Source organism: Oceanimonas doudoroffii, assembly GCF_002242685.1.
Classification (GTDB): domain Bacteria; phylum Pseudomonadota; class Gammaproteobacteria; order Enterobacterales; family Aeromonadaceae; genus Oceanimonas; species Oceanimonas doudoroffii.
On record NZ_NBIM01000001.1, the window covers coordinates 1,601,584 to 1,715,927 of the forward strand.

The following is a 114,344-nucleotide window of genomic DNA, read 5'->3' on the forward strand; positions in this document are numbered from 1 at the left end:
CTTCGCCGCCCACCAGGCGCTGCTGGCCACCTACGAAAAACTGCAAAAGGCCAAGCGCGCCGCCAGCTGGACGTAAAGGCTGCTGGATTTCGATAAAAACAAAAAGCCCCGGGCCATGGCCCGGGGCTTTTGCTATCGAATGATGGAAAGCCGGAGCAACGCCGGTTTCCTGCTCCTAATTACTGCCCCGAATCAGGATTTCTGATCTTTCAGAATGTCCTTCAGGCCGGCGGCGTCGATGGCGCCGGGCACCAGGGTACCGTCGGGAAACACCAACGCCGGAGTGCCATTCAGGCCCAGCGCCCGAAACAGGCTCAGGTTCTGGTTGAGCTTGTCGGCAATGGCCTCGCTGTCGGCCTTGTCCTGCAGCTCCTTGGCATTCAAGCCGGCCTTGCCGGCAATGCTGGCCAGGGCCGCGGTCTGCACCCGCTTCTGGTTCATCAGGGCCTGGTGCAGCTCCTCATACTGTTTCGGGGCTTCCTGGGCCGCCGCCAGCGCCAGGCGTGCCGCCTGCACCGAGTCCGGGCCCAGAATGCCGATGTCCTTCACGATCACCTTAAGCTCGGGCTCATCCTGGATGATCTCCACCAGGGTCTGGTTCAGCCGGCGACAATAGGGGCAGTTGTAGTCGGTAAAATAGACCACCTTGAGCTGGCCATTTGGGTTGCCCATGATGCCGTCGGTCTTGTTATCAAACAGCTGGGCCGACTGCTCGTTGAGCTGCTTGGCAAACTCCGCCTGCTGGGCCAGGCGATCGTTTTCTTCCAGTTTGACGATGGCGTCCCGCAGCATTTCGGGCTCGGCCATCAGGGCTTCACGCACCTTTTGCTGAAATTCTTCCCTGCTCATCTCGGCCTGGGCCAGGGCCGGCAGGCCAAGGGCCAGCAGAGGGGCCAGGATTTTCAGAGTACGATGTTTCATTCGGTTCTCACTTCTGTCATTTGATTCAAGGGAGACTAACAGACCGGCTCATTCAGGATCCATATTCCTACTTGTTATGAAGATAATCCCGGTCATAAAAGGTGCACACCCACTGGGGCCGAAACACCACCAGCAGGGTAATGGCCATGCCATTGAGCAGCGCCTCGGGAAACAACAACAGGGGCAATATGCTGAGGTAGTCGTTCTGCACCATGCTCCAGCCGTATTGCCCCGACCACACCATGTAAGCGGCCATGGCCAGGCTCTTCACCGCCATGGTCAGTGCCGCGTTGAAAAAACCGGCCACGAAGATATACACAAACAGATGCCGGTACAAATAACTGTAGGTCAGCAAAAACACGAAATAGCTAACCGCAAGGGGCAGTATCACGCCCAGCACCAGGTTGACCGCAAGGTCGGGCCAGGCCTCGATGCCAAAGGCGGTGACCAGCAGTAACGGCAGCAGCGCCATCAGCTGACTCATGCGCCAGCCCAGCATCAGCGCCAGGGTGGTGAGCCCGAGAAAATGCACCTCCAGGCCGTCGCGAATGCCCGCCTGCAGCATCCACAGCGGCACCAGCGCCATGGCCGCACCAAAACACAGGTGTTGCCGCCCCTTGTCCGCCAGCAACCCCCGCCAGTCCAGTCGCCATGCCGCCAGCGCCACCACCATGGCGCCCAGTATCCACATCATCTGTTATGCCTTTCATCTCTGCCCAAACTTCAGATTATCACAGAAGCAACCAGTCCCGAATGTCACCCGCGGTTACCGTCACATTCCGAATTTACGGACCGCGTCACCGTAAAATTCTGAAAATTCGGAATCCCTTTTCTTATCACCTTATACAAATCAATAAGTTACATAAAATAACATACATGAAACTTGTGGCATCAAACCTGCAACACTGGTGGCGCAACTACATAACCAAGGGAATTGACTCAATGAAACTGATCAAACATTGCCTGCTCGGCGCCTCCCTGGCGCTGTCGGCGACCACCACCCAGGCTGCCGAGTTTATTAACGTGCTCACCGGCGGTACCAGTGGCGTCTATTACCCGCTTGGGGTGGCCATGTCTCAGCTTTATGGCAAGGAAATTCCCGACGCTCGAGTACAGGTACAGGCTACGCGGGCATCGGTTGAAAACCTGACCCTGCTGCAAAAGGGCCGGGGTGAAATCGGCTTCGCCCTGGCCGACAGTGTGGCCGACGCCTGGAACGGCGTGGAAGAGGCCGGCTTTAACGCTCCCCTCAAAAAACTGCGGGCCGTGGGCGCCACCTATTCCAACTACATTCAGATCGTGGCCCGGGCCGACAGCGGTATCAGCAGCCTGGAAGACCTCAAGGGCAAGCGCGTATCGGTAGGTGCCCCCCGCTCCGGTACCGAACTAAATGCCCGCGCCATCTTTCAGGCCGCCGGACTGGAGTACGACGACTTCGAGCGCACCGAGTACCTGCCCTTTGGCGAGTCGGTGGAGCTGATGAAAAACCGCCAGCTCGACGCCACCCTGCAGTCTGCCGGCCTCGGCATGGCCGCCTTTCGCGATCTGGCGTCACACGCCCCCGTGGTGTTCATTCCCATTCCCGCCGAGCTGGTCGCCGGTATCGGCAACGATGCCTATCGCCCCGGCGTGATCCCGGCAGGCACCTACACCGGCCAGGACAGCGACGTGCCCACCGTGGCCATCAGCAACCTGCTGATCACCCATGACAAGGTCTCTGACGAAACCGCCTACCAGATGGCAAAACAGGTCTATGAAAACCTGCCGGCGCTGCGCAATGCCCATAACGCCGCCAATGGCATCGATCCGGCCCAGGCCACCAACGGCCTGCCGCTGCCGCTGCACGCCGGAGCCGAACGTTACTTCAGGGAAAAGGGCCTGATCCAGTAAGCCACAGGCGCCTTCCCCCGAAGGCGCCATCCCTTCGGCCAATACCGACATAACAACAGCCTGACCGTTCTGCCAACGGCACGGGCGGGGAGATAATAATGAGCAGTTCCGAGACCCGGCATCATGCGCTGATCTTTTACGGCGCCCTGTGTTTTTCCATTTTTCAGGTGGTGACCGCCGCCTTCAGCCCGCTGTCCACCACGGTAGTGCGGGCGGTGCACGTCGGCTTTTTGCTGTTTCTGGTCTACCAGCTTTACGGTGGCCGTGGCAAGCCGCTGTCCCGCCCTTCGGTGTGGGGCATGCTGCTTGGTGCCGTGGCCCTGCTGTTTGCCTTTTATCACTGGTGGTTTGAGGCCGACCTGATCTACCGGGCCGGCGACATGAGTCAGGCCGACTGGGTGATCGGCAGCATCACCCTGATCATGGTGTTCGACGCCGCACGCCGGCTGATGGGCTGGGCCCTGCCGCTTATCTGCCTGAGCTTCTTGGGCTATGCCCTGTTTGGCCAGCACCTGCCCGACGCCCTGATGCACCGGGGCTATGGCCTGGATCAGGTGGTGTCCCAGCTCGCCTTTGGCACCGAAGGCATTTACGGTACTCCCACCTATGTTTCATCCAGCTACATTTTCCTGTTTATTCTGTTTGGCGCCTTTCTCGAGCAGGCCGGCATGCTCAAGCTGTTCAACGATGTGGCCATCGGCTCGGTCGGCCATACCCGTGGCGGTCCGGCCAAGGTATCGGTATTGTCCTCGGGCATGATGGGCACCATCAACGGCTCCGGCGTGGCCAACGTGGTCAGCACCGGCCAGTTCACCATTCCCCTGATGAAAAAGTTCGGCTACAAGTCAGACTTTGCCGGTGCGGTGGAAGCCACCAGTTCAATGGGCGGCCAGATCATGCCGCCGGTGATGGGCGCCGTGGCCTTTATCATGGCCGAGACCATCAACGTGCCCTATGTGGACATCACCAAGGCGGCCCTGATCCCCGCCGTGCTCTACTTCTTTACCGTTTTTCTGATGGTGCACCTGGAAGCCGGCCGCGCCGGCCTCAATGGCCTGCCCAAGTCCGAGTGCCCCAAGCCGCTGGCGGCGCTGAAAGAGCGCTGGTACCTGCTGATGCCCCTGGTGGCCCTGGTGATCATGCTGTTCTCCGGCTTTACCCCCCTGTTTGCGGGCATGATGGGCCTGGCGCTGACCGTGGTGCTGATCATGGGCAATGGCGTAGCCAAAAAACTGAACGCGAAGGGATTGCGTTACGGCTTCTGGGTTCTGCTTGGCCTGGCCTGTGCCAGCTTCAACCACTTCGGCATTACCGCCCTGTTTGTGGTGGTGGCCATCCTGGCCGCACTGCTGTTGCTGAAACGCGAACAGGGTATTCTCGCCACCGTGGTCAACGCCCTGTACCAGGGCGCGCTGCATGCCCTGCCGGTGGGGGTGGCCTGTGCCCTGGTAGGGGTGATCATCGGTGTTATCTCGCTGACCGGCGCCGCCACCATAGTGGCCGGCTTCATCATTCAGCTGGGTGAGCACAGCCTGCTGCTGTCACTGGCACTGACCATGGTGACCTGCCTGGTGCTGGGCATGGGCATTCCCACCATTCCCAACTACATCATTACCAGCTCCATCGCCGCCCCGGCACTGCTGGAACTGGGCGTGCCGCTGATCGTGTCGCACATGTTCGTGTTCTATTTCGGCATCATGGCGGATCTGACCCCGCCGGTGGCCCTGGCCGCCTTTGCCGCATCCCCCATCGCCAAGGCCTCTGGCCTGCGCATTGGCCTGCGCTCGCTGCAGATCGCCATCGCCGGCTTTGTGGTGCCCTATATGGCGGTCTATGCCCCGGAGCTGATGCTGCAGGGTGACGCCGGCATGCTGGCCACCGTGTTCGTGGTGTTCAAGGCGCTGCTGGCCGTGTCCCTGTGGGGCATGGGCGCCATCGGCTACTGGCTGCGGCCCTTTGCCCTGTGGGAGCGACTGATCGCCGTGGCGGCCGCCGCCCTGCTGGTATTCTCGCTGCCGATGACCGATGAACTGGGACTGGCCCTGGCCGCCCTGGTGCTGGGTCGCCACTGGTGGCAAAGCCGTCGCCGGCAACCCGTAGCGGTAGCCGGGTGATCTGCCTGCTTTCCGCCTCCACGACGGTGATGCTGCTGACCGGCAGCATCACCCTGGGCTGGCAACATTCGGTGGAAAAAACGCGCTGGGAGGAAACCTACCAGGCCGAAGGGCGGCAACTGCGCCTGATCGAGGCCAGCGTTCAAGGATCGGGGGCCGGCATGGAGCCGCCCCCCGAGGCCCGCCTAGAGCAGGGGGGCTGGCACTGGCAGCCAAACCTGCTGCTTGACCAGGTCACCCTTGCCGGATCGACCTTTACCGGCGAATATACCCTCTGTGATGCAAACGAGGGCTGTCATCCGCTCAGCCACTGGCTGACACCCGGACAGACAGTGACCCTTGCCGCCTGTGACTCGGAGGCCCACTGAAGCCCTTATTGAAAAAACGCCTGCCCTGGCTGCTCGCCCTGCTGTTGTTTGCCCTGTTGCTGACCCTGGTCTGGCAAGCCAGCTGGCGGCATCAAGTTGAAGAGCAGGAACTGCGCGCCCAGCAGCAGCTGCAGGTCTACCGCACCGCCCTCGAATCGGAAATTACCCGGTTTGAAAATATTCCCCGCGCCTTGCAGTCCCACCCGGTATTGACCCGCGCCCTGCAATATCCCGATAGGGCTGACGCCCTCGAACAGGCCAACCGGCTGCTGCAGCACATGTCGGAAGAAACCGGAGTGGAAGCCCTGTACCTTATTGGCGCCGACGGCGTGACCCTGGCCGCCAGCAACTGGCACCTGCCACACAGCTTTATCGGCCAGAACTACCGCTACCGCCCCTATTTCAGTGATGCCCTGCGCGGCAGCGTGGGCGAGTTTTATGCCCTGGGAGCCACCACCCGCACCCCGGGCTACTTTTTTGGCCTGCACATGGCAGGCCCGGATGGCGCCAAAGGCGTACTGGCGGCCAAGATCACCCTGCTGCCACTGGAGCACAGCTGGCAGCCGGCCCGCGAACTGGTGCTGGTAGTGGACAAGGACGAGGTCATCGCCCTGTCTTCCCGGGCCGAGCTCAAATTCCGCACCCTGGCACCGCTGACCCCCACGGCGCGCCGGCGGCTGGAAAATGCCCGCCAGTACACCCCCATGCCGTTGACGCCCCTGGCCATTACATACGACCGGCACCAGGTGGAATGGCAGGGCGAGCAGTATGGGGTCAGCGAGCTGGCCCTGCCACGCCTGCAGTGGCGCATGCAACTGTGGTGGCCAAGCCGGCAGCTGGCCATGAATGCCACCCTGCTGAGCGCCCTCACCGGCGTCGGCCTTATCGCCTTGTGGCTGCTTTTGCTGTATTGGCGCCAGCGCCGGCGCTATTACCGCATGCAACTCAGGGCCCGCAGCGAGCTGGAGCAGCAGGTGATGTCCCGCACTGCCGCCCTGGCCGCCACCTACCGGGAGCTGGAGCAACAGATACAGGAGCGCATTCAGGCCGAAGCCAGGCTCAGATCCATGCAGCACGAACTGATCCACAGCAACCGCCTGGCCGCCCTCGGGCAAATGGCCGCCGGGGTCGCCCATGAGGTCAACCAGCCCCTGACGGCGCTGCGCAACCAGTCGGTGAACACCCTGCTGCTGAGTCAGCATGGCCGCCATGACGAGCTGGAAACCAGCCTGCAGACCATGGGCAGGCTGATAGATCGCATCGCTCGACTGACCTCCCAGCTCAAGCTGTTTGCGGCCACCCGCCGCAGCACTCGAGGACAGACGCCGCTGAACGAGGCGCTCGACAACATACTAAGCTGGCTGGCGCCCCGCCTGGCCGAGCAGCACATTGAGCTGGACAGATCCGACGGTGATGATGCACTCCTACCCATGGAGCTGCACGCCCTGGAGCAGGTGCTGGCCAACCTGCTGACCAACAGCATCGATGCCCTGAGCGACTGCACCGCGGCCCGCATCAGCATCGCCGCCGGGCCTGGCTGGCTGCAATGGCAGGACAATGGCCCCGGCATTGATTCCGAGCTCATCGACAAGGTTACCGAGCCGTTTTTCTCCACCAAGTGCGCCGGCCAGGGCCTGGGACTGGGACTGTCCATCGTACGAGACCTGGTGGAGGCCAGCGACGGCCGGCTGGATATTCAACACCCGCCCGAGGGCGGCATTCGATTTCGTATTGACTGGAGTAACCATGACCCCGACCCCCATTGACGTCTGGCTGGTGGAAGACGACGATGACGTACGCCAGACCCTGCTGCAAACCCTGCAGCTGTCCGGCATCGGCGCCCGGGGCTTTGCCCGGGCTGAGCAGGCATTGCAGGCGCTGCCGGCAGAAGCCCCCGTGGTCATGCTGTCGGATGTGCGCATGCCAGGCATGGACGGACTGGCCCTGTTGCAGCATTTACAGGCACGCGACGCCGAGCTGCCGGTAGTGCTGCTGACCGGTCACGGCGACATTCCCATGGCGGTGGAAGCCATGCGCCTGGGCGCCCAGGACTTTTTTGAAAAGCCCTACCAGCCCGAGCAACTGCTGCACAGCCTGCGCCGGGCCATGGAGAAACGGGCGCTGGTGCTGGACAACCGCCGGCTGCGGCGGCAGCTGGCCGACGGCAAGGGGCCGGGTCTGCTGCTGGGCCATACCCCGCAAATGGAGCTGCTGCGCCGGCAGATAGACAATATTGCCGACACCAACGCCAGTGTGCTGATCCTGGGTGAGACCGGCACCGGCAAGGAAATGGTGGCCCGCAGCCTGCATCAGGGCAGCGGACGCAAGGGCCACTTTGTCGCGGTCAACTGCACCGCCCTGCCCGAGTCCATCTTTGAAAGCGAAATGTTCGGGGCCGAGCCCGGCGCCTTTACCGGTGTCACCAAGCGACGCATCGGCAAAATCGAACATGCCGACAACGGCACTTTGTTTCTCGATGAAATAGAAGGCATGCCCCTCAATCTGCAGGCCAAGCTGCTGAGGGTATTGCAGGAGTCGGTACTGGAGCGCCTGGGGGGAAATCAACAGGTGGACGTGGACGCCCGCATCGTGGCGGCCACCAAGGTGGATCTGCAGGCGGCCGGCCAGGCCGGCCTGTTTCGCCCGGATCTCTACTTTCGGCTCAATGTGGTGACCCTGCACCTGCCTCCACTCCGGGAGCGGCGGGCCGACATTCCGCTGTTGTTTCTGCACTTTGTGGATCTGGCGCAGCAACAGTACCGGCGGGAAGTGGCGCCTCCGGGCGAGGCCATGCTGCAACGACTGATGAGCCACAATTGGCCGGGCAACGTGCGCGAGCTGCGCCATGCCGCCGAACAGTATGTGCTGGGGGTGCTGCCTACCGCCGACAACGACAGGCCCCTGCCGCTGCCGCGCCAGCTCGCGGCCCTGGAGCAGCAGCTGATCCTGGATGCCATGCACCAGGCCGATGACAATGTGGCGCTGGCCGCCGAGCGGCTCGGCATTCCCCGCAAGACCCTGTATGACAAGCTGGCCCGCTACCGTCAGCAGGCCGGCGAGTCCTGAGCTAGGGCCGTCACCGGAGTGCTGTTGTTACTGGGCGTCCACCATGTTCCAGGTCATTTTTTCGAGGGTAGCGGTCACCGCCAGCAGGCTGCTTTCCTCGTGGCTGATTTGCACCAGCAGGTAATCCAGCTCGGGCGCCACCCAGAAGCGGGTCTTGCGCTTGCTGTCGCCCCGGTCCCGTTCCACGATCAGGGTGTCCAGGGTGCCCAGGCCGGTTCTGAGTGCTTCGCTACCCACCACCTTGAAGGGCGTGTCCTTGATTTTACCGTCGCGAATAACCTGGTAGCTAAAGGCGGTTTCACCGGCCATCAGATCGCAGCGAGCCTCGAAAAAGAAACTGACCGGGTCCAGCACGCCGCCTTGTGCCGACAACAGCTTGTCCCCTTCCTTGTCCTGGTACAGCACCATGTCGGTGCCCTGATCGAACACCAGCCGCTCTTCCCGGGTCGTGCCCAGGTATTTTGCCTGGTAATTGAAGATTTCGGGTCGGGCGGTGCAGTCCTGCCAGGCAAAGCTGGCCTTCTGATCCACGTCCAGCAACCAGTGGCGCAGGGAAAAGTGCACATGATACTGCTCCCGGTTGCGATCTATGGTCAGGGTGTTGACCCCCCGGGTGGTGTCGCCGTTGAGCGTCACCGCGAATTCGGCACGCAACTGTTCAATGTCTCGGGCGGCCGCGCCGGTCGCCATCATCAGGCCCGCCAGCGCCAACAGGCATTTGTGCAGCATTATTTGTCCTCACTGGGTGCGTCGGCCTGAACATCAGGCAGACTTTGTGCCAACCATACACCAAGAAGCGCCAGCAGCGAAAACACCAGTATCACCGCCAACCCCGACAACAGCGCCAGCAGCATGCTCAGCGCTCCCGCCAGCAGCAGGAGTACGCCCATCAGGGTGTTGCTCACCGCCACATAATCGGTGCGCCGGTTTCCGCCAGCCAGATCCACCAGATAGGTCTTGCGCCCGACCCGTACCCCGGCGTGGGCCAGGCTGAGCACAAACACCACCCCCGCAAAATAACCGGCGAACGGCGTGCCGCCCAGCACGCCCAGGTGCAGCCACACCGCCAGCCCCAGCAGTGCGGCAATCGCACCGGCCAGTTGCAGCACGCGGCGCGACGACAGATCCGCCAGCCAGCCCCATACCCAGCTGCTGGCGAACTGGGCCAGTCCCTGGGCGATCACCAGGCTGCCCAGCACACGGGCGGCGCCATCGTGATCCTGGGCCAGCAACACATAATAGGGGGTCACCAGGGCGGTGGACAGCAACAGGGTGCGAACCAGCAAAAAGCGCCGAAAGTCGGCGTCGTCACGCACCAGCTGCAGGCTGTGCAGGGCGTGGCGCCAGCCGTTCACCCCGCCTTCGGTGGCGCCGGGCTGCTCCTCAATTCGGCGGTAACAGAGCATGCCCAGCACCCACACCGCGGCCGCCGCCAGCAGGATCAGCACATAGCCCCACAGCGGCAGCTCGCCCAACCAGCCCAGCATCAGCCCGAACAGCAGGCCCAGGCCCCCCGCCAGACTGGCGCCGGTGCCGGTGACCCTGCCCCGACCGTTTTTGGGAATGGTCTTGCCGAGCACGTCTTTGGCGGCGATGGAGCACAGCCCGCGGGACAGGCTCATCAGCGCCAGCCCGCCCAGCAGCAGCACGCCGGCCAGCCAGCCGGAAAACAACAGGGCCGTCAGTGCCATCAGCACCAGACAGCCGGCCTGCAGCCCGGCGCCCCACAACCAGGCGCCCTTGCGCACCGGCATGTGACGCACCCAGGCTCCCAGCAGCAGTTGGGGCAACATGGAGCCGCTTTCCCGTATCGGCACCAGCCAGCCGATCAGCCACACCGGCGCGCCCACCGCCTGAAATAGCCAGGGCAGCACGGTTTTGGCATTGACCAGCAGTTCGGCCAGGGCCGAGGCCAACTGCCCCAGGATCAGCCAGCGCCGGTTGGCCGGCACCTGATGGCAGGCGTCATCGGGAATGTCCTTGCAGACGCGGGCATCTTCATCGCCGTTGTGCGGGGCCAGCAGCCGAATAATTCGTTGCTTTGCATCGTTGCCAAACATGTTTTCGCCTCTTCAATGGATCACGAAAATGGCGCCGGGCAGTTCTCAGCCGCCCGTCAAACCCCTATCATAACGCTGAAACATGGAACCGGCTTCCATTGAAGACTACTCAGACACAAGGATCCAGACACATGGACACGGGCTACCGCATCGTTATTGCCGATGATCACCCCCTGTTTCGCAGCGCGCTGCACCAGGCCGTCCGGCTGGCAGTCAGCGATGCCCAGCTGCAGGAAGTAGACAGTATCGACAGCCTGCTGCAGTTGCTGGAAGACTCCGACGAGGTAGATTTGTTGTTGCTGGATCTGAAAATGCCCGGCGCCAGCGGTTTTTCCGGGCTGACCCGGCTGCGCGCCCTGTACCCGGCCCTGCCGGTGGTAGTGGTGTCCGCCAGCGAAGACGCGGTGGTGGTGCAGCAGGCCATGCGCCTGGGCGCGGTGGGCTTTATTCCCAAGTCGGCGCCCATGCCCACCCTGGTGAGTGCGCTGAATACCGTGCTCGAAGGCGACGGCTGGTTTCCCGAGGGCATCAGCCTGGAGGACGCCCCCGAGGACGACATGGCCGAGCGCCTGGCCAGCCTCACTCCCCAGCAGTTCAAGGTGCTCACCATGCTGTCGGAAGGCAAGCTCAACAAGCAAATCGCCTACGAGCTGGAGGTGTCGGAAGCCACCATCAAGGCCCATGTCACCGCCATTTTCCGCAAGCTGGACGTCAAAAACCGAACCCAGGCGGTCATCGCCCTGTCCCAGCTGACCGGCGGCGACTTCTGACATTAGGGACTAGTCCCTCTGTTCACGCTTGCGTAATGGAATATTCGCCAGGGGTGAGCCGTAGGTTGGCAATGAGCGCAGCGAATTCCAACAATCCGCCAGCGGCTTCGCGTTGTGGTTCGCTTCGCTCATCACAACCACTCATTCCTCTTATTCCCCTTTCACCAGATGCTGCAACAGTGCCCGCAGTTTCAGCGGCTTGACCGGCTTGCTCAGGTAACCGAGATCCAGCGGCTGCAATTGCTGCTGCAGCTCGGGCTGGCGGTCGGCGCTGATCACCACCGCCGGAATGCGTCCGAATTCCAGCCGTAACATGTTGATCACCGACACCCCGTTTTCCCCGTCGTCAAGGTGATAGTCCGACAGGATCACCGCCGGCACAAAGCCGTTGTGACACAACGCCCTGGCCTGATCTCCGCTGCCGGCCAGCCTCACCTCGCAGCCCCAGCGCGTCAGCAGGCTTTCCATGGCGGTGAGAATGTTCGCCTCGTTGTCCACACAAAGCACCCGCAGCCCGGCCAGCCGGTCACCGCTTCTGGCCGGTATCGGGGCCGGCGCCAGATCATCGACGGCCTGGCTCGAGCGGGCCAGGGTCACGCCAAACACCGACCCCCGGCCTTCCTCGGAGCGCACACTCAACCGGTGCCCCAGCACCCCCGCCAGCCCCTGGGCAATGGCAAGGCCCAGGCCCAGTCCCTGCTGATGGCGCTGACCCGGCTCCAGCCGGGTGAACTCGTCAAAAATCACATCCAGCTTGTCGGCGGGAATGCCGGGGCCGTTGTCCCATACCTCGATGCGTACCTGCTCTCCGTCCCGGCGCAGGCCCAGCACGATATGGCCGCCGGGGCTGTAGCGCAGGGCATTGGTGAGAAAGTTCTGCAGAATGCGCCGCAACAGTCGGGGATCACTGTGCACCACGATGTCGCTGGCCACCACACTCAGGCGCGCGCCCTGCTGCTCGGCCAGCACACCGAACTCTGCCCTGAGGGTGCCGAACAGCTCAGCGATGGCGAAATTCCGGGGTTTGGCGGTGAGCTTGCCCGACTCCAGCCGGGACATGTCGAGCAAATCGGCGATCAGTTCCTCCGCCGCCGTCAGCGAGCGGTCGATGTGCCCGGCCAGACGACGGCTTTCATCATCGCCGGAAGTTTCCAGCCAGGACGAGGCAAACAGTTTGGCGGCGTTGAGGGGCTGCATCAGATCGTGGCTGACCGCCGCCAAAAAGCGGCTCTTGGACGCATTGGCGAGCTCCGCCTGGCGGTTAGCCGCCAGCAGTTGCTCGTTCACCGCCGACAGCTCCCGGGTACGCTCCGCCACCCGCTGCTCCAGCATGACGTTGGCGTCCTTCAGTACCTGCTCGGCCTGACGAAAGGTGGTGATGTCGCTGAAGGTCATCACAAAGCCGCCGCCGGGCATGGGGTTGCCCTGCATTTCGATCACTCGGCCGTCGGGCCGAATGCGGGACGACACATGACGGCTGCCCGCCTTCATGTATTCCACCCGTCGGCTAACGTGTTGCTCCACCTCACCGGGGCCGCACAGCCCCTTTTCGGCGTTATGGCGAATGATGTCGGCAATGGGCCGCCCCACCCGCACCAGTCCGGCCGGATACTGAAACAGCTCCAGATATCGGCGGTTCCAGGCCACCAACCGCAGCTCCTTGTCCACCACCGAAATGCCCTGGCCGATGTGCTCGATGGCCCCCTGCAACAGGCCTCGGTTAAAACGGAACACATCTCCGGCCTCATCCACTATGGTGGCCAGCTCTTCCAGCTCCATGGAGCGCCCCTGCAGGGCCGAGGCCAGCACCAGCCGGGCCGAGGAGGTGCCGAACACCCCCGCCAGCACGCGCTCGGTGTGGCGAATGAGGCTGGCCGGTGCCTGCATGCTGCCTTCCAGGGTGCCCTGCTCACCGGCGTAACGGGCAAAGGCGCGCCGCACCCTGGGCTCGCCCACGAAGCGTGCCGCCAGCTGCTCCAGATCCCGCACCGTGACCTTGGCCCGGTACACGTCGCCGTCGTCCTTGTGCTGCCGGCCCACAAAGGCGGCGGCCTGAAAACGTTCGCTCACCGAGGGCACCGACAGCCAGGAGCCCAGCAGGTAACCGGCCAGGTTGCACAACAGGCTGAGCAATATGCCCCAGGTCACCGGGCTCATCTCGGCCAGCCAGCCCAACGCCGGCGGGGTCAGCAGCCAGAGCACCACGTTGGTGCTGGCATCGCCGGCAAAGAGTCCGGTTTCCGCCATCAGGTTGAGCAGCCACATCAGCATGCCCAGGCTCAGGCCCCAGTAGGCGCCGCGCCGGTTGCCGCCACGCCACAGCAGCCCCAGCACCAGGGCCGGGGCAAACTGGGCAATGGCGGCAAAGCTGAGGTAGCCGATGCGCGCCAGGCTGCTGATGTCGCCCAGCCACAGAAACACCAGCCAGGCGGTGGCCATGATCACCATGATGGCGGTGCGGCGCACGTTGAGCAGCAACTGGGCCACGTCTTCAAAGCCGGCCCCCTGCAGCTGGCGGCGGCGCAATATCATCGGCAGCACCAAATCGTTACTGATCATGATGGCCAGGGCGATGGTGGAAATGATCATCATGCCGGTGGCCGCCGAGGCGCCGCCGATAAAGGCCAGCATGGCGAGGTTGGGATGCCCCAGATTCAGCGGAAGGCTGATCACATAGGTATCGGGCGAGGTGCCCGCCGACAGCCACTGCTGGCCCGCCAGCGCCAGGGGCAGCACCAGCAACCCGAACAGCAGCAGGTACACCGGAAAGATACGCCGGGCCCAGCGCAGATCCGCCGGCCCGTGGTGCTCCACCACCGCCACGTGAAACTGGCGCGGCAGGCAGATAACGGCACTCATCGACAGCAGGGTATACACGCCGATGTCGAGCAGGTGACCGCCGCTGACCACGCTCAGCGAGGCGATAAAGTCCTCGGTGATCATCACCCGCTGCTGGTTGGGAAAGGCCAGTACCAGCCAGAGCGCAAAGCCCCCCACCACGATAAAGGCAATCAGCTTGACCACCGACTCGGCGGCAATGGCCACAATCACGCCGCGCTGATGCTCGGTGGCATCGATATGACGGGTGCCGAACAGCAGAATAAACAGGGTAAACAGCAGGGTTACCATCAGCGCCACTTCGCCCGCATCCCGGCCGGCGCCGGCCACCACCTCCGGTGCCATAAGGTTCAGCCCCATCACGATGGCCTTGAGCTGCAGCGCGATATAGGGCAGTACGCCCACGATGGCAATCAGGGTGATAAACACCGCCAGCCGCTGGGATTTGCCGTAACGGGCGGCGATAAAATCGGCGATGGAGGTAATGTGTTCACGCTTGGCCACCTCGATCAGCCGGGCCACAAAGCGCCCGCCCAGGGTGAACATCAGAATGGGGCCGAGGTAGATGGTAAAAAAGGTCCAGCCGTCGGTGCTGGCCTGACCCACGGTGCCGAAAAAGCTCCAGGAGGTGCAATACACCGCCAGTGACAGGCTATAGAGCAGGGGGCGCAGCCGGCGCACATGGCCGCCCATGCGCGGTCGGTCGCCCAGCCAGGCCAGCAGAAACAGCATGCCCAGATAGGCCAGGGAAATATTGATGACGGTCCAGCCCTGCATCATGATTGCGCTTGCTCCTTGTTCAGGGGACCGGTCAGCAGCCAGGCCACCGGCAGCACCGCCGCCGCCATCAGCCAGTAGGTATGCCCGCCCAGGCTCGGGTAAAGCAGTCCCGACAGCATCAGCAGCAGCCCCGGAGCCAGGCCGCTGGACACCGCCGCATACAATGCCTGGGCACCAAACGCCGCTTCGCCCGCCAGCTCCCCGCTGATAAAGCGCACCGCCCCCAGGTGGGTGAAGCCAAAACTACCCGCATGCAGCACCTGAGCCAACACCAGCCAGAAGGGATCCGTGGTGGCGCCCAGCAGCAGCCAACGGCACAGGGCGCAGATCATGCCCGCCATCAGCAGGCCGCTGGCCGACCAGTGTCCCAGCCAGCGTTTATAAAACATAAACACCAGAATCTCCGCCAGTACCCCCAGCCCCCACAGATAGCCGATGATGCTGGAGTTGTAGCCCTGCTGCTGCCAGTGCAGGGCGCTGAAGCCGTAATAAAAGGCGTGGCTGCCCTGCAGCAGTGAGGTCACCAGCAAAAACCGGCCCACACCGGGGCGCTTCAGCACCTGCAACAGCGAAGCGGCCCGGCGGCCGGTAGCGGGCTCTTGCGGCGCCGGCGAGATCGGCGCAAAGGACAACAACGACAGCAGCGCCAGCGACAGCACCATGCCGTGCAATATCCACTGGCTGCCAAAATGGTCATTGAGCATACCCACTACCAGGTTGGCGCCGATAAAGGCCACCGAGCCCCACAGCCGGGCCCGGCCGTAATCCAGCTGCACCTGCACAATATACCGGCAGGCCATGGCCTCTCCCGCCGGGATCAGCGAGGAATAAATCAGGTTGGCCAGCAGGGTCAGCACCAGCAGGGCAACGCTCGACTGCCAGCCGTAAAAGGCGGTGAACACCAGCAGGCTGGCCAGGGCCAGGCCGCGAATGGCGGGCACTAGATGAGTGGCGGTACGAATGCAGCTCATCACCCCCAGGTTGCCCAGGCAACGCACCGCCATGCCCAGGCCCAGCAACAGGCCAATAAAACCGGCACTGGCCCCGGCGCCTTGCAGCCACAGGGCCCAGTAGGGAAGAAAAGTGCCAAAACTGAAAAAGTACAGGCCAAAAAACAGAGAAAGCCAGTTGGCAGGCGTCATTCCGGTTACGGTTTGAGGATGATGAAAGCTATGATAACCCCTTGATGACAAATTGCCGTAACCCATTGCCTCAAAAGGTGACTCAATGCGCGCACTGACCATCCTGCTACTTATACTGCTGGCCGGCTGCCAGGTCCAGGCCGAGCCGCCCGCCACCCTGTATGACTTCACCCTGTACGACGCCGACGACGAGCGCCAGCCGTTGGAGCGGGCCGCCCGACGGCTGGCCAGTGCCGATGTGATCATGGTGGGGGAGCTGCACGGCCATGCCGGCGTGCATCATTTTCAGGCCGAGTTGCTGGCTGCCCTGCTGGCTCAGCCTCGTCCGCTTGCCCTGGCCATGGAGCAGTTCAGCCGCAACAAGCAGGCCGAGGTCAACGCCTATCTGGCAGGAGAGCGGGGCGAAGACGCCTTTATCAAGCGGGCCGACGCCTGGCCCCATTACCGCAGCGATTATCGTCCTCTGATAGAGCTGGCCAAAGCCGCCGGCATTGAGGTGATTGCCGCCAACGCTCCCCGCCACATCGTACGCTGCGTGGGCAGCCGGGGGCCGGATTATCTGGCCCGTTTGCCCGCCGGCGAACGCCGCTGGGTGGCCGACCGGCTCACGTTGAATGACGATGCCTACAAGGCCCGCTTTATGGCCAGCCGCTTTCACGGCCCCCCTCCCACGGAAAACCAGTTTGCCGCCCAGACCAGCTGGGATGACACCATGGCCGAAAGCATTACCAACTACCTTGAGCGACAGCCCGGCCACACAGTCATGCTCACCGTGGGTCGCTTTCACATCGCCGATGCCCTGGGCACCGCCCAGCGTTTGGCCCTGCGCAACCCCGGGCTCAAAATCGTGCTGATCTACCCGGTGCTGCCCGGTGAAAGCCCGCCACCGGCGCCCCTCTGGCGGCTTGAGGTGCAGGCGCTGCCCGATGCCCGCCTGCCCGACGAGCCCCTGCCCGCCGTGGTGATCAGCGAACCGGACTGCTGACCCCTTTCGCTATACCTTGCTTTCAGGCACAGTAAGCCCTTCTCACCAACCGCGACGAAAATCACATGAACGCATATCTGCTGCTGGCCCTGGCCATTGTCGCCGAAGTGGTGGCCACCACGGCGCTCAAGGCATCTGCCGGTTTTACTCGGCTTGGTCCGTCACTGACGGTGGTGGCCGGCTATGGCCTCGCCTTCTGGCTGCTGGGCCTGGTGGTAAAAACCATGCCGGTGGGCGTGGCCTATGCCATCTGGTCCGGTGCCGGCATCGTGCTGGTGACCCTGCTGGCGGTGCTGTTTTACCGCCAGATTCCGGACTTTCCGGCCATGCTCGGCATGGGCCTGATCATTGCCGGAGTGGCGGTGATCCAACTCTGGTCCAACAGTGGCGGGCACTGAGATGATCATTTGCGGACATCGCGGCGTCGCCGCCCTGGCACCGGAAAATACGCTGGCCGGCCTGCGCGCCGCACATGCACTCGGGCTTGAATGGGTGGAAATCGACGTGCAGCTCAGCCGCGATGATGAGGTGGTGGTGATCCACGATGACACCGTCAACCGCTGCAGCAATGGCCGGGGCAAAGTGCGCCAGCTGGAATGGCCCGAGCTCGTCCGGCTGGATGCCGGCGGCTGGTTTGGTGCCGAATTTGCCGGCGAGCCCCTTCCCCGGCTGGCGGATTACCTCGAACAGGCCCAAGCCTTTGGTATTCGGGTCAACATCGAACTGAAAATTCATCCCGGTGACGATGCCGCCCGGCTGTGCCGGCGAGTCAGCGAGGTGGTCACCCGGCTTTCCTCGCCCCAGGATGCCCTGCTGTTTTCCAGCTTTGACCCCGCCTGCCTGGCTCACCTGCGGCAACTGGCCCCGAGCATTGCCCGCGGCCTGCTGGTGGAGCACCTGCCCGCCGACTGGCACGCACAGTTGCTCAGACTCGACTGCATCGCCCTGCACTGCAATCATCACAACCTGACGCCGGCTCAGGCCAACGCGGTCAAGGCCGCCGGATTTTTACTGCACTGCTACACCGTCAACGATCCCGCCCGCATGCACACGCTCGAGGCCTGGGGAGTGGACATGATCTTTACCGACGACCCAAAGGAGTATCGGCCCACGGCCTAGCGCCTTTTTATGGCTTTTGGCGCTTTTCTGTTATCATGCCGCCACTTTGCCCACCGGCAATCCCTCAATCGTCCGCCAGGACCTTGTTAGTTCGGAGTCTCATGTCATTTGCTTCCCTCGGCCTGAACGAAAACCTCGTTCAAGCCATTAACGAATGTGGCTACACGCAGCCGACCCCCATTCAGCAACAGGCCATTCCGCTGGTTCTGAAGGGCGGCGATCTGCTCGCCGGCGCCCAGACCGGCACCGGCAAGACCGCCGGCTTTGGCCTGCCCATGCTGCAGCGCCTGAGCGAAACCCAGGCCCGTCCCCTGGCCAACGGCCGGGCGCCGGTGCGCGCCCTGGTGCTCACTCCCACCCGTGAGCTGGCCGCCCAGGTAGAAGAAAACCTGCGCGCCTATGCCAAGCACACCAAGCTACGCACCCTGGTGATGTTTGGCGGGGTCAGCATCAACCCGCAAATGAAGGCCTTGGGCCGCAAGGTTGACGTGGTGGTGGCCACCCCGGGACGGCTGCTGGATCATGTGTCCCAACGCTCCATCGATCTGTCGCGCATTGAAATGCTGGTGCTGGACGAAGCCGACCGCATGCTCGACATGGGCTTTATTCGCGACATTCGCCGAGTGCTGGCACTGCTGCCGAAACAACGGCAGAACCTGCTGTTTTCCGCCACCTTCTCCGACGAGATCAAGGCGCTGGCGGAAGATCTGCTGCACAAGCCCGAGCACATTGAAGTGGCCCGCCGTAACGCCACCGCCGAGACCATTTCCCAGCGCTTTTTCGAGGTGGACAAGGGCCGCAAGCGCGCCCTGCTCAGCTACCATATCGGCCATCACAACTGGCGCCAGGTACTGGTGTTTACCCGCACCAAGCACGGTGCCAACCGCCTGGCCGAACAACTGGGCAAGGACGGCCTGCCGGCCATGGCCATTCACGGCAACAAGAGTCAGGGTGCCCGCACCAAGGCCCTGAGCGAGTTCAAGAACGGCGGCATTCGCGTACTGGTGGCCACCGATATCGCCGCCCGCGGCATCGACATCAGCGAGCTGCCCCACGTGGTCAACTATGAGCTGCCCCATGTGGCGGAAGACTATGTGCACCGCATTGGCCGTACCGGCCGAGCCGGCAGCAACGGCGAAGCACTGTCACTGGTGAGCGCCGACGAAAAGCCGCTGCTGAAGGCCATTGAAAAGCTGATCAAGCAGAGCGCCGATCTCGAACAGGTAGCCGGCTTTGAGCCCGATCCCAATGCCCCCAAGGAAGCCCCCGAGCCGGCTCGGGGCAACCGTGGCCGCAATGGTGGCGGCCAGCGCAATGGTGGTAACGGTGGCCAACGCAATGGCCAACGTGCCGGTGGCAACCGCAGCGGCGGCAACGCTCAGCGCTCCGGCAACCGCAGCGGCAATGGCGACGGTCAACGCACCGGCGCCCCCCGTCGCCGCTCACGCCCTCAGGCCGAGCACAGCAGCTGACAGCAAAACCCCGGGCCAGGACCCGGGGTTTCTATTTCTCTTGCGCACCCTCTTTCCCGGCTAGCATCCAGTCTGCCGTTATACCGCTTCCCGCTTGAGCCGTCGATGGTTCAGCCAGTGTACTCCCCCGCCAATCACCAGCCCCCAGAAGGCACTGCCAATGCCCAGCAAGGACACCCCGGACGCCGTCACCATAAAGGTGAGCAGGGCCGCATCCCGCTCGTGCTCGTCACGCAATGCCACGGTCAGGCTGTTCCCTATGGTGCCCAGCAGTGCCAGGCCGGCAATGGCCATAATGAGCTCTTTGGGCAGGGCCGCAAACAACGACACCACGGTGGCGGCAAACAGGCCCATCAGAACATAAAACAGGCCGGCCCAGAGGGTGGCTCTGTAACGCCGCTCGGGCGCGGCATCCACGTCGGGGCCCATGCAGATGGCGGCGCTGATCGCCGCCAGGTTAAAGGAAAAGCCGCCAAAAGGTGCCAGCACCACTCCGGCCAGGCCGGTCACGCTCACCAGCGGGGAGGCCGGCACCTGATAGCCATGGGCACGCAGCACCGCCACACCGGGTACGTTTTGCGAGGCCATGGTGACCACGAACAAGGGAATGCCCACGCCAATCAGGCTGGCCAGGCTGAATGCCGGCCAGGTGAGCACCGGCATGGCCGGCCGCCAGTCGAGCCGCTCCAGGTGCAGCAGGCCCGAGCCCGCCGCCAGCGCCAGACCGGCCAGCAGGCACAGCGGGATCACATAGCGAGGCAGCCGCCGGCGCAACGCCAGATAGACCGCCAGCATGGCGATTACCAGCAAGGGGGCGCTTTGCACCGACACAAACAGGTCCAGGCCAAAGTTAAGCAGCACCCCCCCCAGCATGGCCGCCGCCAGGCCACCGGGCAGCCGCCGCATAATGTGATCAAACCAGCCGGTCAGGCCGCACACCAGCAACAGCACTGAGCTGAACAGAAATACGCCCACCGCTTCCCCCATGGGCAGGCCGGCCAGGGCCGTGACCAGCAGAGCCGCCCCCGGTGTGGACCAGGCGGTGAGCACCGGCTGGCGGTAACGCAGGGTCAGCAACAGGGTGGTCAGCCCCGAGCCCAGTCCCAACGCCCACATCCAGGAGCCGATCTGGGCCTGGCTGGCGCCGGCCGCCGACGCCGCCTGAAAGATAATGGCGGCCGAACTGCTGTAGCCGACCAGCACCGCAATAAAACCGGCGGCAAGGTGGGAAAGACTGAACATGGGGGTCTCCGCAATGTGCGTTATAACGCATGGGTAAGCCATGCTAGCAAATGTATGTTATAACGCACAACAGAAAAACCAGAGGGAGCCGAGCAATGAAAGAGCTGAATCAACACCTGGCCGCCACCCTGAAACGGCTGCGTGCCGAGCAGGGCTGGAGCCTGGATCGCTGCGCACAGGCCACCGGGGTCAGCAAGGCCATGCTGGGCCAGATCGAGCGGGGCGAGTCGAGCCCTACCGTGGCCACCCTGTGGAAGATTGCCGGCGGCTTCAACACCTCGCTGTCTACCTTTCTCGAGCCGGTGCCCGAGCCCGGCCCGGGACCGCTGTTTCGGCAACCGGACCGCCTGCGCCAGCAACCGGCCGGGGACGGCATGCTGGTGGCACCACTATTTCCGTTTGAGACACGGTTTGGCTTTGAAATGATGGAGTTGACCCTGCTGCCGGGCTATCAACGACAATCAGATCCACATGAACCCGGCGTGATTGAGCATGTGATTGTGCGTCAGGGCGAACTTGAACTGCTGCTGGAAGGGCACTGGCAAGCCTTGGCACCGGGCGCGGCGGTACGCTTTAACGCCGACCAACCCCACGGTTACCGCAACCGAAGCGACTCGCCCGTGGTGTTTTACAACCTCATTCACTACCCGGCCTGATCAGGCCGGGCGCGCCCGCAACAGCTCGGCACACAGGCGCACAAAGTCCGATGAGGTGACCATGCCCTGCAACCTGCCCTGTTCGTCCACCACCGTCAGGCAGCCATGCTTGTTGCTGAGAAAGAACTCCACCACCTCGGTCAACGGCGCCTGAACATCCACACTTTCCATATCGGCATCGAGGATCTCCATCACGCGGCACTGTCGCTCGCGCCGCTCCAGGGCGTTGACCCCGTAGTCGGCCAACAGCCGCATAATGGTGGCAATCATGCGCTTTTGAGTGAGCACCCCCAACAGCTTGCCGGTCAGCGGATCCACCACCGGAATATGGCGTATGCCTTTTTCCCGCATCAGCTCGTGGGCATCCTGCAGGGTTGCGGTCTGATCCAGGGTCAACAGTTCGCGGGTCATGATGTCGCCAACGGATTGCAAGGCCATAGAAAGCTTCCTTTTTCTGTTCATCACGATTAAGGCAAAGTATGTGCCCTGTTTTGGCACAGTGCAGCGACGGTTGCAACAAAAAGCCCGCCGGCCTGACCGGCCAGCGGGCTTTACCACTCCTCCTTGTGCTTACTGGCCGGCGGCCAGGGGCTGGTGGCCATCGGTCAGGGGCAGCACATCCACCAGATCGTCACCGCTGACCGCAAAGGCCTGACCAAAGCCCTTGACGAACAGTCCCTGAGTAGGTACCAACCGGAACAGGTGAAAATCGGCCATACCAGCCAGGCCGGTGACGGTATCACCATGGCGTTCGGTAAGCGCCGCCACCCCGGCCTGCCATGATTCGGTGTCACGCTCAACTCGCTCGGGACTGGCATCAAAGGTCAGTCGTTTGCGGGCAAACAGGGTGCGACTGTCCTGCTCGTCTTCCACCATCATCAGCGATACTCTGGGGTTTGCCAGCAGGTTGCGGGCGTGGCGAGCCAGTTCGCTTATCAAAATGTAATAGCCGTCCTTCAGCAGGGCAAAGGGCGCATAACTGACGTTGGGCTGCCCTTCGGCATCCACCGTGGCCAGCAACAGGGTTTTCATGCTGTCCCGGAATTCGCGGATTTCCGGCTCCAGACGCCCCTGCAGCCGGGCCTGTTTTTCTGCCTGGTCAACCATGTTGCAACTCCTTCAGTGCATGAAAGGCGGCGACCTGTGCGGGAAACAGCTTCCCTTTTTCGTCGCGGCCAAGGTAAATTTTAAAAATACAGTGGCCGGCATCATCATAGAAGACCATGGCATGGGCCTCTTTGCCCCGATGCGGCTTGCTCTGCAGGGCGATATGACGAATGGCATCCAGTTTAAGGTGGCCGTGCAGCTCGCCGGGGGCGCCAAACAGGTTGTAGTAGCCATGGCCGATGCGGCCCTTGGGCAGCGGCGCCTTGACCTCAAAAATGGAGCCGGCAGCCTCGATAATGGTGGTCACCGGGCCCCACTCCGCCACCTGCTCCAGCACGGTTTGAGCGTGCTCGCCGGCCAGCGGGCAGACCATGTCGGTGGGCAGGCACTGCATCACTTGCCATTCGCTGGTGTTCAGCCGGCGGGCCATCTCCACCGGGCGCAGCCCCGTCTCAATGGCCAACAGTGCCTGCACCTGCGTGTTCAGTTCAGACATCGGTTGTTCCTTGTTCAGAAGCGATACAGGGCGCTCAGCTTGATGTTGCGCCCCGGCTCATACAGTTCGCTGAAGGCACGACGATAATACTCGTCGGTCAGGTTGTCTACCGTCAGCCCGAGCTCCAGACCGCTGAGCGCACCCTGCGCATACCAGTTCGCGCCCAGATCCAGCAGGGTATAGCCCTCGTATCCCCTGTTTTCAAAGTGCACCGTATCGGCGCGAGTCAAATGAGCGCCCAGCTTCAACTGGTTATCCAACAGCCAGTAGCCGGTGCTGACCACCCATTTGTCAGCAGGAATGCCTTCCAGGGCCTTGCCGGTGTTCTTGTCCCGGCCCAAGGTACGGCCGTAAGACAGGCCCAGCTCCAGATCCTGCCAGCGGTAATCAAGGGCCAGTTCGCCACCCTGAAGCTCGGCGTCCTGCACATTGTCATAACGGGTTTCAAACACCCTGTTGGCAAAATCCATGATGATCTGCTGTTCAATAAAGTCTTCCACACTGTTCTGGAATAGGCTGGCATTCAGCTTCAGCCGGTCATTACTGGCCAGCACACCGTCAAAGGTTGCCCGGGCAATCAGCTCCTTGTTGGCGGCCTTTTCCGGGCGCAGCTCAGGGTTGGGCACAAAGACATTACTTCCCATCGGCCCCAGGGAGAAATGGGTGCCGCTGGTATACAACTCCTCGCTGGTGGGGGCCCTGAAGGCTTCGTCATAACGGGCGATCAGCTCCAGCCAATCGGTGGCCTGCCAGCTCAGCGCCAGCGATTTCGACAGCTCGCTCTCGCTGCGCTTTGAACCGGCCAGGTTTTTGGCCTCGGTCTGAAAATGGTCGTAACGCAGGGCCGGCAGCAGGGTCCAGGCCTCGGCCACAGGCAGCTCGGCCTGCACAAAGCCGCCCACCACCTCGGAACGGCCGTCTGCCGGTGTGGGCCGGTTGGCACCTTGCCGGCTGCCCTGGCTCTTGTCCTGATAGCCGTCCAGCCCATAGGTCAGCTTGCCCCACTCCAGTTGCGAGCGGTTCACCAGGCTGAGCCCCAGGGTGCGGTAATCGGTATGATCCTGCTGGTTCTGTACCACACGAAATTCATCCACTTCAGTACGGTTGTGGTACAGGGTCAGATCCAGATCCACCAGCCCGGATGCCGGGTTCAGCTGATAACCCAGCGCGGTGCTCTGATCGGTCGACTCCCGGTCTACCAGCGGGCTGCTGCTGCCGACATTGGTTTCCGGATTACCGGGCACCGAACCGGTGGTTTCACTGCGACGGTGACTCAGACTCAGGCGCTGGGCATCGTCCAGCTGCCAACCCAGTTTGATCAGACCGCCTCGACCACGCTCGGCGGAATCTGCCAGGCTGCGATCATTTCCCAGGCGCGTATCGTGCTGATCCCGGTAATAGCCGTTCAGCAGCAGATCAAATTGTTCATCGGCACCGTAAAGGGCGGCACTGGTGCGGTTTTGATCCGCCGCCGTGCCATGGCCCTGCTTGATATAGCCACCCACACTCTGGCCGGCGTCCAGCAGCTCCCGGCCATCCTGAGTGGTCTGCGCGACCACGCCGCCGATAGCGCCGCTGCCCCACTGGCTGCCCACTGGTCCCTTGATCACATCAATTTGCTTCAACAATTCCGGATCGTTTTGATAGGTGCCCCGATGTCCGGCCACAAAGTTCTGCCGGGCACCATCCACTAACTGCAGCACTCGGGTGCCTTCCAAACCACGTATTACCGGCTTTTGGTTGCTGCTTCTAGGGCCACCACCGATTTCAATATTGGGCGCATATTTGAGCGCCTCGGCCACGGTGTCGGGCTGCTGCTCGTCCAATTGCTGACGGGTGATCACGACGGTGCTGAACTTACTGTCGCCAAACGTGGACTTGTCGCGGCTGGCCTGCACCAGCACCTCATCCAGCTGGCTGGTGCCCGCCGCCTGGACCGGCAGACCAAGGGCAGTCAAGGTAGCCAAGGCCAACAGAGACAGCCGGCGCTCAGGTAAACACACTGCAATATTCAATCTGTTCACAATGAATTTCTCGTCAAGCTGAGATAAAAACGAGGCGCAGGCTAACCCATAAGAAATAATAACGCAACTCGTTATCATTTACATTGACTATGATTTCGTTTTAGTAATGCAACACATTATCATTTGAATAGACATTGATATAAAAATGCGTATGCTGTGAGTCTCATTTTTTCCCATTTGATTTGTTAAGGGTTGAATCGTGAGCCTGAAACGCTACGGCCTCTTCATTGTGACCTCACTGCTGCTGCACGGATTGCTGGTCCAGGCCATGGAACGTCAGCCGCTGGAAATGGCCCTGGCGCCGGCTGAAAACCCCGGCCCCATCAGTGTGCGCATGTTGCCCACTGTGACTCAGCCTCCCGAGCCAACTCCTCCGGAGCCACCCAAGCCTGAGCCGAAACCGGAACCCAAGCCGAAACCGGAACCCAAGCCAAAGCCAAAACCGCAGCCAAAGCCGGTGCCTAAGCCCGAGCCCAGGCCCGAACCAAAACCGGAGCCCAAGCCCGAACCGCCGCCCGAGCCGGTAAAGCAAGCGCCCAAGCCTCAGACTCAGGCAAAAGACAGTGCGCCCAAACGCATTGAAAAGCCGAGCTTCCGTACACGGCCATCACCCATTGCCTACCCGAACCAGGCCCGCCGGCGTGGACTGGAAGGCACGGTAGTGGTGGAAGTCTGGCTGGATGAGCAGGGCAAGCAGACCAAGCGAGTACTGGCACGCTCTTCCGGTGCGAGCGTGCTTGACAACACCGCACTCAAGGCTATCGCCAAATGGCGTTTTTCCGCCTATGTGGAAAACGGCAAGGCCCTGGCTCACCGCGTACAAATTCCTATTCGTTTCAAACTGGACTAAATCATGGCGTTTCTTAATCAACTGCATTCACAACTGGGCCTGATGAGCTGGCCCCTGATCATCTGCTCCGTTATCACCCTGGCACTGTGGCTGGAGCGAGGGCTTAGCCTGCTCTGGACCAGCCTGCGTGGAGAGCAGGAAAAGCGCCGGCTGCGCCGTCAGGGACTGGTGTGGCCCCAGGAAGATACCGGCCGGGCGGCGTCACTGATGCTGCAAGGCTGTCAGTTGCTGATGATGCATCAGGGCTGCCCCAAGCCAATTCGCGAAGATTTGGCTGCGGTCTGGCTGCAACAGCAGCGTCGTCGGCTGCACGCCGGTTTGCGGGTGCTGACCCTGGTGGGGGTTATCAGCCCGCTGCTGGGTCTGCTGGGCACCGTGCTGGGCCTGATTGAAATGTTCAAAAGCATCGGGGAAAGCGGCGACCCGGTTACCCCGACCCTGCTGGCCGACGGCCTGGGTCTGGCCATGAGCACTACCGCCGCCGGCCTGCTGATCGCCTTGCCCGCCATCGCCGGCGCCCAGCTGTTCGGGCTCTGGGCCGATCGCCTGCTTGATCGTCTGACCCACGAGCTGAACCGCTGCAACCTGCACCTGGAAGGCCTCAAGGTAGGGGAAGCCGCATGATCAAAAGCCCGGACGCCGGCAACAACGGCTGGCGCACCCTGACCCCGGACATTACGCCCCTGCTCGATATCATATTTATCGTGCTGGTGTTTTTGTTGCTCACCGCCAACATTCCGCTGAAGTCCCTTGAGGTGGAGCTGCCCAAAACCGACAGTGAGGCGCTCTCCGTAGTACAAGAGGACAAGAGCATGACCATCAACATGCTGGCAGGCAACCCGGCCTGGGCGCTGCAGGGAGAAAAGTACGAGGACTGGGCGGCCTTCAAGCCGGTGCTTGAACAAAACCTGGATGCCCTGAAAAAGGCGGATCTGATGCTGGCGTCGGACAGCACGGTCACCGTGGACAACATGATGAAGCTGCTGGCCTTTCTGCAGGAGCATGAGATTCAGGCCACCGAGATCTTGATGGAGAACGAATAATGAAAGCCCTGCTGCTCGCCCCCCTGCTGTTGCTGGCCGGCCAGGCGTTCGCCGGTGCCGAGCGCGTGCTCAGCGCCGGCAGCAGCGTTACCGAACTGATTTTGGCGCTGAATGCCCAGGACAGGCTGGTGGCCACCGACAGCACCAGTGTGCTGCCCGATGGGCTGGACCTTCCAAAACTCGGATATCACCGCCAGCTCAGTGCCGAAGGCATGCTCTCTACCGATCCCGACCTGGTGATTGGAAGTACTGAAATGGGTCCCAATGATGCACTTGAACTGCTCAGCAGGACCGACGTGCAGGTGGAAAAACTGCCCGAAGCCCTGACCGTGATGGAGCTTCAGCGCAATATTACACGCCTGGGTGAACTGTTAAACAAAGAAGCCGAAGCCCATGCCCTGCACCAGAAGGTGCAGCAACAGGCCGAAGCGCTCAAGGGCAGTGCCAATGGCAAAAAGGCGGTATTTTTGCTGCTGGGTGACGGTAACCGAGTACAGGTGGCCGGCCGCAATACCCTAGCAGACAGCCTGATTCGACTGGCCGGCGGCGACAACCCGGCCATTGCGCTGGAAGGCTACAAGCCGGTGGCCATGGAAGCCCTGGTGACCATGCAGCCCGAGGTGATCCTGGTAAGCCGCCGCCACCTGGAGCAACAGGGCAACGGCGCCGAGCTGCTGCGCCGCTTTCCGCTGCTGGAGCAGACCCCCGCCGCAACCAATGACGCCATTGTGGCCATTAACGGCCGGGCGCTGATCGGTGGCCTGGGCCTGTCTACCCTTGATGAAGCCGAGCGTCTGCACCGCGAGTGGTTCGGCAAGCCGTGATGCGCCACCCCGCCCTGCTACCGGTACTGCTGGCGTTGCTGGTGGCTACCGGACTCGGCTCGCTGGCCACCGGCCCCATGGCCCTGAACTGGGGCAGTCTGTTCAGCCCGTCCCAGCTAAGCAGTACTGAACAGCTGGTACTACTGCACATTCGCCTGCCACGCACCCTGCTGTGCCTGGCGGTGGGGGCCACCCTGGCCATGTGCGGTGCCGTGATGCAGGGGCTATTTCGCAACCCCCTGGCCGATCCCGGCATTATCGGCGTGTCCAGCGGGGCGGCACTGGGAGCGGCACTGTCCATGGTGCTGCTGGCCCCGCTGACGGCCACCCTGCCCGCCTGGCTGGGGGCCGGCCTGACCTCCTTTATGGCCTTTGGCGGCGGCCTTGTCACCACTTTGGTGATCTACCGGCTGGCGCGTACCCCTCAGGGCACCTCGGTAAGTGTGCTGCTGCTGGCGGGGGTGGCCATCGCCGCCCTGTCCGGCGGAGTGCTGGGGCTGCTGAATTACCTGGCCGACGATCAAACCCTGCGGGATCTCACCCTGTGGCAGATGGGCTCGCTGGCCCAGAGCAGCGTGCCGCAACTGGTGCTGGTGTGCCTCACCGCCCTGGCCCTGGTGCTGCAGCTTGGCCGCCAGGCCACGGCACTGAACGCCCTGTCCCTGGGTGAGTCGGAAGCCCGGCACCTCGGCATTGAGGTGCAACGGCTCAAGCGCCGGCTGGTGCTGATCACCGCCATGGCGGTGGGCGTGTGCGTAGCTGCGGTGGGTATTATCGGCTTTGTCGGGCTGGTGGTGCCGCACCTGGTGCGACTGCTGGCCGGCCCCGACCACCGCAGTCTGTTGCCACTGTCGGCATTGCTGGGTGCCTGGCTGCTGCTGCTGGCCGACATGATGGCCCGCACCCTGGCCGCCCCGGCGGAAATGCCGGTGGGCATAGTGACCGCCCTGCTGGGTGCGCCCTTCTTTCTGTGGCTGCTGCTGAAACAAAAACGAGGGGTTGGGCTGGCATGATGACATATCCCCTGCACATACACGGCCTGTCGCTGTCGATCAACCGTCGAACATTACTGAGCGACATCCACCTTGAGCTTCAAAGCGGCCAGGTTACCGTGCTGATCGGCCCCAACGGCGCCGGCAAAAGTACCCTGTTTCGCTGCATTGCCGGCGAAATGAAGCATGAAGGCGAACTACGCCTGTTTGGCCGCTCACGGACAAACTGGCACAAGCGTGAACTGGCCCGCCGGCTGGCGGTGCTGCCCCAGCAGTCCAGCCTGATGTTTCCGTTTCTGGCCCACGAGGTAGTGGCCATGGGGCGCATTCCCCACGACACCCTGAACCGGGAAAACGAACGCCTTGTAGAAGCTTGCATGCGGCGAGCCAATGTGTGGCATTTAAAGGACGCCGCCTACCCCCGGCTCTCCGGCGGTGAAAAACAGCGGGTGCACTTTGCCCGGGTGCTGGCCCAGCTGGCCGGCGAGCCCGAACAGCAACTGCTGCTGCTAGACGAGCCCACCTCGGCGCTGGATCTGGGTCAGCAGCACGGCCTGCTGAAAGAAGCCCGCGCGCTTGCCGCCGAGGGCACCGCCGTCCTAGTGATTGTGCACGATCTCAATCTGGCGGCCCGCTACGGCGATCACTTGGTGCTGATGCGCGACGGCCGCATCGACTGCACCGGCACCCCCGAGCTGGTGCTCACTCCCGAGCGGGTGGAGAAGCACTTTGGCTACCGCGCTCAGTTGCTGCAAAGCCCGGACGGCCACGCGGTGCTGGTGTAGAAAAAATAATCGCCCTGCCCACTTCTGGCTTTGAGCGGCTCGTGCTATAAGCAAGGCTTCTTCTTTACCGGAAGTGCTTCAATGAAAAAAATCAAAATAAGAAAAGGCTTGCTCTCCTGCGTGCTGATGATGGCGTTGTGGACGCCGCTGCTGGTGTCCGCCGCCGCCATCGACAAACACGCGCAAAAACCGGTCTGGATGGACTGGGCCTTTCTCGGCAACACCGTGGTGTCTGCCTGCCTGACCCGCTGGTGCAACCACAGGGATCCGGACTAATACCTCGCCGCAGGGACGCGGCCTTCTCCTTCCATCAGGCCTGCCTGACCTGTCACTGCGTTCCCCCCAAACCTGATCACACATTTGTTTTACTCAACGCCAATTTTTGTGATCAAAAACTCAAGTAAAACAACATAGCGTTAACATCAGTACGGCATCGGTATAGTGTTGCCAGCAGCAATAAGGTTTACAACCAACAACCAACGCAGAAACAATCAAGGAAGAAATTATGCACAAATTAGGACGTAACCTGCTCATCGCCGCCGGCCTGGCCCTCTCTCCCCTGGCCCAGGCCATGGCTGCCGACACCGATATTGCCGTGCTGATCCCCGGCAAGCATGACGACGGCGGTTTTATGCAGGCCGCCCACCGGGGCTATGAGAAGATTCGTGATCAGCTGGATGTAAACGCCAGCTTTGTATCCAATATCTCCGCCACCTCCGATCCCGTGCAGCTCACCGAGGCCATGCGCGAGCTGGCCCAAAAGGGCCCCGACATGATCATTGCCCACGGCGGCCAGTGCAACGGCCCGGCCCAGACCGTGAGCCAGGAATTCCCCGATATCAAGTTTGTGGTGATTCAGGGCCATGTGCAGGGCCCCAACCTGTCCAGCTATGTGGTGCGCCAGGAAGACTCCGCCTGGCTGGCGGGCGCCCTGGCAGGCCTGACCACAAAATCGAACGTGGTGGGTCATATCTCCGGTGCCTGGCCCAAGCCGGGCCTGATCGGTCGCGCCGCCTTCTATGACGGCCTGATGCACGTCAACCCCGACGCCAAATACCTGACCTGGTTCACCGGCGATCTGGACAACACCGGCATCAACGCCGAGGCCGCCGCCGCCGAAATCGCCCATAATGCCGATGTGATCTACACCATGCTCAACGCCGGTCGTCAGGGTGTGATTGACGAGATCAAAAAGCACAACGGCGAGGTACGCCACATTGGTAACGTGTCGGACTGGACCCAGGTGGATGACACCTTTGTGGGCTCGGCGGTGGCCGACGCCAGCGTGGCCATTTTGAACGCCGCCCAGGACTTCACCACAGGCAAATGGCAGCCCGACCGAATTACCGAAATCGGCCTGGGCCAGGGCGACGTGGTCAAGCTGACCCTGGCAGAAGACGTGTCTCCCGAGGTGCGTGCCAAACTGGATGAACTGGCAGAAAAGCTGATCAGCGGCGAGATCACCATGAACACCACCTATGAAGGTAAGGAATTCCACCCCGCCACCGGTGATTTTGTGGACCAGTCGTTCAAGGAAACCCTGAAAACCAAGTCCTGATCCTGTCTGTTGAATAACTGAGCGCCTTCGGCGCTGATGCGGGCGGGCCGCCCGCGCTCCAGTGAGTAGGTTGGCGATGAGCGCAGCGAATCCCAACATTTCGCAGCCGCCAGCGTGTTGGAATTCGCTGCGCTCATTCGCAACCTACCCTGCTTCGCATAACCGCCATTCCTGCCAGCCAGGATCTTCGCTTTTTCACCCCACTCGCCTCTGGCATTCCCCGCCAAGCCAAGTACCATATAGCGCCATGGCCCTGCGTTGGCCGCGGGCTGGTTCACAGCCTGCCCCTGTGATCTGTCAATACGGCCTGTCAACTCACTGATTTATCAGGACAATATAGAAATGGCTCAATTTGTTTACACCATGCACCGCGTGGGCAAGGTGGTTCCGCCCAAGCGTCATATTCTGAAAAATATCTCCCTGTCGTTCTTTCCCGGCGCCAAAATCGGCGTACTGGGTCTGAACGGCGCCGGTAAGTCCACCCTGCTGCGCATCATGGCCGGCATCGACACCGAGATTGAAGGTGAAGCCCGCGCCCAGCCCGGCATCAAGATCGGCTACCTGCCCCAGGAGCCCCAGCTCAACCCCGAGCATACCGTGCGCCAGGAAGTAGAAGAAGGCGTGGCCGAAGTGGCCGGCGCCCTGAAAGAGCTGGACGCCGTTTACGCCGCCTATGCCGATCCGGACGCCGACTTCGACAAGCTGGCCAAGCGCCAGGGCGAGCTGGAGGCCATTATTCAGGCCCACGACGGCCACAACCTGGACAACCAGCTTGAGCGCGCCGCCGACGCCCTGCGCCTGCCGCCCTGGGATGCGGTAGTAGGCAAGCTGTCCGGTGGTGAGCGCCGCCGGGTGGCCATGTGCAAGCTGCTGCTGGAAAAGCCCGACATGCTGCTGCTCGACGAACCCACCAACCACCTGGACGCCGAGTCCGTGGCCTGGCTGGAGCGTTTCCTGCACGACTACGAAGGCACCGTGGTGGCCATTACCCACGACCGTTACTTCCTCGACAACGTGGCCGGCTGGATCCTGGAGCTGGACCGGGGCGAAGGCATTCCCTGGGAAGGCAACTATTCTTCCTGGCTGGAGCAAAAAGATCAGCGCCTGTCTCAGGAAGCCTCTTCCGAAGCCGCCCGCCAGAAGTCCATTCAGAAGGAACTGGAGTGGGTGCGCCAGAACCCGAAAGGCCGCCAGGCCAAGTCCAAGGCCCGTATGGCCCGCTTTGAAGAGCTGCAGAACCAGGATTTCCAGAAGCGCAACGAGACCAACGAGCTGTTTATTCCGCCCGGTCCGCGCCTGGGTGACAAGGTGGTCGAGGTGGAAAACCTGACCAAGTCCTACGGCGACCGCGTGCTGATTGACTCCCTGTCATTCAGCATTCCCAAGGGCGCCATCGTCGGCATTATCGGCCCTAACGGCGCCGGTAAGTCCACCCTGTTCCGCATGCTCACCCAAGCCGAGCAGCCGGACGGCGGTAACATCACCCTGGGTGATACCGTGCAACTGGCCTCGGTGGAGCAGTTCCGCGACGCCATGGACAACAACAAGAGCGTGTGGGAAGAAGTGTCCGGCGGCCTCGACATGATGCGCATCGGCAACCTGGAGATCCCCAGCCGGGCCTACCTGGGCCGGTTCAACTTCAAGGGCACCGATCAGCAGAAGCGGGTCGGCGAGCTGTCTGGTGGTGAACGCGGCCGCCTGCACATGGCCAAGCTGCTGCAGACCGGCGGCAACGTGCTGCTGCTCGACGAACCCACCAACGACCTGGACGTGGAAACCCTGCGCGCCCTGGAAAACGCCCTGCTGGAATTCCCCGGCTGCGCCATGGTGATCTCCCACGACCGCTGGTTCCTCGACCGCATCGCCACCCACATCCTCGACTATAAAGACGAAGGCAAGGTGGAATTCTTTGAAGGCAACTTCACCGAATACGAAGAGTGGAAGAAGAAAACCTACGGCGCCGAAGCCATTCAGCCCAAGCGCATCAAGTACAAGCGCATCGCCAAGTAAGCGCACCCGCTCATGCCAAAGCCCGCTAACGCGGGCTTTTTCATATCTGGCTGGGCGCCGGTCACAACCGGACTTGCCCCCACACCGCGGCCATGGCCGCGTGTTAATGCCGATGCGGGAGCCTTTCGGCAAGCGCCCGGCTTAGAAATGCCATTCCATATTCAGGGTAGGTGCATCGGTATCGACGCCCGGCTTGCCGTGGTTACCATACTTGTTGCGCCAATATTCGTATCCCACCCCAAGCCAAAAGATGTTCTTCTTGTTGAAGGCCAGCTGACCCACGTCCAGCATCAGCGAGGCGCGCAGCAGGTGCTCCGGCTTGGTCTCGTTGTTGAAATAGTCTTTCCCCTTGGCGCCGTTGTAGTTGGTGAATCCCTGGAACTTCATCGGCAGGCCGACGGCCTCGAACGGCAAACCCCAGGCCAGGTTGATCTGATAGTAGGGATCGAAACTCAGATCCTGATGGGTGCAGAACGCCAGGCCACAATGGTTGCTCTCGCGGGCATAATAGAGGCTCAGATCGAGAAAACCGGGCACGTCGAACTTCAGGGTCGGTCCCACTGCCAGAAAGCGCTTGCGCGGCGCAAAGGCCGAGTTCTTGGTATTGAGATCGAAACCGGCGGTCAACGCCACTTCCTTCACCGGGCCAAAGCCGAGGTCGGTGTCAAACAGCTTACCCAGATGCAGCTGGTGACGATAGGCCAGGTAAAACTCGGTTGCACCATCACTGCTGCCATTGGCCGGATCCTCACTGCCGGACTTGAGTACGTCCAGGTTAAAGTAGTTCTGGCCCAGGGAATAACCGCTGGCATGGGTCAACTGCACGATGTTTTTGCTCACATCCCGCGCATTGTTAGGCTCGGTAAACTCGGAGCCATAGCGGTAGCCGATAAAGGTATCGGACCAGGTGGCCGCCTGCAGCGGGGCAGACACGGTAAAGGTCATGGCCGCAAGGGTGGCCAGTTTGTGCAATTTCATCCGTTTATTACTCCATTAAATACCGGCCGGGTGGCCGGAATACTCCTGAAAAATGACGGTACGCCGCCCACAGACAAGGGACCCGGGCCAGATCTGACCCGGGGATTGCCGGGGTTAGCAAAACGGGGGTTAGGAAACCTGGGGCGCGACCGAGGCGCCGGACTCCCGCATCAACTTCCTGAGCGCGCCCCAGGCCGCCCATGACAACAGGGCGACACAGAGGAACAAGAGTCCGGCGCTCAGCGGCCGCTCGACAAAGGTCATGGGATCACCGCGGGACAACAGCAGGGCCCGGCGCAGGTTCTCCTCCAGCATGGGACCCAGCACGAAGCCCAGCAGCAGGGGCGCCGGGTTGAAGCCCAGCTTGGCCAGCAGGTAGCCGGCCGCCCCCACCAGCGACACCACGTAGACGTCGAACACATTGTTGTTGACGCTGTAGACCCCGAGGCAGATAAACACCAGTATCGCCGGATAGAGCATGCTGAAGGGGATCCGCACCAGCGACACCCAGATGCCGATCAGCGGCAGGTTCAGTACCAGCAGCATCAGGTTGCCGATGCCAAAGCTGACAATCAGCCCCCAGAACATGGCCGGGTTTTCCGACACCATCAGCGGCCCGGGCTGGATGCCGTGGATCATCATGGCGCCCAGCATCAGCGCCATCACCACGTCCCCGGGAATGCCCAACGTGAGGGTGGGAATGAAGGCGGTCATGGCGCCGGAGTTGTTGGCCGCCTCGGGCCCGGCCACCCCTTCCAGCGCGCCCTTGCCGAAGCGCTCCGGCTCCCGGGATACCTTCTTCTCCACCGCATAGGAAATAAATGAAGCAATGGCGGCCCCCGTCCCCGGCATGGCGCCGAAAAAGCTACCGATGGCGGTGCCCCGCAGCACGGGACACACCGAACGCCGAACCTCGTCCCGCCCGGGCAGCATGGATCTCAGGTTGAAGCGCGTGTTGATACTGCCGGTCTCCCCCGCCCGGATGCTGGTAATCACCTCGGAGATGCCGAACAACCCCATGGCCAGGGCCACCAGGTTGATGCCGTCCATCAGCTCGGGCACCCCGAAGGTAAAGCGCGGCAGGCCGGTGTTCACATCGGTCCCTACCCCGCCCAGCAGCAGCCCCAGCACCACCATGGCCAGGCTCTTGGCCGGCGATCCGGAGCCCACCGCCGAGGCGGCGATCAGTCCCAGCAGCATCAGTGCAAAATACTCCGCCGGGCCAAAGGCCAGGCCCACCCGGGACAAGACGGACCCGAGGCCGATCAGCATCAGCAGGCCTAGCATGGAGCCCACAAAGGAACTGGCCATGGCGGTAAAGAGCGCAACCCCCGCCTTGCCTTGTTTCGCCAGGGGATAGCCGTCCAGGCTGGTCACCGCCGACGACGGCGTGCCCGGCAGGTTGAGCAGGATGGAGGCGATGGAGCCGCCGTACTGGGAGCCGTAGAACACCCCGGCCAGCATGGCAATGGCGGCGGTGGAAGGAATGTAGTAGGTGATGGGCAGCAGCAGCGAAATGGCCGCCATGGCCCCCACCCCGGGCAATACCCCTACCAGGGTGCCCAGAAACACGCCGATGAAACAATACAGCAGCATGCTCGGCTGGATAGCGGCCTGCAGTCCCAGCCATAGTCCGTCAAAAATATCCATTGTCTGTTCCTGGTTATCCTCAAGTCTCGAACCGACCGGTGCCCTGTTCAGGCGGATACCGGCCACAACGGTAAGTGCTCAAGCCTCAGCCACTCCAGGGCCAGGTCTTGATCGCCATGCCCAACCCCAGGGAAAAAATCGAATAGGCAATGAGGGCAATGCCCAGTGCCACCTTGCACTTGGTGCCCCAAGTCAGCTTGCGCTCGGGCACCAGGGCCAGCAGCACCGTCACCAGGGTGGCCACCACCAGGCCGCCCGAGGCCAGCAGTCCGCCAAACACCGCGATGCTGACGATGACGAAAAAGGCGCTGCCCCACTCGGTGCTTATCGGCTCGCCGGAGCGAAACCAGGCCGGTATGGCGATGCACATGCCCAGCAGCGCCAGCACACCGCCCAGGCTCACCGGCAGGAAGCCGGGGCCCATATTGTGAACGCCGCCAAACTGATAATGCGTCTGGCCGTACCAGACGGCGAACAGGCCGACGGCAGCAAGTCCGACCCCTCCGATGATGCCTTTGATGTCACGCCTCAACATGGCAAACCCCTCCTCCTTGTCTCGCTATTCTTTTGTGGGGAGTCATCCCCACAAAAGCGCACACCTTGCGCCGGCCAGGCTCAGCTACCCCGAATATCGAGTCGTTCAATCAGGGCCGACAGGCGGGCATGGTCGTCCGCATTAATGGTCCCCAGGGCCTCCGGCTTGCCCCCCACCGGCACGGCGCCGAAGCTCGCCAGCTGCTCAACCACCTCGGGCAGCAGCAGTATCTCGTTCAGGTGCTTGTTAAGCAGTTGCACCACCTCATCATCGGTGCCTTTTGGCGCCATCATCCCGTGCCAGGCACCCAGCCGCACCTGGTCGTAGCCCTGCTCGGCCACGGTGGCCAGCTCCGGCATCACCGGCGAACGTTCCGGATCGGTCACCGCCACCGGCACCAACTGACCCGACTCGATCAACTGGGCCACGGGACCGTAGACCACATACCCCAGATCCACATGACCGGCGAGCAGATCCGGAATGATGGGCCCGATGCCCCGGTAGGGAATGTGCAGCGCCTTGATGCCGGCGGCGTTGTTGAGCCATTCGGCGGCGATATGCATGGGCGAGCCGGCGCCGGGGCTGGCGTAGTTAAGCGGCTTGCCATCGCGGGCCTGACCGACCAGATCCGCCACACTGGTGATGCCGGACTTGGGATTGGCCACCAGCAACACCGACTGCTTGCTGGCCAGGATCACCGGCTCGAAGCCGTTCAGCACGTCGTAACGGGATGCCTTGGGCAGGGCCATCACCAGGGGCGCCGTGGTGAAGGTGTTGGGCGTGAACAACAGGGTGTGACCATCGGCCTTGGCCCGGCTGACGTAACTGTTACCGATGGTGCCCGCCGCTCCGGGGCGGTTTTCCACGATCACCGGCTGCCCCAGGCGGCTGGTGAGCTTGTCGGCGAACAGTCGGGCGATGGCGTCCACATCCCCGCCCGGCGGATAGGACACTACGATGGACACCGGCTTGCTGGGATAACCGTCGGCCTGAGCTCCCCCGGCCAGCAGGGCGGCGGAGGCCAGGGCCGCACCGATAAAAAGTCTGCGAGTCAATTCCATTTTGCTCTCCTTGGCACCTGAAGCGTGCCGTTGAATCCAGTGATGTCGGGTGATGGCCACCCTAAAAATTTCACATATAAAACTTTGTTTTAAATGCAATAAAACTCTAAATCGCTTTGTTTCTCCCTGTCAAACCCCAAAAGAAACATTTTTTTAACAATCAGCAACCGGACCTCCGGCCTGCCGGCAGGGCCCGCAACCACAGTGAGAAAAGGCAAAGGGAGCTCAGCCGGCAAATACCCAAACCGCGGGCACGGCAAGGCCACAGCGCGTCAAAGCGGCTGTTAGGCTAGGGTACCCGGCCGTAACGCAGGGCGCCGTCGGGACGCTGCACCTCTTCCCGGAACGGGAGGCCGGGGGCAAGGGACCGCCGGCCCCGCTCCCTCGGAAGCGGGGCTGGTCAGCCCATTGTCTTGATCAGTACAACTTCTTCTGGGGCGGACCGGCGAAGTTGAGCGGGCCTATGCCGTTCATCTCCACTTCCACCAGGGCCGGTCCCTGCACCGCCATGGCCTCGCCGATGGCCTGTTCGAACTCGGCCAGACTCGCCGCCTTCCAGCTGGCCAGGCCCACGGCCTCGCCCATGGCCTTGAAGTCGGGGGCATGCAGCTGGTTGAAGTACTGGCGACCACCGAAGTACTGGTTCTGGATGCCACGCATCACCCCGTAGCCGCCGTCGTTCATCACCAGCAGCACCAGGTTGGTCTGTTCCTGCACCATGGTCGCCAGCTCGCCCACCCCCAGCATCAGGCCGCCGTCGCCCACCAGGCCCACCACCTTGCGTGCCGGGTTGGCCACGGCGGTACCGATGGCCATGGCCAGTCCCATGCCGATGGCGCCGGCCAGGGAGTGGATATTGGTATTGGGCGCCTGAATGGGAAACAACCGGCTGCCCCAGGTGCTACCGGACATGGTGATGTCGCGCACCAGGATGCCGTCATCCGGCAGCGCCGCCCGCAGCTGTCCACAGAGGGTGGCATAGGGGCCGAGCTGCTCGGTGAGCGCCGCCACCGCCGCCGTTTTCGCCTCGGCGATGGCCCGGTCGAACTCGGGGTTGACCTTGGCCCGGTCCCGCAGCGCCGCCACCAGGGCGGCCAGCACCGGCTTGGCGTCGCCACAGATGAAATGGTCCACCGGGTAATTGCGCTGGGCCGCCGCCGGGTTGGCATCCACCTGATACAGGGGGCGCGGCAGGGCCAGGGAATAGGTGCGGGTCTCATTACTGCGCAGGCGCGAGCCCACCACCAGCGCCAGGTCACAATCGGCCATCAACGCCTCGACCGCCGCCGAGTTGTGGAAGGCACCCAGGCTGCGCGGGTGGGCATCGGGCAGGATGCCGCGGCCGTGGGTAGAGGAGATCACCGCCACCCCCAGATCCGCCAGTGCCGCCACTTCCTCGCTGCAGTGCAGGGCGCCGCCCCCCACCCACAGCAGCGGGCGCCTGGCCGCCGTCAGCGCCGCCGCCAGGGCGTCCAGCTCCTGCTCTGCCGGCGCCGGCTGCGCCAGGGGAAGCACCGGGCCCAGCTCGGCGGGCAGGGTGATCTCCGCCGCCTGTACATCGATGGGCAGCTCCACGCTCACCGGTCCCATGGGCACTGTGGTGGCCACGCGGATCGCCTCACGCAACACGCCCACCGCCTGCTCCGGGCTGGTGATACGGAAGGCCGCCTTGCTGCTGGCCTTGAGGAAGGTCAGCTGATCCCGGGTTTCGTGGATGAAGCTGGCGTCCCGATCCAGGTATTCCCGCTCGACCTGGCCGGTGAGGTGGATCAGCGGGCTGGCGACGTTCAGCGCCTCCAGCAGGGCACCCACGGCGTTGCCGGCACCGGCGCCGGTGCTGGTGATGGCCACGCCCAGGCCGGAGAAACGACCGTGGGCGTCGGCCATGGTCACGGCGCCGGCCTCTCCCCGGGCGGCCACGAAACGGATCCGTTCGCGCCGGCCGATGGCGTCGGCGATGGGCAGGTTGTGGATGGAGATGACCCCGTAGGCGCTGGTTACGCCGTGGGCTTCCAGTACCCGGGCGATGGCTTCGCCCACATTGACTCTGTTGCTCATAATGCTGTCCTTGTTCTGTTCAGTCGTTAGCCCGGGCTTAGCAGCACCAGGGGTTGGGTTGGTCACTCAGGCCCACGTAGATGCTCTTCTGCTGCATGTAGGCGAGCACGCCCTGACGGCCTTTTTCCCGGCCGAGACCACTTTCCTTGAAACCGCCGAAGGGAGCGGAAACCGAGAATTTTTTGTAGGTATTGATCCAGATGGTGCCGGCCTCGAGCCGGCGCGCCAGGTGCCAGGCCCGGCGGAAGTCCTCGCTCCAGATGCCGGCGGCCAGGCCGAACACGCTGTCGTTGGCCTCGGCGACCAGCTGCTCTTCGTCATCGAAGCGCATCACCACCAGCACGGGCCCGAAAATTTCCTCCTGGCATACCCGGGCACCGTTGGGCAGGCCGGCGATAATGGTGGGCGGATAGAAACAGCCCTCGGCCAGTTCCCCCTCGGTAAGCCGTTCGCCGCCGCACAGCACCTTGCCGCCCTCGGCCCGGGCCAGGGCCACGTAGTCGGCCACCGAGGCGAGGTGGGCCTCGTTGATAAGCGGCCCCATGTGAATGCCGGGACGCTCCGGGTGACCGACCCGCAGCTCCCGGGTCAGCTCCAGCAGCCGGGTGAGGAAACGATCGTAGAGGCTGCGATGCACGAACAGCCGGGAGCCGGCGATGCAGGCCTGGCCGGCGGAGCTGAAGATGCCGTAGACCACGCCCTTGGCGGCCAGCTCGAGATCCGCGTCCTCCAGCACTATGGTGGGCGACTTGCCGCCCAGCTCCAGCGAGGTGGGGATCAACTTGTCCGCCGCCACATGGGCCAGGCGGCGACCGGTGTTGGTGCCGCCGGTGAAGGAAATCTTGCGCACCAGGGGGTGACGGGCCAGGGCCTCGCCCACCACGGAGCCGCGCCCCGGCAGTATGCTCAGCAGTCCCTTGGGCAGGCCGGCCTCCTCGAACAGTTTGGCCAGCTCCAGCGCCGCCAGCGGGGTGGCATCGGCGGGCTTGAGCAGCACGGCGTTGCCGCCGGCCAGGGCCGGGGCAATTTTCTGCATCTCGCTGGCGATGGGCGAATTCCAGGGGGTAATGGCGGCCACCACGCCGATGGGCTCATGCACGCTCAGGGTCATGAAATCCAGGGCGCGCGGGGTATTGAGCTGCTCGTCCAGGGTCTCGCAGGCGGCGGCGAAGTAGCGGGCGGTGCCGGCGGCGCTGGCCACCAGGGCCCGGGTTTCCGCCAGCGGCTTGCCGTTGTCCTTGGTCTGCAGGGCGGCCAATTGTTCGCTGCGCTGTTCGATCAGGTCCGCCACCCGGTACAGCACGGCGGCGCGCTGGTGCGGCAGGGCCTGCCGCCAGGACGGATGGCGCCAGGCGTGCTCGGCGGCCTGCACCGCCTCTTCCACGTCCTCGACGCTGGCGGTGCCGATCTCGGCGTTGATGCTGCCGTCCGCCGGGAAGTGGCTGATGCTCACCGGGCCCCGGCCCTGGCGCCATTCGCCGCCGATAAAAATGGGTCTAACCATGACATGACTCCTTAAATAACCAGGGGATCCGTGCACTGACGGCAGGCGCGCACCACGCTCAGCGCCGCCAGGGTGGAGGTTTTGGGATTGGCGGCCAGCGGCAGCCCGCTCAGGGCGATGTCCAGCTCGCCGAAACGGCCGCTGGCCCGGATCCGGTGCTGGTTGCGCCGGCTGTCCGGATCCACCACCAGTTCGACCCGGGTGTGGTCCATGCCGAGCCCGGCCAGGGCGATGGTCGCCGCCACGTTGGCATTGGCCGGGAACAGCCGCGCCGCCTCCCGCGCCGTGCCGCTGAAGAACACCGTCGGCTCGGTGACACCGTCCAGATCCACCAGGCTTTCCGCCGGACTGCCGCGCCAGCTCTGGGGACTCTTGCGACCCTGATAGGTCACCGCCTCCAGTCCTCCCTCCCGGGCCGCGGCCAGGCCGTCGATGCCGGCGATGGCTCCGGCCAGGGCCAGGATGCGGCCTTCGCCCTGGGCGGCGGCCAGGCGCAGATCCCGAGCCAGGGCCTCGTCGGCCAGGGCACCGACCGAGATCAGTCCCAGGGTCCAGCCCCGGGCCAGCACGGCGCTGCCGTGTTCACGCACCGCCGCCTGGCCGGCGCATTCCACCACCAGATCCGGGGTGGCGGCACAGTCTTCCACCCGGCTCAGCACGGTCACGGCCGGCCCCAGCTCGGCTTGCACCTCGGCCACCCGGGACGCCGGCACCAGCAGCCATTTCAGGCTCAGCTCCACCGGCAGCAGCGCCAGCACTTCCCGCGCCATGGCGCCGAACCCGATCATCATCAGCTGTTTCATCGCCCCTCCTACAGGTGCTTGTTGAAGCCGCCGGACACATCCAGGGCGGCGCCGGTGGTATAGGATGCCAACGGCGAGGCCAGGAACACCAGGGCCCGGGCCGGCTCTTCCGGCTTGCCCAGCCTGCCCATGGGAATGCCCCGGCGCTCGGCAATGGCGCCGGTCCAGTTGCCCCAGTCCTGGTCCCGGTCGCTTCGCTCGGCGAAGCGGCGGCGCCACTGATCCGACTCCACCATGCCGAGCAGGATGGAGTTGACCCGAATGCCCCTGGCGGAAAATTCATGGGCCAGGGAGTGGGTCAGGTTGAGCAGCGCCGCCCGGGCCGCCGAGGTGGCGATCATGTGCGGCTCCGGCTGCAGCGCCAGCAGCGAGTTGACGTTGGTGATGGACGGACAATCCGAGCGCTCGAGCTGGGGCAGAAAGGCGCGGATCGGGTGAAGCACGCTGAAGGTCTTGAGCCGGGTCTCGGCTACCCAGTCGTCATCCTCGGTCTGCTCGAAATTCGATACCCGGCCCTGGCCGGCGTTGTTGATCAGCAGATCGGCACCGCCGAAGCGGGCTTCCACCGCGGCCGCGAAGGCGGCCACCTCGGTCTTGTCCAGCACATCGCAGGCCTGGGTCAGGCATTCGGCCCCGGGAAAGGCGGCACGCATCTCCGCCAGGGAGGCGGCCAGCCGCTCGGCGTTGCGGCCACACCAGGCCACCCGGGCCCCCTCCGCCAGCAGCAGCCGAACCGTCTCCAGCCCGATGCCGGACGAGCCGCCGGTGACCACGGCCACCTTGCCTTGCAGTTTGAAACTCATGCTTGTACTCCTCGATTCGGTAAGGCCCCGGCCAGGCGGCACAGGGCCCGGTTGAACGCATCGGGCTGATCGATATAGCTGGCGTGACCCGCCCCGGCCAGGGATTCAATGCCGACCCCGGGATGCCCGGCGGCCAGCTCCAGTACCCCGGCGGGCGGGGTGATCACGTCTTCCTCGCCGTAGATAACGCCGATGGGCGCGGAATAGTCCGCCAGGTAATTCCGGATATCGTCATGGGCCAACAGGTAGGAGGCGGCCTCGAAACCGTCCAGGGTCAGCCCCATCATGCCGTGGGCGACCAGATCCAATTGTTCCTGGCCGGCATGCTGGGACAACAACACGGGTCCGCGGGCCGCCGCCAGCCCCTGATGGCCCAGTTTGCGCAGCATTTCCGGGCGCTTGCGGTATACCTGTGTGCGGGTGTCGGCATCGGCCCGGCCGTAACCCTGGGCCGGGTTGGCCAGCACCAGACCGCGCACCCCGTCCGGATGGCGGCTGGCGTAGGCGGCGCCGATCATGGCTCCCAGGGAGTGACCCAATACCAGCGGCCGCTCCAGCTCCAACGCCACCACGAGTTCGTGCAGTACGGCGGCGTAGTCCAGGGCCGACGGCGTCGCGGTTTCCAGCGGTGCGCTCTGGCCATAGCCCGGGGCATCCCAGGCGACCAGGGTAAATTCCCGGGCCAGGCGTTCCAGCTGGCAGACCCAGGAGCCGGAGCCCGAGCTGATGCCGTGCAGCAACACCAGGGCCGGGCCCCGGCCGGCGCTGCGATAGGCCAGCCGGCGACCGCCGAGGTCGAGGTGGCGCAGCGGAAAATCGGGCAGGCTATTGACCAGGGCGCTCATGGTCAGGCCCGCTTGATCTTGGCCAGGGGATGATCTTCCGGATAGGTCGGAATGGTCGGCTTGTTGGCGCCCAGCATCACGCACATCAGGGCGTCTTCCTCGCCGTGGTTGAACAGACCGCGGTAGATACCGGGCGGAATGGAGATCAGATCCCGCTCGCTCAGCCGGGTCTCGAACTTCTCCCCTTCGTGCTCCACAAACAGGGTGATGGCACCGCGCAGCATGAAGAACACCTCCTCCACGTCGTGATGCACGTGCAATGGGCCTTCGCACTGAGCCGGCAACACCATGGTGGAGAAGGTGAAGTGCTCGGAGGGGACGGTATTGCTGTCATTCTTCACCCCGGTCGCGCCGGTCCCCATGTAACGCATCTGGGCGCGGCGGTACTTGGGATCGAAATCGGCCTGAAATTTCAGGGCCTCAAAGTCATAACGACGGGTGCTGAAGCGGGCAATACGACTGTCCAGCCATTCTCCCAGGCTCTTTTCGGCAGGCTTGTTCCAGGTATCGAATTTCGGGTTCATCTTGTGTTACCTCTCTCAGTGGTGTTTGCGCCGTTTGCGGGCAAGGGGAAGCCCTTCCGCAAAGGCGGAATCAAGTAAACAGTGGGATTAACTCAGTATTTTCTGACCAGTGGCACCAACATCAGGGAGCCAATCACCGCCACCCAGACCAGGAACAACAGCCCCAGGTTGAAGTCGCCGGTCTGCGTCACGATATAGCCCATCAGCACCGGGGCGGCGGCGCCGGCGAAGTTGCCGAAGCCATTGAAAATGCCGCCGGCGGTGGCGCTCACCTCGGCCGGGGTAATGCGGGCCAGCAAGGCGAACACCGACGACACACCGAAGCCCCAGCTCATGGCGCTCACCGACATGACGAGAATGGCCGGCACCGCTGCTTCCAACTGCAGCACCAGGTAGAGGGACAGGCCGGCAACCAGCAGGCCGCCGAACACCTGGGCCGCACGCCTGCCGGTTTTGTCCGACAGGAAGGCACCGGCAATTTCCCCCGTCAGCATGGCGATAAAGGGCAGCGACGACAGGGCCCCAAAGGATTCGAGATCCACGCCCTTTTCCTCGATCAAATAGCTCGGCAGCCAGCCGTTCAGGCCCCAGAGATAAGTGAGCAGGGCGACATTGAACAGGCACAGGGCCCAGAACGCCGGTGTGGTGAACAACAGCCGGCTGTTGCGCAGATGCTGCCGCCAGCCCACCCGCTTCCTGCCGCCGGACTGCCGGGTCTCGGCGTTAAGATGAATCCCCTTGAGGCCGAAATACACCACCGCCAGGGTCACCAGGGTCAGGGCCGCCATCACAAAGAAGGTCATCTGCCAGCCATACAGGTTGAGAATCAGCGCGGTGATGGGAAAACCGAGTGCGGCGCCGATGGGGGTGCCGAGCAGGAACATGGTGCTGGCCCGGGCCTGCTGACCAGCGCTATAGCATTGTTTGACAATGCTGTAGGCCAGGGCAAACAACGGGCCTTCGGCGATGCCGAGCAGCACTCGCAACGCCAGCAGCTGTTCGTAACTGGTGGCCAGGCCCATCAGCGCCATGAGAATGCCCCAGGAGCCCACGCTCACCAGCAGACAGGTACGCGGGTTGATGAGATCACCGGCACCACTCAGGAAGATGGAAGAAAAGCCGTAAGCCAGCAGGAAACTGGTCATCAGCCAGCCGAGTTGGGTCTTGTCGGTGCCGATGCCCATCGCCTCTTGAAACACCGGATCCGAGAACAGAACGGCAATGCTTATCTTGTCGAAAAATGCCAGTACCACGCACACCATCAGCACGAGGGAAATGGACCATTGCTTGAGCAGACGAGACGGTACCGGCATATTGACAGCCCCGGTGGCTTCCTTCAGCGTTTCCATACTTATAATCCTTTATTCCGTTTTACGGTTTCAGCGACATCAGATTAACGGCGGGATCGGCCAGCTGCGCGGCGGGCAGCACGGTGCCGGCCTTGAGCCATCGCTTGCCGAGCTTGACCAGCCTGGCGTCGTTGACCGCGATCATCGACTGCAACCGATCGTCCTGATCCAGATAGATAAAGGCGTGTTGCCGCTCGCCGCTCTGCCGCCGCACCAGCCGGCTGCCGCCGTCGGCAGGAATGCCCAGTATCTGGATATTGCAATCGTATTGATCCGACCAGATCCAGGGCTCCTCCCGATAGGGGCTGTCCTCGCCAAGCATGGCTTTCGCCGCCGAGATGGCCTGGTTCTGGGCATTGGCCCAGGACTGGATGCAAAAGCCCAGCCCGGGGTGGATGGCGACATCGCCGGCGGCATAGATGTCCGGATCCGAGGTCTGCCCCTGTTCGTCGACGACCAACCCCTGAGCCACTTCCAGGCCGGCGTCGCGGCCCAGCTCGGTGGCGATTTCGGCCCCCGCTCCCACCACCACCGCATCGGCCTCCAGCAGCAGTTGTTCGTCCCGGAACAGGCGCAGGGTGCCGTCATCGCCGGCCACCAGTTCGAGGAGGCCACAATCCAGGTTAACTTCGACGCCCTGACCCAGATGCAGATCCCGCAGGAAATCGGACACCTCGGGGCGCACACTGCGGGCACAGAGCCGCTCGCCCAACTCGAACAGGCTGACCGCTACTCCCTTGGCCCGGGCGGTGGCGGCCACTTCCAGGCCGATCCAACCGCCCCCGAGAACGGCCAGGCGCTTGCCCGGGGCCAGCCGCTCGCCCAGACGGGCCGCATCCTCGGGGGTGCGCAGGGTGAACACCCGGGGCAGGTTCAGCCATTCCTGCACCGGCACCCGGGCCCGGCTGCCGGTGGCCAGCAGCAGCTTGTCGTAGGGCAACTTGGTGCCGTTGTCGAGGGTGACCACATGAGCCCGACGATCGATGGCGGTGGCCCGGGCCGGCTTGTGCCAGTCGATGTTCATGGCGTCAATGGCCTCGTCCGAAAACAATTGCAGCGCCGCCGGGGCCATGTCGCCGGCCAGTACCTGCTTGGACAGGGGCGGCCGCTCATAAAAAACCCGCTCTTCGTCGGACACCACGGCCAGGCTGCCCCCATATCCCTGTTGCCTCAAGGTGTGAGCCGCCCAGGCGCCAGCCTGGCCTGCGCCGATAATGACGATGCGGGAAATCGATGGATTCATGGGTCAGCCTCCCTGTTTGACCTGGCGCCGGGTATCGCCGTCCAGGCCACCCTCGATCGCCCACTCGGTAAAGAGCTCCAGCCGGTGCTCCATGGTGCGGGGCTGCCAGGCGGGAGTGAGATAGTCGTCGTTGGTGTAATACTCGAAGGCACCGCCCAGGGGGCTGTTCACGTACCAGAAATAGGCGGAAGAAATGGGGTGGCGGCCCGGGCCGATAAAGGTGGACCAGCCCCGGCGGTTCATCGCCATGCCGGCGCCGATCACCTCGTGGATGTCGCGCACGGTAAAGGCCACGTGGTTGAGGCCGGCAGGCTTGCCCGGCACATGCAGCAAAAAGAGATCGTGATGGTGGCCTTCGGCGGCACAGCGCATGAAAGCCCCTTTGCCCTCGTAGCAGTCGGACAGGTGGAAGCCGAGCCGATCCCGGTAGAAGGCCTCGGCCACGGCCAGATCGGGGGTGAAAAACACCACATGGCCCACGCCGATGGGCTCGCCCCGCTCGTAGACCGGGCTGGCCTCATCCACCCGGCGGATATCGCCGTGCTGGTTGATGGCGGCTACCCGCAGCTCGACCGGCTGCACGGCACTCGGCCGGAAGCGCAGGGTCATGCCGTTGGGATCCCGACAGCTCAGGCCCTCGGCGTCGCGGACCAGGCCCTCGACGCCGACCAGGCGCTCGGCCAGTTGCTCCAGGCAGGCGGCGCTGTCAACCCCCCACACCACTTCACGCAGGGTGGAGCCGGGCTCGAAGGCGGCCGGCAGCCGGGTGTCATTCCTATCGAACAGGTAGAGCCGGCTTCGGTTCAGGGTGAGGAACAGATCCGCCCCGGGAATATCGCTCTCGCCACGGCTCAGGCCGAAGTCGGCGAGAAAACGGGCGGCCTTTTGCCTGTCATCCACCCCGAATTTCAGGGCTTCAATTCCGGTAATATTCATGGTCACACTCTCTCTTGTTGGGCAGCCGGTCAGTTGAAGACGAAGCCGCCGTTGACCGGCAGGTTCTGGCCGGTGACGAAGGACGACAGATCCGACAGCAGGTAGAGCACGGCGCCGTTGACGTCCTCCGGCAACTGGGGCCGGTGGATGGCGCGGCCGTCCACGTACTGGTCGTGGCGGGCCTGGGGCACGTATTCGGTGGCCTCCACCAGGGTCAGTCCCGGGCTGACGGCGTTGACGCAGATGTTGTATTCACCGAGCTCCCGGGCCATGGAGCGGGTCATCGCCAGCAAGGCGCCCTTGCTGGCCACGTAGGCCAGCAGCCGGGGCGCGCCCCAGAGGGCGGTGTCGGAAGCGATATTGACCACCTTGCCCGTCCCGGCGGCCTTGAGGTAGGGCACCGCCGCCCGGGTCATCAGCCAGCTGCCGCGCACGTTGACGGTCATGACTCTGTCCCACACCTCGATATCCAGCTCGGTCATGTCGACGCCGCCGATACCGGTGGCGATGGCACCGCAGTTGACCAGGCCGTCCAGGCCGCCGAGCAGGCCGGCGGCGTCCCGGGCACAGGCCTCAATAGAAGCCGGATCCGCCAGGTCCAAGGCCAGGCCGTGGGCGATATGTCCCTCGGCGGCCAGGCCCTTGGCCTGCGCCATCACCTGCTCGGTGAGAATATCGGCCAGGGCCACCTCGGCGCCGGCGGCGGTGGCGGCGCGGGCGAAGTCCAGCCCCAGCCCCCGGGCCCCACCGGTGATCAGCAGCTTCTTGCCCAGCAACAACTTATTCATGGCTCTCCACCTCTTGTCTGGCGGCCAGCCGGGCCAGCTGCTGTTCGGCGGTTTTCTTCATCATTCGGCGCAGGCGCGACAACCCGACGTCGTGCTGGTAGAGGAATTCGTGATCGCGGGCGTTGGGGGCCATCTGCTCGAGGATGATGCGATCCTGCTCCAGCACATCCCAATGCAGTTGTTCCAGGTGGTTGCGGTAAAGGAAACGCCACACGTCACGCTGCCAACCGGTGACCTTGCGCGCCCGCCAGAAGAACACTCGCGTGTGATGCTCGTCCACCGGGGTGGCCAGGCCGACGATCCAGAATTCACCGCCCGGGCCAAACTGCTGGCGGTAGGGAATGGACAGCCGCAGCCAGGAAGCACCGCTGCTGCCGAACTCGACCCAGTCGAAGTTGACCCCGGTCTGGCCGACCTTTTCAAAGACGAAGCCGTGCTCGGTATTGCGGGCCCGCATGTCGGCGCTCTTGTCCCCTTCCGCCATGGAGTGGGAGGTACAGTGCAGGTAGCTGCCGTGCATGGGATCCATGACGTTGTCGATGGCATAACGATGATTCACCGCCCAGTCCGCCTGGCACAGGAAGCTGCTCCACTCCTCGCTTTCGAGCTGTTCAGGCAGCACCAGATCGTCGGGCTCACCGTCCGGCTCCAGGCCGAACCAGAGGAAGATGGCGCCATGCTTTTCGATCACCGGGTAGGCGCGCAGGCATTTGCTGCCGGTCATGGGGCAGGCACTCACCGCCGGAACATCGGCGACCACGCCGTCCCCCTTCACTTCTACCCCGTGGTACCAGCAGGCCACCCGGTCGCCCAGATTCCAGCCCAGGGACAGCCGCGCCCCCCGGTGCGGACAGCGATCTTCCAGTGCGTTGACCCTGCCCTCGTTATCGCGCCACAGCACGATATTCTCGCCCAGGCGGGTGATGCCGACCGGGCTGTTGCCCACTTCCCAGCTGGACACCACCGGATACCACAGATCCTTGAGGCCCAAATCCAGATGGCGTTCTACTGCAAGCTGTTGATTCATCGTGTTCTCCTAGATTCCCTGTGATGCGCCCTTCAGTAACCGAGGCGGGCCATTTCGTCCTGAAAATTGGCGAGGGTCCAGGCCTCGCCGGCCTCGTTGCGCAACCCGCGCCGATTGAGGGTAGCGACCAGCTCGCCCAGCTCGACGATCCCCTCCGCGAAAGCGCTTTCCAGCTGGCTGACCAGCTCCTGCTCGTAGCGGGTGGGCTCGCGGTAGCGGTTCTGCCACACCAGGTTGCGGGTTTTGCCCGGGATCTGGATGTTGTTCAGGCCGGCCTCGGTGGCGGGTTCCTTTTTCAGCCAAGCGGCCAGTTTGGGATTGAAATTATCCATGGTGCAGTTCCTTGTCATGCCATGTTCAGCAGTACGTCGTCGCCCTCGATCCGTACCTCATAGAGGTTCAGGTCGCGACAGCCGGGGCCGCTCTGCAGCTTGCCGGTGGGAATGTCAAAGATGGCCTCGTGCAGCGGACACTCGACGGTACGGCCTTCGATAAAGCCTTCGGTGAGCAGGGCGTAGGCATGAGGGCAAATATCCTCGATGGCGTGCAGCCGCCCCTCGACCCTGAACACCCCTATTTCCTTGTCGCCAACCTTGACGGCCAGCGGGCTCTCATCGGAGATGTCGCCCACCTTGCAAATGGAAACCCAGTTCATGGCTTGGTTGCTCCTGTTTTACATACAAAACAATGATTCACATTTAAAACAAAGGTTAGATTCCTTAACAAAGCATGTCAACACAATGTTTACATTGTGAATAAACGTGTCAGCCAAGCGTCTGAATTGTTAATGAAAAAAGTAAGGCGGGACGGTGAGGGGCGCAGGCGACATGAAGCAGAAGGAAACCCCACACGGAGTCGAAGCACGACAATGCGCCCGCGTCAGGCACACCACAAAAAAAACGCCATGCGGTCGGCATGGCGTTGCAAGGAAAGTCGGGGCGCGCAAACGGCGCAGTGGACTCAGGAATGGGCGTTGTTCAGGCTCAGGGTGCGGGACAGGCTCTGGGCGGCGGAGATCACCGCATCACGTATACGGCCTTCAAATTCTTCCCGGGGAATACCGCCAAGCGGGCAGCTGACCGAGACCGAGGCAATCATGCCACCGTCGCTCTGCCGGAAAATGGGGGCGGCACAGGCGGCCATGCCCGGATTGAAGTAACCCCAACTGACCAGGGCCGGCTGCCCACGCACCTCGCGGATACGCGCCAACAGCGCCTCCAGGCTGGCGGGTGTGTCCTCGGTAAAGGCTTCCCACTGGTAATCCTGGTACAGCTCGGTGATGGCCTCATCGGACATATCGGAAAGCAGTAATTGGCCGGTCACGGTGGCGTGAGCCGGCCAGCGGGTACCGACCCCGACCGTGCTGGTAAAAGGCCCCGTGGACTGATAGCGATCCACGAATACGATATCGGTGCCCTGGCGAATCACCAAATGGCAGGCAATGGTGGTTTGATCCCGCAGTCGCTGCATAATGGGCCGTGAAGGCTCCAACAGATCCAGCCCGGAAAGATAGGTAAACCCCAGCTCCAGCACCTTTGAGTTCAGGCTGTAGCGCCGGGAGTTTTCCTCCTTCTGCAAAAAGCCACAATGCTCCAGGGTGTAAGCAACACGAAAGGCGCTGGAGCGGTTGACCCCGATAATTTCGGCCAGTTCGGACACACTCAGCTCCCTTTTTTCGTTGCTGAAGGCCTGAAGTGCCTCCAGTCCCCGCACCAAGCCAGGGACGATGTATCTGTCATCCGTTTCCATATATTCCTCTGCGCCCGATATTTGTTGCTTTATAAAGGCAAAATTTGAGCATGGCCTTATGCTTTCGTCAACGCCAGCAAGCGATCCACGAACCGGCCGAATCCCAAAAACGTCATAAAAAAGGAAACATAAAAGGCTATGCCATATGCTTTCTGCCAAAGGTCTGCTCCACGCGAGCCTTTTTGTTAGCGGCTTGACTCAGGTAAAGCACCTCCCAAAAGGACTTTCATAATGACATTACGCCTTTTACTGGCCTCTTTCTGGCTGCTGCCTGCCCTCACCCTCGCCACCACTCAGGTGGAAATGAACCAGCAATCTCAGCGGAACTACCAGGCCGCCGACAGGGCGTTGAACCAGGCTTACGGCCAACTGATGAACTCATTGGCATCCGACCGCCGGAAAAAACTCAAAGCCGCCCAGCGCGCCTGGCTGCGTTTTCGCGATGCCCAGGCCGAGCTGGTGTCGTCGGCCTATGAAGGCGGCTCCATGCAACCACTGGTTCACAGCGAGGAACTCAGACGCCTAACAGAAAGTCGAACCCGAGAGCTTGAACAGCAATTTCAGGAGGCAAATCGCTGACCCATCAGCACTGATGTGTGAAACGGCTACCTCACCCTTACTATTCCCTATGGTATGCTGTCGGTTTTCCGCCTTCACCGCAGGAATCCTATGGACACCTACGCCGCTCAGGCACAACTGGATCGGCAGGACACCTGGCTGGGCTTTAAACAGCTGCTGCCGCTCTCCTTCTTTGTGGCCGCCTTTGGTCTGGCCTTTGGCCTGGCCGCGCACCAAACCGGCCTCAGCGACACCAGCATAGTGCTGATGAGCGCCGCCGTGTTCGCCGGCACCTCCCAGTTCGCCGCCCTGGATATCTGGGGCCTGCAGGTTCCGCTGGTGCCCTTGATGATTACCACTTTCGCCATTAATGCCCGCCACCTGCTGATGGGCGCCACCCTCTACCCCTGGTTGCGCCACCTGCCACCGGCCAAGCGTTACGGCATTATGTTGTTTGCCTCAGACGCCAACTGGGCCCTGGCCATGCAGCAGTTTCACAAGGGCGAGCGGGCGCTGGGTATTTTGCTGGGCGGCGGCATGGCCATCTGGAGCTTCTGGATGGTTGGCACCTGGCTGGGCATTCGCTTCGGCAGCGCCATTGAGGATCCGGTAAGCATCGGCCTGGACATGGTACTGGGCTGCTTTCTGCTGGCCATGGCCCTGGGTGCCCGCAAGGATTTGCGCACCCTCGCCATCTGGATAGTGGCTGGAGTCACCTCCATGGCGGCATACTGGTGGTTGCCGGAAAACAGTCATGTGGTGGTGGGGGCACTGGCCGGTGGCGCCCTGGGTGCCATCTGGATGGAGAAAGGAGAATGATGCTCGACACCGCCGGAAACGGCACCCTGATTATCATTGCCGTGATGGCGGTGGTGACCCTGTTCACCCGCCTGGGCGGCGTGCTGGTAATGTCCTTTATTCCCATCAACCGCCGGGTGCAGAACTTTATCAGCGCCATGTCGGGGTCGGTGCTGATCGCCATTCTCACGCCCCAGGCGGTGAACGGCGACGGTGGTGCCCGGGCCGCCCTGCTGGCTACCGGCCTGGTGATGCTGGTACTGAAAAAGCCGCTGCCGGCCATTGCCGCCGGCGTGCTCACCGCGGCCCTGTGGCGACAAATGCTGTAAGGCATCATCAAAATCCCCCTTGCGATCACATAAAAAACGAAACAATATGTCTCATGTTGTTTCGTTTTTTTGTCTATGCTGTAGCTGGTCGGTAACAGCCAGCACGATTTATCGATAGCAAGGGAGAGCACCAACATGTCCGCATTGTTTCACCTGGACAGAAGCGCCCCGGCCACCCTGCAACGGCAGGTAAGGGAACAGCTGGTCAGTGCCATTCTGGAAGGTTTTATGTCCCCCGACAGCCCGCTGCCTTCCTGCCGTAACCTGGCCAAAAACCTCAATGTGTCCCGCAATACCGTGGTACTGGTGTACGACAGCTTGGTGGCCGATGGGTATCTGGTCTCCCGTGAACGGCACGGCTATTTCGTCAACCCCCACTTTCAGGCCGAGGCGGTCGGCGGTAGCGGTTCCGGCAACGGCGCCCGCCCGGGGGCCGGCCTGGACTGGGCCAGCCGGTTCAAGGCTCGGCCGGGTCAGCAGCCCAATGCCAGCCTGTCTCACAACTGGCAGCGTTATCGCTATCCCTTTGTCTACAGCCAGCTCGACAACAGCCTGTTTCCGGTTCAGCACTGGCGCCGGTGCTGGCGTGATGCGGTGAGCGTGCAGGCCATTCGAGACTGGGGTTCGGACAGATACGACAGCGACGATCCCATGCTGATCGAACAGCTGCAAAAACGCATTCTGCCGAGCCGGGGCATACGGGCCAGCAATGACGAAATTCTGATCACCGTCGGCTCCCAGCAGGCGATCTACCTGCTGGCCCAGCTGTTGCTGGACCGGCAGGCCTGCTTTGGCATTGAGGATCCGGGCTATCCCAGCGCCGCCCATATTGCCCGCCTCTTTGGCGCCCGCATTCAAAGCCTGGCGGTGGACGAACAGGGGCTGGTGGTGGACGATCAGCTGTCCGGCTGTGATGCCATCTACCTGACCCCCAGCCACCAGTGTCCGACCACGGTCACCCTGCCGCTGGAACGGCGCCAGGCCCTGCTGCGGCTGGCCGAGCAGCATGACTTCCTGCTGATTGAAGACGATTACGAAATGGAGATGAACTTCGACAGCCACCCTACCCCGGCGCTGAAAAGCCTGGACGACAAGGGCCGGGTGCTTTACGTCGGCAGCCTGTCAAAAACCCTGGCACCCGGGCTGCGCATGGGCTTTCTGGTGGCGCCGGCCCCGGTGATTCAGGAGGCCCGCAACCTGCGCCAGCTGATGCTGCGCCACCCCCCCCTGAACAACCAGCGCGCCGTTGCCCTGTTTCTGTCTCTGGGCTACCACGATGCCCTGGTACGCAAGCTGGCGAGGGTGTTTGAAGAGCGGGCCCGTTGCCTGGCCGAGGCCCTGCAACAGCATTTGCCCGACTGCCGGGTTTCGTCCATCGGCGGCTCGTCCTGCTGGCTGACCCTGCCTTCCGGACTGGACGGCGCAGCCCTGAAGCGGCTGGCGGCCGAGCACGATCTGCTGCTCATCAGCGGCGACAGCTATCACATTGGCGAAGGCCTGCCGACCAATACCCTCAAACTTGGTTTCTCGGCCATTCCGCTGGAGCGGATCGAGCCGGGCATACGGCTGCTGGCGGAGCTTAAACAGCAGCTGAGCGCTGAATAAGTCCTACTCATACTTGGACTGCCGGTTACAGATCGAGCACCTTTTCCAGCTGCAGGGCCGCCCGCCGCAGGGCGGGCGCCCATTCCGTCAGGCTGGCCAGCGGTTTGCGAATGGTGGGGGCATGCACCGCCACCGCCGCCCGCACCTGGCCCACGTCGTCATAAATGGGCACCGCCAGCGCCACCATGCCTTCGATCAATTCTTCATTGTCGGTGCTCAGGGCCTGGGCCGCGATTTTGTCCAGCTCCTGCTCCAGTTGCCCCCTGTCGGTGATGGTATTCTCGGTGTGGGCAACCAGGCTCAGTGTAGACAGCAAGGCCTTGCGTTGGTGTACCGGCATCATGGCCAAAAACAGCTTACCGCTGGCGGTGCAATGCAACGGCATGCGCGAGCCCGGATGCAACTGAATGCGCACCGGCCAGTTGGTTTCCACCCGTTCAAAATAAACCAGCTCATGACCGTCGAGCAGGGTCAGGTTGCAGGTTTCCCCCAGCTCGTCCGCCAGTCGCTGCAACACCGCCCGGCGGGCGGCACCCACACTGCGATGGGCCAGTACCCCCAAGGCCATGCGTCGCAGCCGGGGACCCGGAGCCAGGTAACGACCATCGGGCTCTTTTTGCAGCAGGCCTTCCTGCTCCAGCTGGCCAATCAGGCGATGTATGGTAGGTTTGGGTACGTCGAGCCGCTGGCACAGTTCGGCGGCCGTTATTCCCCTCTCTTCCGCAAGGATTTCCTCCAGCAGGGCAAAGGCTCTCAGCAGGGTGGAATTGGTTGCGCTGGCAGCGGTGCTCATAGACTCTCCTGTAACATTGAACAGGCATCTTATCATAGGAAAATCAGGATGCTACGCCGCCGGTCTCCCCTTGAGAGTCCATATTCAGGCTATCGAGCCAGCGCCGGCACAGCCGCTCATCCTCGGCCAGGGTACGACCGCTGATCCCCAGGCCGGCCCACAGGTTGCCGGTCAGTGACAGCGGCCAGCCTCCGGGCAGGGAAGTCAGCCCCGTGTCCTGAAAATCGGCCAGGGTCAGCCTTTCCCGCTCCAGCCGCTCACGAAAGGACTGGGTTGGCTGGCCCATTCTGACCGCGGTATAGGCCTTGGCGGTGGCAATGGCCACCAGCCGGGCCGGCGCCCCCGCCATGCGGTGAAGATAAACCAGTGTCCCTCCATCATCCACCACCGCCAGGCACACCGGCGGGCCGGGCTCGTTTTCCAGGGTGTCGGCCAGCCGGCCTGCGGCCCTTACCGCCCGGTATAATGGCTCACTCATGGGCGCTCCTTAATAACAAAAGAGGCCAGCAGGCCCCTTGATAAATGGCGATTACAGTAACAGCAGGGAAAGGGAAGGCACATAGGTGATCAGCAGCAGCACCGCTATCATCACCAGCAGATAGGGCCAGACCCGGCGGGCCAGGCCGCCGATGCCGACGCTGGCAATGCCGCTGGCCACAAACAGGTTGACCCCCACCGGCGGTGTGACAAAGCCGATGGCCAGGTTCATCACCATCATCACCCCGAAGTGCACCGGATGCACACCCACGGCGGTCACCAGGGGCAACAGTATGGGGGTCAGGATGACGATGGCCGCCAGCGCCTCCATGAAAATGCCAATCCACAGCAGAAAGAGGTTGATCATGATGAGGATCGCCCACTTGTTGCTGGTGATCGACAGGATCAGATCGGCAATGGTTTCCGGAATCTGCTCTATGGTCATGATGTTGCCGAAAATGGTGGCCATGGCCATCAGCACGATAATGATGGAGGAGATGCCCACCGCTTCCTGGCTGGCATTCCACAAACTGGCCAGCGACAGCTCCTTGTGAATAAACAGCCCCACCAACAGGCCATAGAAGGCCGCCACCGCCGCCGCCTCGGTCGGGGTCATGATGCCGCCATAAATGCCGCCGAGCACGATCACCGGCACCATCAGTGCCCACTTGGCCTGCCAGGTGCTGGCCAGCAGGGTTTTCAGGGAGCGCTCGCGCGCCTCGCCGTACCAGCCGTGTTTCTTGGACACCACATAGACCACCACCATCAACGCCGCACCCATGATGAGGCCGGGCACGATGCCGGCGATAAACAGCTCGCCGATGGACACCTGGGCCGATACGCCATAGACCACAAAGGGATTGCTGGGGGGAATAATTACCCCGATGGCGCCGGCACAGGCCACCACGGTGGCGGCAAAATACTTGTCGTAACCTCGGGCCACCATGGCCGGAATGGTGATGGTGCCGATGGCGGCCACCGTGGCCGGACCCGAGCCGCTGATGGCGGCAAAGAAAATACAGGTCATGATGCTGGCCAGCGCCATGCCCCCGGGCAGGGCCCCCACCAGCTCATCGCCCAGCGCCAGCAGCCGGCGGGACAGGCCGCCCGCCCCCATGAACACGCCGGCGGCGATAAAGAAGGGAATGGCCATGATGGGAAAGGAGTCGATGGAAGAAAAGGCGATTTGCGCCAGGTAATCCACCGGCAGGGTGCCGGCGCCCAGCACGGTCACCAGGCCGGCCAGGCCCAGGGCAAAGGCGATGGGCACCCCCAGCATCAGAAACAGCACAAAGTAGCCAAACAACAGCCCGGTGGCGCTCCACTCGTCCGACAACAGCACGGGCATGAACAACAGGGCCGCCAGGGCCAGTCCCAGCACCACATCGGCCAATGACATGGCCCGGCCCTGACGCCACAGCGACTGCAGGGTCCGTACCGCCATCAGACCAAAACCGATGGGCAGGATCAAATAAGGCAGGTAATAGCCAATCTGCAGCGCCGGTGTGGTCTGCGGCATGGCCAGCTGCATCTGTACATAATCGGCGCCCATCACCGCAAACATGGTGACCAGCACCAGGGTGCAGCCGTCAATGGCTATCCACAGCACCGCCTGGGCGCGCGCGGGCAAGCGGTTATGCAGCACGTCCACCCGTATGCCACTACGGGTGAGAATGGACAGGGACACCGCCAGATAGGAGATCCAGATAAAGATGTAACGGGCCAGCTCTTCGGTCCAGATACCCCAGCCGGCGGCCTGACGCAGGCCCTGGCGCAATGACTCAGGATCAATCAGCCCTCCCACGGCCTGCATAAAGCCGGGAGTCGCCACCAGCTCCTGCAGGGTTGAAAGGGTGTAACGAAAGAAGGTCTGGTAATTGATGATCAGAATCATCGCCAGCAGGCCGATAAACAGCAGGGGTTTTTCCAGGTCTTGAAGCAGCCGGGTCAGCTGCAAGCGCGGCTTGTTGTGCGCCATGGCACCATCCAGCTTCAGGGTATCCATATAAGGCTCCGGTATCGGGTTTTACCGGGCCCGGGCCTGTGCCCGGGCCAGGGGTAAGGATCAGCTCTGGGTGTCTTGCACCAGCTTTACCAGCTCGGCGGGCAGGCGCTCGGCAAACTGGCTGAACACCGGCCGGGTCAGCTCTCGAAAACGGGCCATGTCTTCTTCGGTGGTTTCATGAATGGTCACGCCGGCGGCCAGCATGCTTTCCCGCGCCTTTTTCTGATCGGCGGGATAGGCCTCGGTACGCTGGTATTCCAGGGCCTCGGCCGACGCCTGCTCCAGTATCTCTTGTGCCTCGGCCGGCAGGCTGTCCCACCACTTCTTGTTGGCCATGGCCACCTGCATGCCATAGTTATGGGCCGAAGTGATGGCATATTGCAGGTTTTCGTGGTGCTTGGCGCCCACCATCAAATCAAAGGTATTGCCCTCGGCATCTATGGTGCCCTGCTGCAGGGCGGTATACACCTCCCCCCAGGATATGGGCGAAGGATTGGCGCCCAGCGCCTTGGCCACCGCCACGTCCACCGGCGAGTCGGTGGTGCGCATCTTGAGACCGGCCAGGGAGTCGGGACCGGTCAGCGGGCGGTCTTTGGACACGAAATTGCGGTAGCCGTATTCAGCATACATCAGCGGTTGCAGGCCGATGTCGTTGGCCGCCTGCTCCAGGTAGGCATGCAGGGGCTGCCCCTTATCCAAGGCGCGGTACAGCTGTTCCTGTTTGTCGGGACTGGTGATGTAGGGCAGGTCAAACACCTGGAATACCGATGTAAAACTGGCCAGGTTGGGCGTAGAGCTGACTCCCACTTCCAGGGTGCCGCGCTGAGCCCCTTCGATCATCACCCGGTCGCTGCCCAGTATCGCCCCCGGAAACACCTTGACTCGAATACGGCCATCGGACTTTTCCTTGACCAGGTCGGCAAACTTTTTGTAGGCCGCGGTGATATGACTGCCCGGAGGAGCCGGGTGAGCCAGCTTGAACTGAACCTTGGGCCCCTGATACTCGGCGGCGGCCTGGCCGCTTATCAGCATGGCCAGCACGGCGGATGAAACTGCGCCTGATATGTACTTCATGATTGACCTCTCCCTGTCCCTCGTCGGAATGTTAAAAAACAGTTACTCACTAACAACGAGTGGAACTATAGAAATCGATTGACCAAAGTGTCAACAGGCAATCACAAAAAAGTGATACGAAAAGTTTCATTTTATTTAAATCACATTATTTTCAATATATTGCCTTCCTTGTTTCACCTTGGTCCACTTCCTTCACGCCGATCCATCCAGTGCATAAGCCATAAAACCGGTGACACCATCATCAAAAACATAACAAAAAACCAACAAAAAACTTGCCAACTCGCACATAGCGTATATTTTGATACAAAACGTCTCATTTTTCTGGAGTGGTTATGTCTCTGTATCAAAACCGTGTGTTCGGCGAGTTCGACTATATCGTGGTGGGTGCCGGCTCGGCCGGCTGTGTGCTGGCCAACCGGCTCAGCGAAGACCCCGCCATTCGCGTGCTGCTGCTGGAAGCCGGTGGACGGGACTGGAACCCCTGGATTCACGTACCGGTCGGCTACTTCAAGACCATGCATAACCCGGCCACCGACTGGTGCTATGTCACGGATCCGGATCAGGGCATCGACGGACGCCAGCTGCAGTGGCCCCGGGGTAAGGTGCTGGGTGGCTCCAGCTCACTGAACGGTCTGCTTTACATTCGCGGCCAGCACCAGGACTACGACGACTGGGCCGCCCTCGGCAACGACGGCTGGAGCTTTGACGAGGTGCTGCCCTACTTTAAAAAGTCCGAGTGCCAGTCCAGGGGCGAAAATGCCTATCATGGCGTGGACGGGCCGCTGAAAGTGTCCGATCTGCGCCTGCGCCGGGAAATTGCCGAGCGCTTTATCGAAGCCGCCCAGCAGACCGGTATTCCCGCCAACCCGGACTGCAATGGCGAACGTCAGGAAGGGGTGGGCTATTTTCAGCAAACCGCCCACAAGGGCTTGCGCTGCAGCAGCGCCAAGGCCTTTTTGCGGCCGGCACTCAAGCGCCCCAATCTCACCCTGCTGACTCATGCCCACACGCGGCGTATTCTGCTGGAAGGCAAACAGGCCACCGGCATTGAATTTGAACACAAGGGTGAGCGCCTGCTGGCCCGGGCCACTCGGGAGGTGGTGCTGAGCGCCGGTGCCATCGGCTCACCGCAGATCCTGCAATGCTCCGGCATTGGCGATCCGGAACACCTGGCCTCGGTCGGGGTGGACTGCCGGCATACCCTGCCCGGAGTGGGCGAAAACCTGCAGGATCACCTGCAGATCCGCCTGGTGTTTAAAACCCGCTGCCGCACCCTGAACGATGAAGTGAACAACCCCCTGAAGAAAATGGGCGTGGGCATGCAGTATGCGCTGTCCCGCACCGGCCCCCTGACCCTGGCCGCCAGCCAGGTTTATGTGTTTACTCAATCCCGGGATGAACTGGATCGGCCCGACATTCAGTTCCATATGCAGCCACTGAGTGCCGACAAACCCGGTGAAGGGGTGCACCCCTTCTCGGCCTTTACCGCTTCCGTTTGCCAGTTGCGCCCGCACAGCCGGGGCCGAATTCGCATTCGCAGCGCCGATCCGCATCAATATCCGTCCATTCAGCCCAACTACCTGTCCACCGAGGAAGACTGCCGAGTGGCGGTGGATGCCATCAAGGTAGCCCGACGCATTGCCGAAGCCGATGCCCTGCGCCCGGTGATCACCGACGAGCATGTGCCCGGTCGCCAGTACCAGAGCGACGACGAGCTGCTGGAGGCGGCCCGACGTTTCAGCCAGACCATTTACCACCCCACCAGCACCTGCAAAATGGGCCAGGACGACATGGCCGTGGTCGACCACCGGCTGCGCGTGCACGGCATTGAAGGGCTGAGGGTGGCCGACGCCTCCATCATGCCGCTGATTGTTTCCGGCAATACCAACGCGCCCTCCATCATGATCGGCGAAAAGGCCGCCGACATGATCAAGGAAGATCAAGGACACCGCTGAGCACAGCCCTCCGGCCACAAAAAAGCCCGCAATGGCGGGCTTTTTGCGTCAACAGCCGTTCAGCGCCGGTTTGGGCCGCTCGCCCGGAAAGAACCAGCCGCGCAGGCGTACTCCCATCATGTTGCCGGCAAAGGCCGCCACCAGCCACAGCCAGCCGTGCAGGCTGCCGGAGGCGATGCCGCTGAAGTAGGCGCCTATGTTGCAGCCATAGGCCATGCGTGCGCCGTAACCCAGCAGCAGGCCACCGATCACCGCCGCCAGCAGGGAGCGGCGCGGAATGCGCAGATTGGGGGCAAACTTGCCGGCCAGCACCGCCGCCAGCAGGGCACCCAGCATAATGCCGATGTTCATGACGCTGGTAATGTCCTGCCACACCGGTGCCGACAGGGCACTGGCATTGCCCGGATACTGCCAGAAGGCCCAGCCGCTCACATCCAGCCCGGCGTCCTGGGCCAGTTTGGCACTCCACAGCGCAAAGGCGGACGTGACCCCCCAGGGCCGACCGGCCAGCGCCAGGGTGGCGTAGTTCAGCAACGCCAGGGCCACCGCGCCCCAGATCAGCGGCCAGGGCCCTTTCAGCAGGCGCGCCAACCCCTGATGTGCGCCGGCCGCTTTCGCCTCCAAACCACCATGGCGGCGTTTTTCCATCACGACGGTTGCTCCGGCGATCAAGGCAAACACCGCCAGGTTAAGCACCAACGCCGGCATCAGGCCCAGTTGCTCTACCAGGGAAACGGGCTCAAGGGCCGGCAGGGAAAACCACCAGTCCACATGATGGGTGGAGATAAGCGAGCCCATACAAAAGAACACCAGGGTCACCAGCATGCGGGCGTTACCGCCGCCGGCGGTAAACAGGGTGCCCGAGGCGCAGCCGCCTCCCAGCTGCATGCCGACTCCAAAGATAAAGGCGCCCACCAGCACCGAGGTGCCGAGCGGTGACACAAATCCGCTCACCGCCTGGCCGGCCAGATCGCCCTGACTCAGGGCGGGGAAAAACAGCAATACCGCCAGCGCCAGCATCACCATCTGGGCGCGCAGGCCACGACCGCGCCTCTCGGTAATCATCACCCGCCAGGACGAGGTAAAGCCAAAGGCGGCGTGATACAACACCAAACCCAGTGCGGCCCCTACCGCAAACAACGCCATCTGACGCAATCCGGCCAACTGCAGCAGGGCGAGTGCGCCGGCCAGTATCAGCGCCAGCACGCCCAGACTCAGGGGAGCACGGCGGTCACTCGCCGTGGCAATGGCTGTGGTCATATTGTTTCTCCGGTAACCAATTAACGGCGGGATTCTAACGAGGCGGAGTCAGGGGCCAAAAGAATAAAAACAAACAGGTTATGCTGAAAAAGCATAACCTGTTGAGTATTTATTCTATCGCGCGTCAGGGATCAACGACGCCACACCACCGGAAACCAGTCTTCGCGCATTCTGTCGCCGGTTTGCAGGTTGATGCCGTCAAAGGGCGGTGAGGTAGGACCGCCCCGGTCAACAAAGCGAACGTCATCCCCCATAAAACGGGTGGAGAAAGCCCGGCGACGGTTTCGAGTCTGGTTGCCCGGGGCGCCATGCACCGTCTTGAAGTTGAACAACAGGGCATCCCCCAGCTCCATCTCGGGGATCAAAATCTCAAAGTCACCGTTGTCGATGTCCGGCATGTCCATATAGGGGCTGTCGTCGGCATACCATGAAGCATTGGTGGACCATTTGCTCGGGCGCACCGGTTTGGGCCAGCGGTGGGAGCCCAGCACCACCTGCAGGGCGTTTTCCGGGGTAATGGGATCCAGCGGTATCCAGTAACTGCCGGTCTGATCGCCGTCCACACAGTAATAGGGGTTGTCCTGGTGCCAGGGAGTGGCCTTGGAGGTGCCCGGCTCCTTGACCAGAATATGCTCGTGAAACACCTGAACAGCCTCGGAGCCGGTGGCTTCACCCACAATGGCGGCGCCGGGCGACTGCTCAATCCATCGGCGAAACTCGGGAATGCGCTGCCAGTTGCAATAGTCTTCAAAAAAACGGCCGGTATCGGTGCCGGTGACGTTCTCCCGGCCATGCTCGCTCGGATCCTGCAACACGCGGTCAAAGCCGGCCCGCAGCGACTCAATCCAGTCCTTGAATACGCCCTTGATCACAATGGCGCCATCGCGCTGGTAGGCGACGATTTGCTCGTCGCTCAGCCAGCCTTGGGTGGTGGCCGTGGTCATGTTTCGCTCCTTATACCTTGTTCAGTCACGGCTCGACTTTAACAGCCTTTCTACATAGCATGGAAATACAGTCTAAATATGAAATTCATAGCATAATGACTATACCCTTTACCTTTCGCCAACTGGGCTACTTTGTGGCCGTGGCCCAGCACGGCAGCATCAGCAGGGCCGCCGAGGCACTGCATGTGTCCCAGCCCTCGGTGTCGGTGGCCATCAACCAGCTCGAAGGGCTGCTGGGCCAGTCGCTGTTTCAGCGTCACCGTGGCCAGGGGGTAAGCCTGAGCCCGAGGGGCGAGGCCCTGTTTCGGGAAGCCCGGCATATCCTTACCCTGTCCCACAACCTGCTCGACAGCCAGCATCGGCACGGCACCGAGGTGGAAGGACAACTGCTGCTCGGCTGCTTTCGCGATATCGCCCCCTATTACCTGCCCCGGCTGGTGAGCGAGTTTGAGCGCCGCTATCCGCGCATTCGCGTGATCATGCAGGAGCAGGATCTGGCCGGCGTGTGCCAGGGGCTGGAGCAGGGCAAGACCGAGCTGGTGTTGAGCTACGGCCTGGGGCTGCCGCCGGAGTGCAGCACCCATGTGCTGGATGAGCTCAGGCCCTATGCGCTGCTGCCGGCCCACCATGCCCTGGCGGAAAAACCACGGCTGAGTCTGGCGGAACTGGCCGAGGAAACCCTGATCCTGCAGGATCTGCCGCTGACCCGGGAATATTTTCTGTCGCTGTTCTGGCAGCGGGATCTGCAGCCGGCGCGCATTCACCATACCCTGTCCTTTGAAATGCAGCGTGGCCTGGTGGCCCACGGCCACGGCGTGGCGCTGTCGTGCACCCGGCCCGCCGGCGATCACAGCTACGATGGCGCCCCCATCGCCTGTGTGCCGCTCAACGATGAGGTGCCGCCCCAGCGGGTGGTGCTGGCCCGCTCGCCGGCCTTTCCGCTGTCGGTGCCGGCCCGGCTGTTTGTCGAGCAGGTGACCGGACGGCCCGTCACCGCCTGAGCCGGTTTTTTCGGCCTTCCGCAGGCGAAGCGCCGGCGGGGCGCTACACTGCTGAATAGCCCACAGACAGAAGGCTTCATCAGCAATGACCACCGGCCCCGGCTTCCCTCACCCCGATTCAAATGCTTCAGACCGGCGACGTTCATACCGGCAGTATTGCCGGGAGCGGCTGCCGGAGCTGCGCCTGCTGGAACGACTTGTTCGCCGGGGCGCACCGGCCCTGCGCAGCCGAGTGCTGACAAACGTGCAGGATGGCCACTGGCAACTGCCGGTTTATGCCCTTGAGCTGGGCAGTTCCAGCGCCACCGCCCCGGTGCTGCTGCTGTGCGGCGGCGTGCACGGCATTGAGCGTATCGGCACTCAGCTGCTGCTGGCCCAGCTCGCCACCCTGTTGCAGCGGCTGCACTGGGATTCAAGCCTGCAACAACTGCTGGCCTGCATTCGTATCGTGATCTGCCCGCTGCTGAACCCGGTGGGCATGGCCCGGGGCTGGCGCTGCAACGGCAATGGCATCGATCTGATGCGCAACGCGCCGCTTGAAGCCGACCAGCCCGGCCCCTGGCCGGTATCCGGGCATCGCCTTGGGCCCTGGCTGCCCTGGTATCGTGGACGGCCCCACAACCCCATGGAGCCCGAGGCCCAAGCGATGTGCGCCCTGGTGCAGGAGCAGATCGCCACGGCGCCGTTCAGCCTGGCGCTGGACTGCCATTCGGGCTTTGGCCTGCGTGATCGGATCTGGTTTCCCTACTCCGGGCGGCGCCGGCTGCTGGAACATGCCGCCGAGCTGCATGTACTGCTGCGGCTGTTTGAACGCAGTCATCCCCACCACCCCTACCTGTTTGAGCCGCAGCATCACCACTACCGCACCCATGGCGATCTGTGGGACTACCTCTACCGGCAACACCTGCAGCGCGGCGGCCAGGTATTCCTGCCGCTGACGCTGGAAATGGGCTCCTGGCTCTGGGTAAAGAAAAATCCCCGTCAGCTGGCCAGTTACAGTGGCCTGTTCAACCCGCTGGTGCCCCACCGCCACCAGCGCACCCTGCGCCGCCATCAGCTGTTGCTGGATTTTCTGCTGCGGGCCGTGGCCGCCTGGCGGCACTGGCTGCCCGGCGAGCCGGCACGCCGGCAACACCAACGCCTGGCCGAACGCCGCTGGGGCGCGCGGTGAGCAGGACTCGGCCGCCCCGCTGGATATTACTGCGGGGCCTGACCCGGGAATGCCGCCACTGGGGGGATTTTCCCGAGCGCCTGGCCGACAGCCTTGGCACTCGAGTGCGATGTATTGACCTGCCCGGCAACGGTATTTACCACGGACAAAACTGCCCGCCGTCGATTACCGCCATGCTGGCGCAGGTGCGGAAACGGGCCGACCTGAATGCGCCGGTGCAGTTGCTGGGATTATCGATGGGGGGCATGGTTGCGGCGCAGTGGGCCGCCCATTACCCACGGGAAGTGGCCGGACTGGTGCTGGTCAACTCCAGCAGCGCCCTCAGCCCGCCCTGGCAGCGTCTGCGCCCGGCCGCACTGCCGCTATTATTGCTGACGCTGCTGACACCCCGGGCGCAGCGGGAGGCCCTGATCTACCGGCTGACCTGTGCCCGCCGGAGCGATGCCCACACCACCCTGCCGAAATGGATTCGCTACGCCAACGAATGCCCGGTGGCGCACGCCAATGTTGTGCGCCAGCTGGCCGCCGCCTCCCGCTACCGCATGACTGCCATGCCGCCGGGCCTTGTTCCCCTCATTCTGTGCGGCCGGGGCGATCGCCTGGTGGATCCGCGCTGCAGCCATGCCCTGGCACAACACTGGCACACGCAGGTGCGCGAGCATCCCTGGGCCGGTCACGATCTGCCCCACGATGATCCCGACTGGCTGCTGGATGAGCTGGCTGATTATGTGAATACACAGAAAAAAAGCGCCTTTCGGCGCTGATGCTGGCGGCGAATGCACCAGGCCGACGCGAATGTGCGGCCTGGTATCCGGGCGGGTTTACAACACCTGGGCCGCTATCCAGCCAAAGACGATCAGCGGAATATTGTAGTGAATAAAGGTAGGAATGACCGAGTCACGAATATGATCGTGCTGGCCATCGGCATTCAGGCCGGCGGTGGGACCCAGGGTGGAGTCGGACGCAGGTGAACCCGCATCACCCAGGGCACCGGCGGTGCCCACCAGGGCCAGGGTGGCCAGGGGCGAAAAGCCAAAGCTGATGGCCAGGGGCACATAGATGGCGGCAATAATCGGAATGGTGGAAAACGACGAACCGATGCCCATGGTAATAAAGAGCCCCACCAGCAGCATGACCAGGGCCGCCAGTGCCGAATTGTCACCAATGAGATTACCAGAGCCCGCCACCAGCTCGGGAATGGCGCCGGACGCCTTCATCACCCCGGCAAAGCCGGAGGCGGCAATCATGATAAAGCCGATCAGCGCCATCAGTCGCATGCCCTGGGTGAACACATCGTCCTGATCCTTCCACTTGAACAGGCCGTTCATCGACAACAGGGCAAAGCCCAGCAGGCCACCCAGCACCATGGAGCCGGTGGTCAACTGCACCACTAGGGCGCCGACAATGGCCACACCAATCATCATCAGCTGCTTGCGGCTCAATTGCGGCCGGCTGGCTTTGGCTTCCTTTACCTCATTCAGCGGCGACTGATAGCCCCGGGGCTTACGGTAGCTGAACAGCACCGCCACCAGCAGCCCCAGCAGCATGCCCGCCGCCGGCAACAACATGGCCTTGGGTGCCATGGCAGTGGTCACCTGCATGCCCAGCCCTTCCCCGGCCTGGTTAACGCTGTTGGTCAGAATATCGTTGAGAAAGATGGTGCCAAAGCCCACCGGGGTGGTCATGTACATGATGGTGATACTGAAGGTGATCACGCAGGCCACGGCACGCCGGTCCAGCCGCAGCATGTTCATCAGCCCGAGCAGGGGCGGCACCAGAATGGGAATAAAGGCGATATGCACCGGCACCACGGTGCCCGATGCCGCGCCCACCAGTATCAGGGCCACAAACAGCAGCCATTTTACGCCGCCAGTCTGACTGTTTTCCCCCGGAGCGACATCACGCCGCGCCCCCACCCAGGCCAGTGCCTTGTCCGACACCATGGCGGTAATGCCGGTGCGTGACAGCGCCACCGCAAAGGCTCCCAGGGTGGCGTAGGCCAGGGCCACGGTGGCACCGCCCCCCAGTCCTTCGTTAAAGGCCGAGATCACCTGATCCACCGACATGCCGGCCCAGAGTCCGCCCACCAGGGCCGCCACCACCAGTGAAAACACCACGGACACTCGGGCCAGACACAGGCCCACCATCACCAAAATCGCCAATACAATGGCATTCATCGGATCCTCTCCCCTTGATCACATCCTGTCAGGGTGCACCGGCCCCGATGCACAACAAACAATTAACATCATTAACCAAATTGAAACAAATACATTTTCTGCATGCCGTACATAACCTTTTGGCTATGTTCAGCCGGCCAGGGCCTTGCCCACCAGCGCCTGCATGGCCGGCGACAGCGGCAATGCCAGCGCCGCTTGATGACCCTGCTCAGACATTTTGCGCCAGGTTTTGCGAATAATGTCGACCACCTTGTCCTCATCGTGCCCGGCGGCGAAGTCTTCCAGGTAATGCTGCACAAACACCAGGCAGATCACGTCTTCCAAAATCTGCACATCGGCATCCTGCTTGAGCCGTTTTTTTTGCAGCAAATCACCGACCCGCCGCCGCTCGTTTTCATCATAACCCGCCTCGGCCATGAGGTTTGCCGTCAGATCGGCGTGATATTGCGCCAAATCGCTGCGCCAGCGTTTATAACCGGTCCGATCCATGGGGTAGTCGGCCCGAGGAATGGCCCAGCGGCGAATATGCTGCGCACGGGCGGCAATATGCAGCAGTTCGCCGGCATCGGGAGCAAACAGCTGCAGTTGCCGAGTCATACGCTCGCTGTAAAGCAGCTCCTTGGGTCGGTGATCCTGCTGATTGGGATCCTGGCTGTTGATCTGATCGATGGCGGACATGACTCGCTCAAGGCGGGATGAAGGCGACATTTGGCTTACTCCTTTTGCTCAATGCCGGCAATCATACCGCCAGCGCCGGCTCAGCTCGACCCGTGGCGGTCAAAAAAGACAAAAACCAATTGATGCATTTCAAATGTACCTATATCATCCATCACCGATAACACACATTTAAAATGCACATTAAAGACCAGTCGAGGTTGCCATGCTGAATGCCCGTACCATTGAGATCGTAAAAAGCACCGTCCCCCTGCTGGAGTCGGCCAATACCGCCCTTACCGAACACTTCTACCGACGCATGTTTCGCGACAACCCCGAGCTGAAGGATGTCTTCAACCTCAGTCACCAGAAGACGGGCCGTCAGCCCGCCGCCCTGTTCACCGCCGTGCTGGCCTATGCCAAAAACATCGACAACCCGGCGGTACTGGCCGCCGCCGTAGAGCGCATCGCCCACAAACACACCGGCTTTTCCATTCAGCCCGAGCAGTACGCCATTGTGGGCCATCACCTGCTGGAAACCATCAAGGAGCTGGCCCCCGACGCCGCCACGCCCGAGGTGATTGACGCATGGGCCCAGGCCTATGGCGCCCTGGCCGATATCTTTATTGGCCGGGAAGCACAGATTTATCAGGACAACGAGACCCGGCCCGGCGGCTGGCGCGGTACCCGAGCCTTTGTGGTGAAGGAAAAACATGCCGAGAGCGAGCAGATCACCAGTTTTCTGCTGGCCCCCGCCGACGGCGGCGCCGTGGTTGATTTTAAACCCGGCCAGTACCTGAACCTGCACCTGGACTCCGACACGCTGGAGCACAAGGAATATCGCCAATACTCCCTGTGCCAGGCACCCAACGGCGAAAACTACCGCATTGCGGTCAAACGTGAACAAGGCGGTGTGGCTTCCGGCTTTCTGCATGATCAGGTCAGTGTGGGCGACACCCTGCAGGTGTTGCCCCCGGCGGGCGACTTCTTTATGGAGGTAACCCCGAACACCCCGGTGGTGCTGATCTCCGCCGGGGTGGGCCAGACCCCGATGCGGGCCATGCTTGACCAGTTGCTCAACCGGCAGCACCCGGCCCCGATTTACTGGCTGCATGCCTGTGACAACGGTGCCCAGCATGCCTTCAGGCAGGACCTTCAGGCCACACGCCTGGCACACACCAACCTGGAAACCCACATCTGGTACCGTGCTCCCCTGGCAAGCGACAGGCCCGCGGAAGACTTTGACGCCGCCGGCCTGATGGATCTCGGCCCACTGCGTGAGGCCATCGACCTGCCCAACGCCCATTACTACTTCTGCGGCCCACTGCCCTTTATGACCATGGTCAAGGACACGCTGGCCGGCTGGGACATTGCCGCCGAACGGCTGCACTACGAAGTATTCGGGCCGCATCAAAGCCTGTAACACCCTGCTCAGCCCGCCCCGTTTCGGATACAATTCCCGCTTTCATCTCGTATAGAAAGGGAAGACCATGTTGGTAAAGGCATTACGAAACGGGCTCGGGGGCATTATGGTGGTGGGCGATCTGCTGACCCGCCCGCCCCGACAAAAACGAACCCCCGAGGCGCAGCAGGCGGTGAACACCGCCTGCCGGGAGCTGGCGCTGTATCAGCTGCCTCGCTGCCCGTTCTGCATCAAGGTGCGCCGGGCCATGCATAAACTCAACCTGCCCATTGAGCTGCGCAATGTGAACCCCGGCTCTCCCCATCGGGACGTCCTGCAGGCCGGCGGAGGACGGATCAAGTCGCCCTGCCTGCGCATCGAGGAAAACGGCGAAACGCGCTGGATGTACGAGTCTGGCGACATTATCGCCTACCTGCAGCAGCGCTTTGGCCAGCAGGGCTGATCGACCGTCCATGCCGGCTTTTTCGCCGGTTCGGCCCGTGCCGCTTGCGGCCGGGCCCCGTTTGTTCTAAACAGAAGACTCCCTTATCTGTGCTTCGCCCCGGCGAAAGGCTTTGTGGAGTTTTCTATGAATATCAATGCGCTGCAAACCCTGCTGTTTGTCCCGGCCAATCGCCCGGAGCGGTTTGACAAGGCCCTGAACAGCGGTGCCGATGCCGTTATCATCGATCTGGAAGACGCCGTGCCACCGGCGGAAAAAGACGCCGCCCGCGCCACCCTGGCCGGCTGGTTGATCTCACGGCCACCCGCCTCGGTACTGGTACGCATCAATGGTACCGACAGCCCCTGGTTCAACCAGGACATGGCGCTGTGCCGCTCCGATGCCGTGGCCGCCGTGGTGGTGCCCAAGGCGGAAGATCCGGACGCCCTCAACGAACTGGCCAATGTCACCGACAAGCCGTTGCTGCCCTTTATCGAATCCGCCCTGGCCCTGGCCCGGCTCGATGCCATTGCCTGCGCCAATGGGGTGGCCCGGCTGTTGTTCGGCCAGCTCGACATGGCGCTGGATCTGGCCATGGACTACCCGCCGCCGGCAGACGAGCCTCAGGATCAAACGCCCTTTCTGCCCATTCGCAGCCAGTTGGTGGTGTGTTCACGGGTGTACGGCCTGGCCGCACCACTGGATGCGGTGTATACCGCCTTTAATGACGACGCCGGGCTGACCGCCTATGTGCGCGAGGGCATGAAGCTGGGCTTTGGCGGCATATTGCTGGTTCACCCGCGCCAGGTTGCCCCCGCCCATCTCGCCATGGCCCCTTCCCCGGCCCAGCGGGCCTGGGCGGAGCGGGTGCTGGCCGCCGAGCAGAGGGTAAGGGGGGCCGTGGTGGCGGTCGGTGAGCACATGGTGGACAGCCCGGTCATGGCCCGAGCAAGGCGCATTTTGGGACAAGGCGAGAGGCCGGCATAACCAAAAGGGCCGGGCAATCGCCCGGCCTTGCCTGTGGAGTAATCCACGCTGTTAATATCCCTGTGCGTCCCGTGCCGCCTCCTGCACGGCCTCGCCGCCCTGCTCTATGTCCTTGCCGGCCCCGGCGAGGGTATTGCAGCCGCCCAGCCCCAGGGTTACAACGGCCAGCAGCCATAACGCCATTTTCGAGATTGTCATCGAACGCATCCTTCTGTGGAGAAAACGCTATCAGTATAGTCCGATAGATCAATCTAAATGGCCTCCTCTACGGCAGACTGGCTCAGGGAGCAAATCCGAACCAGTGGGCGGACAACCACAGCTTCATGGCCTCGGCGGTCATGGGTCGGCAGATAAAGTAACCCTGGGCATAATCACAGCCCATTTGTTTCAGGATCTGAAACTCGTCCCTGCTTTCAATGCCCTCTGCCACCACCCTGATGCCGCAGGCTTGCGCCAGGGCAATGCTGGCGTGGCACATTTTCAGTGTGGCCGGGCTGCTGGTGATGCCGGTGACAAAGGATCTGTCCAGCTTTAGTTCATCAAAGGGATAGTCCCTCAGCCTGTTCATATTTGAATAACCGGTACCAAAGTCATCCATTGACAGCCCGAATCCCGCCATCTTGATTCGCGCGGTGATCTCCAGCGGCGCCCTGGTATCCTCCAGCACGCGCCCTTCAGTCACCTCAAAGATAAAGTCGGAAGGGGAAAAGCCTCGCTCCAGCACCAGGGCGCACATGCCATTCATAAAATTCGGGGACATCAGGCTCAGCATGGAGACGTTCACCGACACCGAAAAGGGCTGGCTCTTCTCCAGCCACAGGCGGCTGTCGTGCAGGGCGTTTTCCATCACCAGCCGGGTCAGGGCATCGATGTGCCCTTGTTGTTCCGCCAGGGTAATAAAGTGATCGGGAGAGAGGATGCCGCACCTCGGGTGCCGCCAGCGCACCAGGGCTTCAACCCCGGCAATGGCGCCATTGGTCAGGGCCACCTTGGGCTGGTACACATTGAAAAACTCCCTGCGCTGCAGGGCGCTCGGCAAATCCTTCGCCAACTCGTCCCGGCAATGCCTGTCGGGATGGGCAAAGGGCCGGCGCGTTTCCTCCATCAGCGCCTGCAGCGTCGAGAATGACACCGGTTTCTCCAGTCGAGCCGCCACCCTGAGGTGACAGGCCTTGGACAGCTCTTCCGCGGTGCGCATGATTTTTTGGTCATGGCCGCTGACCAGCACCAGGGCGCCGTTAAAGCCCAACTCCTCAAGCTTTCGAATAAAGGAAAAACCGTCCATTTCCGGCATATTGATATCCAGAAACACCATGTCCGGGCTCGTCTCCTGGCCATTCATGCGTGCCAGCGCGCGCCGCGCACTGGTGCATCCGGTGGCCATGCACCCTTCCAGTCGGTTTAACATGCCCACCAGCAGTTTCAGGGTCACGATATCATCATCGATCACCAGCACCTCGATACCCGTATCCATTGCGCCCTCAAGTCATTATTTTACCGATGTGTGCCAGAACGCGGCCGACCTCGCGGTCCAGCTCGTCCATGGTGTTGTTCGAAATGCCCTCCTTGTTCCGGCAGACGGTTTCCACCTCGAAAAACAGCTCGCCCAACCGTTGTGCTCCCACGGCCCGGGACGAGGACTTCAGGGTGTGAGCCAACGCCTGCAGCCGTGACCATTCCCCGCTGGCAAAGGCCCGGGTTATTTCTGGTAAATCCTGGTTGAGCTGCTGCATATAATCCTGAAGCAGTTCACCAAACAGCGCTTCGTCATTACCCACCAGCTCTCGAAGCACCTCGGTGTCAATGGTGTGGTCACGCGCGTCGCCTCCCTCAACACCGGTACCGTTACCGGCATCACTGGTTTTTTCCTGCGGCAGCCACTTTTCCAGCATTTCCTTCAGCCGGGCCAGTTCGACCGGCTTGGTCAGGTAATCGTTCATGCCCTTTTCAAAACAGCGGGCCATTTCTTCCTTGAAGGCATTGGCCGTCAGGGCCACCACCGGAATGGCGGCGCCGTCCCTCTCTTCGCTGCGCAGTTGCTCGACAAACTGATAACCGTCCATTTCAGGCATGCTCAGATCGGTAAAGATCAGGTGGTAGTGACTCTCGTGGATCGCACTCAGTGCCTCCACGCCATTGCCGGCCAGATCGGCGTCATAGCCGAGCAGATCCAGCTGCTGCACGATGACCTTCTGGTTCACCACATTGTCTTCCACCACCAGAATACGCGCCTTGCCTCGATCGGCACCTTCAGCCGAGCCGGCGTGTTTTTCCATCACACCGTTGTGTTCGGGCAGCGTAACCAGCCCGGCCGCCATCATCACCGCTTCCATAAAGGCGGCACGACGAAGCAGGTTGGCATCAATCATCACATGATCTTCCGCCACTCGTCGGGCACTGCGCCGGGCCCCGCGCTCAATGGTCAGAAAGCTCACCTTGCTGCCGGTCCAGGCCGACGCCGCCTGCCTCAATGCCGCCAGGACGTTTTCCTGGTGGGGCTGGTCATAAATCCAGACCCAGTCCCCCGACGAATAACGGGGCGCCATGCTTTCGGCCACCTGGATCGTCTCGGCAAATTTCACCCTGGCCCGGTCATGGTCAAGGTAACACATCAGGCCCGAGACAATGCCCTGTTCATCCCCAATCACCAGACAGTTCAGCCCCTCGACCTGGTCATGGCCCGTCTTTGCCGGTTCATCATCGACTGCCACCTCAAACGGCAGGCTCACGCTGAAACGGCTGCCGTTATCGGGCTCACTGGTCACCGCGATATTGCCCTCCAGCAAGCCCACCAGGTGATGGGTAATGGCCAGCCCCAGTCCGGTACCGCCAAAGCGACGGGTGGTGCTGGAGTCGGCCTGCATAAAGGCCTGAAACAGGTTGGCCACCACCTGCTCGTTCATGCCGATGCCGTTATCGAGCACATCCAGCCTGACGCTGATGGCAGAGGGCGCACTCTGCGTCATGTTAAGGCTGACGGACACCTTGCCGGGCTGCTTGGTGCTGCTGAACTTGATGGCATTGCTGATCAGGTTGATCAGTATCTGGCGCAGGCGCAGGCTGTCGGATTTCACTCGCGACGGCAGCGCCGGATCCACAAACATGGTCAGCTCCACCCCGGAGGAGCGAGCCTGGTAATCAAACATCTGGCATACCTGCTCCACCAACGCGGTCAAGTCCAGCGGCTCTTTCACCACATCCAGGGTACCGGACTCTATTTTTGAAAATTCCAGAATGGAGTTAATCAGTTCGGTCAGGGAGATAGAGGAGGAATAGATGACGTCCATCACTTCCTTTTGTTTTTGGCTCAGGCCGGTCTGGTAGATCACCTCCAGCATGCCCACCACGCCATTGAGCGGCGTACGAATTTCATGACTCATGGTGGCCAGAAAATAGGATTTGGCCTTGTTGGCCTTTTCCGCATTCTGCTGTGCCTGCAGCAATTCTGCGGTGCGCTCCTTGATGCGGTCTTCCAGCTGATCGGTCAGTTGCCTGAGCTCGCCGGTGCGGGCTTCCACCAGATCTTCCAGGCCCAGGTTCAGCTCAAACAGGCGCTTGCTGCTCTTCTTTAGATTGTCTTCCGCCACCTTGCGTTCGGTGATGTCTACCGCAGCGATGATAACCTTTTCGACCCGGCCGTTATCATCCCGCACCGGAATGATGTTCATGTCCACAAAGAGCGCCTGGCCGTCTTGTCTGGTCAGGGCAACATCGCGCCTGACCGCCATGCCTCGCCAGGCGTCGTTGATGTCTTTCCGCAGCCGTTGCCGCTCTTCTTCCCGGTCATGCAACCAGTAGGCGTCGGTCACCCGCACGCCAAGCAGGCTGTCCTTGTTGCCGCCATAGGCTCTGAGCAGCGTTCGGTTCACATTGGTAATGCACCCTTTAAAATCCACCTCCACAATATAACTGGTCATGTTATCCAGAATATCGGCAAGCTCCTGCCGGGTTTTTCTCAGGGCTTCGGTACGCTGCTTCACCCGTTGTGAGATACGCACATTTTGCAGCAAGCTGTTATAAGTGTAGGCCGTCACCAGCAGCAAAATAAATACCCCGGTCACCATAAACCCTTGCGTATTCAGGGATCTGGCGGGCTTCCAGGCATCCTCGTGCCAGACCTCAATATTGAACCTTTTATAGCCAAGGTAATCGAAGTGTCTGTGCATATCGGCCGCCCCTTTCCGGTCGGCGGCGGGTCGAGTGTCCATCACGGTAAAATGACTGCCATCGTTGCGGTAATTCATGGTGATGCGAAAAATGACATCGAGCAGCCCCATTCTTTCCCTGATGTCATCTATAAAGGCATTAAAGTGAATCAGGCTGCTGACAAAACCGATAAACTCGCGGCGATTCTCTTCCACGCTGGCCAGCGTCGGATTAAACCCCGGTGTATAAACCGGCACAAAATAACGCCAGTCGTCATTGCTATCGGTTTCTCCGGAATGCAGCGGCCTGCGTTCCTGAAAGACCACCTGACCGCTGTCGATGGACAGTTTCAACAGCTCCCGGCTTTCACTGCCAAGATCATAACCAATCAACGACTGGCGCCCGCCCCTGACAAACACCAGCCAGAAGGGGTAATAGGCCTCCCTGACGCCTGCCACCACCGGAATGCTGTTATCATCATGTTCCAGCAAGGAAAAACCAGGATAAAAGGACCGTCTGGCCCTGGCCTCAAAATCCTCCCGGCTTTGATGCATTACCCTCGGAATCCAGGCCAGCCCTTCAATACCGGGACGAATCAGCAGACTGCTTGCGTAACTGGAGAATTCTGCCGGCGTGACCCGCTCACTGCTCGAAATGTAGGCGGCGGTCGAACGGGTGACGTCATCCAGCGACAGCAAGGAGGACTCCAGGCTATCTTGCAGCAGGGTACTGAAGGCGGCGATTTGCCGATCGCTTTTCAGCTTTTCCACTCCGCTTAGCGCAATAAACCCCACCACCAGCAACAGGCAAACCAGCATGGGCAAAAACTGGAGCTTGCCCACACGGCAGTCGTTGAAGCCCGTCCTTTTCAGCTCGGCGCACTGAATAAAGGGAATGGCGATAAACATGCCCAGGCTTTCCGACATCCACCAGTTGAGCAGGCTTCCCGCCAGATGCTCCATGGTCAGGGACAGAAACAGGTAAAAACTACCGATGCCGGTGACTGCCGTGATCACACTGGCCAGCGCCACAGTCGAAAGCAACAGGGCGATAATATAACCCTCGTTGACCTGCTCGGCCCGAGTGCGCAGCAGTTTCCTCAAAATAACCACACCGGTTAGCGTGGCCAGCACCGAGCCGGTGGCGGTGACCGCCGCCATGCCGATAAGGGAAGCACTGAGGTCATGATCCGCCAGCATGACCTTGTGCAGCACATTGGCCGAAAAAGACGCCAGCCACAGGATTTTCCAGTACTGGGTCCCCCACAGGGTCAGGCAATACAGGGCAAGGCCGGCCGCGGGCCAGACCGGCGCACTGAGCAAGGGCGGCATGGCCAGCCACATGCCAAGCTCCGCCAACATAAAATAGCCAACCAGCAGCAAGGCGCTACGCCTGAAAGCCTGCCACTGGCCATGGCTGATACCATTCGCTCCCGCTACCGCCCTGCTTATCATAGGTTCACCATTGTATTCAGTGAATGGCCATAATGCCTGAAGGCGCTTGGTACTGCCGGTGCCAAATACCCATGCCAAAGCTGCAACATTACATCATGTTCCAGTGATCCTTGTTTGCCGGTCCTTTTGCTTCCCTGGAACCCAGTGCCTTTTCTATTTTGCTGATAAAAATCTGACGATTAAACGGCTTGAGAATAAATTCAAAGGCCCCCAATTGAATGCACCTGGAAATAACTTCCTTTTGGCTCTGCCCGCTGATCACAATCACCGGAATATGCTTGGTCCATTCGTTGTGTCGAATATGCCTGATGGCTTCCAGGCCATTCATGCCCGGCATCATCAGATCCATCAGAATAAGATCGGGTGTATTTTCCTGAAGTATTCCCAGGGCCTCGGCCGCCGTTTTGGCAAAATTAACCTGATAGTCGCCGGCCTTGAGCAGGGTCATCATGATATTTCGGTAAAAGGCGTCGTCTTCCACCACCAGTACCGAGGGTTTTGCACTGGCAACCTGCTTCAACGCCCCCTGGTAGCTGTGCTCAACTTCCCGGCAAAGGGATTCAAAGTGCCAGACCTTGTTCTTCAACACATTGATGCAGTCATAGAGGGAGCCGATATCTTCGGTGCTCACCCTCGCATCCCGGTCCGTGTGCGGCAGGGCACCAACGCGAAGCTCCTCGGCCTCCTCCAGCACATCCCTGACCTGCTCCGTAAAGACACTGCCGCCATCCACCAACCTTGCCACCACTCCTTCCAGCTCGTCTATCACGGCATGCAGCCGGGCCGTATTCCTGAGCCGGTCACGGGCTTTATAAAGGTTATCCAGCGATCTCAGCTCCTGATAGATGGATATTTTCAGCCTATGGGGATCAAAAGACAGGGGCCAGAACACCACATAGTTATCAAAGGTTCCCTTTCGACAGAGGGAATAGGCCTTTTCCGCCTCAAATTTGTCGCACAACAGCAAAATGCGACAAGGCTTGAGGTGCAGCCTTTCGCTTTCGTTTTTGAGACGCTCGTAAAATTCGATGGATTGCTCGACATGATTAAAGGCCAGCACAATAAGCTGGGCCTGGCAGCGGTCAAACATTTTCACCATGTCCGCCCCGGGCTCCGGAAAAATCAGCGCCTTCACTTCATCCTGAAGCATGTCGCGAATGACTTCCATGGTGCTGATGTTGCTCACCGCCACAAATACTGACTGATTCTCGTTCACCGTCATTCCTTCCCATCACTTCCGAAGCTATCGGAATTCCCTGATCCGAGTTAGTCAGACATGCGGTATACATGCCTGGTGACAGCTGTTACTCAAATGTATCCTTGAGAGTATTGCCAATGCCTTGCCGTCTTGCATGGTTACTGGGCAATATTTTCCATTTTTGTTACCTTGCCTGGTCATGGGAACTTTCCTCAACGCCGTGCCATGACTGCGCTCAGGACGATCTGTCATCGGGCCGTCACCTTTTTCGGCTAGCATGGCGCCCCCCAACCAAGATGGAGTGAATGAATCGTCATGCTTTCGGTGTTTTGGCAGTTTTTTATGCTGGGTTGGATCAGCTTTGGCGGGCCGGCTGCCCACATCGGCTATTTTCAGCGTCATTTCGTGCAAAAGCTGGGCTGGCTGCCCCAGGACAGGTTTGCCTCCACCCTGGCCCTGTGCCAGTTTTTACCCGGCCCGGCCTCCAGTCAGCTGGGGTTTGCCATCGGCTATCAGCGCGCCGGCCTGGGCGGTGCCATTGCCGCCTTTATCGGCTTTACCCTGCCTTCATTTGTGTTGATGCTGAGCCTGGCATTGTTAGGTCAGCATTACGCCAATTCGCCCGTTACCGCGGCGCTGATCGGCGGCCTTAAGCTGTTTGCCCTAGTGGTGGTGACCGATGCGGTACTGACCATGGCCGGCCAGTTTTGCCGGCGCCGGCTGACCCAGACCCTGGCGGTGGGCACCGCCGCCCTGCTGTGGCTGTGGCCGGGGCTGGCGGCCCAGTTTGTGGCGCTGCTGGCAGCGGCGCTCACCGGCGCCTTCTGGCTGAAGCATGAAGGCACCGACAACGCCCCCGCCGCCCGCCTCAGCTGGCCCTTTTTGCTGCTGTTTGCCGGCCTGTTCCTGCTGTTGCCACTGCTGGCCCATGGCGGCTCGGCCGGCCTGTTTGCCGACTTTTACCAGGCCGGCAGCCTGGTGTTTGGCGGCGGCCATGTGGTATTGCCGCTGCTGCAGAGCCTGCTGGCAGATACACTGTCTCAAGAAGCCTTTCTCACCGGTTATGCCGCCGCCCAGGCCATGCCCGGCCCCATGTTCAGTCTGGCTGCCTTTCTGGGGGCCGAGCTGTTGCCGACCAGCCCCCTTATCGGTGCCCTGGTGGCCACCTTTGGGGTCTTTTTACCGGGATTTTTGCTGGTGCTAGCGTTGTTGAACGGATGGCAGGCACTGGCGGCCAACCGGCGCATGGCGGGCGCCGTGGCCGGTGTCAATGCGGCCGTGGTGGGATTGCTGCTGGCGGCCCTCTATCAGCCGGTGTTTGTGGCCAGTGTGACCGGAGCTCCGGCTTTGGCCGCAGCGGCGCTGGGCCTGCTGGCGCTGCGGGTGTTTCGCTGCCCGCTACTGGTACTGATCCCGGCCTTTATGCTGCTGGGGTTGTGGTTGTAAAACGATTTGTCTGTAAAGGCGAGCAAGGTCGGGGAAACGGCCCAGTTCCCCCGACACGCTTCAAGACCCTCCCTGGGGCGCTCGGAAAATGCCATCCGTGGCATTTGATCGGTCGTTGAAGTGGTTCCCTTTCCCCTCCCCTTCATGCCCTTGCGTGACCTGTTCAGAAAAGCAGGCAACACTGTTGTGAGCTCTGAGGAGCGAAGAAAAGCTTAAAACGCCACCTTGACCGCGGCGGCGGTACGGCGGGCCTTTTCCCTGGCGGCGTCGATGCCGTCGGCCAGGCTCAGGGCCACGCCCATGCGACGGCGGCCGTTGATTTCCGGCTTGCCAAACAGGCGCAGCTCGGTGTCCGGCTCGGCCAGGGCCACGCTAAGGTTGCCAAAGGTGGTTTGGGTGGAGTTGCCTTCGGGCAGGATCACCGCCGAGGCCGCCGGGCCATACTGACGAATGGCGGGAATGGGCAGGCCGAGAATGGCCCGGGCGTGCAGGGCGAATTCCGACAGGTTCTGGGAGATCAGGGTTACCATGCCGGTGTCGTGAGGCCGGGGCGACACTTCGCTGAACAGCACCTCGTCGCCACGAATAAACAGCTCTACACCAAACAGGCCGCGCCCTCCGAGGGCCGACGTCACTTTTTCAGCCATGGCTTCCGCCGCCGCCAGCGCTGCCGGGCTCATGGCCTGAGGCTGCCAGGACTCGCGGTAGTCACCGTCTACCTGCACATGGCCGATGGGGGCGCAGAAGCCGGTGCCAGCGGCATGACGCACGGTAAGCAGGGTAATTTCGTAGTCGAACTGCACAAAGCCTTCCACGATCACTCGTCCACCGCCGGCGCGGCCGCCTTCCTGGGCATAGTGCCAGGCGGCGTCGATATCGGCCTCGGTTTTTACCGTGCTCTGACCCTTGCCCGAGGAGCTCATGATCGGCTTGACCACACAGGGCAGGCCAATCTCGGCCACGGCCGCACGAAATTCCTCCTGCGTGCCGGCAAAACGGTAGGGCGAGGTGGCCAGCCCCAGCTCTTCCGCCGCCAGCCGGCGAATACCTTCCCGGTTCATGGTGAGCTGGGTGGCGCGGGCGGTAGGCACCACGGTAAAGCCTTCCCGCTCCAGCTCGGCAAGCGTATCGGTGGCGATGGCCTCGATCTCGGGCACGATCAGGTGCGGCTGCTCCTGTTCGATAACGGCGCGCAGCGCGGCGCCGTCGAGCATGGAAATCACATGGGCGCGGTGAGCCACCTGCATGGCCGGAGAGTTGGGATAGCGATCCACCACGATGACTTCAACGCCGAGACGCTGCAGCTCAATCACCACTTCCTTGCCCAGCTCACCACCGCCGCACATCAACACTCGGGTGGCAGTTGCCGACAGGGGGGTACCCAGAGTTGTCATAACAGAAGTCCTTTTTGTGAGAAATCGCACATTATAAAGAGTTATTCCGCGTCCTGGCCAGCCGGCCTGAACCGCTTCAGCCGCAGGGCATTGGTCACCACAAACACGCTGGACAACGCCATGGCGCCGGCAGCCAGCATGGGCGAGAGCAGCAGGCCAAAGGCGGGGTAAAGCACGCCGGCCGCCACCGGGATCAGGCACACATTGTAGGCAAAGGCCCAGAACAGGTTCTGGCGAATATTGCTCAGGGTGGCCCGGCTGAGGGCCAGGGCCTGGGGCACGGCACGCAGGTCGCCGCGCATCAGCACCACATCCGCCGCCTCGATGGCGATGTCGGTGCCGGTGCCGATGGCCAGGCCCACGTCCGCCGCCGCCAGCGCCGGGGCATCGTTGATGCCATCGCCCACAAAGGCCACGGCACCGTGCTGCCGGCGCAGATGCGCCAGCGCCTCCACCTTGCCGTCTGGCATGACCTCGGCCTCCACCGCATCGATGCCAAGCCTGGCGGCGATGGCACTGGCGGTGCCCTTGTTGTCGCCGGTGATCATGGCCACCTTGAACCCCTGCCGATGCAGGGCGGCAATGGCTTCGGGCGTGCCTGCCTTGACCTTGTCGGCCACCGCCAGAATCGCCGCCGGTTTGCCGCCAATGGCTACATACAGCGGCGTTTTGCCCTCACTGGCAAGCCGGCCGGCGGTGTCGGCAAACACCGCCAGGTCCATCTCGAGGGAGCGCAAGTAGCGGTCCGCCCCCACGTTCACCCGTACGCCGTCCACCATGGCGGAGACGCCCATGCCGGTAACGGTGTCGAACTCGCTCACCCCGGGCAGATTCAGGTTGCGCTCTTGCGCCGCCGCCACCAGCGCCTCGGCAATCGGATGTTCGGAGCGCTGCTCCACGGCGGCAATGTGCGCCAGCACGGTGTCCTTGTCAAAACCTTCACCCACTTGCAGATCAGTCAGCTCGGGCTTGCCCTCGGTCAGGGTGCCGGTCTTGTCAAAGGCGATGACCTTGGCGCCACGCAGGGCCTGCAGGGCCTCTCCCTTGCGGAACAGTACTCCCAGCTCGGCGGCCCGGCCGGTGCCCACCATAATGGAGGTGGGCGTGGCCAGCCCCATGGCGCAGGGACAGGCGATGATCAGTACCGCCACGCCGTTGACCAGCGCAAAACTCAGCGCCGGGGCCGGCCCCAGCCACCACCAGAGCACAAAGGTGAGTGTCGCCAGGCCCATGACCACGGGCACGAACACGCCGGTGACCTTGTCTACCAGCGCCTGTATCGGCAACTTGGCCCCCTGGGCCTGCTCCACCATGCGAATAATCTGGGCCAGCCGGGTCTGCTTGCCCACTTGGGTGACTTCCACCAGCAGGGAGCCCTTGTTGTTGACGGTGCCACCGGTGACCTCGTCGCCTTCACCTTTTTCTACCGGTTCCGGCTCGCCGGTAAGCATGGACTCGTCCACCCATGAAACGCCGTCAACCACGGTGCCGTCTACCGGAATGCGCTCCCCCGGGCGCACCCGCACTCTGTCCTTGACCTTTACCCGCTCAAGGGGAAGGTCTTCGGTATGGCCGTCGCGCTCCACCCTGGCGGTGGGCGCCTGCAGGCTGAGCAACTTTTTAATGGCCTCGCCGGTGCGACCCTTGGCCCGGGCCTCCAGATATCGTCCCAGCAGAATCAGGGTCACGATCACCGCCGTCGCCTCGAAATACACCTGCCGACTGCCCGTAGGCAGCCAGTGGCCGGCAAAAGTGGCCAGGGTGGAATAGCCCCAGGCCGCCAGGCCGCCCAGCGCCACCAGGGAATTCATCTCGGGCGCCCCCCGCAGCAGCGCCGGCAACCCTTTTTTCAAAAACAACCCCCCCGGGCCAAACAACACCAGGGTGGTCAGCACGAACTGCAGCTGCCAGTTGAGGGATTGCCCCAGGGTGGTTTCAACCCAGTGGTGCATGCCGGGTACAAAGTGAGATCCCATTTCCAGTATGAACACCGGCAAGGTGAGCACCGCGGCCATCATCAGGGAACGTTTCAGTGCGTACTGTTCCCGTTCACGGCCATCATCGGGCTCGCCTCTGGATTCAGCATCGGCGGCCTCGGCGCTGAAGCCGGCCTTTTCCACCGCGGCGATCAGGGCAGTGCTATCCTGGCTACCGGCCAGCAGCTCCACCCAGGCCCGGCCGGCGGCCAGGTTGACGCTGGCGGACAATACACCAGGCAGCCGGCCCAGTACCTTTTCCACCCGGCCGGTGCAAGACGCGCAACTCATGCCGCCAATCACCAGCTCCACCCTTTCCACCGGGCACTGGTAGCCGGCCTTGTTCACCGCCGCCACCAGCTCGGTGGTGGCGGTGCCCTGGTCCAGGGTCAGCTCGGCGCTGTTCGACGCCAGGTTAACGCTGGCCGAACGCACGCCCCGTTGCGCGCTCAGGGCCTTCTCAACCCGGGACACGCAGGACGCACAGCTCATACCTTCGATGGGCAGGCGCAGATTCAATGTGGTCATGGCCGCCTCCGCCTTATTCGCAGTCGTAGCCGGCGTCGCTCAGGGCCTCGACAATCTCCTCTCGCGGCAGGCGGGTGCCAATCTCCACCCGGCGGCTGGCCAGCTCAAAGCTCAGCTCGCAGTCCGGATCCAGCTCGGTCAGCACGGCGGAAATCACGCCCACGCAGTGGCCGCAGGTCATGTCGGGAACGGTAAGGATATGCATGCTTCAGTCTCCTGATTTGGTGAGTTCCCCACTACTTTGAACCCTGCCACAAGGGGAAGGTCAAGCCCAAAACAAAAAAGGCGGGCCCATGGCCCGCCAAACAACTTTGACATCGACGTATTAGCCGGCTCAGATGAGCTCGGCCAGCACCTGCTCAAGCAGATCCAGACCTTCACTGACCACCTCCAGCGGTGAGGTCAGGGCCGGCAGGAAACGGATCACGTTGCCGCGTACACCGCAAGACAACATAATCACGCCCTTCTCGATGCCCTTGGCCACCACGGCCTTGGTCAGTTCAGGATTGGGCTGGTCCACATCCCCACTGTGCACCAGCTCCATCGCCACCATGGCGCCCAGGTTACGCACCTGGCCGATATGGTGAGGATACTTCTCCTGCAGCGCATGCAGGCGTTTGTTCATCAGCTCGCCCAGGGCCAGGGCCTTGTCGCACAGCTGCTCTTCTTCAATGATGTTCAGCACTTCCAGGCCGGCGACGCAGGCCAGCGGAAAGGCAGCATAGGTGCCACCCAGGCCACCCGGGTTGGCGGCGTCCATGATGTCGGCCTTGCCCACCACGGCAGACAGCGGGAAACCGCCGGCAATGCCCTTGGCCATGGTCATCAGATCCGGCTCTATGCCGGCGTATTCGGTGGCAAACAGCTTGCCGGTACGGGCGAAACCGGTCTGGATTTCGTCGCACACCAGCACGATGCCGTGCTGATCACAGATGGCACGCAGCTTTTGCAGGAAGGACGGCGGCGCCGGATAGAAGCCTCCCTCACCCTGTACCGGCTCGATAATCAGCGCCGCCACTCGGCCCGGCTCAATGTCGCAATGGAACAGCTCGTCCAGGGCCTTGAGGGACTGCTCCTCGGTCACGCCATGGTAGGCATTCGGGTACGGCAGGTGATAGATCTCGCCCGGGAAGGGGCCAAAGCCGGCCTTGTAGGGCGCTACCTTGCCGGTCAGGCCCATGGCCAGGTTGGTACGGCCGTGAAAGCCGCCGTTAAAGGCAATGACGCCGCTGCGCTTGGTGTGGGCGCGGGCGATTTTCACCGCGTTTTCCACCGCCTCGGCCCCGGTAGTGACAAAAATGGCCTTTTTCGGGCTGTTGCCCGGCGCCAGCTGCACCAGGCGCTCGGCCAGCTCGACCGCACTCTCATAGGGAGTGACCATGGCGCAGGTGTGGCTGAAGCGCTGCAGCTGCTCGTTCACCGCCGCCACAATGCGCGGGTGGCTGTGACCGGTGTTGACCACGGCGATGCCGGCGGCGAAGTCGATAAAGCGCTTGCCGTCCACGTCCCAGATTTCGTTGTTGTTGGCGTGATCCACATAAACGGGGGCCAGGTTGCCCATGCCGCGGGCAAAGACGGCGTCCTTGCGCTGCTGAAGTTGCTGGTTCTTGCTCATGATATCTTCCTCTTCAATCGTAATTGGCCACTACAGCGGTGGTCTGTATTGTGCCGCCGGTAACGGCCGAGTTCCCTGTTCTTCGACGGCGCCATGAGTGGCGATGCCGGTACACAATGTGTGCTTTTTCGCTATGCTCAGGCGGATCGGGCTCCGTAGCGATAACCTTGCGCCGCCTGCTGCTGATGCCTCATGAAGAACATCATCAGAAAACCAGCGCCCCACCAGCCTGCCAGGATCAGCCACTCATAGGGCCAGACCAGCGCCGCCGGCATGCCCGGCAAATACAGGGCAACAAACAGCAGGCTGAAAGCAACGGCAGCCCAGCCAATGGCATTGGACTCCCCTGCCCGAAACGGGCGTACCATGTTTGGCTCCAGCCGACGCAGTCGTACAAAGGCAACGGCTACCAGAAAGTAGGCCAGCACAATGGCCAGACCACCCGCATTTACCAACCAGACCAGCATGGGACGGCCCAACATGGGGGCCAACGTAGACAAGGCGCCAATAAACAGAATGGCATTAACCGGAGTGCCATATTTCGGATGCAGTCGACCAAACCAGGCCGGAAGCATCTTTTTCTCGGCCATGGCGTACATGATGCGACTGCCACCAATAATGAAGGAGTTCCAGCTGGTGATAATGCCGGCGACCCCACCCAGAATAAGCACTATGCCAAAGGCGCCGTGCCCAAAGACATTACTCATAGCGTCTGCGGTGGGTAATACCGAGCTAATCAGGGCGTTCTGATCCAGTCCAAAACCCACGGCAAAAATGATGGCGACATACCAGATTACGGCGGCGGCAACCGACACAATCAGAATGCGGCCAATGGATCTGGGCGGAATCTTCATTTCTTCGGCCGTTTGGGGAATGACATCAAATCCCACAAACATAAAGGGTGTCATAATGGCCACGGTCAGCACACCGGCCACACCACCAATAAAGAGTGGATCGGCATTTTCCACATTGCCATTCACCGCCGCACCAAAAATCAGCATCAGGCCGATAATGGCAATAATGATGGTCAGTACCATTTGCAGCAGGGCGGCAAACTTGACTCCCATCAGGTTGACTATGGTAATAAACACGGAGCCCACCATTCCCACCAGGGCCCAGGAGGCATAAACATCATAACCATTAACCGAGTATAAAAATCCCACCTTGTAATTGGGGAAGATGTACTCAATAACGGTAGGCAATGCCACCGCCTCAAAAGAAACAACCGAGATATATCCCAATGCCAAGGCCCAGGAAGCCACAAAGGCCGGCCTATAGCCAATGCCCCTCAATACATAAATCAGGGCTCCTCCTGTGGTGGGCATGGCGGAAGCCAGTTCGGCATATGCCAGGCCCACAAACACTACCAGTACACCGCCCAATATAAACGCCAGCATGGCGCCAAAGGTACCGGCTTCGATCACCCAGTTGCCGGACAGCACGACCCACCCCCAGCCGATCATGGCGCCAAAGGCCAAAAACAATACGTCCAGCCTGGTCAATACCTTGTTTACATTTTGTTCCTTTTGCACGCGGACGCTCCCTATATCCTTGTCCTTTGAGCTTGCCTGTCCGCCAGGCAAGCTGCTCGCGTTTCATCTTTTATCAACCGACAGACAAACAACTTGCCTTTCGGAGGTCCTGCCTGATGGCGTATTCAGCGAATGCCGCCCATGCACAGGTATTTGGTTTCCATATAATCGGCCAGGCCCTCGGCGGAGCCTTCCCGGCCCAGGCCGGATTCCTTCACGCCGCCAAAGGGGGCGATTTCGTTGGACAAAATGCCCTCATTGATGCCGATCATGCCGTATTCCAGCTGCTCGGCGACGCGCCAGATGCGGCTGTGGTTCTCGGTGTAAAAGTAGGCGGCCAGGCCATAAGGGGTGTCGTTGGCAATGGCCACCGCCTCGGCTTCATCACCGAAGCGAATGACCGGGGCCACCGGGCCGAAGATTTCCTGGCTGGCGATGGCCATTTGCTGACTGACATTGCCCAGTATGGTGGGGGCAAAGAACAGCTCGCCGGCCTCATGACGCGTGCCGCCGGTCACCAACTCGGCGCCTTCGGTCAGGGCCGCGTCCACCATGCCGGCGATCTTGTCGATGGCGGCCTTGTTGATCACCGGGCCCAGCGTGGTGGCGGCATCAAGGCCATTGCCAATGACGAACTTTTCCACTTCGGCCTTGAAGCGGGCCATAAAGGCATCGTAAATACCGTCCTGCACCAAAATGCGGTTGGCACACACGCAGGTCTGACCGGCGTTGCGAAACTTGGAGATCACCGCACCGGTAACGGCGGCGTCGAGATCAGCATCGTCAAACACGATAAAGGGGGCGTTGCCGCCCAGCTCCAGGCTGAGTTTTTTCACGGTGTCGGCGCTCTGACCGTAAAGCAGCTTGCCCACTCGGGTGGAGCCGGTAAAAGACAACTTGCGCACTCGGGCGTCGTCGGTCATCACGCGGCCCACCACGGCGGCCTGGCTGGAGGTGACCATATTGATCACACCGGCGGGAATGCCCGCCTGCTCCGCCAGTGCCATCAGCGCCAGGGCGGAAAACGGGGTTTCTTCCGAGGGCTTGACCACCATGGTGCAGCCCGCCGCCAGTGCCGGCGCGATTTTGCGGGTGATCATGGCATTGGGAAAGTTCCAGGGAGTGATGGCCGCCACCACACCGATGGGCTGCTGAATGCTCAGGGCCCGCTTGTCGCCGGTGGGAGCGGAGAACACCTTGCCGTAGGCACGCTTGGCTTCCTCGGCATACCACTCGACATAGGAAGCGCCGTAGAGCACCTCGCCCCGGGTTTCAAACAGCGGCTTGCCCTGCTCCTGGGTCATCAGCCGGGCCAGATCTTCCTTGTGCTCGATGATCAAATCGAACCAGTTCCGCAGCAGGCGGGCCCGCTCCTTGGGATTGAGCGCACTCCAGGCCGGCAGGGCGCGGCTGGCGGCGTCGATGGCGGCACGGGTCTCGGTTTCGCCCATGTCGGGCACCTGGCCCAGGTGTTCGCCACTGGCGGGGTTGTATACGGCAATGGTGGCGCCGCTCTCGGCCTGACACCAACGACCGTCGATATGGCCGCTTTCCCTTACCAGGGTGCTGTTCACTGCAGAAATGCTCATAGTTGGCTGCCTCATGTTGATTCCATCCGCGCCCGTAAGCCTGATTACCGGTTTTGCCGTGAGCGACGCCACAACGGCACGGGCCATGGTTTGACAACATGCTAGCCGCAAGCGCAAAGTCCCATAAATGATGACCTTTCAACATACACATTGAAGCAGTTCAAACTATGAGCCAGACCAACCGGCCCGTGCTGGGCCAGATCGGTGACTATGAAATTCGCCTGTTAAAACTGTTCAAGACGGTAGTGGAGTGCGGCGGCTTTTCGGCGGCGGAAACCGAGCTGAATATCAGCCGATCCACCATCAGTGTGCACATGGCCAACCTGGAAAGCCGACTCAAGCTCAAGCTCTGCCGGCGTGGCCGTTCGGGGTTTTCCCTGACCGATGACGGCGAGGTGATTTACGAGTCCACCAAGCGGCTGTTCAGTCGGCTGGAAGAGTTTCGCTATACGGTCAACGAGCTGCACGAGCAACTGAGCGGTGAGCTCAAGATTGTCTCCAGTGACAGCATCTGGCTGGAAGACGAGTTTTCCATGGTGGACGTCTTTGCCGCCCTCGGTGAGCAGGCGCCGGATGTCAACGTGAGCGTGGATGTGGCCTACATGGGCGAAATTGAACGCCGAGTGCTCAGCGACGAGGCCGACGTTGGCTTTATTCATTATCACAGGGATCTGGAAGGGCTGGATTACCACCACCTCTATCAGGTGCGCTGTTTTCTCTATTGCAGCGACCGCCATCCGCTGTTTGCCGAGCAGGACGACGGCGTGATCGCCGAGCGCCTGCCCGAGTTCAAGCTAATCCACCCCGGCATTCATACCAATCCGGAAACCAGCGCCCAGCATGCGGGCCTGAAGCTGGCCGGGCGTGCCTACCACTATGAGCCCAGGGCGGCGCTGATCCTCTCGGGCCAGTACGTCGGCTTTTTGCCCGAAAGCTACGCCCGCCGCTGGGTGGATGGCGGGCGCCTGCGTCCGTTGCTGCCCCGGCAGAAAACTCACCAGCTGGGCATTGCCGCCATCACCCGCAGTCACGGGCGCCAAAGCCGGTTGCGCCAGCTGTTTCTGCAACTGCTGAAGGAACAGCTGAACCGTAGTTGAGGGGCATGGTGAGTGGTTTGCAAAACAAGTTCATCACCCGTGACGCCAACAATGCCATGATGAAGCAGGTTACCCCTTCCCTTTTGACCAGAGCTGCTCCATCGCCAGTGCCAGCAGGGTGCCGGTAAGCAGGCCGTTACCGAGCAGGTATTGCGCCATGCTGGGGAAGTGTCGGTACAGGCCGGGGGGCAGGAACATGCAGCCCACGCCCAGCAGCAGGGCCACGCCCACTATGGTGCTGGCGCGGTTGTCCATCCCGCTTTTGGTGATCAGCTGAAACGCCAGGCTCACCAGCTTGATAAAGGTGGCCAGCAGTGCCGCATTGGCCACCGGAGCCGGCAGCAGCGACAACACGCTTACCGCTCCCGGGAACAACGACACCAGTGCCAGCAGCCCGCAGGCCAGCAAAAAGGGACCCCGCCTGTCTTCACCACTCAACTGAATAAAACCGGCGGTGACCGGCAGCGGCACCACGGCGACGGTGGCAAAGCTGCCGGTCAGGCCATGGCTGATGCCGGACACCCAGCTGCTGCGATTGATCACGGCATTGTCATCGCGCTGGCGCTCCCTCACCACCGCCGAGACCGCGGTAACCGCCGCTATCTGGTTGGAAAACAGCAGTAGTGAAAACAGCACCGCCACCACCAGCATGCCGGCATCCAGCCGCGGCAGGCCCCAGGCAAACAACGCCGGCAGCGCCAGGCCGGTCCCTTCAGCCGGGGTGGCCGGCGATAATCCAAACAGCCAGAACGCCATCCAGCCCAGGACGATGCCCACCAGCACCGCATAGGTACGCAGCAGGTTGTGGCGGCTGAAGGAGCACAGCAGCACCCCGAGGAACACCAGCAGGCCAATCAGCAGCACCGGCAGGCTCATGGTGCCGGTGCGCGGATCCGTGACCATGCCGCGCACAAACACCCCGGCCAGCTGAATCACCAGCAGCAAAATGAAACAACCGGTCACCAGGGGAGTAAACAGAAACAACAGCCGGTGCACCTGACGCACGAGCCCCAGCACCAGCATGATAAGCCCCGCCACCAGCACGCCGCCGGAGAGCAGCCTCAGGGTGTCGACACTGTCTAGGCCCTGCTCCCTGCCGATATAGGCCATCACCACAAACACGATGGCCCAAGAGCCGGCGGGACCGTCGGCGATGGGATAACGGTGCCCCAGCCAGGCCTGCAGCCCCGAGCTCAGGCCCACCACCAGCAGGGTTCGCTGCACCAGGCCGGCCACCTCGTTGCTGTCCAGATCAAAGGCCTGGCCCAGCACGATGGGCAGCGCCAGCGCGTTGGCCAGCAAAAACACAAACCACTGAGTCACGCTCAGTCCCCACCCCAGCTGGTGTCGCATTGAAAAATCTCCCGTGTTGAAAAAAGCAAGCAGATGCCGGCAGGTCCGCAGTTGTTCACGGCCATTGGCGGGCAAATCGGCGTAGATTGGCGATGAGCGCAACCGAGTTCCAACATGCCGCCGTCGGCTGCGTGTTGGAATTCATCGCGCGCATTTACGAACTATTCGTTGAGCATCATGCAAGGCACAACAAGACAGGCCGCCAAAGGCGGCCATTTCAGGGGGCGTTAACGGGCGTTATTGTCGGTATTCTCAAGCTTGCCGTCCAGCGCTTCCAGAATGGAGCAGTGCTCGGCGCTTTCCTGCCCACCGCAGCAGGCCTCGGACAGTTGACGCAAAGAGCGGCGAAACTGCTCCAGCTCGCGAATACGCTCTTCCACGTCGGCCAGCTTGGTGTCGGCCACCGCCTTAACCTCGCGGCAGGTCACCTGGCAACTGCTGATGCGCAGGGCCAGCAGCTCTTCGATGTCTTTCAGGGAAAAGCCCACCTTCTTGCTGCGCAGAATAAAATGCAGCCGTTTCTTGTCGTCTTCGCTGTACTGCCGGTAACCCGTGGGGGTGCGCAAACTGGGCACCAGCAGCCCTTCCTTTTCATAAAAGCGCAGGGTATCGGTCTTGATGCCAAAGGCCCTGGCCAGCTCGCCGATGCGATACATTCGCTTCTCCTTTCAGAGCGGTATTGATTACACGTAAAACCTCTTGACGCCAAACCAAATAGTCCGGCACAGGACGGCAAAAACGGGTAGAATATGCCGCCTTCCGTTCTGGCGTACCAGGCGGTTTGGTAAAGCCGGTGGCGTCCTTTCGCCGATTTTACCAAACCCCCCGATGAATCGTTAAAGGAACGAGAACATAATGGAAACTGCCCGACCCATTCGCCGAGCTCTGCTGAGTGTGTCCGACAAACAAGGCATTGTGGAATTCGCCCAGGGGCTGCACGCCCGTGGCGTGGAGCTGCTGTCTACCGGCGGCACCGCCCGCCTGCTGGCGGAACAAGGCCTTCCCGTGACCGAAGTATCCGACTATACCGGTTTTCCGGAAATGATGGACGGTCGCGTCAAGACACTGCATCCCAAGGTACACGGCGGCATTCTGGGTCGTCGCGGCCAGGACGACGCCATCATGAACGAGCACGGCATTGCGCCCATCGACATGGTAGTGGTCAACCTCTATCCTTTCGCCAACACCGTTGCCAAGGCCGACTGCAGCCTGGAAGACGCGATTGAAAACATCGACATCGGTGGCCCCACCATGGTGCGCGCCGCGGCCAAAAACCACAACGACGTGGCCATCGTGGTCAACGCCGGCGACTACGACCGCCTGCTGGCCGAGCTGGATGCCAACGGCAACAGCCTGACTCAAGGCACCCGTTTCGATCTGGCCATTGCCGCCTTTGAGCACACCGCCCAGTACGACGGCATGATCGCCAACTACTTCGGCACCATGGTACCGGCCTATCACCAGTCCGCCGAGGGTTCCAAATTCCCGCGCACCGTCAACTACCAGTTCACCAAGAAGCAGGATCTGCGTTACGGCGAAAACAGCCACCAGAGCGCCGCCTTCTACGTGGAAAACAACGTCGACGAAGCCTCCGTGGCCACCGCCACCCAGTTGCAGGGCAAAGAGCTGTCCTACAACAACATCGCCGACACCGACGCCGCCCTGGAGTGCGTGAAGGAATTCGATGAGCCGGCCTGTGTCATCGTCAAGCACGCCAACCCCTGTGGCGTGGCCCTGGGCAAGGACCTGCTGGAAGCCTATGACCGTGCCTACCAGACCGATCCCACTTCCGCCTTTGGCGGCATCATCGCCTTTAACCGTGAACTGGACGACGCCACCGCCCGCGCCATTATCGAGCGCCAGTTTGTAGAAGTGATCATCGCCCCGTCCATCAGCGCCGAGGCGAAAGCCGCCGTGGCCGACAAGAAAAACGTGCGCCTGCTGGAGTGTGGCCAGTGGAGCACCAGTACCCGCGGTCTCGACATCAAGCGCGTGAACGGCGGCATTCTGGTGCAGGACCGGGATCAGGGCATGGTGGACATGGCCGACCTCAAGGTGGTATCCAAGCGCCAGCCCACCGAGGAAGAGCTGAAAGACCTGCTGTTCTGCTGGAAGGTGGCCAAGTTCGTTAAGTCCAACGCCATCGTCTATGCCAAGGGCAGCCAGACCATCGGTGTGGGCGCCGGCCAGATGAGCCGGGTGTATTCCGCCAAGATCGCCGGCATCAAGGCCGCCGACGAAGGTCTGCAGGTTGAGGGCTCCGTGATGGCGTCCGACGCCTTCTTCCCCTTCCGTGACGGCATCGACGCCGCCGCCGCCGCCGGCATCAGCTGCGTGATCCAGCCCGGTGGCTCCATGCGCGACGAGGAAGTCATTCAGGCCGCCGACGAGCACGGCATGGCCATGGTGTTCACCGGCATGCGCCACTTCCGTCACTGATTGCGAGGACACAGCATGAACGTATTGGTAATCGGCGGTGGCGGTCGTGAACACGCCCTGGCCTGGAAAGCCGCCCAGTCACCCAAGGTAAGCAAGGTGTTCGTGGCCCCGGGCAACGCCGGCACCGAGCTTGAGCCGGCATTGACCAACGTGGCCATTTCCGCCACCGACATTCAGGGCCTGCTGGCCTTTGCCAAACAGGAGCGAGTGGAGCTGACCATCGTCGGCCCCGAAGCCCCCCTGGTGGCCGGCGTGGTCGATGCGTTCGAGGCCGACGGCCTGGCCATTTTTGGCCCCAGCGCCGGCGCCGCCCAGCTGGAAGGCTCCAAGGCCTTTACCAAGGACTTTCTGGCCCGCCAGCAAATCCCCACCGCCGCCTACCAGAACTTCACCGAGGTGGAGCCGGCACTGGCCTACCTGCGTGAGCAGGGTGCCCCCATCGTGATCAAGGCCGACGGCCTGGCCGCGGGCAAGGGCGTGATCGTGGCCATGACCCTGGCAGAAGCCGAAGAAGCGGTGCGCGACATGCTGGCGGGCAACGCCTTTGGCGATGCCGGCAGCCGGGTGGTGATCGAGGAATTCCTCGATGGCGAGGAAGCCTCCTTTATCGTGATGGTGGACGGCGAGCACGTGCTGCCCATGGCCACCAGCCAGGATCACAAGCGCGTGGGCGACAAGGATACCGGCCCCAACACCGGCGGCATGGGTGCCTACAGCCCGGCCCCGGTGGTGACCCAGGACATTCATGACCGCATCATGGAACAGGTGATCATGCCTACCGTACGCGGCATGGCGGACGAAGGTCATGTGTACAAGGGCTTCCTGTATGCGGGCCTGATGATCGACCAGAACGGTCAGCCCAAGGTCATCGAGTTCAACTGCCGCTTTGGCGATCCGGAAACCCAGCCCATTATGCTGCGGCTGAAATCCGATCTGGTGGAGCTGTGCCTGGCCGGCTGTAAGGGTGAGCTGGACAAGGCCACTGCCGAGTTCGACCAGCGCGCCGCCGTGGGCGTGGTGCTGGCCGCCGGCGGTTACCCCGGCGCCTATCGCCAGGGTGATGTGATCACCGGCATTCCCGCCGAGGCCGAAGGCGCCAAGGTATTCCACGCCGGCACTCAGTTCAAGGGCGATGACGTAGTCACCGCCGGCGGGCGGGTGCTGTGCGCCACCGCCCTGGGCGAAAGCGTCAGTCAGGCACAGGCCAACGCCTATGAGCTGGCCCGTCAGATTCAGTGGGACGACGTGTTTTTCCGCAGCGATATCGCCTGGCGGGCAATTGCGCGGGAAGCGCAATAATCAACTCGCAGCTGAAAGCTTTAAGCCGAAAGTAAAACGGGGCCAGTTTGGCCCCGTTTTTTATGTACCGAATCGTAAACTTATCGAGTCGTAGGTTGGAATGAGCATCGCGAATTCCAACATTTCACTGGTGCCTTCACGTTGTGAATTCGCTTCGCTCATCGCCAACCTACCCTAGCTATTCGCCTCGTCATCTTCCTGCAACTGCGCCGCCAGCCACTGATCAAAGCCGGGAATGGCACCCAGGTGCGGCAGTTGCGTCAGTTTCACTCCGGGATACTGGGCCTTTTTCTCCGCCAGCACCGAGGGCAGGTCGTTCACCACATGCTTGCCTTCTGCCAGGAAATAGGGGAACAGGGTAATGTCCCGGGCGCCGGCAGCCACCTGGGCGTCGATCACCTGCCCCAGGGACGGCTCCGCCAGCTCCCAGAAGCCATAGCCGGTCAAATCAAAGCCGCCCTTCATGGCGGCTGTCATACGCTGGGCGAACCCGGCAATTTCCTCGTTGGCAGTCGCCCGCCGGCTGCCGTGGGCGACCAGAATAAAGCCTTTCATGCTACTCCTTGTTGATACACACTTCCGGCGGCTGAGCCGCCAGCACGTCGACGCAAAAATCCCAGCAGGCTATGCGGTAGTGCTGAATGTCCTCGTTCAGGTGAGTGCCCTGGGTTTCCTGGTGAAACCAGGTCAGAAAACGGGATGGGGTGATCAGCTGGATTTGGCTGTCGTTGTGCGGTTCGTCCTCAAACAGCTCGGGCACATCGGCACCTTCCAGCACGCGGTAACCATAGAGATGCCCAAAGCTGAGCCAGTACACAATGTGCGGTGGCGTGTCCATGTCGGAAGGCACCCCCATGGCCAGCTCCAGGCAACCGCTCCAGACATCCTGATGCAACTCGGTGAGCATCAGCCCCGTGGTCAGTTCCCGGGCTCCCGCCCATGGAATGGCGACCTGACGAATAGCGTTCACTTCCATAAAAGCCTCCCTGGTTCGGGACAGGACCTGGTTCAGTTATAACAACCTAATGATCGCGGGGGCAAGAAAAGTGTTAAAAAAACCCGGCCTGGGCCGGGTTGGGTGTGTTCTGACTGGGTCTTAGTTGACCGCGTCTTTCAGCGCCTTGCCGGCCACGAAGGCTGGCACGTTTGCCGCTGCAATCTGGATTTCCTTGCCGGTTTGCGGGTTGCGACCGGTACGGGCGGCACGGTGGTTTACCTTGAAGGTACCAAAGCCAACCAGCTGAACAGGATCACCTTCTTTCAGGCTTTGAGTGATACCGTTGAGTACTTCTTCCAGGGCAGCCTTGGCCTGAGCCTTGTTCAGGTCGGCCTTGGCGGCGATTGCATCGACAAGCTGAGTCTTGTTCATAGGGTATCCTTTCTCACTTGGCATTAAGCGGTTGCCCACTCTATTCAAATTCGAGGCTCAAGCAAAGCCTTTGGCTCAAACCCTCACATCAAGTGCCGTTGTTTTGTGCGGAAACTGCGGAAAACATCACATAACAGCGGGAAACACTCGAGGCCACACTTTGAGGCAGAGCTCAGCATAGCCGAGCCGCCCCGGCTCTGCCAAGCCCCGCCGCGACAGGGCCGGCAAAATTCGCCGCGCGCCCGCCTGCATCTCAGGACTTGAGATCCCGAATCACCACGGTGGAATCGCAGCGCCCCATGCCCTGCTCCAGCAGGCGCTCATACACGGCGTGCACATGCTCGGTCAGGGGCAGTTTGAGGCCCTGTTGCTCGGCCTCATCCAGGCAGATGCCCAGATCCTTGTGCATCCACTGGGCGGCGAAGCCAAAATCGAACTGGTCGTCGGCCATGGTCTGGGCCCGGTTCTGCAGTTGCCAGCTCTGGGCCGCACCACCGGCCAGCACCTCAATCAGGGTGGGAATGTCGAGGCCGGCCTTCTGGGCGATCATCAGGCCCTCGGCGATGCCCTGTACCGCCCCGATCACACAGATCTGGTTGACCATTTTGCAGCGCTGGCCGGCGCCCACCGGGCCCAGACGGGTCACCTTTTTACCATAGGCCGCCAGCACCGGCGCCGCCTCGGCCACATCGGCCTCGGTGCCGCCGATCATGATGGTCAGGGCACCGTTTTCCGCTCCCAGCTGACCTCCGGACACGGGAGCATCGATAAAACGCACATGCTGCTTGCCGGCGGTTTTTGCCAGCTCTTCCGCCAGTTGGGCCGAGGTGGTGGTATGGTCAACCAGCAGGGCACCGGCCTGCATACCCGCCAGCACGCCGTCGCTACCATAAACCACGGAGCGCACGTCGTCGTCGTTACCCACGCACACCATCACCATGTCGGCACCCCGCGCGGCCTCGGCCGGCGTGGCACCCTGGCTACCGCCAAACCGGGCCACCCAGTCCGCCGCCTTTGCTGAATTGCGGTTATACACGCACACCTCGTGGCCCGCCTGCTGCAGATGCCCGGCCATGGGAAAGCCCATGACGCCCAGTCCGATAAATGCCAGTTTCATGCTTCGGCTCCTTTGAATGAATGTCGTCGGCGAGCATGATCCCATGCTCATCATTGGGGAACAAGGTTGCTACCGCTCAGCCAAGCTGGTGCAGCACCCTGGCCATGCCATGGTCGGCGCGGGAAAACTGCGGACTCTCTCGAATGATCTGCGCCAGCCTGTCGGTTGCCTCGTTGGCCTCGGCCGCCACCAACAGGGTCACGTCGGTGCCGGGCAAAGGGGGCAGTCCCGCTTCCACCACCAGGCCTTCCTCCAGGGTACTACGGGGAATAATGCCCACGCCAATGCCCGCCCTGACCGCCGCCAGCACCCCGGCCCGGCTCTGGCTGGTAAAGGCAATCCGGCAGGGCTTTTGCCATTGCGCCAGTGCCTGCAGGGCCGCGTTTCTGTGATAGCAGCCCTCAACAAACACCGCCAGTGGCAGCGGGTCTCGCAAGTGCGCCTGGTGCACGGGTGAACGCACCCAGACCAGTTCATCACCGCCAAGGCGCTCACCGTCGTGCGAGAGCAGTGGCATTTCGACCAGGGCCAGATCCAGTTTGCCCTGCCGCACCTGTGACTGCAGGTAGTCGGGACGGTGATCGCACTGAATTTCCAGCCGAACCTCCGGGTAATTGAGCACAAAGGTTTCCAACAAGGGCGGCAGGCTGCGGGTGGCATATTGATCGTGAGTGCCAAAACGCACCTTGCCGTCAATATCTCCGTGCAGAAAAGCCCCCAGTATGCGGTCGTGCTGATTCAGCAGCAGCTGGGCATGGGCGCGCAGCAGGTCTCCCGCCGGAGTCAACCTCACGCCGTATTGCCCCCGCTCCAGCAAGGCGGTCGACACCAGGCCTTCCAGCCGGTTCAGCTGCATGCTGATGGTCGAGGGGGCCCGGTGCAGGCGGCCGGCGGCGGTGGTCAGGTTCAGGGTTTCCGCCACCACCACAAAGGTACGCAGCAGGGTAATGGGCAAATCACGCATGCTCAGATTTCAACCTTGTTGAACGCAGACGTCAATATTCATCGATTTACCGAAAACCAACAAGTCGTCAGGATGGCGAAACAGGATTTTTAATCACTCGGTTGGAGAGCATCAAGGATGAAGATGGTCGTAATATTCGGAATGAACCAGATAGTCAGCCATGGATTTGGCATGTTTCTGTTTGCCGCCCTGGTGCCCCTGATGCGCGAGACCATTCAACTCGGCCACTGGCACCTGGCCGCCATTGGTGCACTTACCCAGCTGGCCTACCTTGCCGGCGCCATGCTGCTTGGACTGTGCGGCCATCGCCTGAATACGGGGCGACTGTCTCTGGCAACCGGGGCACTGTGCTCGGTGCTGTTGTTTACCATGGCACACCTTGAGAGCCCGCCCCTGATAATGCTGACCCTGACCTGTCTGGCCGCCAGTGCGGCCATCAGCTGGGGCGCCCTGGTGGAGATCATCAGCCACAACACTCGCCCTGAGCAGCGCTCCACCTGCCTTTCCACCGTATCCAGCGGCACCGCCTGGGGGTATGGGCTGAACGGCCTGCTGCTGTTGCTGGTGGTGCCTTCCCTCGGCTGGCAGCAGGCCTGGCAACTGGCGGGAGCCTGTGGCCTGCTGGTGGTGGCCCTGACCTGGCAGCTGCTGCGCGGCCTCGGCCAGCCGGCCACCAATGCACAACCCGAGCCGGCCATGCCGACTCAAAGGCTGCTGCTTGCCCTTTGCCGCGAACGCACCGCCTTTCTGGCCTGCCTTATCTGCTTTCTGGCCGGGTTCACCACCATGCCGTTCTCCAGCTGGCTTGCGACCTACCTGGATCAACTGGGCCTTCCCGCCAGCCTCGGCGGCTACACCTGGACCATGGTGGGCGTCACCGGCATGGTGGCCGGCCTGCTTGCCGGCAGGCTGGCCGATCGCAGAGGCCACGGCGTGGCTTTGCTGGTAATCTTCGGCGGCTTTGCCCTTGGCCTGCTGGCCTTTGTGTATGATCCGGCCCGCTTTGCCATGGTGGCCGGCTTTGGCTACGGCATGATGTACTTTCCCATGTGGGGCATAGTGGCCGGCTGGGTGGGCAGGCACTACTCCGCCACCGCTACCATGCAGATCAGCGGGTTTTGCATGGTCACCTTTGGCTTGGGAGGCAGCCTGGGAAATCTGCTGGCGGGTTACCTGCGCGCCATTACCGGCTCTCTGGATGCGGTCTTTATGATGCTCGCCGGGGGGGCAGTCCTGCTGATGATGCTGGGCGGGTGGATACTGGGCAACCACACTTCTGCGCTGACCCCGGGGCCAGAGGCCCTGGGACCGGAGACGCCCGCTCCCTGACAAGAAAAACCCTGCTTTTCATTTCGAAAGCAGGGTTCTCAAAAGCGAGATTACGGTTATGTTCGGCCGGCGCGGCTGCCCTCAAACATCGAGTCTGCCGAGGCCGCCAGCCGACGCAAACCAGCCTGGATTAAAAGCGCAACCCGGGAGACAGGGTCTCGGGCATGTCCAGACTGTCGCCTTCCACCGAGGCCACCGGATAGGCGCAGTAGTCGGCGGCATAGTAGGCACTGGCCCTGTGGTTGCCGCTTTCCCCTACCCCGCCAAAGGGCGCGGCGCTGGAGGCGCCGGTAATGGGGCGGTTGCGGTTGACGATGCCGGCGCGAATATGGCGATAGAAATAGTCCCAGTCGGCCTCGCTGTCGGACAGCAGGCCCGCCGACAGGCCGTAGCGGGTGCGGTTGGCCAGGGTCAGTGCCTCGGGCAGGGAGTCGAACCGAATCACCTGCAGCAGCGGGCCGAAATGTTCCTCATCGGGCAGCTCGGCCACGCCGGTCACATCGATGATGCCCGGCGACACCAGGCCGGTGCCCGGCTGCAGGTGCTTCAGCATCAGCAGCGACTCGCCACCAAAGGCCAGCAGGTTGGCCTGGGCCGCTACCATGCCCCGGGCGGCGCGCTCGGAGATCATCGCGCCCATAAAGGGCTGGGGATCGGCATCGTAGTGACCCACGCTAATGGCCTTGGTCACCTCCACCAGCCGCGCCAGCAGCCGGTCACCGGCTTCGCCCCTGGGCACCAGCAAACGGCGGGCACAGGTGCAACGCTGGCCGGAGGTAATAAAGGCGGATTGCACGATGGCGTGCACGGCGGCGTTCTCATCGGCCACGTCGGTGACCACCAGGGGGTTGTTGCCGCCCATTTCCAGCGCCAGGATCTTGCCCGGCTGGCCGGCGAACTGCTGGTGCAGCAGCTTGCCGGTATTGGACGAGCCGGTAAAGAACAGGCCGTCAATGCCGGGGTGCGCCGCCAGCGCCTTGCCGGTGCCGACCTCGCCCTGCACCAGGTTGAGCACGCCCTCGGGCAGCCCGGCCTCGGCCCACAGCCGCACCATTTCCTGGGCCACCAGGGGAGTAAGCTCGGACGGCTTGAACACCACGGTATTGCCGGCGATCAGGGCCGGAATGATATGGCCGTTGGGCAGGTGGCCGGGAAAGTTGTAGGGGCCGAACACCGCCACCACGCCGTGGGGCTTGTGGCGAATAAAGGCACGGGCGCCGGGCATGGGGTTTTCCACCGTGCCGGTGCGCTCGGCATAGGCCCTTTCGGAAATGGCGGCCTTGCCGATCATGGCGCCCACCTCGGTCTGCGCCTCCCACTGAGGCTTGCCGGTTTCCCTGGCAATCAGGCCGGCCAGCTGCGGCTTGTGCTGTTCCAGCAGGCTACAGAAGGCCTTGACCACGGCCAGACGCTCATCCAGCGAACGAAACGCCCAGTCGGCCAGTGCCCCGCGGGCGGCGGACACGGCGGCATCCACCTGGGCCGCACTGGCGGCGGCGCCCTGCCAGACCACCTCGTTTTTCGCCGGGTCAAGGGACTCAAACCGTTCGCCTTCACCCGTCAACCACTGACCATTGATGTATTGCACTGCCTCAGTCATTGCGTTTCATCTCCGCTACCCTGACGGTATCTCCGTCTTCCACTTTCAGCAGGCTGGCCATTTTCGAAGAAATGACCGCCTGTTGCTGTTCATTGATTGCCATGTCGCCCAGCAGGGCGCGAAAGTCGCCAAAGCGGCCATTACTGATCAGGTATTGGCCCGGCTGCGTCGGCTCGCCGATATGCACCCGCAGCTGGCGGCTGCTGCGCACCGTGTGAATCTCGCGCACTTCACACTCCACCGAGGGGCCGGCGTCGAAGATGTCGACATAACCGCGCCAGCTGAAGCCTTCTTCTTCCAGCAGGTGCAGGGCCGGCCGGGTCTTTTCGTGAGTCTTGCCGATCACCGCCCGCGCCTGTTTTGACAGCAGGCTGACGTAAATCGGATATTTGGGCATGAGATCGGCGATAAAGCCCTTCTGCCCGATGCCGGTGAGGTAATCCACGGTGGGAAAGTCCATGGAGAAAAAATGCTCCTGCAACCAGCTCCAGAACGGGCTGTTGCCATCGTCGTCGGACACCCCGCGCATTTCCGCCAGAATGCGCCGATCAAACAGCTCGGGAAACTCGGCCAGGAACAAAAACCGACTCTTCGACAACAAGCGACCATTCATACCATGGCGGGCGGGCTCGCGCAGAAACAGGGTGCACAACTCACTGACCCCGGTGTAGTCATTGGTGAGGGTGAGGGTTTCCACCACATTGTAAATGCCCAGCTTGCGCGAGCTGTGCACCTGCTTGCCCAGCAGGTAGGTATAAAAGGGGGACGACAGCCCCACCGCCGACTCCAGCGCCGTGGTGCCGAGCACCTCGCCGGTGTCGCTGTCTTCGGCGACAAAAAAATACAGACACTCGCCCTTGCCGCCGGCACGGCTGGCAAAGGAAGCGAGGGAATGGTTGATTTTATTCTGCAGCAGCTCGTCGTTGACCGGCAGTGAGGTAAAGCCGTGGCCGGACTCGATGGCGATCTGCTTGAGCGTGGGTAAATCTCGCTGCTCTATGGGGCGAATCACCAGCATGCAGCACTCCTTTCAGCGTGTGGCGGGGCGCTCCGGCCCCGCCTGTTATAACGGTGGTGGCCCTCAGCCGTTGACCACCCTGGCCACGGCGCGCTCAAAGCGGGCCAGGCCTTCTTGCACTTCTTCTCGAGTGATCACCAGTGACGGCGCAAAGCGCACCACGTTGGCACCGGCGATCAGCACCATCAGGCCTTCTTCTGAAGCGGCCTGCAGAAATTCCTTGGCACGGCCCTGGTACTGCTCATTCATGACGCAGCCCAGCAGCAGGCCCTTGCCGCGAACTTCCGAGAAACACTGGTATTTGGCGTTGATTTTCGCCAGATCTTCCCGGTACCAGCCCTCGCGCTCCTTCACCCCGGCCAATACTTCCGGCGTGTTGACGGTATCAAAGGCGGCCTCGGCCACGGCACAGGCCAGCGGGTTGCCGCCATAGGTGGAGCCGTGGGTGCCCGGCTTGAGCGAAGCGGCGATGTCGGCACGGGTGAGCATGGCGCCGATAGGGAAGCCGCCGCCCAGGGCCTTGGCACTGGTAAGAATGTCGGGGGTCACACCCAGATCCATGTAGGCATAGAGGGCACCGGTGCGGCCCACGCCGGTCTGTACCTCGTCAAACACCAGCAGTGCATTATGCTGATCGCACAGTTCGCGCACCGCTTGTACAAAGTCGGCGTTGGGGCTGATGATGCCGCCCTCGCCCTGCAGTGGCTCCATCACCACGGCGCAGGTGCGATCGGAGATCAGGGCCTTGAGTGCGTCGAGATCATTGTAGGGAACGTGTTCAACGTCGGCAGGTTTGGGGCCGAAACCATCGGAATAGGCGGCCTGGCCACCCACGGTCACGGTAAAGAAGGTGCGGCCGTGAAAGCCCTGGTGAAAGGCGATGATCTGGGTTTTTTCCGGGCCGTGATGCTCGATGGCGTAGCGGCGGGCCAGCTTGAGGGCGGCCTCGTTGGCCTCGGCGCCGGAATTGCAGAAATAGACGCGCTCGGCAAAGGTGGCATCCACCAGCTTCTTGCCCAGGCGCAGGGCCGGCTCGTTGGTCCAGACATTGCTCAGGTGCCAGAGTTTTTCACCCTGCTCCTTGAGCGCGCCGACCAGGGCCGGGTGGCAATGACCCAGGCAGTTGACCGCAATGCCGCCGGCAAAGTCGATAAATTCCCGGCCTTGCTGATCCCATACGCGAGCGCCCTGGCCCCGTACCGGAATGCTTCCGGAAGGGGCGTAGTTGGGCACCATCACCTGGTCAAACAGTTCGCGGGTAACAGCCATATCAGACATGCGTTGCTCCTCTGATTTACCGCAGCATGCTCTGCGATAAAAGTTAAATCCATGTAAACGTGCAAGCATTATTGCAAAGTGACCACAACTTGTCTCTACACAAACCAACAATTTTGGTCGTTTATTTTGCAGCCTGAAAAATTGTAGTCATTTATCTTGCATAAGCTCGCAACCCGGCGAGTCCGTCCCCGTGATCACGGGTTTTTCACTGCATAAACAGGCAAGAAAAATTTTTTTACGAAAAAACGGGCTCACGGCCATTATTCCCGCCAGAACGACGGCTGGCGAACGAGAAAGTCTGATAAGGAAAACAAGAAAAACTAATAGTGAGGCTCGCAAGACACATCGCCTTGAAGGTTCGCATGGAACTGCAAGTCGTGTGAGGAAGGAAGGTGATGAGCGCAGCGAATGGCACCGAACGACGACTGCGCTCATTGGCGGCGCTTACAACAGCGTAAGAAAGTTGCGCAGCAGCCGGTGACCGCCTTCGGTCAAAATGCTTTCCGGGTGAAACTGCACACTGTGCACCGGCAGGGTTTTGTGCTGCATGCCCATGATCTCGTCCCGCCCGCCGTGGTCGTGTTCACTCCAGGCGGTGACCTCAAAGCAGGCCGGCAGGGTGCCGGCTTCAACCACCAGGGAATGATAGCGAGTGACGGTGAGCGGATCGGGCAGATTCGCAAACAGGCCGGTGCCAGTATGGCGAATGGCCGAGGTCTTGCCGTGCATGACCTGCCGGGCCCGCACTACTCGCCCGCCAAAGGCCTGGGCAATGGCTTGATGGCCCAAGCACACGCCCAGGATAGGCAGTGCACCGGCGAAACGTTCAATGGCTGCCAGCGACACGCCGGCCTCGTTCGGAGTGCAGGGGCCGGGGGAAATGATCAGTCCCGCCGGCGCCATGGCGGCCATCTCGTCCAGGCCGATGTCGTCGTTGCGGCGCACCACCACCTTCTGCCCGAGTTCACCGAAATACTGCACCAGGTTCCAGGTAAAGGAGTCGTAGTTGTCGATCATCAGCAGCATGTTGCACTTATCTCTTTGATTTTAAAGATACTAACCAGCCAAGCACTGCCGCGACACCCGCCCTGATACACAAATTTCATTTGATACCCTGACCCGGAACCTCAACAGCACACATGAGGAAACGGTATTTTCGCATCTATCCGATCGGACTGGAACCACATGGCCGGAGGCCAGGATCAGAGGCTGAAGGTGGCTTCACGCTTTTGACTACGGGCCGAAACCGTACCTTGTCATCTAGTGACTCAATATCACCCTTCATGAAAGCCGAGCAACAACGCCCTGTGAGCAGGGTCGCTTTTATTGCATACGGCTTCGAGTGGCCGCCAGATCGCAACGGCATCTTTGCCGGTTATTTGCTATATCTGGCAACATTCAGAATCTTGAGGCCAAGCAGCATGCGCCCCATACACGATACCCTCGACTGGAATTTGCTTCGCAGCTTTATGGCGATCGTGCAGGAGCGAAGCGTCAGCCGTGCGGCCGCACGGCTTCATCTGTCCCAGCCGGCGGTCAGCCTGGCACTCAAACGTCTGGAGGAACGCCTGGGGCAGAGCCTGATAGAGCGCGGCAGCCGCAGCTTTCGGGTCACCAAGGCCGGAGAGCTGGTCTATAACGAGGCAGTCGAAATTTATGCCAATGTGGCCAGGCTCAGTGTGGCCGTTAACGAGTCCCGTCCGGAAGTGGCCGGCAATATTCACCTGCTGATGGTCAGCGGCATCGAAATTCCGTTTCTCGACCAGGTGCTCAAGGACTTCCATCAGCTGCATCCCTATATCACCTGCAATATCGATGTCATGTCCAGCATTGAGGTTCAGCAGGCCCTGCTACAAAAAGAAGGCACAGTGGGCATCTGCCTGATGAATCATGATGTTGAAGGTCTTCAGTCCCAGGTGCTGGCCCGCCAGCTTTACCGCTTCTATTGCGGCCATACCCACAGGTTTTTCGGCAAGGACAACCTGAGCCTGGAAGACATGCGGCATGAACCCCAGGTTTCCTTCAGCAGTGCCCAGCTGGACGGTGTATTGTCGCCACTGGCGGTCTTTTGCGCCAATAACCAGCTGTCGAGCGACATTGTTGCCCAGTCGAGCAGCCTGGATGACGTCAAGAGGATGGTCAGGGCCGGCTGGGGTATCGGTTGTCTGCCGGAGCATACCGTTGCCAATGATGTAAAATTGGGAAAGCTGTGGCCCCTTCCGCCCTACGACGGTGTTGCCGATATTGATATGCACCTGATCTGGCATCGGGATGCACGCTTTGGTATTGCCGAACAGGCCTTTTTTGATTTCTGCCAGAATGCACTGGCACGCGTCCCCCTGGAAAAACGCCTGCTGGAACAGCATCACACCCCCTGATCTCTGGCCGGTGTGCGTTCCGGCCGCTCTCTCCCTGCACATGCCAGCCCCGGCCTCACTTAGGTTGGATGGTCAGTTCGCCCTCTTCCTGTCTCAGTTCCATCTATAAATCTGACAAATACTTACCATTAAAAATGGCAAATTGTCTTATGTCACATAACTGTCACCCTTAGGACACTGCTCATTGAAGAGCAGCAGGACACCGATTCAACCAGACCTAGGTGACATGACATGGAAATGAAACGTTTATCACTCTGCCTCGGCGCAGCACTGTTCGCGACAGCCACTTCCTCACACGCACTGGACATCAAACTGGGCCATGTACTGCCCACCACCCACAGCTGGAACATAGCGGCAGAAGGGTTTGCCGACGATGTCCGTAAAGCCACCGAGGGGCGCGTCAACATCACGGTTTTCCCCAGTGGTCAGCTGGGTAACGAGAAAGTCATGATTGAGGGCATGCAAATCGGCAGTGTGCATGCCGGCGTCATCGGCTGTGGCTCCTTCCAGCCTATCGAACCCAAATTCGGCATCGTGGAACTGCCCTATTCCTGGGACAAACGGGAAAGCGCCTACGCCGCCTTTGATGGTGAGCTGGGTGGGGCGCTTGAGGAACTGGCCCTCAAGAAAAACCTGCGCATTCTTTCCTGGTGGGAAAACGGATTCCGTCACGTCACCAACAACCGGGGCCCCATCACCAGCCCACAGGATCTGAGTAACCTCAAGATTCGGGTCACCCCCGACAAGATGCGGCTCGACACCTTCAGCGCCCTGGGATCCAGCCCCGCTCCCCTGGCCTTTGGGGAGCTCTACTCCGCCCTGCAGCAGGGAGTGTTTGACGCCCAGGAAAATCCGCTGTCCATCATCTACTCCTCCTCTTTCAACGAAGTGCAGGACTATGTCTCCCTTACCGGCCATGTATGGGCCCCCGCCTGCCTGACCGTTACCGACTTTACCTGGAAGAAGATCTCGCCGGCCGATCAGGCCGTGGTACAGGAAATGGCCTCCCGCTGGCGGGACCGGCAGCGGGACATGACCCGGCAGGATGACGAAGCACTGGTCGGCAAACTGAAAGACATGGGCATGGCGGTCAACACCGTTGACCCCGCCCCCTTTCAGGACGCCGTCAGCGGCATCTGGCAGCAATACACCCCTCAGTTCGGCAGCGATCTGATGAGCATTATCGAGCGCTACCGCAGTGCCAAGTGAGGTCCATATGCTTACCAGACTTGCCGAAACGGCCGGCCATGTCAGCCGGCGGGGCAAGGTCGAAGTGCTGACCCGAATGGCCTCTGCACTCAGCCTTGTCTGCCACGGCCTCGCGGCCGCCGGCGTCGCCACGCTGGCGACGCTGGTCGGTTATGTGGTCTTTATGCGCTGGGTGCTGGGTCAGCCGCCACACTGGGCCGAAGAGTTGCCACAGCTGATTTTGCTCTGGTCCACCCTGCTTGGTGCCGTGGCCTGTTCCTGTCATCGCTCACACCTCAGTGCCGGCCTGCTGCCGCTGTTGGTACGTTCGGCTCGCTGGCTGAAGGTCTTGACCCATATCGGCGACCTGCTGGTGTTGCTGATGCTGCTGGTGATCACCAAGGCCGGCTGGGAGCTGGCCATGCTGACCATGAGCCAGACCACCACCGCCCTGCAAATTCCAGCCGGAATCAGCTACCTGGCGGTACCCGTCGGCTGTGCCGCCATGGCGCTGGCTCAACTGATTCACTTGTTTAACCGGGGAGACGCTCTATGACCGCCGGCGCCTTAACCATGCTCGGGGTCTTTGGTCTCGGCATACTCATTGATATTCCCATCGCCTTTGCCCTGCTGATTGCTGCCGTGGTGTACCTGGCGGCATTTGCGGCCGCCCCCATGCTGGTCTCTGCCCAGCAATTCGCCGCCGGTATGGAAAGCTTTACCCTGTTGGCCATTCCGTTGTTCATTCTCGCCGCTCAGCTGATGAACAGCGCCGGGCTGACCCAGAAAATAGTCCGTCTGTGCATGACCCTGGTGGGAGATATCAAGGGCGGTCTGGCGGTGGTCGCCGTGCTGGCCTGCATGATTTTCGGTGCCCTCTCCGGCTCCGGGGTGGCCGACGTCATTGCCATCGGCAGCATGCTGCTACCGGCCATGCAACGCAGCGGTTACCAGAAGGGGTTCAGCTGTGCGCTGGTGGGCACCGCCAGTTCCATCGGCACCGTGATCCCGCCCAGCATTGTCATGATCGTTTACGGCACCACCTCCAATACCTCAGTCGGCAAACTGTTCATGGGCGGCGTGATCCCCGGCCTGATGCTGACCCTGGCACTGGTTGGGGTCGCCCTCTACGTCTCCCGCAAGCATGGCTGGGGCGGAGGCACCCCCAGTACCACCAGCGAAAAGCTCAGCGCCTTTGTTGATGCCCTGCCCGCCCTGATGGTGCCGGTACTGATCATCGGCGGCATTCGCTTCGGCGTCTTTACCCCGACCGAAGCGGCGGCCTCGGCCTGCCTGTATGCGCTGGTCGTCGGCATGGGTCTGTACCGCAACCTTCGCCTGACCGACCTCCTGAATTGTGTCAAGGCGACGGCGGAAACCAGCGCCGCCATTCTGGTGATCATCGGTGCCGCCGGCCTCTTTGCCTGGGGACTGACCTATGAGCAGGTGCCCCAGGCCATCGCCTCACTGATAGGTGAACTGACCGACAGCCGGACCAGCGTGCTGCTGCTGCTGACCCTGGTATTGCTGATCCTTGGCTCCTTCATGGAAAGCATCGCCATCATCATCATTATCACCCCCATCGTCATGCCGCTGCTGAGCCAATACGGCATCGACCCTGTCCACTTCGGGGTGTTGCTGACCGTTAACCTGGCCATCGGCGCCAACACGCCTCCGCTGGGTGTCGATCTCATGGCCGCCTGCCGGATCGGTGGTATCAGCGTGATGGAGTCGCTGCGCCCCCTGGTGATGATGCTGGTTGCCATGTTCTCCGTGCTGATGCTGCTGACCTTTGTGCCCGAGCTGGTGCTGTTCTTGCCAAACCTGATGAGCGAGTGAGGAGCTGACCATGAACCATGACTCCCTCTCTCTGAATCGGGCGGGCAGCTGGCTGTTTCTGCCCGGCCATCAGCCCGAACAGCGTGAGCTGGCCCTGGCCAGCAACGCCCAGGCACTGGTGGTCGACCTGGAGGAATTCACTCCCAAAGCACAACAACACCAGGCTTGCCTGGCCTTTCATGCCTTTGCCGATGACTGCCGGGCCAGGACGCGCCTGCCCATGGTGCGCATCAACCGACTGGAAAACGGCGGTGAGCAGGAATTGCAGCTGTTGCTGGCGGCCCGACCGGCCGCGGTATTTCTGCCACAGGTGGAGCGGGTGTCCCAATTGCGGGACCTCGCCGGGCTGCTGGATACCGGCGAGGCCGCCCTTGGGATTCCCCTCGGCAGCACCGCCATGGTGCCAACCCTGGAAAGCCGGGCCGGACTGAGTCGTGCCGATGAGCTGCTGGCGGCCAGTCCCCGGCTGCGTGCGGCACTGATCGGCACCGGCGATCTGGCGACCGACCTGCGGTTGCCGGCAGACATGCCACTGGCAAACCGGGTTGACGCCATCCGGCCCTATCGCCAGCGCTTTCTGGCGGCCTGCCAGGCTGCCGGCGTGCTCGCCATCGACGGTCCCTGGCCGGCGCCACAGGGCTTTGTACAGGATCAGGCCTGGTCGGTGGCGCTCGGGTTCAGGGCCCGTTGTGTGGTCAATACCGGGCAACTGCCGGCACTGCATGCCAGCCAAAAAAACCAACAACATTCATCAGACTTTTACCGTATTTCCTGAGAGGAAGATAACAATGACCAACCCGACTCGCCGTAACGGCGGCCAGATTTTGATCCAGCAACTTCGGGATCTCGGTGCCCGCCGCATTTTTCTGGTTCCCGGCGAAAGCTACCTGCCCTGTATCGATGCCCTGAACGAACACCGTGACGCCATCGAGCCCATTGTCTGCCGACAGGAAAGCGGCGCCGCCTACATGGCCGAAGCCTACGGCAAGCTGACCGGAGACCCAGGCATCTGTTTCGTCACTCGCGGGCCGGGCGCCACCAACGCCTCCATCGGTGTGCATACCGCGTTTCAGGACTCAACCCCGATGATCCTGTTTATCGGCCAGGTCGGTAACGACTTCGTGGAGCGCGAGGCATTCCAGGAGATCGATTACCGACGCATGTTCGGCCCCATGGCCAAGTGGGTTGCCCAGATCGACAGGACCGACCGCATTCCGGAATACATTGCCCGCGCCTGGACCGTCGCCACCACCGGCCGCCCCGGCCCCGTGGTGCTGGCCCTGCCCGAAGATACCTTGTGGGGCGAAGCCGAGGTGGAACAGCTCAAACCGGTGCCGCGCCGCTTCAGCTATCCGGGGGCGGCAGACATGGCCGAACTCGGCCACCGCCTGGCCGCCGCCAAACGTCCCTTCCTGCTGGTGGGCGGCAGCGGCTGGACCCCGTCGTCCCAGCGACACGTCACCGACTTTGCCCGCCGCTTCAAGCTGCCGGTCGGCGTGGCCTGGCGCCGGCTGGAGTGTTATGACCAGCGCCAGCCCGAGTTTGTCGGCCATGTGGGCTGGAGCATGCATGCGGCACTACGCCAGCAGCTGGAAGAAGCCGATCTGATCATCGCCGTCGGCACCCGCATGGGTGAAGCCACCAGCGAAGGATACCGCTGGATCAACTCGCCCCGGCCCCGGCAGAAACTGGTGCATGTTTATGCCGATCCGGAAGAGCTGGGCCGTGTCTATCAGGCCGATCTTGCCATTCATGCCGATGTCAACGGCTTCAGCGCCATGCTGGATCTGGTACCCGAACTGCCGGGTGCACCGGCCTGGGCCCCCCTGACCGACCAGGCCAGAAACGCCTACCTGGCTTCCCTCGAGTGTCAGCCCGCGCCCGGCCCGCTCAGCCTGGACCGGGTGGCGCTGCAGGTCGACCACATGCTGGGTGAGCGAGGCTGCATCACCGTCGGTGCCGGCAACTACGCCCTCTACCCTCACCGCTACCGCCGTTATTTCGGGCTCGGCAGCTCGCTGACTCCCACCGTCGGCTCCATGGGCTACGGCCTGCCGGCGGCCATCTCCTTCAAGATGGAACACCCGGATCAACCCGCGGTGTGCTTCGCCGGTGATGGTTGTTTTCAGATGAACATGCAGGAGTTGGGTGTGGCACTGCAATACCGGGTGGGCGTGATCGTGCTGGTGTTCAACAACGGCATGTTCGGCACCATTCGCGCCCACCAGGAAAGCGGCTTCCCGGGCCGCGAAATCGCCCTTTCCTTCACCAACCCCGAGTTCAGCCAGCTGATCACCTCCTACGGCGGACACGGTGAGGTGGTGACCGAAGACGACCAGTTTGCCGCCGCCTTTGAACGTGCCCTGGCCTTTACCGAGCGTGAACAACTGCCGGCCCTGATAGAACTGCGCTACGACCCGGACGGCATCGCCCCCGGCACCCTGCTGAGCCAGCTTCGTGACGATGCGCTGCTGCGCCAGCAACACCAGGATTGAGGAACCCGAACATGACGATTGCAATAAACCAACCACTGACAACCGATGCGCTGCGTGTTGACGGCAGCCGCCTATGGGCATCACTGATGGATCTGGCGCGTGTGGGCGCCACGCCCAAGGGCGGCAACTGCCGGCTGGCGTTAACCGATGAGGATCGCCAGGGCCGTGATCTGGTGGCCGGCTGGCTGCGGGACACGGGGCTGGATATTCGGGTTGACCGACTCGGCAATATCTTTGCCCGTCGCCCGGGCCGCAATAATGATCTGCCGCCGGTGGTGACCGGCAGCCATATTGATACCCAGCCCACCGGAGGGCGCTTTGACGGCAACTACGGCGTGCTGGCCGGCCTGGAAGTAATGCGGGTGCTGAACGAGCAGAGCATCACCACCGAAGCGCCGATGGAAGTGGTGATCTGGACCAATGAAGAAGGCAGCCGCTTTGTGCCGGTGATGATGGGCTCCGGCGCCTTCGCCGGCATGTTCACCCCCGAGGCGGCCCTGGCGGCGCGGGATCATGATGGCATCAGTGTCGCCGATGAACTGACCCGCATCGGCTACGCCGGAGACATGCCGGTGGGCGGACGCACCCTCGGGGCCTACTTTGAAGCCCATATTGAACAGGGGCCGGTATTGGAAAAAGAACAGCTGCAAGTGGGCGTAGTGACCGGCTCACTGGGCCTCAGCTGGTTCGATGTGGTGGTGACCGGCCAGGAGGCCCACGCCGGACCTACGCCGATGGAATACCGTCGGGACGCCCTGCAGACCGCCTGCGCCCTGGTCAGCGATATCCTGACCCTGGCCGAGCCCCATGCCCCTCATGGCCGGGTGACCTGCGGCGAGTTCCGGGTATTCCCCAATTCGCGCAATGTAATTCCCGGGCGGGTGAACTTCAGTGTCGATCTGCGCCACCTCGAGCCGGCGGTGCTGACCGCGATGGAGCAACGACTGCGTGAACTGTGTGAACTGTGTGACACCCAGGGTAATAACGCCGGCATCGAGGTGGAACTGCTCGAGGTGCAGCGCATTCCGCCGACGCCCTTTGCCCCGAAGCTGGTTGAACGGGTTCGCGCCTGTGCCGAGGCGCTGGCCATTCCTCACCGTGATATGGTGACCGGTGCCGGCCATGACGCCGTTTATATCAGCCGGGTGGCCCCCACCGCCATGATCTTTGTGCCCTGTGTCGATGGCATCAGCCACAACGAATGCGAAGACGCCAAACCCGAGGACCTTGAAGCCGGCGCCAATATACTGTTGCATGCCATGCTGCAAACTGCCGAGCCCATTCACCCCACTGACCAGGCGCAGTAGGAGTTCTCCATGACCTTGCATGATCTGACTTACTGGGAGCGACTGGCCAGCCGGCTGGAGATCCCTACCGGCGCCTATATTGACGGCGCCTATATGGCCGCCGCCGACGGCGCCACCTTTACCGCCCGCAATCCGGCCACCGGCGAAGCCCTGGCGGAAGTGACCGCCTGCGGCCAGCAGGACATTGACCGTGCCGTGGCCGCCGCCCGCCGCAGCTTTGAATCCGGCAGCTGGTCCCGGCGCGCGCCCCGTGAGCGCAAGGCGACCCTGCTGCGCTTTGCCGCCCTGATTGAACGGCACGCGGAAGAGCTGGCCCTGTTACAGACCCTGGAGATGGGCAAGCCCATCGCCGACAGCCTGAGCTTTGATCTGGCGGAAACCGCACGCTGCGTGGCCTGGTATGCCGAGGCCCTCGACAAGCAGTATGATGAGATAGCACCGACCGCCGACCATGTACACGCCACCCTGACCCACGAGGCGCTCGGCGTGGTGGCTGCCGTCACCCCGTGGAATTTCCCGCTGATGATCAGCGCCTGGAAGTTTGCCCCGGCACTGGCCATGGGCAACAGTGTGGTGCTCAAGCCCGCCGAGCAGTCCAGCCTCAGTATTCTGCGGCTGGCGGCCCTGGCCGGCGAGGCCGGGCTGCCGGACGGGGTATTCAATGTCACGCCGGGGCTGGGCGCCGTGGCCGGCCAGGCCCTGGGCCGGCATATGGATGTCGACTGCCTGGCCTTTACCGGCTCCACCGCAACCGGCAAGCGCTTTATGCACTACTCCGGTGACTCCAACCTCAAAAGGGTCTGGCTCGAGTGCGGCGGCAAGTCTCCCCATATCGTGTTTGATGACTGCAAGGATCTGGCGGCGGCGGCCCGGGCCGCTGCCGCCGGCATCTTTACCAACCAGGGCGAGGTCTGCATTGCCGGCTCCCGACTCTATGTTCAGGATGCCATCTATGACGAGTTCTTGTCGCTGTTGACGGCGGCGGCGGCGCAAATGCAGCCGGGCAACCCACTGGACCCCAACTCCCCCATGGGCGCCATGGTGGATGCCACCCAATACCGGCGGGTGCAGGACTATATTGCCCTGGCCCAGGATGAAGGCATGAAACTGCTGTCCGGTGGCAATACCACGGCACCGGTTGCCGGAGGCTGGTATCTGCCGCCAACCATACTGGAAGGTCGGCATGACCAGACCCTGATGCGTGACGAGGTATTCGGTCCCGTGTTGGGGGTGACCCGCTTTACCGGCGAAGAAGAGGTCATCGCCCTGGCCAATGATTCCGTATATGGCCTGGGCGCCGGTTTGTGGACTCGGGATCTCGGCCGCGCGCATCGAGTTTCGAAACGACTGCGGGCCGGCCTGGTGTGGGTGAACTGTTATGCCGATGGCGATATCAGCGTGCCCTTTGGTGGCGTCAAGCAATCCGGGTTCGGACGCGACAAGTCGCTCCATGCCCTGAGCAAATATGCCGATCTCAAAACCACCTGGATGCACCTGGATTAGGCCTGCCTCCAGACCTGAATAACCGGGTCACACTTACTAGGGGCCGGTGGGGTTTCGCCGGCCTCAAGTATCGATTAAACCAACAAGGATGGTGCTGTGATGTTTTCAGCTGCAGATACTTTCGTTCTTTCCGTTGTGGTGGTGCTATGCGCCCTGGGCCTGATTGGCCTGTCCTACTATTTTTTCCGTCAAATCAAGACCTATGACGACTTCAACATGGCCGGCCGTGCTACCGGCATGTTTCCCATGATTTGCACCCTGGTGGGCACCGCCGTCGGCGGCTCCACCCTGCTCGGTTTTATGTCTAAAGGCTTTCAGCAGGGCCTGGGACAAATGTGGCTGCCCGGCGCCATTACCATTGCCGGCATTCTGCTGCTGTTCCTGGTGCGCCGTATTCGAGCCTATGGCGAGCGCTTTAAGATGGTGACCCTGGCCGACTTTATGGTGAACCGTTACGGTGATGGCGCCCGTTTGCCCACGGTGATCAGCATGGTCTGCGCCTATTCGGCCATTACCGGCATGCAGTTTGTCGCCATTGCCACCGTGCTTAACCTGCTCTTCGACCTCAAGATGGCCCATGGCATTATGCTCACCTGGCTGGTGCTGACACTGAAAACCTACCTGGGCGGTCTGAAGGCGGTGATCTGGTCTGACGCCATTCTGGGCACCCTGCAAACCCTGGGTATTTTCCTGCTGCTCGCCATTGTTTATCAGGCCTCGGGCGGCTGGGAGAACATCGCTATCAGTGACAAACTGACCGGCCAGGAAGATTTTCTCAGCCTCACCGGCATTGATACCAGCGACCTGTTTATTTACCTGCTGACCATAGGGGGTTATCAGTTTGTGCGCCAGGATCTGTGGCAACGCTTCTGGGCCGCCAAAAACGCTCAGGTGGCTTATACCAGCTACAGTGTGGCCGTGGTGTTTAACTTCCTGGTGGCCGGGGCGGCGGTACTGATTGGTTGCTTTGCCTATCTGGGCATGAACCTGAGCGTGGCCAATCCGGATCTCACCTTTTATGCGGTGCTCAAGGCCACCCTGCCGCTGCCCATGATCGCCCTGATGATAGTGGTGCTGCTGGCTACCGTGGTGTCCTGCGCCGACTCCTTTTTTATTGCCGGCGCCTCGTCCATTGCCAACGACATTATCCGTCCCCGCCTGAACACACAGAAAGCCCAGGATAACCAGCTGCTGCTGCGCCTCAGCCGTCATTCGGTGGTGATCATGTCACTGCTCTCCGCCGGTCTGGCCCTGTATGCGCCCAAGCTGGTTTCCATCTGGATTTTGGGTAGCGCC

Annotated in this window: 104 protein-coding genes (2 of these 104 only partly in view); 46 read left to right on the forward strand and 58 right to left on the reverse strand. The window is 61.9% G+C overall.

All coding sequences use genetic code 11. The features are described from left to right. Positions 1-76: the 3' portion of a 30S ribosomal protein S12 methylthiotransferase accessory factor YcaO gene (gene ycaO, locus B6S08_RS07445; protein WP_094200087.1), read on the forward strand. It extends 1,682 nt beyond the left edge of the window; the window shows 76 of its 1,758 coding nt (coding positions 1,683-1,758); the start codon falls outside the window, past its left edge; its stop codon occupies positions 74-76. 116 nt (positions 77-192) lie between these two features. Here the strand turns inward: ycaO and B6S08_RS07450 are convergent, their stop codons facing one another. Both B6S08_RS07450 and B6S08_RS07455 read right to left on the reverse strand, forming a co-directional pair. Further along, the gene (locus B6S08_RS07450) at positions 193-921 is read right to left on the reverse strand and encodes a DsbA family protein (RefSeq protein ID WP_094200088.1); all 729 of its coding nucleotides are present in this window, start codon (positions 919-921) and stop codon (positions 193-195) included. Positions 922-988: 67 nt separating this feature from the next. After that, positions 989-1,615, reverse strand: a complete 627-nt coding sequence (locus B6S08_RS07455; RefSeq protein WP_094200089.1) for an energy-coupling factor ABC transporter permease — start codon at positions 1,613-1,615, stop codon at positions 989-991. 248 nt (positions 1,616-1,863) lie between these two features. Here B6S08_RS07455 and B6S08_RS07460 point away from each other — a divergent pair, with 248 nt between their 5' ends. The 5 genes from B6S08_RS07460 (at position 1,864) to B6S08_RS07480 (ending at position 8,359) form a co-directional block, all read left to right on the forward strand. After that, positions 1,864-2,811, forward strand: coding sequence for a TAXI family TRAP transporter solute-binding subunit (locus tag B6S08_RS07460; protein WP_094200090.1), 948 nt, complete (start codon positions 1,864-1,866; stop codon positions 2,809-2,811). Positions 2,812-2,909: 98 nt separating this feature from the next. Beyond that, positions 2,910-4,925 carry a TRAP transporter permease gene (locus B6S08_RS07465; RefSeq protein ID WP_094200091.1) on the forward strand — a complete coding sequence of 672 codons (2,016 nt, stop codon included), beginning with the start codon at positions 2,910-2,912 and terminating at the stop codon, positions 4,923-4,925. Beyond that, positions 4,922-5,293: a DUF1850 domain-containing protein gene (locus B6S08_RS07470; RefSeq protein ID WP_094200092.1), complete on the forward strand. Its 372-nt coding sequence runs from the start codon at positions 4,922-4,924 to the stop codon at positions 5,291-5,293. The genes B6S08_RS07465 and B6S08_RS07470 overlap by 4 nt, the downstream gene beginning before the upstream one ends. Positions 5,294-5,301: 8 nt before the next feature. Next, positions 5,302-7,059, forward strand: a complete 1,758-nt coding sequence (locus B6S08_RS07475; protein ID WP_094200093.1) for a sensor histidine kinase — start codon at positions 5,302-5,304, stop codon at positions 7,057-7,059. Beyond that, on the forward strand, positions 7,040-8,359 hold the full coding sequence (locus tag B6S08_RS07480) for a sigma-54-dependent transcriptional regulator (protein ID WP_094200094.1): 1,320 nt from the start codon (positions 7,040-7,042) through the stop codon (positions 8,357-8,359). The genes B6S08_RS07475 and B6S08_RS07480 overlap by 20 nt, the downstream gene beginning before the upstream one ends. A gap of 27 nt (positions 8,360-8,386) precedes the next feature. Here the strand turns inward: B6S08_RS07480 and B6S08_RS07485 are convergent, their stop codons facing one another. After that, positions 8,387-9,088 carry a DUF3108 domain-containing protein gene (locus B6S08_RS07485; RefSeq protein ID WP_094200095.1) on the reverse strand — a complete coding sequence of 234 codons (702 nt, stop codon included), beginning with the start codon at positions 9,086-9,088 and terminating at the stop codon, positions 8,387-8,389. Further along, positions 9,088-10,419, reverse strand: a complete 1,332-nt coding sequence (locus B6S08_RS07490) for an MFS transporter (protein WP_094200096.1) — start codon at positions 10,417-10,419, stop codon at positions 9,088-9,090. Before B6S08_RS07490 ends, B6S08_RS07485 begins: the two co-directional genes overlap by 1 nt. 131 nt (positions 10,420-10,550) lie before the next feature. Between B6S08_RS07490 and B6S08_RS07495 the strand changes: the two genes are divergently transcribed. Beyond that, the gene (locus tag B6S08_RS07495; protein ID WP_094200097.1) at positions 10,551-11,189 is read left to right on the forward strand and encodes a response regulator transcription factor; all 639 of its coding nucleotides are present in this window, start codon (positions 10,551-10,553) and stop codon (positions 11,187-11,189) included. 150 nt (positions 11,190-11,339) lie between these two features. On the opposite strand, the gene B6S08_RS07500 is transcribed toward B6S08_RS07495, so the two are convergent. Together B6S08_RS07500 and B6S08_RS07505 are read right to left on the reverse strand one after the other, a co-directional pair. Continuing rightward, a complete protein-coding gene (locus B6S08_RS07500; RefSeq protein ID WP_094200098.1) occupies positions 11,340-14,807 on the reverse strand; it encodes a hybrid sensor histidine kinase/response regulator in 3,468 nt (1,155 codons plus the stop codon). Beyond that, on the reverse strand, positions 14,804-15,949 hold the full coding sequence (locus B6S08_RS07505; RefSeq protein ID WP_094200099.1) for a 3-phenylpropionate MFS transporter: 1,146 nt from the start codon (positions 15,947-15,949) through the stop codon (positions 14,804-14,806). The genes B6S08_RS07500 and B6S08_RS07505 overlap by 4 nt, the downstream gene beginning before the upstream one ends. Positions 15,950-16,034: 85 nt before the next feature. On the opposite strand from B6S08_RS07505, the gene B6S08_RS07510 reads away from it, so the two are divergent. The 4 genes from B6S08_RS07510 (at position 16,035) to B6S08_RS07525 (ending at position 19,525) form a co-directional block, all read left to right on the forward strand. Next, the gene (locus tag B6S08_RS07510) at positions 16,035-16,934 is read left to right on the forward strand and encodes a ChaN family lipoprotein (protein ID WP_094200100.1); all 900 of its coding nucleotides are present in this window, start codon (positions 16,035-16,037) and stop codon (positions 16,932-16,934) included. A 65-nt stretch (positions 16,935-16,999) separates the two neighbouring features. Continuing rightward, a complete protein-coding gene (locus B6S08_RS07515) occupies positions 17,000-17,332 on the forward strand; it encodes a DMT family transporter (RefSeq protein ID WP_094200101.1) in 333 nt (110 codons plus the stop codon). Position 17,333: 1 nt separating this feature from the next. Beyond that, positions 17,334-18,053, forward strand: coding sequence for a glycerophosphoryl diester phosphodiesterase (locus tag B6S08_RS07520; protein ID WP_094200102.1), 720 nt, complete (start codon positions 17,334-17,336; stop codon positions 18,051-18,053). A gap of 101 nt (positions 18,054-18,154) precedes the next feature. Then, positions 18,155-19,525, forward strand: coding sequence for a DEAD/DEAH box helicase (locus B6S08_RS07525; protein WP_094200103.1), 1,371 nt, complete (start codon positions 18,155-18,157; stop codon positions 19,523-19,525). Positions 19,526-19,603: 78 nt separating this feature from the next. On the opposite strand, the gene B6S08_RS07530 is transcribed toward B6S08_RS07525, so the two are convergent. Then, the gene (locus B6S08_RS07530) at positions 19,604-20,767 is read right to left on the reverse strand and encodes a benzoate/H(+) symporter BenE family transporter (protein WP_094200104.1); all 1,164 of its coding nucleotides are present in this window, start codon (positions 20,765-20,767) and stop codon (positions 19,604-19,606) included. A gap of 95 nt (positions 20,768-20,862) precedes the next feature. On the opposite strand from B6S08_RS07530, the gene B6S08_RS07535 reads away from it, so the two are divergent. Continuing rightward, positions 20,863-21,423 (forward strand): helix-turn-helix domain-containing protein, encoded by a 561-nt coding sequence (locus tag B6S08_RS07535; RefSeq protein ID WP_094200105.1) that lies wholly within the window; start codon positions 20,863-20,865, stop codon positions 21,421-21,423. Here the strand turns inward: B6S08_RS07535 and B6S08_RS07540 are convergent, their stop codons facing one another. The 4 genes from B6S08_RS07540 to B6S08_RS07555 form a co-directional block, all read right to left on the reverse strand. Further along, positions 21,424-21,861, reverse strand: a complete 438-nt coding sequence (locus B6S08_RS07540) for a CBS domain-containing protein (protein ID WP_094200106.1) — start codon at positions 21,859-21,861, stop codon at positions 21,424-21,426. A 132-nt stretch (positions 21,862-21,993) separates the two neighbouring features. Further along, positions 21,994-22,530: a heme utilization protein HutZ gene (gene hutZ, locus B6S08_RS07545; RefSeq protein ID WP_094200107.1), complete on the reverse strand. Its 537-nt coding sequence runs from the start codon at positions 22,528-22,530 to the stop codon at positions 21,994-21,996. Continuing rightward, positions 22,523-23,026, reverse strand: coding sequence for a heme utilization cystosolic carrier protein HutX (gene hutX / locus B6S08_RS07550; protein WP_094200108.1), 504 nt, complete (start codon positions 23,024-23,026; stop codon positions 22,523-22,525). The genes hutZ and hutX overlap by 8 nt, the downstream gene beginning before the upstream one ends. A 14-nt stretch (positions 23,027-23,040) precedes the next feature. Continuing rightward, complete coding sequence (locus B6S08_RS07555) at positions 23,041-25,050, reverse strand: TonB-dependent hemoglobin/transferrin/lactoferrin family receptor (protein ID WP_169716372.1); 2,010 nt, start codon at positions 25,048-25,050, stop codon at positions 23,041-23,043. 199 nt (positions 25,051-25,249) lie between these two features. On the opposite strand from B6S08_RS07555, the gene B6S08_RS07560 reads away from it, so the two are divergent. The 9 genes from B6S08_RS07560 to ettA all read left to right on the forward strand — a co-directional run bounded on the left by B6S08_RS07560 (position 25,250) and on the right by ettA (position 33,112). Beyond that, positions 25,250-25,900, forward strand: coding sequence for an energy transducer TonB (locus B6S08_RS07560; protein ID WP_211284171.1), 651 nt, complete (start codon positions 25,250-25,252; stop codon positions 25,898-25,900). Between the two features lie 3 nt (positions 25,901-25,903). Beyond that, positions 25,904-26,524, forward strand: a complete 621-nt coding sequence (locus B6S08_RS07565; RefSeq protein ID WP_094200110.1) for a MotA/TolQ/ExbB proton channel family protein — start codon at positions 25,904-25,906, stop codon at positions 26,522-26,524. After that, the gene (locus B6S08_RS07570; protein WP_094200111.1) at positions 26,521-26,943 is read left to right on the forward strand and encodes an ExbD/TolR family protein; all 423 of its coding nucleotides are present in this window, start codon (positions 26,521-26,523) and stop codon (positions 26,941-26,943) included. The genes B6S08_RS07565 and B6S08_RS07570 overlap by 4 nt, the downstream gene beginning before the upstream one ends. Then, on the forward strand, positions 26,943-27,767 hold the full coding sequence (locus B6S08_RS07575; RefSeq protein ID WP_094200112.1) for a heme/hemin ABC transporter substrate-binding protein: 825 nt from the start codon (positions 26,943-26,945) through the stop codon (positions 27,765-27,767). The genes B6S08_RS07570 and B6S08_RS07575 overlap by 1 nt, the downstream gene beginning before the upstream one ends. Beyond that, positions 27,764-28,780, forward strand: coding sequence for a FecCD family ABC transporter permease (locus B6S08_RS07580; RefSeq protein ID WP_094200582.1), 1,017 nt, complete (start codon positions 27,764-27,766; stop codon positions 28,778-28,780). The genes B6S08_RS07575 and B6S08_RS07580 overlap by 4 nt, the downstream gene beginning before the upstream one ends. Next, positions 28,780-29,544, forward strand: coding sequence for a heme ABC transporter ATP-binding protein (locus tag B6S08_RS07585; RefSeq protein WP_169716389.1), 765 nt, complete (start codon positions 28,780-28,782; stop codon positions 29,542-29,544). The genes B6S08_RS07580 and B6S08_RS07585 overlap by 1 nt, the downstream gene beginning before the upstream one ends. An 81-nt stretch (positions 29,545-29,625) precedes the next feature. After that, entirely contained in the window at positions 29,626-29,820 is a 195-nt protein-coding gene (locus B6S08_RS07590; protein ID WP_094200113.1) for a hypothetical protein, read from the forward strand. A gap of 229 nt (positions 29,821-30,049) precedes the next feature. After that, a complete protein-coding gene (locus tag B6S08_RS07595) occupies positions 30,050-31,102 on the forward strand; it encodes a BMP family protein (RefSeq protein ID WP_094200114.1) in 1,053 nt (350 codons plus the stop codon). A gap of 342 nt (positions 31,103-31,444) precedes the next feature. Next, entirely contained in the window at positions 31,445-33,112 is a 1,668-nt protein-coding gene (gene ettA / locus B6S08_RS07600) for an energy-dependent translational throttle protein EttA (RefSeq protein ID WP_094200115.1), read from the forward strand. A gap of 141 nt (positions 33,113-33,253) precedes the next feature. Here ettA and B6S08_RS07605 read toward each other — a convergent pair whose 3' ends face one another. The 18 genes from B6S08_RS07605 to B6S08_RS07690 form a co-directional block, all read right to left on the reverse strand. Continuing rightward, positions 33,254-34,090, reverse strand: coding sequence for an outer membrane protein OmpK (locus B6S08_RS07605; RefSeq protein WP_094200116.1), 837 nt, complete (start codon positions 34,088-34,090; stop codon positions 33,254-33,256). A 129-nt stretch (positions 34,091-34,219) separates the two neighbouring features. Continuing rightward, entirely contained in the window at positions 34,220-35,740 is a 1,521-nt protein-coding gene (locus B6S08_RS07610; RefSeq protein WP_094200117.1) for a tripartite tricarboxylate transporter permease, read from the reverse strand. A gap of 85 nt (positions 35,741-35,825) precedes the next feature. Then, a complete protein-coding gene (locus B6S08_RS07615; protein WP_094200118.1) occupies positions 35,826-36,275 on the reverse strand; it encodes a tripartite tricarboxylate transporter TctB family protein in 450 nt (149 codons plus the stop codon). Positions 36,276-36,355: 80 nt separating this feature from the next. Beyond that, positions 36,356-37,336, reverse strand: coding sequence for a Bug family tripartite tricarboxylate transporter substrate binding protein (locus B6S08_RS07620; protein ID WP_094200119.1), 981 nt, complete (start codon positions 37,334-37,336; stop codon positions 36,356-36,358). Between the two features lie 417 nt (positions 37,337-37,753). After that, a complete protein-coding gene (locus tag B6S08_RS07625; RefSeq protein ID WP_094200120.1) occupies positions 37,754-39,394 on the reverse strand; it encodes a thiamine pyrophosphate-binding protein in 1,641 nt (546 codons plus the stop codon). 37 nt (positions 39,395-39,431) lie between these two features. Further along, complete coding sequence (locus B6S08_RS07630) at positions 39,432-40,898, reverse strand: aldehyde dehydrogenase (RefSeq protein ID WP_094200121.1); 1,467 nt, start codon at positions 40,896-40,898, stop codon at positions 39,432-39,434. A gap of 11 nt (positions 40,899-40,909) precedes the next feature. Then, positions 40,910-41,701: an aspartate dehydrogenase gene (locus B6S08_RS07635; RefSeq protein WP_094200122.1), complete on the reverse strand. Its 792-nt coding sequence runs from the start codon at positions 41,699-41,701 to the stop codon at positions 40,910-40,912. 8 nt (positions 41,702-41,709) lie between these two features. Further along, the gene (locus tag B6S08_RS07640) at positions 41,710-42,504 is read right to left on the reverse strand and encodes an SDR family oxidoreductase (protein ID WP_094200123.1); all 795 of its coding nucleotides are present in this window, start codon (positions 42,502-42,504) and stop codon (positions 41,710-41,712) included. Then, positions 42,501-43,349 (reverse strand): alpha/beta fold hydrolase, encoded by an 849-nt coding sequence (locus B6S08_RS07645; RefSeq protein WP_094200124.1) that lies wholly within the window; start codon positions 43,347-43,349, stop codon positions 42,501-42,503. The genes B6S08_RS07640 and B6S08_RS07645 overlap by 4 nt, the downstream gene beginning before the upstream one ends. 2 nt (positions 43,350-43,351) lie before the next feature. After that, entirely contained in the window at positions 43,352-43,873 is a 522-nt protein-coding gene (locus B6S08_RS07650; protein ID WP_094200125.1) for a cupin domain-containing protein, read from the reverse strand. Positions 43,874-43,965: 92 nt separating this feature from the next. Beyond that, positions 43,966-45,222, reverse strand: a complete 1,257-nt coding sequence (locus B6S08_RS07655) for an MFS transporter (protein WP_094200126.1) — start codon at positions 45,220-45,222, stop codon at positions 43,966-43,968. A gap of 22 nt (positions 45,223-45,244) precedes the next feature. Further along, positions 45,245-46,465 (reverse strand): NAD(P)/FAD-dependent oxidoreductase, encoded by a 1,221-nt coding sequence (locus B6S08_RS07660; RefSeq protein WP_094200127.1) that lies wholly within the window; start codon positions 46,463-46,465, stop codon positions 45,245-45,247. A gap of 3 nt (positions 46,466-46,468) precedes the next feature. Further along, a complete protein-coding gene (locus B6S08_RS07665; protein ID WP_094200128.1) occupies positions 46,469-47,401 on the reverse strand; it encodes a VOC family protein in 933 nt (310 codons plus the stop codon). A gap of 29 nt (positions 47,402-47,430) precedes the next feature. Continuing rightward, the gene (locus B6S08_RS07670; RefSeq protein WP_094200129.1) at positions 47,431-48,189 is read right to left on the reverse strand and encodes an SDR family oxidoreductase; all 759 of its coding nucleotides are present in this window, start codon (positions 48,187-48,189) and stop codon (positions 47,431-47,433) included. Further along, positions 48,182-49,216, reverse strand: coding sequence for an aromatic ring-hydroxylating oxygenase subunit alpha (locus B6S08_RS07675; RefSeq protein ID WP_094200130.1), 1,035 nt, complete (start codon positions 49,214-49,216; stop codon positions 48,182-48,184). Before B6S08_RS07675 ends, B6S08_RS07670 begins: the two co-directional genes overlap by 8 nt. A gap of 32 nt (positions 49,217-49,248) precedes the next feature. Next, positions 49,249-49,548 carry a recombinase-like helix-turn-helix domain-containing protein gene (locus tag B6S08_RS07680; RefSeq protein WP_094200131.1) on the reverse strand — a complete coding sequence of 100 codons (300 nt, stop codon included), beginning with the start codon at positions 49,546-49,548 and terminating at the stop codon, positions 49,249-49,251. A gap of 14 nt (positions 49,549-49,562) precedes the next feature. Then, on the reverse strand, positions 49,563-49,871 hold the full coding sequence (locus B6S08_RS07685) for a non-heme iron oxygenase ferredoxin subunit (protein WP_094200132.1): 309 nt from the start codon (positions 49,869-49,871) through the stop codon (positions 49,563-49,565). Between the two features lie 305 nt (positions 49,872-50,176). After that, positions 50,177-50,965, reverse strand: a complete 789-nt coding sequence (locus B6S08_RS07690; RefSeq protein ID WP_094200133.1) for an IclR family transcriptional regulator — start codon at positions 50,963-50,965, stop codon at positions 50,177-50,179. Between the two features lie 231 nt (positions 50,966-51,196). Here B6S08_RS07690 and B6S08_RS07695 point away from each other — a divergent pair, with 231 nt between their 5' ends. From B6S08_RS07695 to pdxR, 4 genes are all read left to right on the forward strand, one after another. Then, positions 51,197-51,544: a lysozyme inhibitor LprI family protein gene (locus tag B6S08_RS07695; RefSeq protein ID WP_094200134.1), complete on the forward strand. Its 348-nt coding sequence runs from the start codon at positions 51,197-51,199 to the stop codon at positions 51,542-51,544. A gap of 90 nt (positions 51,545-51,634) precedes the next feature. Then, on the forward strand, positions 51,635-52,342 hold the full coding sequence (locus tag B6S08_RS07700; RefSeq protein WP_094200135.1) for an AzlC family ABC transporter permease: 708 nt from the start codon (positions 51,635-51,637) through the stop codon (positions 52,340-52,342). After that, positions 52,339-52,650: an AzlD family protein gene (locus B6S08_RS07705; RefSeq protein WP_094200136.1), complete on the forward strand. Its 312-nt coding sequence runs from the start codon at positions 52,339-52,341 to the stop codon at positions 52,648-52,650. The genes B6S08_RS07700 and B6S08_RS07705 overlap by 4 nt, the downstream gene beginning before the upstream one ends. A 135-nt stretch (positions 52,651-52,785) precedes the next feature. After that, a complete protein-coding gene (gene pdxR, locus B6S08_RS07710; RefSeq protein ID WP_094200137.1) occupies positions 52,786-54,255 on the forward strand; it encodes a MocR-like pyridoxine biosynthesis transcription factor PdxR in 1,470 nt (489 codons plus the stop codon). A gap of 25 nt (positions 54,256-54,280) precedes the next feature. Here pdxR and B6S08_RS07715 read toward each other — a convergent pair whose 3' ends face one another. From B6S08_RS07715 to B6S08_RS07730, 4 genes are read right to left on the reverse strand one after another with little or no spacing between them, the layout of a single operon-like run. After that, positions 54,281-55,048: an IclR family transcriptional regulator gene (locus B6S08_RS07715; RefSeq protein WP_094200138.1), complete on the reverse strand. Its 768-nt coding sequence runs from the start codon at positions 55,046-55,048 to the stop codon at positions 54,281-54,283. Between the two features lie 43 nt (positions 55,049-55,091). Further along, entirely contained in the window at positions 55,092-55,526 is a 435-nt protein-coding gene (locus tag B6S08_RS07720; protein ID WP_094200139.1) for a GlcG/HbpS family heme-binding protein, read from the reverse strand. A 51-nt stretch (positions 55,527-55,577) separates the two neighbouring features. Beyond that, positions 55,578-57,530 (reverse strand): TRAP transporter large permease, encoded by a 1,953-nt coding sequence (locus B6S08_RS07725; RefSeq protein WP_211284172.1) that lies wholly within the window; start codon positions 57,528-57,530, stop codon positions 55,578-55,580. Positions 57,531-57,590: 60 nt separating this feature from the next. After that, complete coding sequence (locus tag B6S08_RS07730) at positions 57,591-58,604, reverse strand: TRAP transporter substrate-binding protein (protein ID WP_094200140.1); 1,014 nt, start codon at positions 58,602-58,604, stop codon at positions 57,591-57,593. Positions 58,605-58,936: 332 nt separating this feature from the next. On the opposite strand from B6S08_RS07730, the gene B6S08_RS07735 reads away from it, so the two are divergent. Further along, a complete protein-coding gene (locus B6S08_RS07735; protein ID WP_211284173.1) occupies positions 58,937-60,559 on the forward strand; it encodes a GMC family oxidoreductase in 1,623 nt (540 codons plus the stop codon). A gap of 48 nt (positions 60,560-60,607) precedes the next feature. On the opposite strand, the gene B6S08_RS07740 is transcribed toward B6S08_RS07735, so the two are convergent. Together B6S08_RS07740 and B6S08_RS07745 are read right to left on the reverse strand one after the other, a co-directional pair. Beyond that, positions 60,608-61,819, reverse strand: a complete 1,212-nt coding sequence (locus tag B6S08_RS07740) for a YeeE/YedE family protein (RefSeq protein WP_094200141.1) — start codon at positions 61,817-61,819, stop codon at positions 60,608-60,610. A 131-nt stretch (positions 61,820-61,950) separates the two neighbouring features. Next, entirely contained in the window at positions 61,951-62,763 is an 813-nt protein-coding gene (locus B6S08_RS07745) for a phytanoyl-CoA dioxygenase family protein (RefSeq protein ID WP_094200142.1), read from the reverse strand. 95 nt (positions 62,764-62,858) lie between these two features. Here B6S08_RS07745 and B6S08_RS07750 point away from each other — a divergent pair, with 95 nt between their 5' ends. The 3 genes from B6S08_RS07750 (at position 62,859) to B6S08_RS07760 (ending at position 65,699) form a co-directional block, all read left to right on the forward strand. Next, on the forward strand, positions 62,859-63,764 hold the full coding sequence (locus B6S08_RS07750) for a LysR substrate-binding domain-containing protein (RefSeq protein ID WP_094200143.1): 906 nt from the start codon (positions 62,859-62,861) through the stop codon (positions 63,762-63,764). 85 nt (positions 63,765-63,849) lie between these two features. Then, on the forward strand, positions 63,850-64,935 hold the full coding sequence (locus B6S08_RS07755; RefSeq protein WP_094200144.1) for a M14 family zinc carboxypeptidase: 1,086 nt from the start codon (positions 63,850-63,852) through the stop codon (positions 64,933-64,935). Next, on the forward strand, positions 64,932-65,699 hold the full coding sequence (locus B6S08_RS07760; RefSeq protein ID WP_245849829.1) for an alpha/beta fold hydrolase: 768 nt from the start codon (positions 64,932-64,934) through the stop codon (positions 65,697-65,699). The genes B6S08_RS07755 and B6S08_RS07760 overlap by 4 nt, the downstream gene beginning before the upstream one ends. 57 nt (positions 65,700-65,756) lie before the next feature. On the opposite strand, the gene B6S08_RS07765 is transcribed toward B6S08_RS07760, so the two are convergent. Continuing rightward, positions 65,757-67,112, reverse strand: a complete 1,356-nt coding sequence (locus tag B6S08_RS07765) for a Na+/H+ antiporter family protein (protein WP_094200145.1) — start codon at positions 67,110-67,112, stop codon at positions 65,757-65,759. Positions 67,113-67,241: 129 nt separating this feature from the next. Beyond that, positions 67,242-67,820 carry a DUF4202 domain-containing protein gene (locus B6S08_RS07770; RefSeq protein WP_094200146.1) on the reverse strand — a complete coding sequence of 193 codons (579 nt, stop codon included), beginning with the start codon at positions 67,818-67,820 and terminating at the stop codon, positions 67,242-67,244. 172 nt (positions 67,821-67,992) lie between these two features. On the opposite strand from B6S08_RS07770, the gene hmpA reads away from it, so the two are divergent. The 3 genes from hmpA (at position 67,993) to B6S08_RS07785 (ending at position 70,597) form a co-directional block, all read left to right on the forward strand. After that, positions 67,993-69,189: an NO-inducible flavohemoprotein gene (hmpA, locus tag B6S08_RS07775; protein ID WP_094200147.1), complete on the forward strand. Its 1,197-nt coding sequence runs from the start codon at positions 67,993-67,995 to the stop codon at positions 69,187-69,189. Between the two features lie 67 nt (positions 69,190-69,256). Further along, positions 69,257-69,631, forward strand: coding sequence for a glutathione S-transferase N-terminal domain-containing protein (locus B6S08_RS07780; protein ID WP_094200148.1), 375 nt, complete (start codon positions 69,257-69,259; stop codon positions 69,629-69,631). Between the two features lie 126 nt (positions 69,632-69,757). After that, complete coding sequence (locus B6S08_RS07785; RefSeq protein ID WP_094200149.1) at positions 69,758-70,597, forward strand: HpcH/HpaI aldolase/citrate lyase family protein; 840 nt, start codon at positions 69,758-69,760, stop codon at positions 70,595-70,597. A gap of 51 nt (positions 70,598-70,648) precedes the next feature. On the opposite strand, the gene B6S08_RS07790 is transcribed toward B6S08_RS07785, so the two are convergent. From B6S08_RS07790 to B6S08_RS07805, 4 genes are all read right to left on the reverse strand, one after another. Next, positions 70,649-70,795 (reverse strand): entericidin A/B family lipoprotein, encoded by a 147-nt coding sequence (locus B6S08_RS07790; protein WP_206063565.1) that lies wholly within the window; start codon positions 70,793-70,795, stop codon positions 70,649-70,651. An 82-nt stretch (positions 70,796-70,877) separates the two neighbouring features. Then, positions 70,878-72,071, reverse strand: coding sequence for an EAL domain-containing response regulator (locus B6S08_RS07795; RefSeq protein ID WP_094200150.1), 1,194 nt, complete (start codon positions 72,069-72,071; stop codon positions 70,878-70,880). A gap of 7 nt (positions 72,072-72,078) precedes the next feature. Continuing rightward, entirely contained in the window at positions 72,079-76,197 is a 4,119-nt protein-coding gene (locus B6S08_RS07800) for a response regulator (RefSeq protein ID WP_094200151.1), read from the reverse strand. A gap of 88 nt (positions 76,198-76,285) precedes the next feature. Then, positions 76,286-77,413: a response regulator gene (locus tag B6S08_RS07805; RefSeq protein WP_169716374.1), complete on the reverse strand. Its 1,128-nt coding sequence runs from the start codon at positions 77,411-77,413 to the stop codon at positions 76,286-76,288. A 297-nt stretch (positions 77,414-77,710) separates the two neighbouring features. Between B6S08_RS07805 and chrA the strand changes: the two genes are divergently transcribed. After that, positions 77,711-78,841: a chromate efflux transporter gene (chrA, locus tag B6S08_RS07810; protein ID WP_094200153.1), complete on the forward strand. Its 1,131-nt coding sequence runs from the start codon at positions 77,711-77,713 to the stop codon at positions 78,839-78,841. Between the two features lie 212 nt (positions 78,842-79,053). Here the strand turns inward: chrA and purT are convergent, their stop codons facing one another. The 6 genes from purT to B6S08_RS07840 form a co-directional block, all read right to left on the reverse strand. After that, positions 79,054-80,235: a formate-dependent phosphoribosylglycinamide formyltransferase gene (gene purT, locus B6S08_RS07815; RefSeq protein WP_094200154.1), complete on the reverse strand. Its 1,182-nt coding sequence runs from the start codon at positions 80,233-80,235 to the stop codon at positions 79,054-79,056. A 41-nt stretch (positions 80,236-80,276) separates the two neighbouring features. Next, positions 80,277-82,739 carry a heavy metal translocating P-type ATPase gene (locus tag B6S08_RS07820; protein ID WP_094200155.1) on the reverse strand — a complete coding sequence of 821 codons (2,463 nt, stop codon included), beginning with the start codon at positions 82,737-82,739 and terminating at the stop codon, positions 80,277-80,279. A 13-nt stretch (positions 82,740-82,752) separates the two neighbouring features. Beyond that, positions 82,753-82,944, reverse strand: a complete 192-nt coding sequence (locus B6S08_RS07825) for a heavy-metal-associated domain-containing protein (protein ID WP_094200156.1) — start codon at positions 82,942-82,944, stop codon at positions 82,753-82,755. Positions 82,945-83,073: 129 nt separating this feature from the next. Beyond that, positions 83,074-84,354, reverse strand: a complete 1,281-nt coding sequence (gene gabT / locus B6S08_RS07830) for a 4-aminobutyrate--2-oxoglutarate transaminase (protein WP_094200157.1) — start codon at positions 84,352-84,354, stop codon at positions 83,074-83,076. 137 nt (positions 84,355-84,491) lie between these two features. Beyond that, a complete protein-coding gene (locus B6S08_RS07835; protein ID WP_094200158.1) occupies positions 84,492-85,886 on the reverse strand; it encodes an APC family permease in 1,395 nt (464 codons plus the stop codon). A 125-nt stretch (positions 85,887-86,011) separates the two neighbouring features. Further along, positions 86,012-87,475 (reverse strand): NAD-dependent succinate-semialdehyde dehydrogenase, encoded by a 1,464-nt coding sequence (locus tag B6S08_RS07840; protein ID WP_094200159.1) that lies wholly within the window; start codon positions 87,473-87,475, stop codon positions 86,012-86,014. Between the two features lie 167 nt (positions 87,476-87,642). On the opposite strand from B6S08_RS07840, the gene B6S08_RS07845 reads away from it, so the two are divergent. Then, a complete protein-coding gene (locus tag B6S08_RS07845; protein ID WP_094200160.1) occupies positions 87,643-88,572 on the forward strand; it encodes a LysR family transcriptional regulator in 930 nt (309 codons plus the stop codon). Positions 88,573-88,641: 69 nt separating this feature from the next. Here the strand turns inward: B6S08_RS07845 and B6S08_RS07850 are convergent, their stop codons facing one another. Then, on the reverse strand, positions 88,642-89,925 hold the full coding sequence (locus B6S08_RS07850) for a purine/pyrimidine permease (RefSeq protein WP_094200161.1): 1,284 nt from the start codon (positions 89,923-89,925) through the stop codon (positions 88,642-88,644). Between the two features lie 227 nt (positions 89,926-90,152). Beyond that, entirely contained in the window at positions 90,153-90,581 is a 429-nt protein-coding gene (gene zntR, locus B6S08_RS07855) for a Zn(2+)-responsive transcriptional regulator (RefSeq protein WP_094200162.1), read from the reverse strand. A 199-nt stretch (positions 90,582-90,780) separates the two neighbouring features. Here zntR and purH point away from each other — a divergent pair, with 199 nt between their 5' ends. Together purH and purD are read left to right on the forward strand one after the other, a co-directional pair. After that, a complete protein-coding gene (purH, locus tag B6S08_RS07860) occupies positions 90,781-92,364 on the forward strand; it encodes a bifunctional phosphoribosylaminoimidazolecarboxamide formyltransferase/IMP cyclohydrolase (protein ID WP_094200163.1) in 1,584 nt (527 codons plus the stop codon). A 15-nt stretch (positions 92,365-92,379) separates the two neighbouring features. After that, positions 92,380-93,663, forward strand: coding sequence for a phosphoribosylamine--glycine ligase (purD, locus tag B6S08_RS07865; RefSeq protein ID WP_094200164.1), 1,284 nt, complete (start codon positions 92,380-92,382; stop codon positions 93,661-93,663). A 174-nt stretch (positions 93,664-93,837) separates the two neighbouring features. Here purD and B6S08_RS07870 read toward each other — a convergent pair whose 3' ends face one another. The 5 genes from B6S08_RS07870 to B6S08_RS07890 form a co-directional block, all read right to left on the reverse strand. Beyond that, positions 93,838-94,218, reverse strand: coding sequence for a sirohydrochlorin chelatase (locus B6S08_RS07870; RefSeq protein WP_094200165.1), 381 nt, complete (start codon positions 94,216-94,218; stop codon positions 93,838-93,840). 1 nt (position 94,219) lies between these two features. Next, complete coding sequence (locus B6S08_RS07875) at positions 94,220-94,639, reverse strand: hypothetical protein (protein WP_094200166.1); 420 nt, start codon at positions 94,637-94,639, stop codon at positions 94,220-94,222. 120 nt (positions 94,640-94,759) lie between these two features. Then, positions 94,760-95,032, reverse strand: coding sequence for a nucleoid-associated protein HU-alpha (gene hupA, locus B6S08_RS07880; RefSeq protein ID WP_094200167.1), 273 nt, complete (start codon positions 95,030-95,032; stop codon positions 94,760-94,762). Between the two features lie 253 nt (positions 95,033-95,285). Further along, on the reverse strand, positions 95,286-96,149 hold the full coding sequence (locus B6S08_RS07885; protein WP_094200168.1) for an NAD(P)-dependent oxidoreductase: 864 nt from the start codon (positions 96,147-96,149) through the stop codon (positions 95,286-95,288). Positions 96,150-96,225: 76 nt separating this feature from the next. After that, positions 96,226-97,113 (reverse strand): LysR family transcriptional regulator, encoded by an 888-nt coding sequence (locus B6S08_RS07890; protein WP_094200169.1) that lies wholly within the window; start codon positions 97,111-97,113, stop codon positions 96,226-96,228. A 123-nt stretch (positions 97,114-97,236) separates the two neighbouring features. Here B6S08_RS07890 and B6S08_RS07895 point away from each other — a divergent pair, with 123 nt between their 5' ends. Then, positions 97,237-98,442 carry an MFS transporter gene (locus B6S08_RS07895; protein WP_245849830.1) on the forward strand — a complete coding sequence of 402 codons (1,206 nt, stop codon included), beginning with the start codon at positions 97,237-97,239 and terminating at the stop codon, positions 98,440-98,442. 130 nt (positions 98,443-98,572) lie between these two features. On the opposite strand, the gene astD is transcribed toward B6S08_RS07895, so the two are convergent. From astD to B6S08_RS07915, 4 genes are all read right to left on the reverse strand, one after another. Then, positions 98,573-100,042, reverse strand: a complete 1,470-nt coding sequence (gene astD, locus B6S08_RS07900) for a succinylglutamate-semialdehyde dehydrogenase (protein WP_094200171.1) — start codon at positions 100,040-100,042, stop codon at positions 98,573-98,575. Beyond that, entirely contained in the window at positions 100,035-101,060 is a 1,026-nt protein-coding gene (gene astA, locus B6S08_RS07905) for an arginine N-succinyltransferase (RefSeq protein ID WP_094200172.1), read from the reverse strand. Before astA ends, astD begins: the two co-directional genes overlap by 8 nt. Before the next feature lie 63 nt (positions 101,061-101,123). Then, positions 101,124-102,338, reverse strand: coding sequence for an aspartate aminotransferase family protein (locus B6S08_RS07910; protein ID WP_094200173.1), 1,215 nt, complete (start codon positions 102,336-102,338; stop codon positions 101,124-101,126). Positions 102,339-102,782: 444 nt separating this feature from the next. Beyond that, positions 102,783-103,364 carry an anthranilate synthase component II gene (locus B6S08_RS07915; RefSeq protein ID WP_094200174.1) on the reverse strand — a complete coding sequence of 194 codons (582 nt, stop codon included), beginning with the start codon at positions 103,362-103,364 and terminating at the stop codon, positions 102,783-102,785. A gap of 395 nt (positions 103,365-103,759) precedes the next feature. Between B6S08_RS07915 and B6S08_RS07920 the strand changes: the two genes are divergently transcribed. The 9 genes from B6S08_RS07920 to B6S08_RS07960 form a co-directional block, all read left to right on the forward strand. Further along, on the forward strand, positions 103,760-104,716 hold the full coding sequence (locus tag B6S08_RS07920) for a LysR family transcriptional regulator (protein WP_094200175.1): 957 nt from the start codon (positions 103,760-103,762) through the stop codon (positions 104,714-104,716). Between the two features lie 231 nt (positions 104,717-104,947). Beyond that, complete coding sequence (locus B6S08_RS07925; protein ID WP_094200176.1) at positions 104,948-105,925, forward strand: TRAP transporter substrate-binding protein; 978 nt, start codon at positions 104,948-104,950, stop codon at positions 105,923-105,925. 7 nt (positions 105,926-105,932) lie between these two features. Continuing rightward, positions 105,933-106,460: a TRAP transporter small permease gene (locus tag B6S08_RS07930; protein WP_211284174.1), complete on the forward strand. Its 528-nt coding sequence runs from the start codon at positions 105,933-105,935 to the stop codon at positions 106,458-106,460. After that, positions 106,457-107,743 (forward strand): TRAP transporter large permease, encoded by a 1,287-nt coding sequence (locus B6S08_RS07935; protein ID WP_094200177.1) that lies wholly within the window; start codon positions 106,457-106,459, stop codon positions 107,741-107,743. The genes B6S08_RS07930 and B6S08_RS07935 overlap by 4 nt, the downstream gene beginning before the upstream one ends. 10 nt (positions 107,744-107,753) lie before the next feature. After that, on the forward strand, positions 107,754-108,518 hold the full coding sequence (locus B6S08_RS07940; protein WP_094200178.1) for an HpcH/HpaI aldolase/citrate lyase family protein: 765 nt from the start codon (positions 107,754-107,756) through the stop codon (positions 108,516-108,518). A gap of 13 nt (positions 108,519-108,531) precedes the next feature. Beyond that, entirely contained in the window at positions 108,532-110,238 is a 1,707-nt protein-coding gene (locus tag B6S08_RS07945; RefSeq protein ID WP_094200179.1) for a thiamine pyrophosphate-binding protein, read from the forward strand. Positions 110,239-110,249: 11 nt separating this feature from the next. Next, positions 110,250-111,545 (forward strand): Zn-dependent hydrolase, encoded by a 1,296-nt coding sequence (locus B6S08_RS07950; RefSeq protein ID WP_094200180.1) that lies wholly within the window; start codon positions 110,250-110,252, stop codon positions 111,543-111,545. 15 nt (positions 111,546-111,560) lie between these two features. Beyond that, positions 111,561-113,048, forward strand: coding sequence for an aldehyde dehydrogenase (locus B6S08_RS07955; protein WP_211284203.1), 1,488 nt, complete (start codon positions 111,561-111,563; stop codon positions 113,046-113,048). A gap of 99 nt (positions 113,049-113,147) precedes the next feature. After that, a protein-coding gene (locus tag B6S08_RS07960; RefSeq protein WP_094200182.1) for a sodium:solute symporter family protein crosses the window boundary here: on the forward strand, positions 113,148-114,344 show its 5' portion. 225 nt of this gene lie beyond the right edge of the window; the window shows 1,197 of its 1,422 coding nt (coding positions 1-1,197); it begins with the start codon at positions 113,148-113,150; its stop codon lies beyond the right edge, outside the window.

Coding starts and splice junctions, on each gene's coding strand:
- B6S08_RS07450 (WP_094200088.1), bottom strand. CDS start 921: ATGAAACATCGTACTCTGAAAATCCTGGCCCCTCTGCTGGCCCTTGGC.
- B6S08_RS07455 (WP_094200089.1), bottom strand. CDS start 1,615: ATGATGTGGATACTGGGCGCCATGGTGGTGGCGCTGGCGGCATGGCGA.
- B6S08_RS07460 (WP_094200090.1), top strand. CDS start 1,864: ATGAAACTGATCAAACATTGCCTGCTCGGCGCCTCCCTGGCGCTGTCG.
- B6S08_RS07465 (WP_094200091.1), top strand. CDS start 2,910: ATGAGCAGTTCCGAGACCCGGCATCATGCGCTGATCTTTTACGGCGCC.
- B6S08_RS07480 (WP_094200094.1), top strand. CDS start 7,040: ATGACCCCGACCCCCATTGACGTCTGGCTGGTGGAAGACGACGATGAC.
- B6S08_RS07485 (WP_094200095.1), bottom strand. CDS start 9,088: ATGCTGCACAAATGCCTGTTGGCGCTGGCGGGCCTGATGATGGCGACC.
- B6S08_RS07490 (WP_094200096.1), bottom strand. CDS start 10,419: ATGTTTGGCAACGATGCAAAGCAACGAATTATTCGGCTGCTGGCCCCG.
- B6S08_RS07495 (WP_094200097.1), top strand. CDS start 10,551: ATGGACACGGGCTACCGCATCGTTATTGCCGATGATCACCCCCTGTTT.
- B6S08_RS07500 (WP_094200098.1), bottom strand. CDS start 14,807: ATGATGCAGGGCTGGACCGTCATCAATATTTCCCTGGCCTATCTGGGC.
- B6S08_RS07505 (WP_094200099.1), bottom strand. CDS start 15,949: ATGACGCCTGCCAACTGGCTTTCTCTGTTTTTTGGCCTGTACTTTTTC.
- B6S08_RS07510 (WP_094200100.1), top strand. CDS start 16,035: ATGCGCGCACTGACCATCCTGCTACTTATACTGCTGGCCGGCTGCCAG.
- B6S08_RS07515 (WP_094200101.1), top strand. CDS start 17,000: ATGAACGCATATCTGCTGCTGGCCCTGGCCATTGTCGCCGAAGTGGTG.
- B6S08_RS07520 (WP_094200102.1), top strand. CDS start 17,334: ATGATCATTTGCGGACATCGCGGCGTCGCCGCCCTGGCACCGGAAAAT.
- B6S08_RS07525 (WP_094200103.1), top strand. CDS start 18,155: ATGTCATTTGCTTCCCTCGGCCTGAACGAAAACCTCGTTCAAGCCATT.
- B6S08_RS07530 (WP_094200104.1), bottom strand. CDS start 20,767: ATGTTCAGTCTTTCCCACCTTGCCGCCGGTTTTATTGCGGTGCTGGTC.
- B6S08_RS07535 (WP_094200105.1), top strand. CDS start 20,863: ATGAAAGAGCTGAATCAACACCTGGCCGCCACCCTGAAACGGCTGCGT.
- B6S08_RS07540 (WP_094200106.1), bottom strand. CDS start 21,861: ATGGCCTTGCAATCCGTTGGCGACATCATGACCCGCGAACTGTTGACC.
- hutZ (WP_094200107.1), bottom strand. CDS start 22,530: ATGGTTGACCAGGCAGAAAAACAGGCCCGGCTGCAGGGGCGTCTGGAG.
- hutX (WP_094200108.1), bottom strand. CDS start 23,026: ATGTCTGAACTGAACACGCAGGTGCAGGCACTGTTGGCCATTGAGACG.
- B6S08_RS07565 (WP_094200110.1), top strand. CDS start 25,904: ATGGCGTTTCTTAATCAACTGCATTCACAACTGGGCCTGATGAGCTGG.
- B6S08_RS07570 (WP_094200111.1), top strand. CDS start 26,521: ATGATCAAAAGCCCGGACGCCGGCAACAACGGCTGGCGCACCCTGACC.
- B6S08_RS07575 (WP_094200112.1), top strand. CDS start 26,943: ATGAAAGCCCTGCTGCTCGCCCCCCTGCTGTTGCTGGCCGGCCAGGCG.
- B6S08_RS07585 (WP_169716389.1), top strand. CDS start 28,780: ATGACATATCCCCTGCACATACACGGCCTGTCGCTGTCGATCAACCGT.
- B6S08_RS07590 (WP_094200113.1), top strand. CDS start 29,626: ATGAAAAAAATCAAAATAAGAAAAGGCTTGCTCTCCTGCGTGCTGATG.
- B6S08_RS07595 (WP_094200114.1), top strand. CDS start 30,050: ATGCACAAATTAGGACGTAACCTGCTCATCGCCGCCGGCCTGGCCCTC.
- ettA (WP_094200115.1), top strand. CDS start 31,445: ATGGCTCAATTTGTTTACACCATGCACCGCGTGGGCAAGGTGGTTCCG.
- B6S08_RS07605 (WP_094200116.1), bottom strand. CDS start 34,090: ATGAAATTGCACAAACTGGCCACCCTTGCGGCCATGACCTTTACCGTG.
- B6S08_RS07610 (WP_094200117.1), bottom strand. CDS start 35,740: ATGGATATTTTTGACGGACTATGGCTGGGACTGCAGGCCGCTATCCAG.
- B6S08_RS07615 (WP_094200118.1), bottom strand. CDS start 36,275: ATGTTGAGGCGTGACATCAAAGGCATCATCGGAGGGGTCGGACTTGCT.
- B6S08_RS07620 (WP_094200119.1), bottom strand. CDS start 37,336: ATGGAATTGACTCGCAGACTTTTTATCGGTGCGGCCCTGGCCTCCGCC.
- B6S08_RS07625 (WP_094200120.1), bottom strand. CDS start 39,394: ATGAGCAACAGAGTCAATGTGGGCGAAGCCATCGCCCGGGTACTGGAA.
- B6S08_RS07630 (WP_094200121.1), bottom strand. CDS start 40,898: ATGGTTAGACCCATTTTTATCGGCGGCGAATGGCGCCAGGGCCGGGGC.
- B6S08_RS07635 (WP_094200122.1), bottom strand. CDS start 41,701: ATGAAACAGCTGATGATGATCGGGTTCGGCGCCATGGCGCGGGAAGTG.
- B6S08_RS07640 (WP_094200123.1), bottom strand. CDS start 42,504: ATGAGTTTCAAACTGCAAGGCAAGGTGGCCGTGGTCACCGGCGGCTCG.
- B6S08_RS07645 (WP_094200124.1), bottom strand. CDS start 43,349: ATGAGCGCCCTGGTCAATAGCCTGCCCGATTTTCCGCTGCGCCACCTC.
- B6S08_RS07650 (WP_094200125.1), bottom strand. CDS start 43,873: ATGAACCCGAAATTCGATACCTGGAACAAGCCTGCCGAAAAGAGCCTG.
- B6S08_RS07655 (WP_094200126.1), bottom strand. CDS start 45,222: ATGGAAACGCTGAAGGAAGCCACCGGGGCTGTCAATATGCCGGTACCG.
- B6S08_RS07660 (WP_094200127.1), bottom strand. CDS start 46,465: ATGAATCCATCGATTTCCCGCATCGTCATTATCGGCGCAGGCCAGGCT.
- B6S08_RS07665 (WP_094200128.1), bottom strand. CDS start 47,401: ATGAATATTACCGGAATTGAAGCCCTGAAATTCGGGGTGGATGACAGG.
- B6S08_RS07670 (WP_094200129.1), bottom strand. CDS start 48,189: ATGAATAAGTTGTTGCTGGGCAAGAAGCTGCTGATCACCGGTGGGGCC.
- B6S08_RS07675 (WP_094200130.1), bottom strand. CDS start 49,216: ATGAATCAACAGCTTGCAGTAGAACGCCATCTGGATTTGGGCCTCAAG.
- B6S08_RS07680 (WP_094200131.1), bottom strand. CDS start 49,548: ATGGATAATTTCAATCCCAAACTGGCCGCTTGGCTGAAAAAGGAACCC.
- B6S08_RS07685 (WP_094200132.1), bottom strand. CDS start 49,871: ATGAACTGGGTTTCCATTTGCAAGGTGGGCGACATCTCCGATGAGAGC.
- B6S08_RS07690 (WP_094200133.1), bottom strand. CDS start 50,965: ATGGAAACGGATGACAGATACATCGTCCCTGGCTTGGTGCGGGGACTG.
- B6S08_RS07695 (WP_094200134.1), top strand. CDS start 51,197: ATGACATTACGCCTTTTACTGGCCTCTTTCTGGCTGCTGCCTGCCCTC.
- B6S08_RS07700 (WP_094200135.1), top strand. CDS start 51,635: ATGGACACCTACGCCGCTCAGGCACAACTGGATCGGCAGGACACCTGG.
- B6S08_RS07705 (WP_094200136.1), top strand. CDS start 52,339: ATGATGCTCGACACCGCCGGAAACGGCACCCTGATTATCATTGCCGTG.
- pdxR (WP_094200137.1), top strand. CDS start 52,786: ATGTCCGCATTGTTTCACCTGGACAGAAGCGCCCCGGCCACCCTGCAA.
- B6S08_RS07715 (WP_094200138.1), bottom strand. CDS start 55,048: ATGAGCACCGCTGCCAGCGCAACCAATTCCACCCTGCTGAGAGCCTTT.
- B6S08_RS07720 (WP_094200139.1), bottom strand. CDS start 55,526: ATGAGTGAGCCATTATACCGGGCGGTAAGGGCCGCAGGCCGGCTGGCC.
- B6S08_RS07725 (WP_211284172.1), bottom strand. CDS start 57,530: ATGGATACCCTGAAGCTGGATGGTGCCATGGCGCACAACAAGCCGCGC.
- B6S08_RS07730 (WP_094200140.1), bottom strand. CDS start 58,604: ATGAAGTACATATCAGGCGCAGTTTCATCCGCCGTGCTGGCCATGCTG.
- B6S08_RS07735 (WP_211284173.1), top strand. CDS start 58,937: ATGTCTCTGTATCAAAACCGTGTGTTCGGCGAGTTCGACTATATCGTG.
- B6S08_RS07740 (WP_094200141.1), bottom strand. CDS start 61,819: ATGACCACAGCCATTGCCACGGCGAGTGACCGCCGTGCTCCCCTGAGT.
- B6S08_RS07745 (WP_094200142.1), bottom strand. CDS start 62,763: ATGACCACGGCCACCACCCAAGGCTGGCTGAGCGACGAGCAAATCGTC.
- B6S08_RS07750 (WP_094200143.1), top strand. CDS start 62,859: ATGACTATACCCTTTACCTTTCGCCAACTGGGCTACTTTGTGGCCGTG.
- B6S08_RS07755 (WP_094200144.1), top strand. CDS start 63,850: ATGACCACCGGCCCCGGCTTCCCTCACCCCGATTCAAATGCTTCAGAC.
- B6S08_RS07765 (WP_094200145.1), bottom strand. CDS start 67,112: ATGAATGCCATTGTATTGGCGATTTTGGTGATGGTGGGCCTGTGTCTG.
- B6S08_RS07770 (WP_094200146.1), bottom strand. CDS start 67,820: ATGTCGCCTTCATCCCGCCTTGAGCGAGTCATGTCCGCCATCGATCAG.
- hmpA (WP_094200147.1), top strand. CDS start 67,993: ATGCTGAATGCCCGTACCATTGAGATCGTAAAAAGCACCGTCCCCCTG.
- B6S08_RS07780 (WP_094200148.1), top strand. CDS start 69,257: ATGTTGGTAAAGGCATTACGAAACGGGCTCGGGGGCATTATGGTGGTG.
- B6S08_RS07785 (WP_094200149.1), top strand. CDS start 69,758: ATGAATATCAATGCGCTGCAAACCCTGCTGTTTGTCCCGGCCAATCGC.
- B6S08_RS07790 (WP_206063565.1), bottom strand. CDS start 70,795: ATGACAATCTCGAAAATGGCGTTATGGCTGCTGGCCGTTGTAACCCTG.
- B6S08_RS07795 (WP_094200150.1), bottom strand. CDS start 72,071: ATGGATACGGGTATCGAGGTGCTGGTGATCGATGATGATATCGTGACC.
- B6S08_RS07800 (WP_094200151.1), bottom strand. CDS start 76,197: ATGATAAGCAGGGCGGTAGCGGGAGCGAATGGTATCAGCCATGGCCAG.
- chrA (WP_094200153.1), top strand. CDS start 77,711: ATGCTTTCGGTGTTTTGGCAGTTTTTTATGCTGGGTTGGATCAGCTTT.
- purT (WP_094200154.1), bottom strand. CDS start 80,235: ATGACAACTCTGGGTACCCCCCTGTCGGCAACTGCCACCCGAGTGTTG.
- B6S08_RS07820 (WP_094200155.1), bottom strand. CDS start 82,739: ATGACCACATTGAATCTGCGCCTGCCCATCGAAGGTATGAGCTGTGCG.
- B6S08_RS07825 (WP_094200156.1), bottom strand. CDS start 82,944: ATGCATATCCTTACCGTTCCCGACATGACCTGCGGCCACTGCGTGGGC.
- gabT (WP_094200157.1), bottom strand. CDS start 84,354: ATGAGCAAGAACCAGCAACTTCAGCAGCGCAAGGACGCCGTCTTTGCC.
- B6S08_RS07840 (WP_094200159.1), bottom strand. CDS start 87,475: ATGAGCATTTCTGCAGTGAACAGCACCCTGGTAAGGGAAAGCGGCCAT.
- B6S08_RS07845 (WP_094200160.1), top strand. CDS start 87,643: ATGAGCCAGACCAACCGGCCCGTGCTGGGCCAGATCGGTGACTATGAA.
- B6S08_RS07850 (WP_094200161.1), bottom strand. CDS start 89,925: ATGCGACACCAGCTGGGGTGGGGACTGAGCGTGACTCAGTGGTTTGTG.
- zntR (WP_094200162.1), bottom strand. CDS start 90,581: ATGTATCGCATCGGCGAGCTGGCCAGGGCCTTTGGCATCAAGACCGAT.
- purH (WP_094200163.1), top strand. CDS start 90,781: ATGGAAACTGCCCGACCCATTCGCCGAGCTCTGCTGAGTGTGTCCGAC.
- purD (WP_094200164.1), top strand. CDS start 92,380: ATGAACGTATTGGTAATCGGCGGTGGCGGTCGTGAACACGCCCTGGCC.
- B6S08_RS07870 (WP_094200165.1), bottom strand. CDS start 94,218: ATGAAAGGCTTTATTCTGGTCGCCCACGGCAGCCGGCGGGCGACTGCC.
- B6S08_RS07875 (WP_094200166.1), bottom strand. CDS start 94,639: ATGGAAGTGAACGCTATTCGTCAGGTCGCCATTCCATGGGCGGGAGCC.
- hupA (WP_094200167.1), bottom strand. CDS start 95,032: ATGAACAAGACTCAGCTTGTCGATGCAATCGCCGCCAAGGCCGACCTG.
- B6S08_RS07885 (WP_094200168.1), bottom strand. CDS start 96,149: ATGAAACTGGCATTTATCGGACTGGGCGTCATGGGCTTTCCCATGGCC.
- B6S08_RS07890 (WP_094200169.1), bottom strand. CDS start 97,113: ATGCGTGATTTGCCCATTACCCTGCTGCGTACCTTTGTGGTGGTGGCG.
- B6S08_RS07895 (WP_245849830.1), top strand. CDS start 97,237: ATGGTCGTAATATTCGGAATGAACCAGATAGTCAGCCATGGATTTGGC.
- astD (WP_094200171.1), bottom strand. CDS start 100,042: ATGACTGAGGCAGTGCAATACATCAATGGTCAGTGGTTGACGGGTGAA.
- astA (WP_094200172.1), bottom strand. CDS start 101,060: ATGCTGGTGATTCGCCCCATAGAGCAGCGAGATTTACCCACGCTCAAG.
- B6S08_RS07910 (WP_094200173.1), bottom strand. CDS start 102,338: ATGTCTGATATGGCTGTTACCCGCGAACTGTTTGACCAGGTGATGGTG.
- B6S08_RS07915 (WP_094200174.1), bottom strand. CDS start 103,364: ATGCTGCTGATGATCGACAACTACGACTCCTTTACCTGGAACCTGGTG.
- B6S08_RS07920 (WP_094200175.1), top strand. CDS start 103,760: ATGCGCCCCATACACGATACCCTCGACTGGAATTTGCTTCGCAGCTTT.
- B6S08_RS07925 (WP_094200176.1), top strand. CDS start 104,948: ATGGAAATGAAACGTTTATCACTCTGCCTCGGCGCAGCACTGTTCGCG.
- B6S08_RS07930 (WP_211284174.1), top strand. CDS start 105,933: ATGCTTACCAGACTTGCCGAAACGGCCGGCCATGTCAGCCGGCGGGGC.
- B6S08_RS07935 (WP_094200177.1), top strand. CDS start 106,457: ATGACCGCCGGCGCCTTAACCATGCTCGGGGTCTTTGGTCTCGGCATA.
- B6S08_RS07940 (WP_094200178.1), top strand. CDS start 107,754: ATGAACCATGACTCCCTCTCTCTGAATCGGGCGGGCAGCTGGCTGTTT.
- B6S08_RS07945 (WP_094200179.1), top strand. CDS start 108,532: ATGACCAACCCGACTCGCCGTAACGGCGGCCAGATTTTGATCCAGCAA.
- B6S08_RS07950 (WP_094200180.1), top strand. CDS start 110,250: ATGACGATTGCAATAAACCAACCACTGACAACCGATGCGCTGCGTGTT.